Origin of the sequence: Chryseobacterium geocarposphaerae, assembly GCF_002797535.1 — a bacterium.
In the GTDB taxonomy this organism is placed as follows: Bacteria; Bacteroidota; Bacteroidia; order Flavobacteriales; family Weeksellaceae; genus Chryseobacterium; species Chryseobacterium geocarposphaerae.
On sequence record NZ_PGFD01000002.1, the window covers coordinates 57672 to 173014 of the forward strand.

Annotated in this window: 106 protein-coding genes and 1 riboswitch (2 of these 107 cut by a window edge); of the genes, 43 read left to right on the forward strand and 63 right to left on the reverse strand. The window is 34.7% G+C overall.

Annotation, left to right across the window (positions count from 1 at the left end; translation table 11 throughout):
• Window positions 1-553 carry the 5' portion of a TetR/AcrR family transcriptional regulator gene (locus CLV73_RS11780; protein ID WP_100377099.1) on the reverse strand. The gene continues 26 nt to the left of window position 1, outside the view, so the window shows 553 of its 579 coding nt (coding positions 1-553); it begins with the start codon at window positions 551-553; the stop codon falls past the left edge of the window.
• A gap of 523 nt (window positions 554-1076) precedes the next feature.
• Here CLV73_RS11780 and clpB point away from each other — a divergent pair.
• The 7 genes from clpB to CLV73_RS11815 all read left to right on the forward strand — a co-directional run bounded on the left by clpB (window position 1077) and on the right by CLV73_RS11815 (window position 8210).
• On the forward strand, window positions 1077-3671 hold the full coding sequence (gene clpB / locus CLV73_RS11785) for an ATP-dependent chaperone ClpB (protein WP_100377100.1): 2595 nt from the start codon (window positions 1077-1079) through the stop codon (window positions 3669-3671).
• Window positions 3672-3838: 167 nt separating this feature from the next.
• Window positions 3839-4102 (forward strand): hypothetical protein, encoded by a 264-nt coding sequence (locus tag CLV73_RS11790; RefSeq protein ID WP_100377101.1) that lies wholly within the window; start codon window positions 3839-3841, stop codon window positions 4100-4102.
• 228 nt (window positions 4103-4330) lie between these two features.
• Window positions 4331-4876, forward strand: a complete 546-nt coding sequence (locus CLV73_RS11795; RefSeq protein ID WP_100377102.1) for a hypothetical protein — start codon at window positions 4331-4333, stop codon at window positions 4874-4876.
• Window positions 4877-4905: 29 nt separating this feature from the next.
• The gene (locus tag CLV73_RS11800; protein WP_100377103.1) at window positions 4906-5550 is read left to right on the forward strand and encodes a hypothetical protein; all 645 of its coding nucleotides are present in this window, start codon (window positions 4906-4908) and stop codon (window positions 5548-5550) included.
• Window positions 5529-6314, forward strand: a complete 786-nt coding sequence (locus CLV73_RS11805) for a sensor histidine kinase (RefSeq protein ID WP_100377104.1) — start codon at window positions 5529-5531, stop codon at window positions 6312-6314. Before CLV73_RS11800 ends, CLV73_RS11805 begins: the two co-directional genes overlap by 22 nt.
• Window positions 6311-6955 (forward strand): response regulator transcription factor, encoded by a 645-nt coding sequence (locus CLV73_RS11810; protein ID WP_100377105.1) that lies wholly within the window; start codon window positions 6311-6313, stop codon window positions 6953-6955. Before CLV73_RS11805 ends, CLV73_RS11810 begins: the two co-directional genes overlap by 4 nt.
• A gap of 253 nt (window positions 6956-7208) precedes the next feature.
• Window positions 7209-8210 (forward strand): zinc metalloprotease, encoded by a 1002-nt coding sequence (locus CLV73_RS11815; RefSeq protein ID WP_100377106.1) that lies wholly within the window; start codon window positions 7209-7211, stop codon window positions 8208-8210.
• Between the two features lie 48 nt (window positions 8211-8258).
• On the opposite strand, the gene CLV73_RS11820 is transcribed toward CLV73_RS11815, so the two are convergent.
• Both CLV73_RS11820 and CLV73_RS11825 read right to left on the reverse strand, forming a co-directional pair.
• A complete protein-coding gene (locus CLV73_RS11820) occupies window positions 8259-10124 on the reverse strand; it encodes a M1 family metallopeptidase (RefSeq protein WP_100377107.1) in 1866 nt (621 codons plus the stop codon).
• Between the two features lie 112 nt (window positions 10125-10236).
• On the reverse strand, window positions 10237-12606 hold the full coding sequence (locus tag CLV73_RS11825; RefSeq protein WP_100377108.1) for an outer membrane beta-barrel family protein: 2370 nt from the start codon (window positions 12604-12606) through the stop codon (window positions 10237-10239).
• Between the two features lie 125 nt (window positions 12607-12731).
• On the opposite strand from CLV73_RS11825, the gene CLV73_RS11830 reads away from it, so the two are divergent.
• Window positions 12732-14045 carry a sensor histidine kinase gene (locus CLV73_RS11830; RefSeq protein ID WP_100377109.1) on the forward strand — a complete coding sequence of 438 codons (1314 nt, stop codon included), beginning with the start codon at window positions 12732-12734 and terminating at the stop codon, window positions 14043-14045.
• Window positions 14035-14721 carry a response regulator transcription factor gene (locus tag CLV73_RS11835; protein WP_100377110.1) on the forward strand — a complete coding sequence of 229 codons (687 nt, stop codon included), beginning with the start codon at window positions 14035-14037 and terminating at the stop codon, window positions 14719-14721. The genes CLV73_RS11830 and CLV73_RS11835 overlap by 11 nt, the downstream gene beginning before the upstream one ends.
• 5 nt (window positions 14722-14726) lie before the next feature.
• Here the strand turns inward: CLV73_RS11835 and CLV73_RS11840 are convergent, their stop codons facing one another.
• From CLV73_RS11840 to CLV73_RS11855, 4 genes are all read right to left on the reverse strand, one after another.
• Complete coding sequence (locus CLV73_RS11840; protein WP_100377111.1) at window positions 14727-15554, reverse strand: endonuclease/exonuclease/phosphatase family protein; 828 nt, start codon at window positions 15552-15554, stop codon at window positions 14727-14729.
• 171 nt (window positions 15555-15725) lie between these two features.
• The gene (locus CLV73_RS11845) at window positions 15726-17678 is read right to left on the reverse strand and encodes a M1 family metallopeptidase (protein ID WP_100377852.1); all 1953 of its coding nucleotides are present in this window, start codon (window positions 17676-17678) and stop codon (window positions 15726-15728) included.
• Window positions 17679-17752: 74 nt separating this feature from the next.
• On the reverse strand, window positions 17753-18634 hold the full coding sequence (locus CLV73_RS11850; RefSeq protein WP_100377112.1) for an SDR family oxidoreductase: 882 nt from the start codon (window positions 18632-18634) through the stop codon (window positions 17753-17755).
• 163 nt (window positions 18635-18797) lie between these two features.
• Window positions 18798-19211: a DUF1573 domain-containing protein gene (locus tag CLV73_RS11855; RefSeq protein ID WP_100377113.1), complete on the reverse strand. Its 414-nt coding sequence runs from the start codon at window positions 19209-19211 to the stop codon at window positions 18798-18800.
• Window positions 19212-19375: 164 nt separating this feature from the next.
• Here CLV73_RS11855 and CLV73_RS11860 point away from each other — a divergent pair, with 164 nt between their 5' ends.
• The 5 genes from CLV73_RS11860 (at window position 19376) to CLV73_RS11880 (ending at window position 25944) form a co-directional block, all read left to right on the forward strand.
• Window positions 19376-20623 (forward strand): sensor histidine kinase, encoded by a 1248-nt coding sequence (locus CLV73_RS11860; protein WP_100377114.1) that lies wholly within the window; start codon window positions 19376-19378, stop codon window positions 20621-20623.
• Window positions 20624-20641: 18 nt separating this feature from the next.
• Window positions 20642-21322 (forward strand): response regulator transcription factor, encoded by a 681-nt coding sequence (locus tag CLV73_RS11865; protein WP_100377115.1) that lies wholly within the window; start codon window positions 20642-20644, stop codon window positions 21320-21322.
• Between the two features lie 41 nt (window positions 21323-21363).
• Window positions 21364-23661 (forward strand): GH92 family glycosyl hydrolase, encoded by a 2298-nt coding sequence (locus CLV73_RS11870; RefSeq protein WP_100377116.1) that lies wholly within the window; start codon window positions 21364-21366, stop codon window positions 23659-23661.
• A gap of 278 nt (window positions 23662-23939) precedes the next feature.
• Window positions 23940-24947: an aldo/keto reductase gene (locus tag CLV73_RS11875; protein WP_100377117.1), complete on the forward strand. Its 1008-nt coding sequence runs from the start codon at window positions 23940-23942 to the stop codon at window positions 24945-24947.
• Window positions 24948-24987: 40 nt separating this feature from the next.
• Window positions 24988-25944 carry a helix-turn-helix domain-containing protein gene (locus tag CLV73_RS11880; RefSeq protein ID WP_317044621.1) on the forward strand — a complete coding sequence of 319 codons (957 nt, stop codon included), beginning with the start codon at window positions 24988-24990 and terminating at the stop codon, window positions 25942-25944.
• 8 nt (window positions 25945-25952) lie between these two features.
• Here CLV73_RS11880 and CLV73_RS11885 read toward each other — a convergent pair whose 3' ends face one another.
• Window positions 25953-26336 (reverse strand): winged helix-turn-helix transcriptional regulator, encoded by a 384-nt coding sequence (locus tag CLV73_RS11885; protein WP_100377118.1) that lies wholly within the window; start codon window positions 26334-26336, stop codon window positions 25953-25955.
• 110 nt (window positions 26337-26446) lie between these two features.
• Between CLV73_RS11885 and CLV73_RS11890 the strand changes: the two genes are divergently transcribed.
• Window positions 26447-27049, forward strand: a complete 603-nt coding sequence (locus CLV73_RS11890; protein ID WP_100377119.1) for an FMN-dependent NADH-azoreductase — start codon at window positions 26447-26449, stop codon at window positions 27047-27049.
• Window positions 27050-27110: 61 nt separating this feature from the next.
• Here the strand turns inward: CLV73_RS11890 and CLV73_RS11895 are convergent, their stop codons facing one another.
• Window positions 27111-28448 (reverse strand): dihydroorotase, encoded by a 1338-nt coding sequence (locus CLV73_RS11895; RefSeq protein ID WP_100377120.1) that lies wholly within the window; start codon window positions 28446-28448, stop codon window positions 27111-27113.
• A 120-nt stretch (window positions 28449-28568) separates the two neighbouring features.
• On the opposite strand from CLV73_RS11895, the gene CLV73_RS11900 reads away from it, so the two are divergent.
• The 8 genes from CLV73_RS11900 to ribA all read left to right on the forward strand — a co-directional run bounded on the left by CLV73_RS11900 (window position 28569) and on the right by ribA (window position 35507).
• Complete coding sequence (locus tag CLV73_RS11900; RefSeq protein ID WP_100377121.1) at window positions 28569-30023, forward strand: lipopolysaccharide biosynthesis protein; 1455 nt, start codon at window positions 28569-28571, stop codon at window positions 30021-30023.
• Window positions 30024-30050: 27 nt separating this feature from the next.
• Complete coding sequence (locus tag CLV73_RS11905) at window positions 30051-31067, forward strand: sugar phosphate nucleotidyltransferase (protein WP_100377122.1); 1017 nt, start codon at window positions 30051-30053, stop codon at window positions 31065-31067.
• Between the two features lie 89 nt (window positions 31068-31156).
• Entirely contained in the window at window positions 31157-32002 is an 846-nt protein-coding gene (locus tag CLV73_RS11910; protein WP_100377123.1) for a DUF4292 domain-containing protein, read from the forward strand.
• Window positions 31999-33561, forward strand: a complete 1563-nt coding sequence (locus CLV73_RS11915) for a murein hydrolase activator EnvC family protein (protein WP_100377124.1) — start codon at window positions 31999-32001, stop codon at window positions 33559-33561. Before CLV73_RS11910 ends, CLV73_RS11915 begins: the two co-directional genes overlap by 4 nt.
• A 30-nt stretch (window positions 33562-33591) precedes the next feature.
• Window positions 33592-33807 carry a twin-arginine translocase TatA/TatE family subunit gene (locus tag CLV73_RS11920; RefSeq protein WP_100377125.1) on the forward strand — a complete coding sequence of 72 codons (216 nt, stop codon included), beginning with the start codon at window positions 33592-33594 and terminating at the stop codon, window positions 33805-33807.
• 19 nt (window positions 33808-33826) lie between these two features.
• Window positions 33827-34441 carry a DUF4254 domain-containing protein gene (locus tag CLV73_RS11925; RefSeq protein WP_100377126.1) on the forward strand — a complete coding sequence of 205 codons (615 nt, stop codon included), beginning with the start codon at window positions 33827-33829 and terminating at the stop codon, window positions 34439-34441.
• On the forward strand, window positions 34438-34896 hold the full coding sequence (locus CLV73_RS11930) for a hypothetical protein (RefSeq protein ID WP_100377127.1): 459 nt from the start codon (window positions 34438-34440) through the stop codon (window positions 34894-34896). The genes CLV73_RS11925 and CLV73_RS11930 overlap by 4 nt, the downstream gene beginning before the upstream one ends.
• Window positions 34897-34910: 14 nt before the next feature.
• Window positions 34911-35507 carry a GTP cyclohydrolase II gene (gene ribA, locus CLV73_RS11935; RefSeq protein WP_100377128.1) on the forward strand — a complete coding sequence of 199 codons (597 nt, stop codon included), beginning with the start codon at window positions 34911-34913 and terminating at the stop codon, window positions 35505-35507.
• Between the two features lie 92 nt (window positions 35508-35599).
• On the opposite strand, the gene CLV73_RS11940 is transcribed toward ribA, so the two are convergent.
• Entirely contained in the window at window positions 35600-36133 is a 534-nt protein-coding gene (locus CLV73_RS11940; protein WP_100377129.1) for a hypothetical protein, read from the reverse strand.
• A 115-nt stretch (window positions 36134-36248) separates the two neighbouring features.
• On the opposite strand from CLV73_RS11940, the gene CLV73_RS11945 reads away from it, so the two are divergent.
• The 5 genes from CLV73_RS11945 to CLV73_RS11965 all read left to right on the forward strand — a co-directional run bounded on the left by CLV73_RS11945 (window position 36249) and on the right by CLV73_RS11965 (window position 41233).
• On the forward strand, window positions 36249-37943 hold the full coding sequence (locus tag CLV73_RS11945) for a glycoside hydrolase family 3 protein (RefSeq protein ID WP_100377130.1): 1695 nt from the start codon (window positions 36249-36251) through the stop codon (window positions 37941-37943).
• A 22-nt stretch (window positions 37944-37965) separates the two neighbouring features.
• Window positions 37966-39123 carry an N-acetyl-alpha-D-glucosaminyl L-malate synthase BshA gene (gene bshA, locus CLV73_RS11950; protein WP_100377131.1) on the forward strand — a complete coding sequence of 386 codons (1158 nt, stop codon included), beginning with the start codon at window positions 37966-37968 and terminating at the stop codon, window positions 39121-39123.
• Between the two features lie 106 nt (window positions 39124-39229).
• Window positions 39230-40495: a DUF2851 family protein gene (locus CLV73_RS11955; protein ID WP_100377132.1), complete on the forward strand. Its 1266-nt coding sequence runs from the start codon at window positions 39230-39232 to the stop codon at window positions 40493-40495.
• Between the two features lies 1 nt (window position 40496).
• Window positions 40497-40718 (forward strand): PspC family transcriptional regulator, encoded by a 222-nt coding sequence (locus CLV73_RS11960; protein ID WP_100377133.1) that lies wholly within the window; start codon window positions 40497-40499, stop codon window positions 40716-40718.
• A 2-nt stretch (window positions 40719-40720) separates the two neighbouring features.
• Window positions 40721-41233, forward strand: a complete 513-nt coding sequence (locus tag CLV73_RS11965) for a GNAT family protein (protein ID WP_100377134.1) — start codon at window positions 40721-40723, stop codon at window positions 41231-41233.
• A gap of 32 nt (window positions 41234-41265) precedes the next feature.
• Here the strand turns inward: CLV73_RS11965 and CLV73_RS11970 are convergent, their stop codons facing one another.
• The 3 genes from CLV73_RS11970 to CLV73_RS11980 form a co-directional block, all read right to left on the reverse strand.
• Window positions 41266-42000, reverse strand: coding sequence for an SIMPL domain-containing protein (locus CLV73_RS11970; protein WP_100377135.1), 735 nt, complete (start codon window positions 41998-42000; stop codon window positions 41266-41268).
• Between the two features lie 61 nt (window positions 42001-42061).
• Window positions 42062-42859, reverse strand: coding sequence for a hypothetical protein (locus CLV73_RS11975; protein WP_100377136.1), 798 nt, complete (start codon window positions 42857-42859; stop codon window positions 42062-42064).
• Window positions 42860-43606 carry a hypothetical protein gene (locus CLV73_RS11980; protein ID WP_100377853.1) on the reverse strand — a complete coding sequence of 249 codons (747 nt, stop codon included), beginning with the start codon at window positions 43604-43606 and terminating at the stop codon, window positions 42860-42862.
• Window positions 43607-43788: 182 nt separating this feature from the next.
• Between CLV73_RS11980 and CLV73_RS11985 the strand changes: the two genes are divergently transcribed.
• Together CLV73_RS11985 and CLV73_RS11990 are read left to right on the forward strand one after the other, a co-directional pair.
• On the forward strand, window positions 43789-46932 hold the full coding sequence (locus CLV73_RS11985; RefSeq protein WP_100377137.1) for a UvrD-helicase domain-containing protein: 3144 nt from the start codon (window positions 43789-43791) through the stop codon (window positions 46930-46932).
• Entirely contained in the window at window positions 46929-47429 is a 501-nt protein-coding gene (locus tag CLV73_RS11990; RefSeq protein ID WP_157798786.1) for a hypothetical protein, read from the forward strand. Before CLV73_RS11985 ends, CLV73_RS11990 begins: the two co-directional genes overlap by 4 nt.
• Before the next feature lie 9 nt (window positions 47430-47438).
• Here the strand turns inward: CLV73_RS11990 and CLV73_RS11995 are convergent, their stop codons facing one another.
• The 8 genes from CLV73_RS11995 to folE form a co-directional block, all read right to left on the reverse strand.
• On the reverse strand, window positions 47439-47948 hold the full coding sequence (locus CLV73_RS11995) for a ferritin (RefSeq protein WP_100377139.1): 510 nt from the start codon (window positions 47946-47948) through the stop codon (window positions 47439-47441).
• A 127-nt stretch (window positions 47949-48075) separates the two neighbouring features.
• On the reverse strand, window positions 48076-48543 hold the full coding sequence (locus CLV73_RS12000) for a hypothetical protein (RefSeq protein ID WP_100377140.1): 468 nt from the start codon (window positions 48541-48543) through the stop codon (window positions 48076-48078).
• A 178-nt stretch (window positions 48544-48721) separates the two neighbouring features.
• A complete protein-coding gene (locus tag CLV73_RS12005; RefSeq protein ID WP_100377141.1) occupies window positions 48722-49726 on the reverse strand; it encodes a hypothetical protein in 1005 nt (334 codons plus the stop codon).
• A gap of 140 nt (window positions 49727-49866) precedes the next feature.
• Complete coding sequence (locus tag CLV73_RS12010; RefSeq protein WP_100377142.1) at window positions 49867-52518, reverse strand: 4-alpha-glucanotransferase; 2652 nt, start codon at window positions 52516-52518, stop codon at window positions 49867-49869.
• A gap of 124 nt (window positions 52519-52642) precedes the next feature.
• Window positions 52643-53809, reverse strand: a complete 1167-nt coding sequence (locus tag CLV73_RS12015) for a T9SS type A sorting domain-containing protein (RefSeq protein WP_100377143.1) — start codon at window positions 53807-53809, stop codon at window positions 52643-52645.
• A 261-nt stretch (window positions 53810-54070) separates the two neighbouring features.
• Window positions 54071-55537, reverse strand: a complete 1467-nt coding sequence (gene cysS / locus CLV73_RS12020) for a cysteine--tRNA ligase (RefSeq protein WP_100377144.1) — start codon at window positions 55535-55537, stop codon at window positions 54071-54073.
• Between the two features lie 141 nt (window positions 55538-55678).
• Window positions 55679-56110: a DinB family protein gene (locus CLV73_RS12025; protein WP_100377145.1), complete on the reverse strand. Its 432-nt coding sequence runs from the start codon at window positions 56108-56110 to the stop codon at window positions 55679-55681.
• Between the two features lie 11 nt (window positions 56111-56121).
• Window positions 56122-56790 (reverse strand): GTP cyclohydrolase I FolE, encoded by a 669-nt coding sequence (folE, locus tag CLV73_RS12030; protein WP_100377146.1) that lies wholly within the window; start codon window positions 56788-56790, stop codon window positions 56122-56124.
• A 97-nt stretch (window positions 56791-56887) separates the two neighbouring features.
• On the opposite strand from folE, the gene CLV73_RS12035 reads away from it, so the two are divergent.
• Together CLV73_RS12035 and CLV73_RS12040 are read left to right on the forward strand one after the other, a co-directional pair.
• Window positions 56888-58042: a hypothetical protein gene (locus tag CLV73_RS12035; RefSeq protein WP_100377147.1), complete on the forward strand. Its 1155-nt coding sequence runs from the start codon at window positions 56888-56890 to the stop codon at window positions 58040-58042.
• Window positions 58043-58150: 108 nt separating this feature from the next.
• Window positions 58151-58831, forward strand: coding sequence for a hypothetical protein (locus CLV73_RS12040; RefSeq protein WP_100377148.1), 681 nt, complete (start codon window positions 58151-58153; stop codon window positions 58829-58831).
• Between the two features lie 35 nt (window positions 58832-58866).
• Here CLV73_RS12040 and metF read toward each other — a convergent pair whose 3' ends face one another.
• From metF to CLV73_RS19260, 7 genes are all read right to left on the reverse strand, one after another.
• A complete protein-coding gene (gene metF / locus CLV73_RS12045; protein WP_100377149.1) occupies window positions 58867-59826 on the reverse strand; it encodes a methylenetetrahydrofolate reductase [NAD(P)H] in 960 nt (319 codons plus the stop codon).
• Window positions 59827-59901: 75 nt separating this feature from the next.
• The gene (gene metH / locus CLV73_RS12050) at window positions 59902-62568 is read right to left on the reverse strand and encodes a methionine synthase (RefSeq protein ID WP_100377150.1); all 2667 of its coding nucleotides are present in this window, start codon (window positions 62566-62568) and stop codon (window positions 59902-59904) included.
• Window positions 62569-62572: 4 nt separating this feature from the next.
• Window positions 62573-63664, reverse strand: a complete 1092-nt coding sequence (locus CLV73_RS12055; protein ID WP_100377854.1) for a fatty acid desaturase family protein — start codon at window positions 63662-63664, stop codon at window positions 62573-62575.
• Between the two features lie 83 nt (window positions 63665-63747).
• On the reverse strand, window positions 63748-64758 hold the full coding sequence (locus CLV73_RS12060; RefSeq protein WP_100377151.1) for a homocysteine S-methyltransferase family protein: 1011 nt from the start codon (window positions 64756-64758) through the stop codon (window positions 63748-63750).
• A gap of 67 nt (window positions 64759-64825) precedes the next feature.
• Window positions 64826-65986, reverse strand: coding sequence for an O-succinylhomoserine sulfhydrylase (locus CLV73_RS12065; protein WP_100377152.1), 1161 nt, complete (start codon window positions 65984-65986; stop codon window positions 64826-64828).
• A 123-nt stretch (window positions 65987-66109) separates the two neighbouring features.
• Window positions 66110-67648 (reverse strand): ACT domain-containing protein, encoded by a 1539-nt coding sequence (locus CLV73_RS19255; RefSeq protein WP_100377153.1) that lies wholly within the window; start codon window positions 67646-67648, stop codon window positions 66110-66112.
• Window positions 67645-68589, reverse strand: a complete 945-nt coding sequence (locus CLV73_RS19260) for an alpha/beta fold hydrolase (RefSeq protein ID WP_100377154.1) — start codon at window positions 68587-68589, stop codon at window positions 67645-67647. The genes CLV73_RS19255 and CLV73_RS19260 overlap by 4 nt, the downstream gene beginning before the upstream one ends.
• A 59-nt stretch (window positions 68590-68648) precedes the next feature.
• Window positions 68649-68757: riboswitch (SAM riboswitch) on the reverse strand.
• A 186-nt stretch (window positions 68758-68943) separates the two neighbouring features.
• Between CLV73_RS19260 and CLV73_RS12080 the strand changes: the two genes are divergently transcribed.
• Window positions 68944-71556 (forward strand): MGH1-like glycoside hydrolase domain-containing protein, encoded by a 2613-nt coding sequence (locus CLV73_RS12080; RefSeq protein ID WP_100377855.1) that lies wholly within the window; start codon window positions 68944-68946, stop codon window positions 71554-71556.
• A 78-nt stretch (window positions 71557-71634) separates the two neighbouring features.
• Here the strand turns inward: CLV73_RS12080 and CLV73_RS12085 are convergent, their stop codons facing one another.
• From CLV73_RS12085 to CLV73_RS12125, 9 genes are all read right to left on the reverse strand, one after another.
• Window positions 71635-72060, reverse strand: a complete 426-nt coding sequence (locus CLV73_RS12085) for an OsmC family protein (protein WP_100377155.1) — start codon at window positions 72058-72060, stop codon at window positions 71635-71637.
• A gap of 6 nt (window positions 72061-72066) precedes the next feature.
• A complete protein-coding gene (locus CLV73_RS12090) occupies window positions 72067-72780 on the reverse strand; it encodes a phosphodiester glycosidase family protein (protein WP_100377156.1) in 714 nt (237 codons plus the stop codon).
• 60 nt (window positions 72781-72840) lie between these two features.
• Window positions 72841-74163: a DUF58 domain-containing protein gene (locus tag CLV73_RS12095; protein ID WP_100377157.1), complete on the reverse strand. Its 1323-nt coding sequence runs from the start codon at window positions 74161-74163 to the stop codon at window positions 72841-72843.
• Between the two features lie 50 nt (window positions 74164-74213).
• Window positions 74214-74570: a four helix bundle protein gene (locus CLV73_RS12100; protein ID WP_100377158.1), complete on the reverse strand. Its 357-nt coding sequence runs from the start codon at window positions 74568-74570 to the stop codon at window positions 74214-74216.
• A 64-nt stretch (window positions 74571-74634) separates the two neighbouring features.
• Complete coding sequence (locus CLV73_RS12105) at window positions 74635-75666, reverse strand: AAA family ATPase (protein WP_169925764.1); 1032 nt, start codon at window positions 75664-75666, stop codon at window positions 74635-74637.
• Window positions 75667-75761: 95 nt separating this feature from the next.
• Window positions 75762-76925: a hypothetical protein gene (locus CLV73_RS12110; protein ID WP_100377159.1), complete on the reverse strand. Its 1164-nt coding sequence runs from the start codon at window positions 76923-76925 to the stop codon at window positions 75762-75764.
• Window positions 76926-76939: 14 nt separating this feature from the next.
• Window positions 76940-77731, reverse strand: coding sequence for a DUF4129 domain-containing protein (locus CLV73_RS12115; RefSeq protein WP_100377160.1), 792 nt, complete (start codon window positions 77729-77731; stop codon window positions 76940-76942).
• A complete protein-coding gene (locus CLV73_RS12120; protein ID WP_100377161.1) occupies window positions 77724-78686 on the reverse strand; it encodes a DUF4013 domain-containing protein in 963 nt (320 codons plus the stop codon). The genes CLV73_RS12115 and CLV73_RS12120 overlap by 8 nt, the downstream gene beginning before the upstream one ends.
• Complete coding sequence (locus tag CLV73_RS12125) at window positions 78670-79653, reverse strand: stage II sporulation protein M (protein ID WP_100377162.1); 984 nt, start codon at window positions 79651-79653, stop codon at window positions 78670-78672. Before CLV73_RS12125 ends, CLV73_RS12120 begins: the two co-directional genes overlap by 17 nt.
• 27 nt (window positions 79654-79680) lie before the next feature.
• Between CLV73_RS12125 and CLV73_RS12130 the strand changes: the two genes are divergently transcribed.
• Window positions 79681-80427 carry an RDD family protein gene (locus CLV73_RS12130; protein ID WP_100377163.1) on the forward strand — a complete coding sequence of 249 codons (747 nt, stop codon included), beginning with the start codon at window positions 79681-79683 and terminating at the stop codon, window positions 80425-80427.
• Window positions 80428-80592: 165 nt separating this feature from the next.
• Complete coding sequence (locus CLV73_RS12135; protein WP_100377164.1) at window positions 80593-80883, forward strand: GNAT family N-acetyltransferase; 291 nt, start codon at window positions 80593-80595, stop codon at window positions 80881-80883.
• On the opposite strand, the gene CLV73_RS12140 is transcribed toward CLV73_RS12135, so the two are convergent.
• The 5 genes from CLV73_RS12140 to smpB form a co-directional block, all read right to left on the reverse strand.
• Window positions 80872-81843, reverse strand: a complete 972-nt coding sequence (locus CLV73_RS12140) for a glycosyltransferase family protein (protein WP_100377165.1) — start codon at window positions 81841-81843, stop codon at window positions 80872-80874. The two genes, CLV73_RS12135 and CLV73_RS12140, sit on opposite strands and share 12 nt — an antisense overlap.
• Complete coding sequence (locus CLV73_RS12145; protein WP_100377166.1) at window positions 81840-82667, reverse strand: UDP-2,3-diacylglucosamine diphosphatase; 828 nt, start codon at window positions 82665-82667, stop codon at window positions 81840-81842. Before CLV73_RS12145 ends, CLV73_RS12140 begins: the two co-directional genes overlap by 4 nt.
• Before the next feature lie 61 nt (window positions 82668-82728).
• Entirely contained in the window at window positions 82729-83469 is a 741-nt protein-coding gene (locus CLV73_RS12150) for a YebC/PmpR family DNA-binding transcriptional regulator (protein ID WP_100377167.1), read from the reverse strand.
• Window positions 83470-83562: 93 nt separating this feature from the next.
• Window positions 83563-85023: an OmpA family protein gene (locus CLV73_RS12155; protein ID WP_100377168.1), complete on the reverse strand. Its 1461-nt coding sequence runs from the start codon at window positions 85021-85023 to the stop codon at window positions 83563-83565.
• 77 nt (window positions 85024-85100) lie between these two features.
• Window positions 85101-85559 carry an SsrA-binding protein SmpB gene (gene smpB, locus CLV73_RS12160; protein WP_100377169.1) on the reverse strand — a complete coding sequence of 153 codons (459 nt, stop codon included), beginning with the start codon at window positions 85557-85559 and terminating at the stop codon, window positions 85101-85103.
• Window positions 85560-85762: 203 nt separating this feature from the next.
• Between smpB and CLV73_RS12165 the strand changes: the two genes are divergently transcribed.
• On the forward strand, window positions 85763-87385 hold the full coding sequence (locus CLV73_RS12165) for an ABC-F family ATP-binding cassette domain-containing protein (protein WP_100377170.1): 1623 nt from the start codon (window positions 85763-85765) through the stop codon (window positions 87383-87385).
• 136 nt (window positions 87386-87521) lie between these two features.
• Complete coding sequence (locus CLV73_RS12170; protein ID WP_157798787.1) at window positions 87522-88481, forward strand: hypothetical protein; 960 nt, start codon at window positions 87522-87524, stop codon at window positions 88479-88481.
• Window positions 88482-88567: 86 nt separating this feature from the next.
• Here CLV73_RS12170 and CLV73_RS12175 read toward each other — a convergent pair whose 3' ends face one another.
• Complete coding sequence (locus CLV73_RS12175; protein ID WP_100377172.1) at window positions 88568-89383, reverse strand: M48 family metallopeptidase; 816 nt, start codon at window positions 89381-89383, stop codon at window positions 88568-88570.
• A gap of 133 nt (window positions 89384-89516) precedes the next feature.
• Between CLV73_RS12175 and recJ the strand changes: the two genes are divergently transcribed.
• Genes recJ through CLV73_RS12190 form a run of 3 tightly spaced genes read left to right on the forward strand, consistent with a single transcriptional unit; the run spans window position 89517 to window position 92197 of the window.
• Window positions 89517-91232, forward strand: coding sequence for a single-stranded-DNA-specific exonuclease RecJ (recJ, locus tag CLV73_RS12180; RefSeq protein WP_100377173.1), 1716 nt, complete (start codon window positions 89517-89519; stop codon window positions 91230-91232).
• 18 nt (window positions 91233-91250) lie between these two features.
• On the forward strand, window positions 91251-91841 hold the full coding sequence (nadD, locus tag CLV73_RS12185) for a nicotinate (nicotinamide) nucleotide adenylyltransferase (protein WP_100377174.1): 591 nt from the start codon (window positions 91251-91253) through the stop codon (window positions 91839-91841).
• Between the two features lie 17 nt (window positions 91842-91858).
• A complete protein-coding gene (locus CLV73_RS12190; RefSeq protein ID WP_100377175.1) occupies window positions 91859-92197 on the forward strand; it encodes a DUF3817 domain-containing protein in 339 nt (112 codons plus the stop codon).
• 56 nt (window positions 92198-92253) lie between these two features.
• Here the strand turns inward: CLV73_RS12190 and CLV73_RS12195 are convergent, their stop codons facing one another.
• A complete protein-coding gene (locus CLV73_RS12195; RefSeq protein ID WP_100377176.1) occupies window positions 92254-94023 on the reverse strand; it encodes an Ig-like domain-containing protein in 1770 nt (589 codons plus the stop codon).
• Window positions 94024-94343: 320 nt separating this feature from the next.
• Between CLV73_RS12195 and CLV73_RS12200 the strand changes: the two genes are divergently transcribed.
• Window positions 94344-96605: an outer membrane beta-barrel family protein gene (locus CLV73_RS12200; RefSeq protein ID WP_100377177.1), complete on the forward strand. Its 2262-nt coding sequence runs from the start codon at window positions 94344-94346 to the stop codon at window positions 96603-96605.
• A 78-nt stretch (window positions 96606-96683) separates the two neighbouring features.
• A complete protein-coding gene (locus tag CLV73_RS12205; RefSeq protein WP_100377178.1) occupies window positions 96684-97565 on the forward strand; it encodes an alpha/beta hydrolase in 882 nt (293 codons plus the stop codon).
• 27 nt (window positions 97566-97592) lie between these two features.
• On the opposite strand, the gene CLV73_RS12210 is transcribed toward CLV73_RS12205, so the two are convergent.
• The 8 genes from CLV73_RS12210 to eno form a co-directional block, all read right to left on the reverse strand.
• Complete coding sequence (locus tag CLV73_RS12210; RefSeq protein WP_100377179.1) at window positions 97593-99350, reverse strand: discoidin domain-containing protein; 1758 nt, start codon at window positions 99348-99350, stop codon at window positions 97593-97595.
• 123 nt (window positions 99351-99473) lie between these two features.
• Window positions 99474-100397 carry a citrulline utilization hydrolase CtlX gene (gene ctlX / locus CLV73_RS12215; RefSeq protein ID WP_100377180.1) on the reverse strand — a complete coding sequence of 308 codons (924 nt, stop codon included), beginning with the start codon at window positions 100395-100397 and terminating at the stop codon, window positions 99474-99476.
• 3 nt (window positions 100398-100400) lie between these two features.
• On the reverse strand, window positions 100401-101213 hold the full coding sequence (locus CLV73_RS12220; protein ID WP_100377181.1) for a hypothetical protein: 813 nt from the start codon (window positions 101211-101213) through the stop codon (window positions 100401-100403).
• 16 nt (window positions 101214-101229) lie between these two features.
• Window positions 101230-102144: a dimethylarginine dimethylaminohydrolase family protein gene (locus tag CLV73_RS12225; RefSeq protein ID WP_100377182.1), complete on the reverse strand. Its 915-nt coding sequence runs from the start codon at window positions 102142-102144 to the stop codon at window positions 101230-101232.
• Window positions 102145-102584: 440 nt separating this feature from the next.
• A complete protein-coding gene (locus tag CLV73_RS12230; RefSeq protein ID WP_100377183.1) occupies window positions 102585-104759 on the reverse strand; it encodes a TonB-dependent receptor domain-containing protein in 2175 nt (724 codons plus the stop codon).
• 80 nt (window positions 104760-104839) lie between these two features.
• Window positions 104840-105901, reverse strand: coding sequence for a helix-turn-helix domain-containing protein (locus tag CLV73_RS12235; protein ID WP_100377184.1), 1062 nt, complete (start codon window positions 105899-105901; stop codon window positions 104840-104842).
• A 223-nt stretch (window positions 105902-106124) separates the two neighbouring features.
• Window positions 106125-107411: a citrate synthase gene (locus tag CLV73_RS12240; RefSeq protein ID WP_100377185.1), complete on the reverse strand. Its 1287-nt coding sequence runs from the start codon at window positions 107409-107411 to the stop codon at window positions 106125-106127.
• 81 nt (window positions 107412-107492) lie between these two features.
• Window positions 107493-108785, reverse strand: coding sequence for a phosphopyruvate hydratase (gene eno / locus CLV73_RS12245; RefSeq protein WP_100377186.1), 1293 nt, complete (start codon window positions 108783-108785; stop codon window positions 107493-107495).
• A gap of 311 nt (window positions 108786-109096) precedes the next feature.
• Between eno and CLV73_RS12250 the strand changes: the two genes are divergently transcribed.
• On the forward strand, window positions 109097-109513 hold the full coding sequence (locus CLV73_RS12250; RefSeq protein WP_100377187.1) for a hypothetical protein: 417 nt from the start codon (window positions 109097-109099) through the stop codon (window positions 109511-109513).
• Window positions 109514-109570: 57 nt separating this feature from the next.
• Here CLV73_RS12250 and rplQ read toward each other — a convergent pair whose 3' ends face one another.
• From rplQ to rpsE, 11 genes are all read right to left on the reverse strand, one after another.
• Window positions 109571-110080, reverse strand: a complete 510-nt coding sequence (gene rplQ, locus CLV73_RS12255; RefSeq protein ID WP_100377188.1) for a 50S ribosomal protein L17 — start codon at window positions 110078-110080, stop codon at window positions 109571-109573.
• A 6-nt stretch (window positions 110081-110086) separates the two neighbouring features.
• Window positions 110087-111082, reverse strand: coding sequence for a DNA-directed RNA polymerase subunit alpha (locus CLV73_RS12260; protein ID WP_100377189.1), 996 nt, complete (start codon window positions 111080-111082; stop codon window positions 110087-110089).
• A gap of 33 nt (window positions 111083-111115) precedes the next feature.
• Window positions 111116-111724: a 30S ribosomal protein S4 gene (gene rpsD, locus CLV73_RS12265; RefSeq protein ID WP_100377190.1), complete on the reverse strand. Its 609-nt coding sequence runs from the start codon at window positions 111722-111724 to the stop codon at window positions 111116-111118.
• Between the two features lie 19 nt (window positions 111725-111743).
• A complete protein-coding gene (gene rpsK / locus CLV73_RS12270; RefSeq protein ID WP_100377191.1) occupies window positions 111744-112133 on the reverse strand; it encodes a 30S ribosomal protein S11 in 390 nt (129 codons plus the stop codon).
• Window positions 112134-112145: 12 nt separating this feature from the next.
• Entirely contained in the window at window positions 112146-112523 is a 378-nt protein-coding gene (rpsM, locus tag CLV73_RS12275) for a 30S ribosomal protein S13 (RefSeq protein WP_100377192.1), read from the reverse strand.
• 9 nt (window positions 112524-112532) lie between these two features.
• The gene (rpmJ, locus tag CLV73_RS12280) at window positions 112533-112649 is read right to left on the reverse strand and encodes a 50S ribosomal protein L36 (protein WP_007839480.1); all 117 of its coding nucleotides are present in this window, start codon (window positions 112647-112649) and stop codon (window positions 112533-112535) included.
• 63 nt (window positions 112650-112712) lie between these two features.
• The gene (gene infA, locus CLV73_RS12285; protein WP_055861802.1) at window positions 112713-112928 is read right to left on the reverse strand and encodes a translation initiation factor IF-1; all 216 of its coding nucleotides are present in this window, start codon (window positions 112926-112928) and stop codon (window positions 112713-112715) included.
• Window positions 112929-112931: 3 nt separating this feature from the next.
• Window positions 112932-114311, reverse strand: coding sequence for a preprotein translocase subunit SecY (gene secY / locus CLV73_RS12290; protein ID WP_100377193.1), 1380 nt, complete (start codon window positions 114309-114311; stop codon window positions 112932-112934).
• A gap of 9 nt (window positions 114312-114320) precedes the next feature.
• On the reverse strand, window positions 114321-114770 hold the full coding sequence (gene rplO, locus CLV73_RS12295; RefSeq protein WP_089856253.1) for a 50S ribosomal protein L15: 450 nt from the start codon (window positions 114768-114770) through the stop codon (window positions 114321-114323).
• 96 nt (window positions 114771-114866) lie between these two features.
• Complete coding sequence (rpmD, locus tag CLV73_RS12300) at window positions 114867-115043, reverse strand: 50S ribosomal protein L30 (protein WP_007839493.1); 177 nt, start codon at window positions 115041-115043, stop codon at window positions 114867-114869.
• A gap of 11 nt (window positions 115044-115054) precedes the next feature.
• Window positions 115055-115343, reverse strand: the 3' portion of a protein-coding gene (gene rpsE, locus CLV73_RS12305) for a 30S ribosomal protein S5 (protein ID WP_062162717.1). It continues 233 nt past the right edge of the window; the window shows 289 of its 522 coding nt (coding positions 234-522); its start codon lies beyond the right edge, outside the window — the gene reads right to left on this strand; its stop codon occupies window positions 115055-115057.

Sequence of the window (115343 nt, forward strand, 5' to 3'; positions counted from 1 at the left end):
CAAAAAGAATTTTATCCCTTATTTCGTCAGTAATTTCGGTGGTAGATTCTGTATTCCTTTTGAACCAGAAATAAGAATTGTTTAAGGTATGAAGAATAAAACGTGTTGTAAAAGCCGGAGATTTCAGTTCCCAATTTTCTGCCTGATAGATTTCAGAAATCAAATTTTCTACTTCCTGTTGATAATTTTTTCTTAATTCGACAAATTCAGTTAATCTATCTTCCAAATGCTTCCATTCGTTGGAATAAATATGGGTAACATCACGGTTTTTTAGAACAACTGATAAATGTTTATCAATAAAAAGATTCAGTTTTTCCTTTGGCGAAATATTGGTGCTTTTTACATTCTGAAGTTCATCGAAAAATTCCTGTGCGATGCCAAAACAAATCCACTCCAGAATTTCTTCCTTCGAACGGATGTGTGCATACAAAGAAGCTGCTTTTATATTGAGCTTTGTCGCCAAATCTCTTACAGAGCTGCCCATATACCCTTTCTCCTTGAAAAGTTCTACCGCAACGTCTAATATTTTTCTTTGTTTTTCTTTTAACTCCATTTGCAAAACGCAAAAGTAATTATTTTGATTTTAATATTTTATTTTGGAAGGATGATTTTTGCCATCAATAGGAACGGACTTTAGTCCGTTTACAAAATATGTAGTATTTATTTGGCTTTAGCCGAAACTTTTTTATGCTTCTTTTTAAACCACCCCGGCAAAAATTCTTTGAATTTTTGCCACCTCCAGAGGGGAATTTTGACTCCGCGAATAACTATTGTAAATTTAAACCTGACTGTTTTTCCATAATATTTTATTCAAATCACCCTAATCGGAAATTTTGTCTTTGTAAACTTAAACTAAAAATATACATTTCGGAAAATTTGTCCACTATTTTTAAAAATTCAATAATTGAACAGTTTTTGAGATAAAGTAATCGAATTAAATGATTAAATAAGATTGAGGACATCAGAAATTAGAAAACCTGATAAAAATTAACATTTATTTGACTCTTATGGTCTGAAATCTGATGTCTAAAATCTAAAATTGAAAACCAAAACTAAGAATCAAAAATAAATAGAATATGAATCTAAATCAATATACCGTAAAATCACAGGAAGCCATCCAGGCTGCGCAACAAGTGGCAATGGAATTTGGTAACCAGCAGATTGAACCTCAGCATTTGCTTGAAGGAATTTTTCAGGTAGATGAAAACATTTCACCTTTCTTATTAAAAAAATCTGAGGCAGACGCCACTTTAGTAAGAGAGCGCAACCGTGAAAATTTAGAAAAACTTCCGAAAGTACAGGGAGGAAATATTTACCTTTCACAATCAGCAAACAAGGTTTTGCTTGATGCTCCCAACATTGCTAAAAAGATGGGCGATGAATATGTGACCATTGAGCATTTGTGGCTTTCACTTTTGGAAACGAGTTCAGAAGTTTCGAAAATGCTGAAAGATATGGGTGTTACCAAAAACCTTTTGGAAGGCGGAATTAAAGAATTAAGAAAAGGAAGCAAAGCCACTTCTGCAAGTTCAGAGGAAACCTATCAATCCTTAAATAAATATGCAAAAAACTTCAACGAATTAGCAGCGGAAGGAAAATTAGATCCCGTAATCGGCCGTGACGAAGAAATCAGGAGAGTTTTACAAATTCTTTCAAGAAGAACAAAAAACAATCCGATTCTGATTGGTGAGCCGGGTGTTGGTAAAACCGCCATCGCAGAAGGAATTGCCCACAGAATTATCAGCGGCGATGTTCCGGAAAATCTGATGGATAAAACGTTGTATTCATTAGATATGGGCGCATTGATCGCCGGTGCAAAATATAAAGGTGAGTTTGAAGAACGTCTGAAATCGGTTGTGAATGAAGTCATCAAATCAGACGGACAGATCATTCTTTTCATCGATGAAATTCACACCCTGGTAGGAGCCGGAGGTGGTGAAGGCGCAATGGATGCTGCAAATATTCTGAAACCAGCTTTAGCAAGAGGAGAATTAAGAGCTATCGGTGCCACAACTTTGAATGAATATCAAAAATATTTTGAAAAAGATAAAGCGTTAGAAAGACGTTTCCAGAAAGTAATGGTGGAAGAACCGGATACAGAATCGGCAATTTCCATCCTTCGTGGAATTAAAGATAAATATGAGGCGCACCACAAAGTAAGAATCAAAGATGAGGCGATTATTGCAGCGGTTGAAATGTCTCAACGATATATTTCGGACCGATTTTTACCGGATAAAGCAATTGATTTGATTGATGAAGCTTCGGCAAAACTGAGAATGGAAATCAATTCAAAACCAGAAGAACTGGACGTTTTAGACAGAAGATTGATGCAGCTGGAAATTGAATTGGCAGCGATTTCAAGAGAGGGTAACCAGACCAAAATCGATCATTTAAAAGAAGACATTGCAAAAATTTCTGAACAGAGAAACGAAATCAATGCAAAATGGCTCAAGGAAAAACAAAAATCTGAGGATCTTACCCAGATTAAAAAAGATATAGAATCTCTGAAACTAGAGGCCGAAAGAGCTTCAAGAGCAGGAGATTACGCAAAAGTAGCGGAAATCCAGTACGGAAAACTTCGTGAAAAAGAGGAAGAGCTTTCCAAATTGGAAATCGAGATGCAAAATCATCAGAATGAATTAATTAAGGAAGAAGTTACTTCTGAAAATATTTCTGAAGTGATTGCAAAATGGACGGGAATTCCTGTGACCAAGCTCCTTCAATCTGAAAGAGAAAAATTATTAAACCTTGAAACCGAGCTTCACCACAGAGTTGTGGGCCAGGATGAAGCCATTCAGGCGGTTGCAGATGCGATCAGAAGAAACAGAGCAGGATTGAGCGACGAGAAAAAGCCAATTGGTTCTTTCTTATTCTTAGGAACAACCGGAGTCGGAAAAACTGAGCTGGCAAAAGCTTTGGCAGAGTTTTTATTTGATGATGAAAACAATATGACGAGAATTGATATGAGTGAATATCAGGAACGTCACAGTGTTTCAAGACTGGTAGGTGCTCCTCCGGGATATGTGGGTTATGATGAAGGCGGACAATTAACGGAAGCTGTAAGAAGAAGACCTTATTCTGTCGTGCTTTTAGATGAAATTGAAAAAGCCCATCCTGATGTTTTCAATACATTGCTTCAGGTTTTGGATGACGGTCGTTTGACGGATAACAAAGGCAGAGTCGTGAATTTTAAAAATTCAATCATCATTATGACCTCGAATTTAGGTTCACACTTAATTCAGGAAAATTTTGAGAATATTACCGATGAAAACCAGGATGAAATTGTTGATAAAACAAAAGATGAAGTTTTTGATTTACTGAAACAGACATTGCGTCCGGAATTCCTGAACAGAATTGATGAAGTCGTTTTATTCCAACCTTTAAGAAAGAAAGAAATCGGAAAAATTGTTACGTATCAATTGAGAGGATTCAATGACATGTTGGCAAAACGAAATATCATTATGACTGCAACTCAGGATGCCGTAGATTACCTGATGAATAAAGGGTACGATCCTGCTTTCGGAGCAAGGCCATTGAAAAGAGTGATCCAGCAGGAAGTCTTGAATAAATTATCCAGAGAAATCCTTGCTGGAACCGTGAATGACGGTGACAGAATCACTTTGGATTATTTCGAGGAAACAGGTCTGGTTTTCAGACCTACAGAATTATAAGTAGTTTTTTTCATATATATTATTTTTGTAGTAAGTGCCGTAGATTTGGTCTGCGGCACTTATTTTTTGTTATTTATTAAAAAAAACGACATTCAATTATGGATATCCATAAGGTTAAAAATAAAAACGTATGTTCATTTGCATTGAATTTTTTAAAATAAAATTTTATGGGAACAACAATTGGAAATGTATTAATATCTTATGATGTTAATACCAAACATTCAGAGGTAAAGAATGCTTTATTAGCATTAAATTATTCTGATTACTTTATTTTAGATGGTAAAAGATATGATTTACCAAACACTACTTTATTTCACAGAGAGAAGTCATCAGATCAAGCAATGGCTGATTTGAGAAGAGTTTGCTCAAACCTATATGTTACTTTGGAAAAAGCAGTTGCAGTGAAAGCATCTGAATTTGTAGGTCACTAATCTAAGCCACTCGAAAGAGTGGTTTTTTATTTTCATAAAACTCAATATTACAAGCATATTCTTAGAAATATATTTTTCCTTCAACCTATCCAAATTCTTTATAATTTTATTTAAAATTTACAATCCGTGAAAACCCCATAAATAATCAGGAAAAACCCGTGTCGTATTAACATAATTTTTTTTGAAATTTGCACTACCAACTAAAATTTCATTTATAAAACTAGTTTTATGGAAACAAAACCTAACCTAAACGTTGAGGCATTCGAGCAAAACTCAGTGTCAAACACAATGAGTTGTGAATTTATTCAGACTTTGATCAACAATTACAGAAACAATCATTTGGCATTTGTAAAAGACAGATTGGGAATTGACGATGCACATTCTATTCATTTTGATTTAGATACCTTAAAGAAATTTATCTCTGACATTGAAAATGAAACCCGAAAAAATGCTCCCAATGCAACAGATCAGGATTTAGGCATCAGATTTTACTATGCTGCCTATCCGAAAAAAGAAGATTGGGATATCATGAAAGATACTCCGATTGGGACCGAATATGCGGAAAGACATACTTTGGTTATGGTTCCTACAATGAAAGCAGATGACGGAGAAGGAAATATGCTGCCTTATGATTTCAACCCACTAAGTACAAGCGGAGAAGGCGAATTACTCGCTATGGCTTCTGCAAGAAATTCAAGATTGGAGGGCGATATTATTTCCCAGAATCACGGAGTATTAAATCCGCCAAATAATCTTAAAGTAGAAACTTTTTAAAAATATCCTAAAAAACAAATTAAGACTCAATGACTGAACTGGAAATAATTTTACAAAATTCTCTAATATGGGTAGAAGGTCTTGCGGCTTTAGTTTCAATATTATATTATCCTAAAATCAAAAATCAATATTGGAAATATTTCTCATATTATTTAATACTAATGTTTCTTTGTGAAGTCATGGGAAAATGGGGTGAGAATTTCATTGATTATAACAAACAGAATTTTTATAATTATTTCGTAATTCCTATTGAATTTATTTTCTTTTTTTGGATCTATGCTGCAAAATCTTTTGCAAAGCCTAAATTATTTTATGTAATATCGGTATTGTATTTACTTTCTTTGGTATTTGGGGAAGTTTTCTCTACCAAGAAGATTATTATGTCATTCAGCTACACGTTTGGCTGTCTGATTCTTATGGGATTAGTTATAATGGAATATTATAAACAGATTAATTCATCAGATATTCTGAGTTTCAATAAAAACCCGATGTTTTATATTAATCTAGGGGTCACTTTATTTTATATAGGAACCTTACCTTTTTGGACATTTTTTGCCTACATAAAAGATTATAGAGACATCTATCATATTTATTTTTCTTACTTTTTGATTTCAGGAATTGTTATGTATTTATTATTCTCAATATCATTTATATGGGGAAAACAGAGCTCTTAGTAACATTAATACTTTTCAACATCTTCTTTGTACTCTTTGTAGTAGCAGTTATGATCTATATCAGAAAATATCGACAAAGGAAAAAAGAATACTTGAATGAGATTGAAATCAATAACGAAATTCATCAGAAAGAGCTTCTCGCCACCCAGCTGGAAATTCAACAGGCAACCATGCAGCAAATCGGAAGAGAACTGCACGACAATATAGGACAAAAGCTTACCTTGGTAAGTCTTTATACTCAGCAAATGCTATATGAAAATAAGGTTCCGGAAGCGAGTGAAAGAATTGAACAGGTTTCTCAGATCATTAATCAATCTCTTCAGGACCTTCGAAGTTTGTCAAAGACATTAACTGATGACAATATCAATCAGAAGGAAATTGTAACTTTGATACAGGAAGAAGTAGACAATACCAACTCGTTTAAGAAGTGTAAAATCATTTTTGAGCATAACTTTAACCAATTGGATCTAAGTTTTGTGCATAAAAATGTGCTTTTAAGAATTATTCAGGAATTTATTCAAAATAGTATAAAGCATTCTCAATGTAAAAACATTTATATCCGATTAGATACTTCCGAAGACCTTCTTTGGGAACTGGAAATTACCGACGATGGAATCGGTTTTGATACTTCAAAGACCCTCAACAATGGAATTGGTCTTACGAATATGAAAAACAGAGCTAAAATTATTAGTGCCGATTTTACCCTAGAAAGCGAAAAAAATAAAGGAACACAGGTTAAAATAACTTTAAAAAAACATTCATGAAAAAGACGATAGTAATTGTAGACGACCACGTGCTTATTGCAAAAGCTTTGGAAGGAATTATTGATAATTTTAATGACTTTGAAGTTATTTATGTGGCAGAAAACGGGAAAGATCTTATTCAAAAGTTCGAAGAAAAAAATCCTGTTCCCGACATCATCCTGTTAGATATCAGCATGCCTATAATGGATGGATTTGAAACGGTATCATGGCTTCAGGAAAATCATCCAGAAATCAAAGTAATGGCTCTAAGTATGCAGGGTGATGACAAGAGTGTAATAAAAATGGTGAAGAACGGAGCAAAAGGCTATCTGCTGAAAAACACTCACCCAAAAGATCTGGAAGAAGCATTGACCAGACTTGATAAGGATGGATATTTTTATCCGGAATGGGCATCAAAGATTATTCTTTCCAATCTCAACAGCCACCATGACTCTGATACAAACATCAAAATCTCTGATAGGGAAAAAGAATTTTTAAAATATACTGTAACCGAACTTAGCTACAAAGAAATTGCAGAAAAAATGTGCTGCAGCCCAAGAACAGTAGAAAGCTACCGCGACCAGCTCTGCGAAAAACTGGATCTGAAAACCAGAGTAGGACTGGCTATTTATGCTATTAAAAATGGTTTTGCAGAATCTTAAATTACACAAACACATTTAATTATATATTTAACTTAAGAAAGCCTTTCTCTAAAATAAGAGAAAGGTTTTTTATTTCCAAAGCGACTAATTAAAAAAAAAAAAAAGAACAAAGCATCAAAAGCTCAAATAACATACATATACTTCAAATTTATATAAAAAATATTAACATATTAATACGAAAATTTTAAAATCACTGTTGTTTATTAATTTCAAATGTTCTAAATTCATTTATGGAAATTTAAACATATATGATATGAAAAAATTATTATTAGGCGTCCTAGTGCTAGGATCTTTATCATCTTGTAATAGTGATAATATCACCAATCAATCTGAAGATTTATCCAACACTTCAGAATCTTCCAATATAGTCAGAAGAGGTTGTCCCTCGGAAGAAATACGACAGGAAGCTTTAAAAAACAGCTCTGAATTAAGACAAAGATTTGCAACATTGGAAGCCAATACCGAAAGATTTGCCAACGACCTAAAATTAGGAAAGGTACTTGCTGACGGCAGTGTAGAAATTCCGGTAGTGGTAAATGTTGTTTACAATACTACGGCAGAAAATGTTTCTGATGCAAGAATCGCAGAACAAATTGCTATACTGAATCAGGATTATAGTGCTACAAATACTGATATCAGTAAAATTCCTGGCGAATTTCAGGGAGTAAGTTCCGGAGATATAAAAGTTAAATTCAGATTGGTAAATACAATAAGAAAAAAAACCACTACAAAGAGCTGGAGAACTAATGATGCTATGAAAAAAGCTTCTTCCGGAGGAATTGATGCAACAAGCCCTACCAATTATCTTAATATGTGGGTTGTAGGCAAAATGACAAGTCAGGGCCAGACTATTTTAGGCTATGCTACATTCCCTGAATCTGCAGGCTTATGGAATGATGGTGTGGTAATTGCCGCTCCTTTCTTTGGTAAAACAGGAGCTTCTTCTCCTTTTAACTTAGGGCGAACTGCAACTCATGAAGTAGGCCATTATCTGAACTTAAGACATATTTGGGGAGATGCTAATTGTGGAAATGATTTGGTAGATGATACTCCTACACAAACAACAGCTAATTACGGAAAACCAACTTATCCTCTTTACAACACTTGTACAGGAGTACAGAGATCCGTTATGTTCATGAACTACATGGATTATGTAGATGATGCTGCCATGTTTATGTTCTCTGCGGGACAAAAAACAAGAATACAATCTGTAGTTGCTTCATCAGGTGCAAGAGCCGGATTAAGAGTATATTAAAAAATTAACCTGCATAAAAAAGCCTGAGAAAATTCTCAGGCTTTTTATTTATAGATTCTTTGAGTTATTTTCCGGTGTATAATCCATGAAAAGTCCACCATCTAAATTGATTGATTTTACTTTTTTCTTGATAGGAATCGTAAGAACCGTTTTTGTCTGATCTTTTTCCCATACGGAAGGCGAAAAATGAAGGGCTTCGACATCACCGTCTTCATATTTAATTTTTGTATCAAAAGGGATGGCAAAACCACCTACGTTATCTACACTGATAGAAAGCAGGTTATTTTGCTGAGCCGTAGCTGCTATTTTCAAATCAATATAATTATTGGTGTAGAACCAGTTATTAAAAAACCAATTCAGATTCTTACCGGAACCGGTATTCATAGAGTTAAAATAATCCCATGGAATCGGATGTTTTCCGTTCCAGTTGCTCATATAATGATGAAGTGCTTTTTTAAATAAATCATCTCCCAAATAATCTTTCAAAGCCAGGTAAGATAATGAAGCTTTGACGTAAGAATTATTTCCGTAACCTGCTCCGCTTACCTGTGTACTCATCGTAATAATAGGCTGATCCTGTTCTGAAGAAGGATCGTTGATCCATCTTTTAACACGGAAGTTTTTATAAAATTCCTGCGCTGCTGCTTCACCGTTTTCGTCAATCCCGATAAGGTATTCTAAAGTGGTTGCCCAACCTTCATCCATATAAGCATAACGCGTTTCATTAATCCCCATATAAAAAGGGAAATAAGTATGCGCAATTTCGTGATCTGCCGTCAATCTTGCATCCTGAAAATCATCCGGAATACTTGTATCATTGATCATCATAGGATATTCCATATCTGCATATCCCTGAATGGCAGTCATTGCATTATAAGGATATTCCACACCCGGCCAGTTTTTTGAGAACCAATCCAGATTATATCTCATCCAGTCTACATAATGCTCAAAATCTTTGGCTCCGCTTTTATACCCTGCCTGAACGCTCACTCTTTTTGTTTTCAGCTGTACACTTGCTGCATCCCAGGTATAGTGTTTACTCAGGGCAAAACAAAAGTCAGTGATATGGCTGGCTTTAAATTTCCATACATTCCACTTATTCTGTTTGGTAACTTTACCAGACTTCATTTCCTGTTCGGTCGCAATATTTATTACCTTATCACTTCTTAAAGAAGTTTTATATCTTTTCAGGTATTCCGGCTGAAGAACGGATTCGGGATTAAGAAAATCTCCTGTTGCCCAAACCACATAATTTTTGGGAGCGGTAATCGCAAACGAATAGTCATTAAAATCGTTATAAAATTCCTGCCTGTCTGAATGCGGAAGCATATCCCATCCGTTGTAATCATCATACACAGAAACTCTAGGAAAAGAATAAGCCACATAAAATGTTTCAGGATCTATTTGCCCTTCTCTTCCGCTCTGAACAGAAAGAGGATATTCCCACTCTATTTTGATCTCAGCTTTTGACTTTGACTTTAAAACAGAATTCAGCTTTACTTTTTCTACCGTTCCCCAATCATCACTATTGATGTTGTATTTTTCACCATTTACAGTAAATGATTTGATGTCTAATCCCGATGATAAAAAGTCTTTGGAAACAAATCCCGATCTCGGCGACTGGGGTTTGTGTAAGTTATTTACAAATCTTATTGCCAATTCATTCAGGTCATTCGGACTGTTATTGCTATAAACAATAGTTTCTTTTCCGGAAACTATTTTCGTTGTGCCATCCACTTTTACCTCAACATTGTAAACTCCTTTATTTTGCCAATAGTTTTTTCCCGGTGCTCCCGACATACTTCTTGTACCATTTTCATACGCCTTCTTTATATTTCTCGGCATATAAAGCTCCTGAGCAGAAACCTGCTGCAAGGTAACAATCATCAATAGCCCCGAAAGAAACTGTTTCATTATCTCAATTTTTTTATTTATTCGTGGCAAAATTAAGGAAAATGTGGAACAGAAAGCGTATTCGTTCAAGCATAGAAAATATTTAACGAAAAAATAATTGTATTTTTAAATTTTACAATCGGTCCTGTTCATCCGTTTTCTTGATGGTCTTGACATTTTTCACAGACTGGTTTCCGAAATTGAATTTTAAAGAAAATGTAAAGCCCTGCGTATCCTGATAATCCAAAAAGTAATTATCCTGATTCGCATATTTAGTGCTTATTTTCTGCTCCATTGTTCTGAAAATATCATTAAATACAAAACTTGCTTCCAATCTTTTATTGAAGAACTTCCGGCTCATCACAAAATAGGCAGACCAGCATTCCGAAATCCTGAATGTTCCCTGTATTCCCGGAGAATAGTAATTGTGTCCCACTTCCATTTTCCAATCATTGTTTTTATCTAAGGTAAAAGAGGTAGAAATATTGGAAACCCAATTCCAGACTTTATTCTTATAAAGAATATCATCCACTCCTTTAAAATAATTCTCATTATGCTCCAGATTCTCTGAAAGAACCAGATTCCACCAAGGCTTGATCTGAAAATTTTTATATACACTCAATCCATAAGCCTGACCTTTTTCAATATTGGTAAAATAGTAAATCAGATTATTTGAACTTGGTTCCTGAAAAGAGATTTCCATTGACGGATACAGCTCTTTTCTATAATAAAGATCTACATTCCATTCTTTCCATGAATAGGTGAGGTTGAGATTATGGACAATGGTTGCTTTCAGTTTAGGATCTCCCTGAAAATAAGAGAACAGATTATAATAAGATTTTGCAGGATTGAGCCACGAATAGGAAGGTCTGCTGATTCTTTTTCCATACGAAAATCCGAATTCCTGTTTATTTTCAGTCGTATATTGTACATATGCTGTCGGAAACAAACTCCAGTAATTATTTTTATTGATTTCATGGGGCTCCGATACAACGCCTTCCAGATCTGTCATTTCCGCACGAAGTCCGCCTTTAAAACTCCATTTATCAAGGTTGTAGGCCAGAGAAGAATAAAGGGCAAAATTTTGTTCTTTGTAATCAAAAACATTGCTTTTTTCAGGTCTGTATTCAAATTGCCCGTTTTCATTGTCTGAAAAATCCAATTGGCTGTTTGTTTTTACAAAACTGTACTTCACTCCAGATTCCAACTCGAATTTATCCTTTTTCCACTGATAATCAAGCTGCGTGGAATAAAGCTGAATATTACTTTTATTATTCGTCAAAAAATTTCTTTCTTCCGGCGTCTGATTAACAAAATCAAGATACGTCAGTACATTCTGATATTTCCGGGAGTTATTTCCGGTAAAATAATTAATCCAGCTAAGACTGCTGTTTTTATTTAATTTTCTGTCTACCTGAAAGCTTAATGAATTGTTGATGCTTCGGGAATGATGATCATTAATGGTAAGATAATTGGATTCCGCTATATCCTGATTATTATAAATCAGAGTAGGAACATGATACGTTCCGAAGGATTTCGGGCTGAAATATCCTGAATAATTTAAGCTTATATTCGTTAGACTGTCTGCTTCATATTCAATATTAAAATTAACCGTATTCTGATTATTATTTTTATCCTTTCTGTTCATGGTACTGATCCATCTTGTCTGGTCTTCCTGATAATTCACGTAATCTGTTCCTTCCCTGAAATATGTTCCCGCTCCTCTGTAATAACTTCCCATCACAGAAAGTTTATCTTTCTTATAAAACTGAGAAATTCCCATATTTCCTTTTGCATATTGTGTCTGAACATATTTTGAAGAGATTACACCACGGTATCCTTCAATCTTATTTTTCTTCATTACAATATTCAGAACAGCGCTTCCCTGTGCTTCGTACTTTGCCGGTGGATTGGTGATGACTTCAACAGATTTCACCTCATCTCCCTGAGTGTTTTCAAGCAGGTTTTTCAATTCATCTCCAGTCAGCATTATTTTTTTATCATTGATCGTAACTAAAATTCCCGTACTTCCTTTAACGCTCAAAACATCATTATTTATGGTTACATTTGGTGTTTTTTTCAGGATTTCCCAGGCATTGAGCGAAGAAATATTGCTGTTTTCCACATTGAATTCTAACCTATCAACCTTTCTCTTCACTACAGGTTTCTTTTTCGTTACCGTAACCTCTTCAATATCTTTATGATTGCTTTTTAAAACAATATCAATAATTTGTTGTTTTTCTGTATCAAAACTCTTTTCGAAATATTCGTATTCAGAGTTTTTAACTCTTATTTTTATTGGATTTTCGGAAATTCCTTCCAATATAAAAATTCCATGAGTATCGGTATTCAGCGTTTTTACCAATTTATTTTGAGAATCATACACTTCTACAGTTACGAAGGAAAGCTTTTTCTGTTCGGCATTTGAAACTGTTCCTTCAATTCTTTGTTGCTGGGAAAACAGTAATATCGGGAAACACAGCAATACAATTAATTTATACATAATTTAATTTTTTCGGAATTATTATGCAGCAAAATTCCATATTGTCTTCAACAATTTCGGTTAACAGAAGGTTAATGGCGGGTTAATGTGCATTAGGGAAAGACTAAATTTTTATCTTTGTTTTGATGATCTCCAAAAGTAAATATCTTATTTTGCTGTTTGCCTTCCTTTTTCTCCTGCTGTTGGGGATTCAGGTATACTTCATGTATAAAACTTACCTGGTAAAAGAACGGGATATTTACAGAACTGTTCATCAGGGCTTAACCAACTATACCGATAAACTGGAAGAAATAAGCAACGCAAAAAATGTTTCCCTAGAAGACGATCTGCAGAAAATCTTCATTAAATACCGCAACAAAAAAATCAGCAAAGAAGAATTTCTGGGATATTTTGAGCAAAATAAAAGAAATACAGAAGCTCAAATAAGCAATTATATAGACAACCATTTTAAAAAGGAAGGTTATAAAATTGCTGCCAAAATTCAATATACTTCTATCCTTTCTCTTCCTGACAAAACTCCTCTCATCGATAAGCCTGTTGTTTTATATGAAACAAAGAATAAATTAAAAAAAACCGGGATTTCAAGTTCGGGAAAATGGGAGACCTCTTCAACATCTACTACAGATGGCGAATTGAACAAAAGAGATTCTTTTATTGTTGAAAGCATTACAGAATTTGAAATTTTAAATATTAAAACTATCATATTTAAAGAGCTTATTTTGCTGTTTTCATGCTGTTTTTTACTGCTTGCAAGTGTTTTAGCTCTCTTTATTTTTACGGTCAGGAATTTAATCAAACAACAGAAACAGGTAGAAGTTCTTCATACTGTTGTAGATAATATTTCGCATGAATTTAAAACACCTATCGCTACGTTGAAAATTGCAGCAAAAGCTTTAAAAAAAGACTGGAATCCTGAAACCCTTCCTTTGATCGACCGGCAGATCAGCCGCCTCGAAAGTCTTATGAAGCAGCTCCACAAAGATGAATACGGAGAAATCCTTTTTATTAAACCTGAAGACTGGGCTTTTTTTATCCAGGATTTAGCCTTTACTTATCCTGAGATTACCTTTGCTTCTGAAATCAACGTTACCAAAGAGCTTCCATTTGATAAGAGCCTTCTGGAAACCATCATTAAAAATCTTTGTGAAAACAGTGTAAAATACGGAGCTTCTTTAGTAAAGGTCAATATTGCGGATCTTCATGAGAATCTTATGATAGAAATTTCTGATAATGGAGAAGGTATAGAAAAGAAAGAGCTGAAAAATATCTTCGAAAAGTTCTACAGAATCCAGTCCAACAACATCCATAATACGAAAGGATTGGGATTGGGGCTGTATTTTGTGAAAAAAATTATCGATCAGTACAAAGGAAAGATTGAAGTAATTTCTCAGCCCAAAGAAGGCACTCTCTTTAAAATAAATCTACCCTATGAAAATTAAGATCCTTTTAGCAGAAGACGATTCCGATTTTGGAATGATCCTGAAGCAGTATCTGGAACTGGAGGATTTTGAAGTCGTTTGGTTTCAGAATCCTCAAGATATTACAGAGATTTTAAAATCTGATTTTTCTTTTCATATTGGAATTTTGGATATTATGATGCCCCATATTGACGGCTTTTCATTAGCTAAAATGATTTTAAAGGAGAAACCTGACTTTCCTATCCTGTTTTTAACGGCAAAAAATCAAAAAATTGACCGGTTAACAGGCTTAAAAATTGGAGCCGACGACTATATTTCCAAACCCTGCGATCCTGAAGAGCTTATTTTGAGAATTAAGAACATTCTTAAAAGAACTTTACCCGCAACCACAGAAACGCAGATAAAGATCGGAAACTATTTTTTAGATACGGAAAAACTTCTGCTCTCTCATCAGGACGGAAATATTCGTTTAACAATACGCGAACAGCAACTTTTGCTTTATTTGTTGAAACACAATCAAAAAACGATAAAGAGGGATGATATTTTGAACAATCTGTGGGAAACCAATGATTATTTTACGGGAAGAAGCCTTGATGTTTTTATCAGCAGATTAAGAAAATATTTTATCAACGATCCTGAAATCAAAATCCAATCCCTGAGAGGAATTGGATTTGAAATAGATTTTCCGACAAACTAATCTTATTAGAAAGAAAGATCTACCAACACCGGAAAGTGATCCGATGGATACAGCAGGTTTTCTCTTTTGTCATTGATATGTCTGTGAGATTTTATTTTGAATCCTTTGACAAAGATATAGTCGATTCTTTCTTTTGGAACTTCATTTACATTAAATCCGGTAAATGTTCCAACAGGCCCATAATGCTTGGTTTCAGAATGAAAGAAAGAGTCTGTTAAATTCTGAGAAAGTATTTTAATAGGTTCCGTATCATCAGTTAAGTTGAAATCACCACTTAAGGTTACCGGTAAATTTTTAGGATTAATTTCTTTGATCTTCTTTAAAATTAAATCCGCAGATTTCACTCTTGCCACATTTCCGATATGATCGAAGTGAAGATTGAGCGCCATAAATTCTTTTTTAGACTTTTTATCTTTGAAAACAGCATACGTACAAACCCTGTTGTAAGCGGCATCCCAACCCTTTGAGGGCTTTTCAGGAGTTTCAGACAACCAGAATGTTCCTGAATTTAAAACCTGAAGTCTGCTGGTATCATAAAAAATAGCAGAAAACTCTCCTTTTTCTTTTCCGTCATCTCTTCCCACTCCTACATAATCATAGTTTTTTAATCCGTTCTTAATATCTTTCATTTGTTCCGGAAGCGCTTCCTGAACTCCGAAATAATCCGGATGATAATAGCTTAATAAGTCGATTGCATCCTGTTTCCTCTGTGTCCAGGCATTATCTTTATCCGATTCTACCTGAAGTCTGATGTTGAAACTCATTACTTTCAGATCCTGAGAAAAATTGAGGATAAAAAGTAATACCAATAGCCCTGAAAATTTAAATTTCATTATTCTTAATTAAAAAGTTAAACAAAAATAAAACATATGTCTCATAAAGAAGCAATGAATGCCGATTTATTATTGAAAACAAAAAACTCCGGAATATATTCCGGAGTTTAAATATCTGAATTATTTCTTTTTAGTAAATTAAATTCCTTTGAACCTTTTTTTAATAACTTTTTACTTGGAAGGCTGATCGTCAGAACTCCAGCTGTTATTTTTAGGATTCACATCTGGAATCTGAGAATTAGGATCCAGTTTTACCTGAGCTATTTCTTTTGTCGAATCGATTTTAAAGGTCCATTCCGTATTCCGTTTCCAGACTTCTATCGGTAATTTTACGATTTGTTCCGTACCATCTTTAAATTTCACCTGAACGGTTGTCGGCATCGGTAATTGCCCCAGGTTTTCAACGGTAATCTGCGCTCCGTTTTTAAAGTCTCCGTTTACATACTTCACATTTTTTACATACTGGTCGATTTTCCATTTATTGATAAACCAGCCTCTCCAGAACCAGTTAAGCTCTTCTCCGGAAACATTCTCCATCGTGTGGAAGAAATCCCAAGGAGTAGGATGCTTGAAAGCCCAACGGTCGATATACATTCTGAATGCCTTATCGAATTTCGCAGGTCCTAAAATCGAATTTCTTAAAACTTCCAGTCCAAGCCCCGGTTTATAATACGCTAAAACCCCGATGCTTCTTTCTTTCATATTATCCGGTCCCACCATGATGGGCTCAAAGTTATCGTTCATCAGGAAGCCTCCCATTTGGGCAATATTTTTCTTCTCATAATATTCACCTTTATTGAACGCCTCTGTTGAAAGTTCGTTGATAAAAGTATTGAAACCTTCATCCATCCAGGCAAATAATCTTTCATTGGAACCTACAATCATTGGGAACCAGTTGTGCCCGAACTCATGATCAGTAACGCCCCAAAGATCACCTCCTTTAGAGTTCATATGGCAAAAAACAATTCCGGGATATTCCATTCCCCCTTCATTACCGGCAACATTTGTGGCCGCAGGATACGTATATTCATACCATTTCGCTGAATAATGTTCGATTGCTGCCTTTGTATATTCTGTTGATCTTCCCCATGCTTTTTCTCCGGCACTTTCTGCAGGATAGGCTGAAATCGCTAAAGATTTTTTACCGCTTGGGAGATTAATTTTTGCTGCGTCTACGATAAATGCAGCAGAAGACGCCCATGCAAAATCTCTTGCCTGATTAATTCTAAACTTCCAAGTTTTTGTTCCGGTTGCCTGATTTTTACCCAATTCAGATTCCGGGCGAATCATTATTGTTTTATCGTTATTTCTGGCTTCTTCCCATCGTTTATTTTCTTCTTTTGTATAGACTTCTTTTGCATTAAGCAGTTCTCCTGAAGCAACCACATATTGATTGGCCGGAACGGTGATATTCGCGGTAATGTTCCCATATTCCAGATAGAATTCAGAAGCTCCGAGATAAGGCATCGTATTCCATCCTAAAACATCATCATATACACACATTCTTGGGTACCACTGCGCCATCGTAAAGATTTTTCCATTCTTGGTATCCTGTATTCCCATTCTGTCGGATCCGTATTTTGGAGAGAGGAAAGAGTATTCAATTTTAAGTTTTGCAACACCGCCGTTAGATTTAAGCTCTTCAGGAAGATCAATCTGCATTCTGGTATCTGTAATGGTATATTTTACGTCTTTCCCGTTATATTTCACCGATTTTATTTTGTAACCTCCGTCAAATTCCTCACCATGAGCACCATTTCTGCTTCCCGACATAGGTACTACGGCATTTCCTCTTGATTTTTTTTCAAATAAATTCTGATCCAGCTGCAGCCATAAAAACCCCATCCTATCCGGACTGTTATTGGTATAAGTAATCTCTGCGGTTCCGGAGATTTCATTTTTAGTTTCATTAAGGCTTACATTCAAATGATAATCTGCAGAGTTTTGCCAATATGCATGTCCCGGTTGCCCGCTTGCCGATCTGGTTTCAGTACCGGTTTGTGGATAGAAAAATGGCTTAAATACTTCTACATAATCATATTTTGGTGATTCCTGAGCATACGTTAGTTGCCCAAAAAGAGCAACAGCAACGGCAGAAATAAGAGTTGGAAGTTTAAAGTTCATTGAAATTCTTTTCATAATAGGTAAAAAAAATCCCGGAATCGTTACAGATCCGGGAAATTAATATCACTTTTTAATCAATTTGATTTTTTAGCCTTGATCATTGCTTCTAAAGCATCCCACATTTCCTGGGGAATATCTTCAAGCATGTTGAATTCACCCGCTCCCTGTAGCCATTCTCCTCCATCAATAGTCACTACTTCCCCATTCATATAAGCAGAATAGTCAGATACTAAATAAGCTGCTAAATTGGCCAGCTCCTGATGTTCTCCCACTCTTCTCAACGGAACTTTTTTCTTCATATCGAATTTTTCCTGCAGATCTCCCGGGAGCAATCTGTCCCACGCACCTTTTGTAGGGAAAGGTCCCGGAGCAATTGCATTAAAACGGATTCCATATTTTGCCCATTCTACTGCCAAAGATCTCGTCATTGCCAAAACTCCCGCTTTTGCACAGGCTGAAGGAACAACATATGCAGACCCCGTCCAGGAATAAGTCGTCACAATATTCAAAACCGTACCCGGAGATTTTGAATCTATCCAATGTTTCCCGATAGAAAGGGTACAGTTTTTTGTTCCTTTTAAAACAATATCTAAAATAGAATCGAATGCAGAGTGGGTTAGCCTTTCAGTTGGAGAGATAAAATTTCCCGCTGCATTATTCAGTAAAATGTCAATTTTTCCGAACTCTTTCAGAGTAGCTTCTTTCATGGCTTCTACCTCATCCCAGTTTCTCACGTCGCAGACAACACAAAGAACTTTTCCTCCGGTTTCTTCTTCCAACTCTTTAGCTGTTCCTTGTAGCTTTTCTAAATTTCTTGAAGTGATCACTACTTTTGCACCCAGTTGAAGGAAATATCTGGTCATTGCTTTTCCAAGACCGCTTCCGCCTCCCGTGACGATGGCTACTTTATCTTTCAGCGCTTCTTCACGCAGCATTGGTTGTGTATAAAGATTCATACGTTTTATTTTTTCTTAAAAATAATAAATATTGAAACGCCAGCCTTTAAAATATATCAAGAAATAATGCAGCAAATAATTGTTTTTAAATCAATACGGATAAAAATAAAAACAGCCTGATAAATAATATCAGACCGTTTTATATTGAACAAGATTAAATTAATTAAGAAGCCACTACAGTTCCTTTGAAAGAAAGTGTTTTTGGAGTTTTGCTGTCACTTGTTGTAACGTTTACCGTTTTTATAAATGCACCAACGTTCGCTGCATTGTAGCTCGCCTCAACAAAACCTTTTTTTCCAGGAAGGATTGGAGTTTTTGTGTAATCAGCAGTTGTACATCCGCAAGACGGCGCTACATTTTCAATAATGATAGGCTTGTTAGACGTGTTAGTAAATTCAAATCTGATTACTTTTGGTTTTCCTTGAGGAATATTTCCAACGTCGATAGATTCTGATTTCCATTTAATAGCATCTGCAAGCACTCTTACAACTGGTGAATTGTCAGTCGGAAGTACGTTTGCATAAAAAGGAGAGCATGCTAAAACAGCTAAAAGTGCTGTAATTTTTAAATTTTTCATGAGTATAAATTTTAATAATTATAAAAAGCTGATGATTATCTCTTTCGATAAAGCAAATGTAAGATGAATTTGAATACAAGTTGTTAATCGATATCAAACATTTGTTAATAAGTTGTTAACGATAAAAAATTAATAGATATTTTTGGATAATATTGTTTCTGTAAATGGAAATAAAAAGACTTAATATTATTATAACTCTCGGGTTTGTAGCTATTATCGGAATTTTGATAGCCCAGCTCCTGTGGACCCGCCAAGCTTATAATTTAGAAGATCAGAAATTCAACCAAAAAGTAAATATTGCCTTACTGGAAGTTGTAGAAAAACTGTCTGGAGGAAAAACTTCTTTTGCCGAAAACCCTGTTCAGAATATTTCTAATGATTATTATGTGGTTAATATTAATAATGAATTTCATCCGGCAGTTTTAGAACATTATTTAAAAACAGAATTTACCCGTTTTCAGATCAATACCAATTACGTATATGCTCTATACAATTGTCATAGCGATAAGATGATCTATGGAAAATTTGTTTCCTCACATCAGGAAAGCCCAAACTATAAGGTGATCCAGTTTCCGAAACATAAAAACCTGGTCTATTATTTTTCTATCCGTTTTCCGGACAAAACAACATACCTGATCAGTTCACTGAGGTTTTGGTATCTGCTTACATTCGCCTTGATCATTATTCTTCTAGTGTATGTATATTCAATTTACACGATTATTCAGCAGAAAAAGTTTTCAGAACTACAGAGAGATTTCATCAATAATATGACGCATGAATTTAAGACCCCTCTTTCATCTATCCTTTTGGCTTCTGAAGCGTTGACAAAACAAGATCAGGTAAAAGAAAATTCAAAACTGCAGACTTACACTTCCATTATTACCGATCAAAGTCATAAGCTTAACAGTCATATTGAAAAAATACTGAATATTGCCAAAAATGATGCTTCAGGATTGTCATTAAAACCTCAGAGAATTATTCTGCTTCCTTTTATTCAGGAAATTGCAGATACCGTAAAACAAAAGAATGAAAACATTTCCATTGAAATCAATATTGACAGTGATACCTCGGTTATAGCCGATGAATTTCATTTTAGCAATATCATTTACAATATTTTAGACAATTCTATTAAATATTGCGAAACCATACCAATTATTACCATTTCTTCATTTAAAGATTCAAAAGGCTTATATTTAAAGTTTAAAGACAATGGAATAGGAATTCCCGCTAAAAATATTCCTCATATTTTTGATAAGTTTTATAGAGTAAATACCTGTAAAAGTGATGAGGTGAATGGCTTTGGACTAGGATTATTTTATGTAAAAAAAGTTGTTCAGCAACATAACTGGAAAATTTCAGTTGAAAATAACAGTGATAAAGGAATTACCATCACCCTGTTTTTACCCTTTTAAAATATTAAAGTGCAATTCATGGAGAAATCTAAAATTTTATATGCTGAAGACGACAACACCATAGCTTTTCTCGTTCAGGACAGCCTGGAAAGTTATTATGATATTTGCTGGTATCCGGACGGGAAATCTGCGCTGGAAGCATTTAATAATGAGAGTTTCGATATTTGCCTTTTAGACATCATGATGCCTGAAATGAACGGCTTTGAACTGGCACAATATATCCGTGAAGAAAATTCTGAAATTCCCATCATTTTTATTTCTGCCAAAGCTTTAAAGGAAGACAGGATTAAAGGATTAAAAATAGGTGCGGATGATTATTTGGTAAAGCCTTTCAGTATTGAAGAATTGATCCTGAAGATTGAAGTGTTCCTCAAACGTTCTAAAAAAACAGAATCCTCTTCACAGAAATATAAAGTCGGAAAATTTAACTTTGATCCTAAAAACTACACGCTGCAAAATCAGGAAAATACGATAACTCTTACCCAAAGAGAGGCCGAGCTCCTGTTATATTTTATTCGCAATAAAAACACAGTCCTGAAAAGACAGGAGATATTGAAAGCCATTTGGGGTGATGACGATTATTTTATGGGACGAAGCCTTGATGTTTTTATTTCAAGATTAAGGAAGATTTTCACTCAGGAAAATAATATTATAATTGAAAATATCCACGGGATAGGTTTCCGTTTTTCAGAAAAATAATCAACAAGTTTTATATACATTTACTTTTCAAAAATCTCCATATGAAAAGACCGGGAATTACTTTGTTTCTACTTCTTTTATTTTTTAGTTCAAGCATTAAAGCTCAAAAATTCGAAAAACTCTATCAATATGTTAATCCATTAATAGGAACAGAAAAAATGGGTCATACTTATCCCGGAGCAACGGCGCCTTTTGGAGCCGTTCAGCTAAGCCCGGAAACAGATACGATTTCTTACGAGTTAAACGGAAAATATAATGGTGAAGTTTATAAATATTGTGCAGGATACCGTTATGAAGACAAAACAATTGTAGGTTTTAGTTCCACACACTTTAGCGGAACTGGACATTCTGATCTTGGAGATTTTTTGATAATGCCTACTGTTGGAAAATTACAATTAAATCCGGGAACAGCAACTCGCCCTGAAAGTGGCTACAGGAGCAGGTTTTCACATCAAAATGAAACCGCAGAAGCTGGATATTATAAGGTAAGGCTTGATGATCACAATATTTTAGCGGAATTAACAGCAACAACAAGAGTCGGAATTCACCGATATACTTTCCCGAAATCTGATCAGGCACATATTATTCTGGATCTGATGGCCGGAATTTACAATTATGATGGCAAAAACGTCTGGACTTATGTTCGTGTAGAAAACGGGAATACCATTACCGGATACCGACAAACCAATGGTTGGGCGAGAACAAGAACGGTTTATTTTGCGATGAAATTCTCAAAGCCGTTCAAGTCATACGGACAGAAAAACTATGACGGAAAACAAGTATATAATGGTTTCTGGAGAAAATTCGATCAGACTAAAAACTTTCCGGAAATCGCAGGAAAAAACCTGAAAATGTATTTTGATTTTGATACGAATGAAAATGAAGCAATCGAAGTAAAGCTGGCAATTTCCCCTGTGAGTCAAGTCAATGCACTTGAAAATTTGGAAAAAGAAGTTGGAAGCCTATCTTTTGATCAGATAAAAGCCCAAACTCAGGAATACTGGAATAAGGAGTTAAATAAAATCGTCATTAAAGGTTCTGAAGCAGAGAAAACGAACTTTTATACCGCAATGTACCATACTTTTATCAATCCGACCACTTATAATGATGTAAACGGAGAATATAAAGGATTGGACCAGAGTACTCATAAAGCAGAAAACTTCACAAATTATACAACCTTCTCTCTTTGGGATACGTATCGTGCGCTTCATCCATTTTTTAACATCATTCAGCCAAAAAGAAACGGTGATATGTTGAAATCGATGATGGCTCATTATGATCAGTTTTCAATGAAAATGCTTCCGATCTGGTCACATTATGCAAATGACAATTGGTGTATGAGCGGCTATCATAGTGTAAGTGTAGTTGCAGATGCTATTATTAAAGGGAATTATAACGGTGATGCCAAAGAAGCACTGAAAGCCTGTGTTGCAACGGCAAACAAACGAGACTATGAAGGAATCGGGCAATATATTGATCTGGGATATATTCCTGCAGAGAAAAACGGCACTTCGGTTTCCAACACACTGGAATATGCTTATGACGATTGGGCAATTGCTCAACTAGCAAAACATTTGGGCGAAACAGAAATTTACAATCAATTCATTAAGCGTTCTGAAAACTGGAAAAACAATTTTGATACAACAATTGGATTTATGCGTCCTCGTTCAGCAGACGGAAGCTTTAAGAAAGACTTTAATGCATTAAGTACTCACGGACAAGGTTTCATTGAAGGAAATTCATGGAACTACAGCTTCTTCGTTCCTCAAAATCCGGATGAGCTTATTGCTTTAATGGGTGGAAAGAAAAAATTCGCTTCAAAATTAGACGAATTGTTCACCATGCATTTACCTGACGAGTTTTTCGCTGATACGGAAGATATTACAAGAGAAGGGATTATCGGTGGATATGTCCACGGAAATGAACCGGCACATCATGTTGCCTATCTTTACAACTGGGCAGGACAACCCTGGAAAACACAGGCGCAGGTTCGTCATATCCTGGAAATGCAGTATAAAGCAACTCCCGATGGATTGGGAGGAAATGATGATACGGGACAAATGAGCGCTTGGTACATTTTGAGTTCGTTGGGCTTTTATCCTGTAGCTCCCGGTTCTGAAGATTATTCCATCGGAAGTCCTGCGGTGGATCACGCAGTTTTAAATCTTGAAAATGGAAAAACTTTTGAAATTGAAGCCATTGATCAAAATCCGAAAAATGTATATGTTCAGAAAGTTCTTTTAAACAGAAAAGAGATCAGGAATTTCACCTTAAAACATTCTGATATTATGAATGGCGGAAAACTGAGCTTTTATATGGGTTCCAAACCAAGAAAATAAATCGGCTGTTGCCATTCTGAATGAAGTGAAAGTGATGTGAAGAATCTTTTTTTTAGTCTCCCACGGATTTTACAGATCTTCACAGATAATTGTGTTACAGTTTGTCATTCTGAATCTTCATCCATAATTTTATCTCTCGCAGATTTGGCCGATTACGCAGATCTTCGACAACAATTAAGAGAAAATTCACAATCCGTAATTTGCATACGACAATCATCATTTTGCATACATCCGGTTTTTAATTTCTGCTGAATTTTGTATCAATAAAATGTAACGATATGAAATTAAATCAGGTAAAATTAGGAAGTCAGGGATTAATCGTTCCGAATATTGGTTTGGGATGTATGGGAATGACAGGTTTTGGCGATGCAGATATGTATGGTAAAAGTGATGAGCAGGAAGCCATTGCCACTATTCACCGTTCTTTGGAACTGGGTGGAAATTTTTTGGATACGGCAGATTTATATGGGCCTTTTAAAAATGAACAGTTGATAGCAAAAGCTATTGAAGGAAGTCGTGACCAATATATAATTGCCACAAAATTCGGTTGGGAGATTGATGACAACGACCAGATAACCTGGAAGATCAAAGGAACTAAAGATTACGTAAAAAAATCGGTTGAACGCTCACTTAAAAATCTGAAGACAGATTACATTGATCTTTACTATATGCATCGTCTCGATAAAAACACGCCTGTCGAAGAAACCGTAGGAGCAATGAGCGATCTGGTAAAAGAAGGGAAAGTGGGTTATATTGGTTTATCAGAAGTATCTTCTGAAACTGTAAAGAGAGCGCACGCCGTTCACCCGGTTTCTGCGGTCCAAAGTGAATATTCTTTGTTTGAAAGGACGGCTGAAGAAAAAGGAGTGATTAAAACTTTGAATGAATTGGGAATTGGTTTTGTCGCCTATTCTCCTTTGGGAAGAGGATTTCTATCCGGGAATATTAAAACGATTGATGATTTGCCGGCCAATGATTTCAGAAGAGGAATCCCTCGTTTCCAGGAGCAATATTTCCATAAAAACATTGAGCTAGTAGAAGCCATTGAAAACCTTGCTAAAGAAAAAAACATTACCTCATCACAATTGGCTCTGGCCTGGATCATCAGTAAAGGAATCCTACCTATCCCTGGAACAAAACGCAGAAGATATCTGGAACAGAATATTGAGGCTTCGAAAATTAAATTATCAGAGACCGAAATTCAAAAGCTTGAAAGCATTGTTCCGTTGGGAACGGATACTGGTGCTCCTTATGATGAATTCAGTATGGGATTATTGGATTATTAATTTGTAACTTTAACTATTTAAGATCAAAACCTCATAGATTTTGAAAATCTATGAGGTTTCTATAAAAACAGCTCAAAAATTCTCTTTCAAAATTTACAGTAATGAACACTATACAATCAATTTCAGCATTTCACAAACTGCTTCTCTTCCTGAGCCAAAACATCCGATGGTAAGTGTCATCAATCTTTCTGAAAGTGTTTTTATTGAAGATGAGGTATGGAAAGGTTTTACGAGCCGGTATTACTGTGTAGCCCTGAAACGGAATGCAACAGGAAAAATAAAATACGGTCAGCAACATTACGATTACGATAAAGGAGTATTGAGTTTTACAGCTCCAAGCCAGGTTCAATACCTGGACTTACAAACCATGGATTGTGAAAATACAGGATACCTGTTGATTTTTCATGAAGATTTTCTGTTGAAACATTCTTTGGCAAAGACCATTTCTTCCTATGGTTTTTTTTCATATGCAGTAAATGAAGCATTGCATTTATCCGAAGATGAAGAAAATGATTTACTTGAGATCATGTATAAAATCGATAAAGAATGTCAACATATTGATCACCACACTCAGGAAATTATTCTATCACAAATCGAACTGCTATTAAACTATTCAAAGAGATTTTATGAAAGACAGTTCATCACCCGCAAAAGCGGGAACCATCAACTCCTGACGAAATTTGAAATGTACCTGAATAATTATTTTGATAAAGAATCTCCCGAAAAGGGACTTTTAACAGTTCATCATCTTGCAGAAGCTATGAATCTTTCGCCGAATTATTTAAGTGATCTATTACGGATTCACACCGGACAAAACACGCAGCAGCATATTCATGAAAAGCTGATCAGTAAGGCAAAAGAAAAGCTTTCCACAACAGAGTTATCGGTAAGTGAAATTGCTTACGAACTGGGATTTGAGCATTCACAATCGTTCAGTACTCTTTTTAAAAAGAAAACGAATATGTCTCCTTTAGAATTCAGGCAGTCGTTTAATTAAAAAACTGTTTATTTTTCGAAAACATCTTCCCTTATATTTTTTTTATGTTTTCTTCCCCAATCTGAAAGTGCCATAATCACCGGCTTCAGCGTTCTGCTGTAATCAGTGGAAATGTATTCTACAACCACCGGCGTTTGCTCGGCATGTACAACTCTTTTTACAAAACCATTCAGCTCAAGATCTTTCAATTCATTAGAAAGTACCCTTGCCGAAATTCCCTGAATATTTCTTTGAAGCTCATTAAATCTTATGTTACCGCTTTCCTGCAAAACAATAATAATTTTCAGCTTCCATTTCCCACCAATCACATAGATTGCATCTTCCACTGAAGAAAGATTTTCAGAACATTTTTGAGCCGTTATGGGTTCTTCTAAAATAGCTGTATTTTCCATATGTTTAGTTTTTTAAACTAACTAAAAGGTTACTACTAACCTTTTGTTTACTACTAACTTTTGATAAGCAAATGTACATAATTTTGCTTTAGAAATTTTAATTAAAAACAATGAAAAACATACTTCACATTATTTCAAGCCCAAGAGTTGAAATATCTGCAAGCAGAAAATTAGGAAATGCGGTCGTAAAAAGAATCCAGGAAAAATATCCGGATGCTGTTGTAAAAGAACGTGATCTGACAAAACATTTAGTCCCGGTTTTAGAAGAAAAACATATCAATACTTTCTTCTCCCCTGCTGAAAGTCATTCTCCTGAACAGGCAGAAATCAATGAATATTCAATAGGTTTGATTTCAGAATTACAGGAAGCAGATATTATCGTTATTGATTCTCCAATGTACAATTTTTCGGTTCCTACAACAATTAAAGCATATTTTGACTTCACTTCAAGAGCAGGATATACCTTTAAATATGATGAAAACGGACCAAAAGGCCTATTAAATGATAAGAAATTATACATTGCTTTCACATCCGGAAATATTTATTCGGAAGGTCCTTCTCAGATATATGATTCCAACGTGCCTTATGTCAAAAACATTTTTGGTTTCTATGGAGTGACCGATGTTAGCGTTTTCCGTGCAGAAGGTTTAGCAATTCCCGGAATTATGGAAACTTCTTTAGAAAAAGCAATTGACAATATTACAATCGATTAATTTTTTTTTGAAAGATGTTAGAAAAAAAGCCTTTTCAAAAATTTGAAAAGGCTTTTTTATTTTAGTCCTGAACTTCAAAAAGCAAGCGCTCTCCGAATTTTTGTTCGTTTATTTCCCCGTTTTCGTAAACCAGGTTTCCATTAACAAAAGTGTGGGTCACTTTAGAATGGAAATTCATTCCTTCCAGAGGACTCCATCCACATTTATAAAGAATATTATCTTTTTCCACCGTCCAGTTTTCATTTAAATCTACCAGAACCAAATCAGCTTTATAACCTTCTCTGATGAAACCTCTCTTTTCAATTCTGAACAGAATTGCAGGATTGTGAGCCATTTTTTCAACGATTCTTTCCAAAGAAATTTTTCCGTTTCTGTAATTTTCCAGCATCACTACCAAAGAATGTTGTACCAAAGGTGCTCCCGAAGGACACTTTGTATACACATTCTGTTTCTCTTCCCAGGTGTGAGGTGCGTGATCTGTTGCGATTACATCAATTCTGTCATCCAACAATGCTTCCCAAAGCCCGTCTTTGTCCTTCTGAGTTTTTACCGCCGGATTCCATTTGATTAATCCTCCTCTGGTTTCATAATCTTCATTGATAAAAGTCAAATGATGAACACAAACTTCAGCAGTAATTTTTTTATCTTTTAAAGGAATATCATTTCGGAAAAGTTCCGTTTCAATTGCTGTTGACAAATGGAAAACGTGAAGTCTGGCTCCGGTTTTCTTTGCCAATTCAATAGCTTTTGAAGAAGATTTATAGCAGGCTTCCTCACTTCTGATCAGATGATGAAACTTCACAGGAATATCTTCACCGTATTCATCCAGATATTTTTGGGTATTGGCTCTGATCGTAGCTTCATCTTCGCAATGAACAGCAATCAGCATTTTGGTATTACTGAAAATATTCTCCAGGGTTTCCGGATTGTCAACCAGCATATTTCCTGTAGATGACCCTAGAAACAATTTGATTCCGGGAACATTTCTGGGATTGGTTTTTAAAACTTCTTCAAGATTATCATTGGTTCCCCCCATCATAAAACCGTAATTAGCAAATGATTTTTGAGAAGCAATTTCATATTTATCAGCCAGCAATTCCTGAGTTACCGCATTCGGAACAGTATTCGGCTGGTCAATAAAGCTGGTCGTTCCTCCCGCAATTGCCGCCCTGGATTCACTTTCAATATCTCCTTTATGCGTCAAGCCCGGTTCACGAAAATGTACCTGATCATCAATAACTCCTGGCAAAAGATACTTTCCTGAAGCGTGAATTATCTGATCTGCTTCTTCAGAAATATTAGAATCTATTTTAGAAATCAAATCGTTTTCGATAAGAATATCGCTTTCAATAATTTTTCCTTCGTTAACGATTTGTGCATTTTTTATAAGAATTTTCATTAGAGACTTTTATAAGATTGATTAGATTGCACAAATTTAATATATTCCAAAGTGATTTTTAATCATCAATCAGAAAATTGTGAATTCTAATATTTACATTTGCATTTTAAAAACTTAGACTTGTATAAGAAACTATTTGGACAAACCGCTGTATATGGATTAAGCTCTGTATTGGTAAGAATTTTTCCATTTCTGATTGCACCAATCGTAACTAAAGCTTTCGGACCTTCTGCTTCTTCACCTTTTGTAGACTGGTATTCAATTGCCGGAGTGATTACCGTTTTTCTGACGCACGGAATGGAAACTTCTTTCTTCCGTTTTGCACAGGAAGGAGATATTGATAAGAAAACCCTGATTTCAACATGTGCTTTAAGCGTTTTAGGAACCGGATTTATCTATCTTCTTTTAGGGTATGTTTTCCGACAGGATCTTGCGAATGCTTTTGAAACCCCAGACCAGGTTAATTATCTGGTAATTTTTCTTTTCATTCTATCTTTTGATGCATTCTCGACCATCCCTTCCGCTGTTTTACGACTGGAAGGAAAGCCTGTTCAATATATGCTTTCTAAAGTCATCGGATCTTTGGCTTACTATTTCCTGGTAGTTTTCTTCATTAAATGGCTCCCAAAATATCCCAATGGAATCTTCGGGTTGAAATATGACCCGGAAATTGGTGTCGGATATGTTTTTATCGCTAACTTAGTGCAAAGTATCATCACATTGGCTATAGTAGGAAAAGAATTTGTGAACTTTAGTTTCCGTAAGTTTGATTTTAAGCTTTGGAAAAGAATCATGAATTATTCTTGGCCGGTAATGATTGCTGGTCTTGCTGGAATTATCAATCAAACCTTAGACAGACAGTTTTTGAAATATTTACTTCCTAAAGAAGAAGCCAAACATCAAATCGGAGTTTACGGAGCCGTTTATAAGATTGCTACTTTTATCACTGTATTTAGACAGGCATATCAACTGGGGATTGAACCTTACTTTTTTTCAAGCTTTAAAGACAAAAATAATCATAAAACCTATGCCGTTTTAATGGATATTTTTGTGGTTTGTAATTGTTTAATTTATATTGGCTTGATGGTCAATCTACAGTGGATCTCAGAAAAATACCTGAAAAACCCGCTTTATTATGAAGGTATTGAAATTATTCCTTTTGTAATGCTGGGCGCTTTATTTTTAGGGATATACCTGAATCTTTCTATTTGGTATAAATTATCAGACCAGACCAGAGTAGGACTATACATCTCATTAATAGGAGCAGCTATTACAATTTTTATCAATTTTACTTTTATTCCCAAGTATGGATATTGGGCAAGTGCTTTTGCAGCATTAATTACCTACTCAAGCATGATGATTATTTCTTACATTTGGGGAAAAATACAGTATCCTATTCATTATAACATAAAAAAGATTTCTATTTATCTTATATTATCAATTGCTATTTCTATGGTATCTTTTTATTACTTTAGAGACAATTATTTAATAGGAAACGGGTTGTTTCTTTTATTTATAGCATTTCTTATCTATAATGAAAGAACGATGATTAATAAGATACTTAGAAGAGCATAAAATAATAAACAAAACAGACATTCATATATGAAAATTATTGTTCCGATGGCTGGACGTGGTTCCAGATTGCGTCCACATACATTAACAGTTCCAAAACCTCTAATTCCTATTGCAGGAAAGCCGATCGTACAAAGATTGGTGGAAGATATTGCTAAAGTTGCTGGAGAGAAAATCGAGGAAGTAGCTTTTATCATTGGAGATTTTGGTCCCGAGATTGAAAAGTCTCTTATTCAAATTGCAGAAAAATTGGGGGCCAAAGGAAGCATTTACTATCAATTAGACCCTTTAGGAACGGCTCATTCTTTGAAGTGTGCTGAAGCATCAATGACAGGAAATGTTGTAGTTGCTTATGCAGACACCTTATTCAGAGCTGATTTCCAATTAGATAAAAATTCAGACGGTGTTATTTGGGTAAAAAGTGTAGAAGACCCGTCAGCTTTTGGAGTGGTAAAATTAGATAACTACGGTTTCATCACAGATTTCGTAGAAAAACCGACAACTTTCGTTTCAGATCTGGCAATCATTGGGATTTATTATTTCAACAGTGCTGAAAAACTGATGGACGAAATCAATTATATCATGGATAATGATATTAAAAACGGTGGTGAATACCAATTAACAACAGCGTTGGAAAACCTGAGAGCAAAAGGAGCAAAATTTACTTTAGGAAAAGTAAACGACTGGATGGATTGTGGAAATAAAAATGCTACCGTAGAAACCAACAGCAAAATTTTAGAATACGAAAAAGAGGAAATGTCTCACTTCCCAGCTTCTGCTCAAATAGAAAACTCGTTGATTATTCAGCCATGCTTTATTGGTGAAAATGTAAAGATTTCAAATTCTAAAATTGGACCGGGAGTTTCTTTGGGCAATAATACAGTAGTGGTCAATTCCAATATTGAAAATTCATTGATTCAGGAAAATACCAGAATCAATCATGGGAATTTATCCAATTCAATGATCGGAAATTCGGCTCAGTATTTTGGTGTAGCAAGAGAAATTTCTTTAGGAGACTATTCAGTCCTGGATTTTTTGTCTAAATAACCAACCTGATTTAATAGCATAACTAAGCCACACAAAATGTTTTGTGTGGTTTGGCGTTAATATTGCAAAGCATTTATTTAAATTTGAATATGAACAAATGGATCGCCTCAATACTTTTTATTCTGGTTTTATTTTCTTGTAAGACCAGAAAAACCGTTGAACAAAGCACGGAAGGAAAAGACAGTATTCAAGTAGAAAAACCTAAAGACAATGAGCCAATAGATACAGGTGAAAATTTACATGATCCTCTGACTTTTTATGAAAAGGTTTATATTCACCCTCAATTTGAGTATCTTAAAATAAACAGTAAAATTACTGCTGACAACATCAAGGTAAGTCCTTTAGATGCTACTATTTATATAGAAACGGATAAAAAAATATTTGCTTCCATCAACTTCTTGTTTATTAATGCCGCTCGTGCGCTTATTACTCCGGAAGGAATAAAAGCCATGGATAAATACAATAAAAACTATATTGATTCCGATTTTGATTATCTCAATAATTTATTAAATGTAAATTTCATAGATTATAAGAATTTAGAAAAACTTCTGATAGGAAGAACTTTTTTTACAATTAAAGGTAGAAACTCCCGGATTACTCAAAACATGCAGGGATATCAGCTTTCCTCTATTTCCAATATAAAAATAGAAACAGGAGAAACAACAAGAGAGTATAAAATAGTCCTTCAGTATTCCCCTGAATATGATCTTATGCAAGCCAAACTCCAGGATGCAAATTCCGAAGATTCTTTAGAAATTCTGTATGATGGTTGGGAAACTTATCAGGATGAAATCCGACTTCCAAAAAATGTTAAAATAATTATAAAAGGATCAAAAAACAGTCAAATTCTGCTGGAAAATACGAAATTTGATTTTTCGAGGATGGATACACGCTATAATGTCCCATCTAATTATAAGAAAATTGAGATTAAATGATTAAAAAATTTAGCTTTTTAATAGGTATTTTATTGTTTGGATTGCACTTCGGGCAAGATAAACAAAAGAAGGAACAGCTCCAAAAGCAAAATGCCGAACTAAAAAAACAAATTGCACAGATAAACAATGATTTAGCTAAAACAAGAAGTGAATCAAAGCTCTCTATTGCCTATCTTACGAATGTCAATAAAAAATTAGTATTAAGAGAAAAAGTTTACAACAATACTCAAAAAGAAAAGAGATTTATTGAAGATGAAATCTATTTACGTCAATTAGAAATCAATCGTCAAAATAGAGAACTTGCCATCTTAAGAAAGAATTACGCAGAAGTTTTAGTAAACGCCTATAAAAATAAAGGGGTACAGAATAAAGTCACCTTCATTCTTTCATCAAAAAATTTAGGTGAAGCGCTTAGAAGGGTACAATATTTAAAGCAATACTCTGACTATCAAGATAAAAAAGCAGCTGAAATAACTACTGCTGCCGCACAAATACAAAAATCTATTGCTCAGAAAAAGAAATCTGCAGATGAAAAGGAAAATCTACTGATCACACAGAAAAAAGATTTGACTACCATTAATGTAGAACGTGCACAAAAGGAACAGCTAGTTGCAGAATTTAAAAAGAACGAATCCAAACTCACTGCTGAGCTCAAACAAAAACAAACTCAATCTAAAGCTCTGGAAGGACAAATCAGAGCTATTATTGCTGAAGAAATACGAATAGCAAAAGCAGAAGAAGAAGCCAGAAAAAAAGCGGAAGCGGAAAAAATCCGTTTGGCAAAGATAGCAGCTGAAAGAGAAAAAGCAAGAATAGAAGCGGAAGCTAAGGCTAAAGCGGAAGCATTGGAAAGAGAAAGGAAATTGGCGGAAGCGGAAGCCAAAAAAGCATCTGAATTAGCTGCTAAACGTGCTGAAGAAGAAAGAAAGCGTACTGAAGAAGCAGCAAAAGCAGAAGCCAGCGCAAGAGACGAAGCTAGAAAAGTAGCCGCTAAAAAAGCATCTGATGAAGCAGCCTTAAAAGCTAAAGAAGCAACTGATAAATTAAATGCAGCCAGAGCAGCCGAAGATGCTTTAGCCAGAAAAAAAGAAGCAGATAAAAAAGCTGCAGAATCAAAGGCAATGACTAATTTCGGCGTTTCTACATCTGCCGGAAATAACTTTGCCGCTAATAAAGGTAAATTAGGCATGCCAATCTCAGGAACCATTACTCACCGATTTGGAAGACAACCTCACCCGGTGTTTAAAAATATTATGGAAGAGAATAACGGGATTAAAATATCCGTATCAAAAGGAGCCGTGGCAAGATGCGTATTCCCAGGAACCGTTTCCTCAGTACTGCCTGCTTCAGATGGAACCAAAACTGTGGTAATTAAGCACGGTGACTATTTTACTATTTATTCTAATCTGAGCGGTAACTCTGTATCTAAAAATCAACAGGTTTCAGCAGGGACTCCGGTGGGTACTGTAGCTCAGGATTTTGACGGAACGTATACTCTTGATTTTCAGGTATGGAATGGCAGCACACCAGTTGATCCATTAGGTTGGGTTTCTTATTAAAAAAGTTTAACTTTGTAAAAATTTTTAGAAATGAATACACTAACAATATTAGCCTTATCTTGGCAACACATCCTGATTGTAGCAATACTGCTTGTATTACTTTTCGGAGGTAAGAAAATCCCTGAATTGATGAGAGGAGTTGGTTCTGGTATTAAAGAATTTAAAGACGCTGTAAAAGAAGAAGACAAGCCTGGTTCTGAAAACAAAAACTCTTCTTCAAACAACAATACGAATTCTAGCAACTAAAATTCTAACTTATTCTTAAATGAATTTTACAGAAATTGCATGGAATATCTTCAATCAGTCTATTGAAGATTATCACGTGCTTGATAACGTCAACACTCTAATTAACAATCCATACGAAAAAGACAGTTTGGAACGGATTTTGTATGCAAAGAACTGGATTGATACCGTTCAATGGCATTTGGAAGATATAATTAGAGATGAAAATATTGATCCGACTGAAGCTCTTCACCTGAAGAGAACTATAGACCAATCAAATCAAAAAAGAACCGATTTAGTGGAGTTTATAGACAGTTGGTTCCTAAAAAAATACGAAAATATAATTCCTAAATCTGATGCGAAAATCAATACAGAAACTCCCGCTTGGGCAGTGGACAGATTATCAATACTTGCATTAAAGATTTATCATATGTCGTTAGAAGCCAACAGAGAATCTGCTTCTGAGGAGCATCGTTTAAATTGTCAGGAAAAATTAAACGTCCTTCTTATGCAAAAAGAAGATTTATCGGCTTCTATCAATCAGTTGCTTGCTGATATTGAGAACGGTAGCGTTAAGATGAAAGTGTACAAACAGATGAAAATGTACAACGATGAAAGTCTTAACCCAATCCTGTATCAAAAGGGGCAGCAAAAATGAAAAAATTACTTTTTTTTGGAATATTAATTACAACGATTTCGTCTTGTGCAACGGAAAAGCTTAATCTTTCCCCGTTGACCAGCAATTTCTACAGTGAGTCCAAAGGTTCTGACAATCGTACAGGATCTGGAAAGTCGTTTGAGATCAATATTAAAAAAAATGTAAATGCCTCAGAAATATCAAATTTAATTTCAACCTTTCCTACATTCAAGAGTAACAGTATAAATGAAGAGGTGACCAATTTAAAATACAGTCTTCAAAATTATTTATACGCTATCGAATCTAATAATATAGCCGGAAGAAACAGATCAATTAAAAGTTTTGAAAAATCCTATAAAAAAATTCAGAAACTAAGATCTGGTTTGGGTAAAGATGATGATGAAGTTCTGAACAGATATTTGGTAAGACTTAAAACTAATATCTCTGTAATAGAAGACTCTTTAAAAGGAAATTAAAATGAGAATTATCCATGATTAAAATTCAGGCGGAAGCTAACGTTCCTACAGAACACGGCACTTTCCGAATGATCGCGTTCTCCGAAAACGAAAATGACTGGATGCCACACATGGCTATTTTAGCTGAGAATACAGACTTTTCTAAGCCAGTTAATGTGCGTTTTCACTCAGAGTGTATTACCGGAGAAGTTTTCCATTCAAAAAAATGTGAATGTGGACAGCAATTAGACGCTGCCATGAAATATATCCACGAAAATGGCGGGGTTATCATTTACCTTAGACAAGAAGGTCGAAATATAGGTATTATCAATAAGTTAAAAGCGTATTCCCTCCAGGAAAAAGGATTTGATACCGTGGAAGCCAATCTGAAACTGGGACTTCCTGCAGACGACAGAAACTTTGGTGTTGCCATAGAGATATTAAACCTTTTGGATATAAAAGATATTAATCTTCTTACCAATAATCCAGAGAAAGTAAAATATGTTACGGAGAGTAATATACATCTTAACTCAAGAATTCCCTTACAAATTCCAGCTAATGAAATCAGCAAATGGTATCTGAAAACAAAGAAAGATTATTTTGGTCATCTGCTTGATGATAATGATAACTGATAAAATCAAAAGCTCCAGGATTTCTCCCGGAGCTTTCTTTTTTAATTATTTATAAAAAACTGAAAAGATATTTCTTCTTTTAATTGAAATGATTAATTAACTTTTGTTTTAATCACTTTAGATTCATCAAGATTATAATATTTTACAACAGCGTTATAATCACTATAATCTACTGTTGCTGCTGCTCCTTTTGCAGGGCTTGCCGGAACAAGTACAATTCTAAACGTCTGATTATTTAAATAGTTACCTACTTCTGTAGAAGACATTGTAGAAAGGCTGAAGTTAGGATTATCAATTCTGATCTGAACATTTTGTGAATCAAAAACAAAATTATAATCAAATTTTCTAGGTGCAGCAGAAGTTGAAGGATCTAAATACCAAGTATATGGAAGCTGTTGCCATGCATTATTTGCTTTTCTATATACCAACACAACATCTGTACTCTGGATATTAATTCCTTGCGTGAATGCATAGTTATTACCACTATTAAAAGATCCCGTAACATCTCTCATTTGCGAATAGGTATCATTATCCTGATATGGAGCATTATTATTGTCATTATCATCACAGCTAAATATGAATAAGCTTACAAAAGCTAATAGTAAAAGTGGGAAGAATTTTTTCATTGTATAAAAAGTTTAGTTATTATTTATAAAGCGTATTCAAAACATATACCAAAAAACTCAAAAACATTCTTTACTGTGATTTTTTTAATCGTATTTTTGTTCTTATTCAAAAATTATGAACAAATCCGTATTAAATTTACTCTTCATATTTATTCTTATCAGTTGTGCTACAAATGCTCAATACCAGCCTAAAAACACTTCAAAGGCCGATTTGGATAAAGCACAGCAGTGGGTAAACAAAACTTACAACAGTCTTTCACAAGACGAAAAGCTGGGACAACTTTTTATTGTTGCATTATATACCAATAAAGATGACAACCATATCAATCAGATAAGAAATATTGTCGTAAATGATAAAATCGGAGGTTTAATTCTGATGCAGGATGATGCTGCAAAAGAAATCAATCTGGTGAATGAATTCCAGCAAAAGTCTAAAGTACCATTAATGATCGGAATGGATGCGGAATGGGGCCTATACCAAAGAATTGCCGCAGCTCACAAATTCCCTTGGGCAATGACATTAGGAGCAATTCAGGACAAAAACCTGATTTATCAGATGGCTTCAAAAATTGCGGAAGATTGTAAAAGAATGGGCATCAACTGGGACTTTGCACCGGTTGTGGATGTAAACACCAATCCGAACAACCCTATCATTGGTAACCGAAGCTTTGGGTCTGAAGTTCAAAATGTAATTAATTCCGCTTCAGCGTATGCAAACGGTCTCCAGGATCACAATATTCTTGCTGCCATCAAACATTTTCCCGGACATGGAGATACCAGTACAGATTCGCATCTTGATCTTCCAGTTGTTTCACATAATTTAGAGAGACTTAATACCATTGAGCTTGCTCCATTCAAAGCTTTAATGAATAAAGGAATTGGTGGCGTAATGGTTGCTCACTTATATGTTCCAAACCTGGAATCTGGGAAAGGAATCCCGGCTTCGGTATCAAAGAATATCATTACCGGATTACTTAAAGAGAAATTAGGTTATAAAGGATTAATTATCACAGATGCCCTGAATATGGGAGCTGTAGCCAATAAATATAATCCGGGAGAATTGGACGCATTGGCTTTTAAAGCAGGAAATGACATCATGCTTTTTTCTCAAGGCGTAGCAGAGGGAAAAAAACTGATCCAGAAAGCCATTGACAACGGAGAAATACCACAATCAAGAGTAGAAGAAAGTGTAAAGAAAATTCTTTTGACAAAATATTTCTTAGGATTGGACAAATATTCTCCTAAAGACCCTGAAAATATCAACTTCGACTTAAATAATGATACCCATAAAACTTTAGTTCAGAATCTGTACTCAAATGCGTTGACTTTATTAAAGGATGATAAAAAACTACTTCCATTAAACGGAAAGCAAATATATTACATTCCATTGGAGGAAGCTCCTTATCAGACTTTCGCAACTCAATTAGGTTCAAATGTAATCCTTAAAAAATCAAACGAAATCAATACAATTCCAGCTAATTCAACAGTAATTATAGGACTTCACAAAGACAATTCTACAGCTTACAAACCTTATAAAATTTCAGTAGAATCCAAAAAGATTATTGAAGACTTAGCTAAAAAACAAAATTTAGTTCTGAATGTTTTCGGAAGTGCTTATGCGTTAAAAGACATTGATATCTCAAAAATTTCTACGGTATTGGTTTCTTATGAAAACAATGATGACTCTATGACGGCAACAGCAAATGCTCTTAACGGAAAAACAAAAATTTCAGGCAGACTTCCTGTTTTGGTAAATGACAAACTAAAACCTGGGATGGGAATTGACCTGAAAGCACAATCAAATAATTAGACCATATCAAACAAACCATAAAATGAAAATAGGCATACTTTGCTATCCAACCTATGGAGGAAGCGGAATTGTAGCAACAGAACTCGGAATGTCACTTGCCAACAAAGGCTATGAAGTACACTTTATCAGTTCAGCGCTGCCTGCAAGATTAGATATTACCAATCCGAATATTTTCTTTCATAAAGTAAATGTTCAGACCTATCCGCTTTTCCAATATCAGCCTTATGATATTGCACTAAGCTCAATGATCTATCGTGTTGTGAATTTGTATAAACTCGATCTGCTTCATGCCCATTATGCAATTCCTTATGCATATGCAGCTTTTACGGCAAAGCAGATGCTCCGCGAAGACAACAATGATATTCCGTTGGTGACTACACTTCACGGGACCGATATTACTTTAGTAGGGCAGCATCCGAGTTATAAACATGCGGTAGAATTTTCCATCAATAAATCTGACGCGATTACTTCGGTGTCAGAAAGCTTGAAAAAAGACACCTTACAGTTTTTCAATATTAAAAAAGAAATTCAGGTGATTACCAATTTCATTGATAATTCAGAATTTGATGAATGCAATGAATGTCAGAGAACACAATTTGCAAACCCTGATGAAAAGATTTTAATTCACGTTTCCAACTTAAGACCGGTAAAACGTGTGGAAGAAGTTTTACAGATCTTTAAAAATGTTGAGAAAAAAGTAAAATCTAAATTAATCATCATTGGAGAAGGTCCGGATATGGAAAAGATCAATCAGTTCCTGGAAGAAAACCCCGAACTGATTTCAAAAATCCGCCTTTTAGGAAAAGTAAATGATCTTTACAGAATCCTTCAGCTTTCCGATGTCTTTTTATTGCCTTCTGAACAGGAAAGTTTCGGTTTAGCTGCATTGGAAGCCATGGCAGCTTATACTCCGGTAATCAGCTCCAACGCAGGAGGAATTCCTGAAGTGAATATCCAGGGAGAAACCGGGTTCTTAGCTGAAATCGGGAATGTAGAAGCGATGAGCAATTACTGTATCAAATTACTAAGCAACGAGGAACTTCTGGCAAAAATGAAACTTAATGCAAAAGAACAGGCGGTAAAATTTGATCTGAAAAACATCCTTCCTATCTATGAAGACATGTACAGAACAACGATTGAAAATTTTAAGCTGACTACTGAAGAATCAGTTCCACAGTAAATTCGGTCAATTGTAGAAATCAAAACTGTTCAGGGTAATTCTGAGCAGTTTTTTTATTTCTAATCAATTATAAAATTCATAAATTAGTGGTACACAAACACAAATTATGAATGAAAAGCTTCTCCAATATCTTTGGAATTTCAAGGTTTTCAACAATTTTGATTTTAAAGATACCGATGGAAATCCTATTGAAATCCTGAATTTCGGAAAATGGAATACTGATTCCGGACCTGATTTTCTGATGGCAACCATTAAAACGAAAAACCTAATTCTTGTCGGAAATATTGAGCTCCATGTCAAATCCTCCGATTGGATTTTCCATCAGCATTCCGCCGACCCTAATTATAAAAATATCATTCTTCATGTTGTTTATCTGCACGACATGGAAATTGATGAATTTAATGCTCAAGATATTTCCACTTTAGAGCTTAGAAACTACATTGATGAAAATAGCAGTAATAAGTATGAAAAATTTGCCAGCGGAAACCAGTTTATCTCCTGTGAATCTCTTTTTACTCCTGACAAAATTCCCGTTTTCTTTCATGAAGAAAATGTTTTAAAAAAGCTTCAGGAAAAATCCGCTTCTATTGAAGAAGATCTTCAGAAATCAAAAAATAATTTTGAAGCCGTCCTCTTCCATCATCTTGCCTACTCTTTCGGACTAAAAGTAAATGCATTCATTTTTAAACAGATTGCAGAAAGCATAGATTTCTCCATTATCAATAAAATCAGACAGAATAGGACTCAGCTTGAAGCGTTATTTTTTGGAATTTCCGGCTGGCTTGAAAAACCGACTGATAATCAAATGCGTGTATGGAAACGTGAGTTTGATTTTCTCACCACAAAATTTCAACTTCCTGCAATTAAGATCCATCCCAAATTTTTAAGATTAAGACCTCCGAATTTTCCTACCATTCGCCTTTCTCAATTGGCAGATCTTTATTTTCAGCATCAGAATCTTTTTTCAAAAATGATTTCGGCAAAAAGTGTTGACGGACTGTACGAAGTTTTTAAAGATGTTAAAGCTTCAGAATATTGGGACAACAAATTCAATTTCGGAAAAGAATCAAATACTAACCAACCCAAAATGCTGAGTAAAGATTTCATCAGCCTTATAATTCTTAACACTATATTACCGATAAAGTATGCTTATCACAAATATCATAATGAAGAAATTTCTGATGAAATCATACATTTTTACAAAAGCCTACCTCCGGAAAGAAATACAGTCGTCTCAAACTGGGAAAAACTAAAAATGAAGGCCTCAACTGCTTTAGAAAGCCAAAGTCTGATTTATCACTTCAAAAGCAATTGCGAAGCGAAAAATTGCTTAAATTGCGGCATTGGTTTTAAAATTTTAAAAGAGATATAAAATGCTGGACAACATCCGACATAAAATGGAAAGAGAATGGTTCGGAGTTCTTACAAGAACAGGAACCAAACTGGGAATTCCCGTTTCAAAATTGAGGGTATTTTTCATTTATTCCACTTTTGCTACCGCTGGTTTTTTCTTTTTAATTTATTTAGGTTTAGCATTTACGCTTTGGATTAAAGACATTTTTATCACCCGAAGACCTAATGTTTTTGATTTATAACTATGGAATTTCTGCAAATTACTTCTCCTGAAGACTACAGAGTTCAGGAAATTTATAATTCTTATTCAACAACATTTCCGGAAGATGAAAGAAGAGACTGGATTCCTTTTACCCAGCTTTTCAGTAATCCCAATGTAAAAGTGATTTCTGTAATGCACGAAGCAAAGAACATTGGCTATCTGATTATCTGGGAACTCAGCCATTTTGTTTTTGTAGAACATTTCGAGGTATTTGAAGAATTCAGAAGTCAGAAATTAGGTTCTTATATTACCAGTTATTTATTTGAAAATTATCCCAGAATTATTTTAGAAATAGAACCTGAACATTTGGGGGATGATGCCAAAAGACGCTATACATTTTATCAGAAAAACAATTTCAGATTAATTGATGAAATGTATGTACAGCCAAGTTATGGTGAAGGAAAGAATACTCTTAAACTTTGGCTTCTGGCCAACTATTCTCCTGAGAATGTAAAGGAAATCAAGGAAGAAATTTACGATATCGTTTATCACTAAATAAGAAAATCCGGAAATTACTTCCGGATTTTTTAATTTACTTCATATTCTAATTTTATAGTAATGCTCGCCTCTTTTTCTTTGGAAGACGTATTAAAGGTTCCGCCATAAGAATAATCTTCATTTGAATTCGGCGCAGTAATCTGTATCACTCCCATGGTTGCTTTTTTAAGATTCCCCAAACTGCTTCCTGAGTTTTCCGCAATTTTTTCTGCACGCTCTTTAGCATCTTTTGTTGCAGCAGCAATCATTTCCTGTTTTACCGTGGAAAGCTTGGTGTAGAAATAAGACGGTGAAGAAGATGTAAATTCAATACCTCGGTTGATGATTTCTGTGATATTTCTGGAAAGGTTTTCAATCTTAGCAACTTCCTTGCTTTCAATAGAAACCGTTTGCGTTAAATTATATCCTGAAAATTCATTCTGAACAGTATTTCCGTTTGAATCCGTAAGATTTTTAAACTGCTTCTGAATATCAACCGAAGAAAAAACAATCTCGTTTTGCTTTACTCCTTTTGACAAAAGATAATCATTAATCGTTTTTCGATCTAAAGCCAATTCATCATAAGCCGTTTTGAGATCAAAATTGTTTTTCGAAAAGCTTCCCGACCAGGTAATAAGGTCCGAGGTAAATTGTTTGGTTCCCAAACCGGTTACAGAAATGGTATTTTCAGATTTATTCCTGTTTTTGATAGCATTTCCTAAAAGTCCTAAACCGATAACAAAACCCAATGCAGCAACTGCGATCGCAATAATTGTTTTATTCATTTGTATCTGTGATATGATACTCAATCATCAATTATTATTCCGAAATGCAATAAAAAGCTGATTAATCACTTAACTTATTTATTTTCTGATATTCTGCAAAGGCAGCCCGTAATTCATAATAGATAGCACCCTGTTTAAAATCTTTCCGGTATCTTTTCGAAAGCATTTTTATTTTTTCCGCATATACGAGAAATTTATCAACCTGCTCTTCATCCATCCCATATTTTTCCAGAAAACTTAAATCGACTTCATTTTTTATTCTTTGGAGAAAATTTTGCGTTTCATAGAAATTAGGCTTTGTAATTTTGGGTTTGGTTGCTTTTTTTGCCAGTCCTATTGCTCCGGCAATTACTCCTAAAACATTTACTTGCCCCGCATTGAAATCATGTCCTCCGAAACTTTTGGGAATTGTATTTTTTGGCATCACTTCAGTCATGGGAGACTTCATATAGCTTTCCATTGAGGATTTTAAGGAAGCAACTTTTCTGGAATCATCCAGATGTTTACTGTCTTTCTTAATATCTCCCGTCAGTTGATATTCAATTTTAACTTCGGGAATCAATATTTCCGAACGCTTAAGAAGAATATTGATGGACGTTTTAAAATTTTCTTCGGAAACATGAATCTGTGAGCGATAAAATCCTTCTCTCACAAATCTGATTTCATCATCCAGATTAGCTTCAATGGTAAACCTTCCGGATATGTCACTATATACATTTCCATTACTCGATATATTAATAACTAAAACCTTGCTTAGAGGTATGTTCTGTTCATCCAAAATAAATCCTGAAACCTTTTGTTGGGCAAAAATAAACGCTCCAATACAGCAAAAAAGTACACTTAAACAAGCTTTCATCATTTACTTTTGGGTTTGGGGAGCACGATATGAAGATATTCTTGTAAATACAGCACGCTGAAATCTCATCAGATCAGCATCACTGCAAAACCCGTATTTTAAAATATTTTTCCTTTCATAACCTCCCGCAAAAACATAATAGATAAAATGCTGAATCTGCGGTTTTTCAATTTTTAAATCTATAAAATATTGTTCTCCCAACGCGGAAATCAGATACTTCATCAAATCAACATCATCCCATCTATTTTTGACTTTCCCAATAGAGAAACCCTCACCTTTTGGCTGAACAAATTGCCCGGGTCTTGCAGCCAGAACTCTAGGATCTGATTTCTGAGACAAATAAGCAGCAAGTTCACTTTTAAGTTTCTGAACTTTCTTTTGCTGATTTAAGTTTTTCGAATCAATAGCAAGGTCCCCTGTTATACCCTTTTTAACCTCTACCTCATCAATTAATGTAGCAGCTTTTATCAAAGTAATCTGTAAGGAAGAACTTATACTATTTTCATCCATTTTCTTATTCACCCTTTCGTAACCCGCCTTTACAAAACGGAGCTCATCACCAACTCTTCCGGAAATCATAAAATGGCCGTCGCTATTAGAAACTACGCGTTCATTAGTTCTTATATTAATTACAGTTACATCTGTTAATTCTACCCCATCCTCAGTACTAATCTTACCGAAAATATAGTTTTGGGCATTTATGTTGAGGAAAAATAAGACGAAAAAAGTAAAAAGTAGCTTTATTTTCACGGACAGTTTTTTATAAAGCAAAGCTAAAGTTAATTTTAATGCAAATTAGAAGTTTAACCTCAGTTAACTTGTTTTAGAGTTATTTTAGAGTTTTTAAATTGGAAACTGTTAAAATAGCCCGGGAAAATTGTTAAAATTTAAGTCATATTTAACTAAATTGCAGATTCAATTTTACTCAGAAAATGCAAAATTCATATACAGTTATCAACGCTTCAGCAGGTTCAGGGAAAACTTATGCCCTTGTTCAGCGGCTTCTGATGATCTGTCTTCGGTATCCTAATCAGCAGCAGTCGATCAGGAATATTTTGGCGTTGACCTTTACCAATAAGGCAGCCAATGAAATGAAGGAAAGAATTTTGTCGTGGCTGGGAAATTTCTCTGCAGATAATTTTGCTGAAAACGGCGACTTAAAAAATATTCAGAAAGCGTTTGAGGAGGAAGGTCTGAAAATTACCATTGATGAATTGCATCTCAGAGCAAAAAAATTACTGGATTATGTCCTTCATAATTACTCCACTTTAAATATCGGAACGATTGACCGTTTTAATTCCCGTCTGGTAAGAAGCTTTTCCTACGAACTAGGGCTGGCAAAAAATTTCAATCTTGAAATTGAAGCTGAACCGTTTTTGATAGAAGCAGTTGATAAAATGCTTGATCAGATCGGAGAAAATGACGCAATTTCTAGTTCGTTTATGGATTATGTAGATTACAGTCTGGAAAACAACGAAAGAATCAATCTGAATAAAAACCTTTATGATTCGGCCAAAGAATTTGTAAAAGACATTCATTATGAACATCTTAAAAACAACAAAGATTTTGACAATACGAATTATGAAAACATTAAGAATACCCTCCGAAAAGAAATTATCTTAAATAAAAAGCAGGCTGCAGAACTTGCTACCCAATCCATAGATCTTTTTAAATCAAGAAATATTGAGATCGAAGATTTCGCACAGGGAAAAAACGGAATTGGTGGATTTTTTATTAAAGTTTTAGATTTTTATAATCAGAAAAGAACAGGTTTCCCATTCCCCACAACTGCAGAAGAATCCGTAGTGAACAATTACAGAAAAGGAGCTTCGGCAAAATCAAAACATAAAGAAGCTGAGATTTTTGAAATTCTGGAGCAATTGCTTGAAAACAGAATGCAATTGATTCTTTTATATATTGAAACCCAGAAAAAAGAGAAAATTTTATCGGCTCTTCTTCCTTTAAAGGTAAACAAAGACATCCAGGATGAGTTGAAAAAGATTGAGGAAGAAAATGATCTGGTTTTGCTTTCAAAATTCAATATTCTGATTAATGAGAATCTGAGAAATGAGCCATCAGCATTTATTTATGAAAAAGTAGGTTCACAGTTTCAACATTATTTTTTTGATGAGTTTCAGGATACATCTGAGCTTCAGTGGCAGAACTTTATTCCGTTAAGGGATCATTCGGTTTCTACGGAAAACACCTCATTTACTTTAGTTGGTGATCCTAAGCAGAGTATTTACCGTTTTCGTGGTGGGGAAAGTAAATTGATGCTGGATATTATCAACAAAAAGGAAATCGCTCCTAAAGAAGCTGAACTTTTAGTCCTGAAAGATAACTGGCGAAGTGCAAAAAACATTGTTCAGTTCAATAATGAATTGTACGAATTCCACTCCAGAGAACTGAATGAAGAGCATAAAAATATTTTCGGGACAGACGGAAAGCAAAATCCAAAATCAGGAATTGACGGTCGTGTAAAAGTGAATTTAATAGAAAACCTCACCAACGAAGATTTCTACAACGATACTTCTGCAAAAATGCAGAAAGATATCCAGGAAAGTCTGAATAATGGTTTTAAATTCTCCGACATTACGATTCTTTGTCGGGGAAATTTTGATATTTTCAGTTATTCTCAAAAATTAGGAAATCTCAAAGTCAATTATAAAGGTGAAGAAACCAATATTAAAACAATTTCCGATAAAGGTCTTACTCTGGAATTATCCAATACTCTAAAAGCAGTCATTGAGTTTCTGAAATGGGAAACCAATCCTAAGAATAAACCCAATTTGATCATGATGATGTATCATCTGAATAAACTGGGAAGGATTCATATGGCTGATTTTACACTGGAAATGAAAGAAATTCTGGAGATGGAAACCCATGAAGAAATTTTACAGTTTATTCAGCAAAAATATTCTTTACAACTAAGACAGGATAATTTCCCGAGATTTAATCTATACAATTTTGTAGAATATTACATCAACGAATTTTCGGTTGAAAATAAAGAAACTGATTTCTTGTTGAATTTTTTGGAAATGCTTTTTAATTTCACCCAAAATGCAGGTGCAAGTACAAAAGAATTTTTAAAATATTGGGATGAAGAAGCTTCAACCTACACCATTCAGGCTTCGGAAAATATTGATGCCATTCAGATTATGACGATCCATAAAGCAAAAGGGTTGGAGTTCCCGATTGTTTTTATTCCGATGATGAATAAAAATCGTGACGCTGAGTTTTCCAACTGGTTTGAAACCAGTGACAGCTCCGCGTTGAAATCCGTAAACATCAATCAATTCAGTAAGAATCTTGAAGTTTATGATGAAGAAATCGAAAAATTCAACAAACAGAATGCTTACAAAAATTTCGTTGACCGATTGTGTTTACAGTATGTTGCAACAACCCGGCCTGTAGAACAGCTGTTTTTTTATATTCAAAAAGCCAATAAAACATCTAATAACCTTGAACTTTTAGAGTTTTTGCAATCCAAAAACGTTGAAAATCTGGATGAATTTGATCTTTATGAAACTTATCCTGAAATGCTGAAAAAACACACGAAGGATAAAACGTCAAAATTTGAGACTAAAAACATCAATAACTTAAAAAACATCAACGAAAAAAATACGTCAATTAAAATTGCAACCCCTTCAAAAAATTATCAGGTAAGAAATGAGAAGGTGAGAATTGGTCTTTTTGTGCATGAATTATTATCAAAAATCAATACTAAAAAGGATATTTCCAAAGTGCTGGAAAGCTATGTTTTAGAGGGGCAAATCACCAATGAGGAAAAAGACGAAATTCAACATACCTTAGAACAAATTGTCAGAACCTATTCCGAGTTTTTTGATGAAAAATGGGAAGTCATCAATGAAAAGGACATTATGATTTCCGAAAACGGAGAAAGTAGAATGTACCGTCCCGACCGAATACTGAAAAGCGAGGAAGGTTATATTATTGTGGATTTTAAAACGGGGGAAGAAACAGAGAAAAATGAGAAGCAGATTGAGAATTATAAACGAATTCTGGAAAGCTTGGGAAGAAGGGTTTTGAAGACACAGTTGATTTATTTAACATGATTCGGTTTATAACAAAATATCATATATACTTCTTGATGACTCTCATTATTGGGCTTTTAATATATGATTCTTATTCAAGAAATAAATATCGTGATTTATACCAACTGGAAGGATTGTATGCAATCGGAAAGATCAAAGAAATAAAAGGGTATGGAAGAGGAACAGGATATCACTTTGTTTATACTTTTCGAACTAATGGTAAAGAATATAAATCTAAAACTGATGTTGGACAATTAAATATTCGAGAAGCAGAATTATTTAAAAACAAAACTTTCTTGGTTGTCTATCTAAAAAACAATGTTCATATTAACAGAATTTATGTTTCTATTCCTGTTTCAAGAAATCTAAATCAAGTTCAATTGCAAAATTTTATTTGCAAAAATTCAGATTTAAAGAAGCGATTAAATAATATTCCTGAACCGAGCTGGTTTTGGGAAATTATTTCTAATAAAGGTTTCGGCGGCATCTTCGATGCCGCCGAAACCTTTATCCTTTAAAAAATTAAATTAAGCTGTCGCATCCGGAGTAAATACTCTCTGTGCCAATTCCTGATCAAAAAGATACAATGCGGAAGGATTATCGCAAACCATTTTGATTTTAGTCACCAATTGTGATGCACTTGCTTCCTCTTCTACCTGCTCGTTGATGAACCACTGTAAGAATGAAGTGGTAGCAAAATCGCCTTCTTCATTAGCATTTTTCACGATATTAAAAATACTTTTTGTTACTGTTTTCTCGTGAGCCAATGCTTTTTCAAAAATATCTGTAGCGTTTTCAAACTCATGAGGAGGCTTCGCAATTTCTCCGATTATAATTTCTCCGCCCACATCATTCAAATAATCAAACATTTTATCGGCATGCATTAATTCTTCTTTGCTCTGAACCCTGAAATAGTTTGCAATACCATCCAGATCCTTACTTGAAAACCATGCAGACATGGAAAGATAATATTGTGCAGCGTATTGTTCGTGAGCTATTTGTTCGTTAATTAATTTTGCAATTTTCTCGCTAACCATAAGTAATAAATTTATATTCAAAATTAGGGAATAAAAGCCCGAAATCAAAAATTTTAATTAAAATTAATCGAAAAAGGGCGGAAATACATCCGCCCTTCTAACATTAAAAAATCAAAATTATAAACTATTAATTCGCTTCGGGAGCAGCCGTAGTCATCGGCTTTTTCATCATTTTTCTATCTTTCATTCCTCTTTCCTTCATCGCTACTTTTCTTTGCTCCATTTTAGCTTTTCTGTCAGCCTGCCATTTATCATACTGCTCCGGAGTTAAGATCTTCTTCATATCTGCATCCATTTGCGCTCTTTTGGCTTTCATCTCCTCCATTTTGGCCTGTCTTGCTTCTTTGTTTTTATCAAATTCAGCTTTCATTTCCGCTTTTCTTTTTTCATGCAAAGCTTTAATTTGAGCTACCTGAGACGCATTTAAATTCAAATCCTTTTGCATTTGATCTAAATGTTCTTTTTCCATTTGTGCTCTTTTTTGCTGAAATTCTGCTCTTTTTGCTTCTCTGTCTTGTGGCGTTGTAGTGGTCTGTTGTGCCATTGCAAAACTTCCCATTCCGATAAATGCTATTGCTAAAACTAATTTTTTCATCTTTTAAAATATTTAATTATTCTTTTTATACCTGTTTGATTATTAGTTAAAATCAAAGTTAAATTGAAATATTCATAAATAATGTTAATTTTTACTATTAAATAACAAATTATAAAAATAAAAAAGAGCAGATCCTAAAATCTGCCCTCACACCACTTAAATATAAATATATGAAAATTTAATTTTTCGCAAATCCATTTCGGAAACCTCCGTTTCCTCGATTTTCATGACCCCGGTTTTGTTCTCTCGGTGCTGCATTTTCATTTCTTTTGAATCCGCCTTCATTTCTGAAACCACCACCATTATTTTCTCTTCTTGGAGCGTTTTCTCTTCTCATTTCGCCTCCTCTGAAGCCTCCCCCATTTCTATTATTATCGGCTCTTTCACCACGGAAACCATCATTATTTCTGATTCCTCCATTATCATTATTGCCTCTGAAACCGCCGTTATTTCTTATTCCGTTATTTTCATTTCTGAAACCCGGATTATTATTCCTGATTTCTGCCTGATTTCGGAATCCCCCTCCATTATTTCCATCTCTTACAGGACCTCTGAATCCGTTATTAGGTCTTTGACTTCTTACAATATTAATGGTTGGATTATCCATTCTTCTGAATTTAACTCTATCTACTCTGTAAATATTAATATTCACATTTCTATATCGCGGCATTGGTCTGCAGATTGAAGCATAATGTGTTCTTCTGTAATTTTGGAAATACACTATCGGACTGTATCCTCTGTAATAATCATTTCGGAAAACCACAAAAACTCTAGGACCTAAAATTCTTTCTAATGCATAGAATCTGTCGTAATACCATCTGTCAGGATTATATCTGTAAAAATTATTCCAGGCAGAAAAACTTATATATAAATTATTCAGTCTCAACACCTGATCAATTTGCCAACGGGATAATCTGTTCTGAGCAAAAAAGACATTCCAGTTGATACTTATGATACTGTTCCTGTAATCATTATAATTGCTTTGGTAATAATCCTGTGGATAGTAATCTTGTGGATAGTTGTAATAGTAATCATCAGGGAAATAATTCTGATCATCCTGATCACTATAATATCCATCATCCTGATAATATCCGTCATCATCTCCCCATCCATTATTTGGATATTGCTGAGCAAACGATAGTGTCGCAAAACTCATGGCAAAACCTATTAATATTTTTTTCATTTCAAATAGTTGTTAATTGGTTATAATATAGCAGAATATTTTTATTCTATCTTTTGGATATGAATACAAAAAAGAAGTTAAATCTTTCGATAAAACTTCTTTTAATTTATTGTTAACTTATTGATAATCAAATGTTAAATTTACGACCTTCCACTATCTTGCACCCAATTTGCAATTTTCTCATTAAAAGATTTTTTTTGTTTTAAATCTTCAAGATTCAGATGCATTCTATAGCGCCAATAGTGAGGAAATACCGCAGGGTTATTGATCCTTTCATTATCCATTTTCGGATGGGTAAGCTCCGGATCTGTTGCCAGAAACTCCTGAATAGGGAAAATAGCCAGTATAGCATCATTATATAAATGTTGTTTCATAATAATCTCCGCCAAATAGGCATTCAATTCTTCAGGCGCTTTCCCGTATTGAATTAATTGTTGATTAAAATATTTCTGAACCAAAGCAGGGTCTTCTTTCCACCACTGTCTTAATGTAGAACTATCATGTGAAGAAGCAGTAACCACGTTCAGATAATTGGCATGTTGAGGATTATAAAAAGGAATATTCTCTGAAGGCATCCGTTGAATTTTCAGCGCAATAATACCCAATTCATCCATTACTACAGGTACGCAGGCAGGAACCAATCCTAAATCTTCTCCGCAAATCAGCATTTTAGTGGCGTTCAGTATCATCGGAAGTTTTTCCATTGCTTTCTCATACCAAAGATGATCCTGTCTTCTGAAGAAATAATCATGGTATAAATCATAAATAGATTGCTTTTCCCCATCAGTTAAGTATTTATATGAATCTGTGCCATATACATTAAATCTGGGATGATACACTTTTTGGCCATCTCTTTCCTCTTCTAAGAACAATACATTCGCACAAAGAGCAATTAATTGATCTTCAATTACATCTTGAGGATTTTTCTTAAAGAAATCAGTTAATTTTCTCTGCGTATCAAATTCTTCTTTAAATGAATACGTTCCGTCATGATTATTATTGATAAACTCGAGTGCTTTACTGCTGTTTTCACCGAAATAATCCCAAAGAATCTGATTATTAATAAATGGCTTACAATAACGATCAAAACTAAAAGGAATCCCTCGTGCTTTAAATTCTTCTGTTGTCACCGGAACAGCAGGATAAAAATATCCTAAAATCCCCTGCGTAGCAGAAACCGGCATTCTCCAGATCCTGAAAAAGCCAAGAATATGATCAATTCTCATCGCATCAAAATATTGCTCCAATGCTTTGAATCGGTTTTTCCACCAGGTATAATCATCTGCTTTCATGGCTTCCCAGTTATACGTCGGGAATTCCCAGTTTTGTCCCAGTGCCGTAAACTGATCAGGTGGTGCTCCGGCCTGGAAATCCATTCCGAAAAGTTCCGGCTCCGTCCAGGCTTCTACAGAGTATCGATAAATCCCGATTGGCAGATCTCCTTTTACCGAAATTCCTAAACTATGGGTATAATCGATTGCATCTTTTAGCTGTTTATGAAGCTGATATTGCACCCACGCATGAAGCATCGATGTGTCATAATCTTTACTTTTTGGACTAAAAAATGGCGTTATTTTTCCGGCAATATATTTTTTATGTGTCTTCCATTCATTAAAGTTCGGTGTTTTATATTTATCTCTCAATACACAAAATGCCGAGTATGGAAGAAGCCAGCTTTCATTGTCTTTAATAAACTTTTTAAAGCCTTTATCCTTATAAATTTTCTCTTTATCTTCATTAAAAACCGCCTTCAAATATTTCCATTTTGCAGAAATCATTTTCTCGTAATCAATTAATTCTAATGAATTTAAAGATTCTTTCTCTGCCTTATACTCTTCAACTAAATCTTTAGGCAATTCAAAATCAAGATTTTCTAAAGAGATATATTGCGGATGTAGGGCATATACAGAAACGGCTGCATAAGGATAAGAATCCGTCCAAGAATAATTGGCGGTTGTATCGTTGATAGGTAAAATCTGGATGATTCCCAAATGTGTTTCTTTAGTCCAGTCTGCCAACTTTTTGATATCGTGAAACTCTCCTACTCCAAAACCATCTTCAGTTCTCAATGAAAAAACAGGAACCGCAACGCCTGCATCATGATACATTTGATAAGCCTTGAATTTAAAGTAGTGATTCGAAACGATCTGCAGAATTTCCCTGGACAGATTAGGAACAGTGAATCTGTTTTCTCCTGTTTCTACATCAATCACTCTCCCCTCTTTTATATCATAAATACAATATTTAAACTGTATGTACTCGTTTTCAGGAATTTCAACCGAAGCTTCCCAAATTCCAAAGTCTGTTTGGGACAGATGAATCACTTTATCATAATCCCAGTTTCCTAAAGAAGCCGTGCTTCCGAACAACACGATTTTCCAATCCGGATTGTAAATAGGCGCTTCTATTCTAAACAGATGAGTATGCTTTTTTAAAACCGAAATTTTCTCCGGGGAAAACTGATTAAGTTTATTGTAAAAAATTTTATTATTCAGATAGTTTTCTGGAAAGTTTTTATTATTCCACTCATCAAAAATTATAAATTCTTTATAGTTGTGGGGAAAATTAAGATGATGCTGAACAAATTCTGTTCTCAGAAGATTCCCCCGTTCATCTACAAGCTGATATTGATAAGAAACCGACTTGGAAAAATAATCAACTTCACATTTCCACAAATCGTTTTCTGTATAAAACATAGTATGAGTCTTAGATACAGCTCCGCCTTCATTAATTGTAATCTGGAGTTTTTCTCCGCCTTTTACGCTGTAACCTACATTAAAGTATAGCTTCATTTACATTTTTTTATAAAAGTACATTATAATCTCTAAAAATAAAACTTCTTGAATATCAAATATTCATTAAAAAAACCTTCTCAAAATGCTTGAAAAGGTTTTTAAGTTTTAACAAAGTTAAAGATTATTCTGTAACTAAAATTTTCTTATTTAATAATACTTTTCCTGATTCATTGATAATATTGACCAAATATGCTCCACTCACTAGGTTTTTAAGATATACCTGCTGATTCAAAGAACCTTCTTTTACCGGTAAATTCTGCTTCATCACAGCTTTTCCTGACAAATCAAAAACGGTCATTGTAAGAGTTCCTCTTACTGATTTATCATTAACGTTCACAGTGATATACTGCTCATCTACACGGGTCGGGTAAATATCAAGATTTGCCAGTATATTACCTGCAGCTATTCTGTCATTTGCAAAGTATTTACTTGCCAAATCATAAACATGCAGATTTTGTTCTCCCGCAATCTGTTTTGCCTGTAAACTTTTCAAATCAACTTCATATAAAGCAGCTCCTTTTGCACTTGCAATAACCACCTTTCCCTGTGAGTTGACAGCAGCACCATTCACTGAATAATTCTCAGGAATTCCTGAAATTTTACCTACAAATGTTGCTTTTAACTCTTTAGTAGAAACTTTGAATACATTCCCTGAAGCCGAAAAAACATAAAAATTGTTCTCCGCATCCGCAATCATATCTCCTCCAAATCCGGTTTCCAACATAGTGAAAGAATTCTTACCATTAGAAACATCGTCTTTAATGATTCCCAGGTCATTAACTGCATATTGATTTCCTTTTCTGCTGATTTGCAAAAACTGGGTTCCCGAATTATTGATTGCATAAATATTTCCGTCATAGCCAGTTGCCATTCTCGTAATATGGGAATTGATATCACACGAAGTAACTCTAGCAATATTATTTTCCACTAATGTAATTTCCTTAGTTTTGGTATTTAAAACATAAATATTAGAAGAAAACATTGGCATATATACCAGATTATTATTGAAAGCATCGTATGCTAATGTCGCAATTGAAGCTGTCTGGGAACTGTTATATGTATTTTTGTCTTCAGTCACTACTCCATTTCTTCCTTGTGAAAACACTTTGGCAGTAGAAGTTTCTGTAAAAATTTGTTCTCCTGAAATTCCGTTTGTAGCATCAATTGCACGAAAATCGTTAAAAACAATGTTTGGCGAATCTTTTCCGACAAGTGCAAAAAAGTCCTGTTGGGCATAAGCATTAGCACCTATCAGTAATAAAAATAAAGGGAATAAATGTTTTTTCATAGCATATAAATTTTATCTTTAATCATTTTAGTATGACTAAGTTACATAATTTATAGATTGGTTTTGAAAAATTTTTAAGGTTTAAAACAATTTATTTAACCCCTATTCTGACATATTTAAACTTACAGATTATTCACTACGCTCCGTTCAGAATAAACAATAGCCCATAAAAAACTCTCGCAGATTTTGCGGATTTGGCAGATGATCATGATCTGCGTAATCTGTAAAATCTGCGAGAGATATAGTTAAAATTTTTAAACTTTAATTCAGAACATAAGAAGTTCCGTCCCTTCCATCCTTCAGTTCAATTCCTTCAGCAAGTAATCTATCTCTGATCTGGTCCGAAAGTTCAAAATTCTTTGATTTTCTTGCCTGATTTCTTAATTCAATTAAAACCTGTAATGTCTGATCAAGTTTCTCGTTATTATTTTCTTCGATCGCCTGCAATCCTAAGACATCAAAAATAAGAGCGTTCAAAGTAGATTTCAGATCCTCTAAATCTTTAGTTGAAATAGTTTCCTTACCATCATTTAGAGCAAAAATATATTTTACTGCTTCAAATAGGTAAGCAATCAGAACAGGAGAGTTAAAATCATCCGTTAAAGCATCATATGCTTTATTTTTCCATTCTTCAAAACTGAAACCCGACTGTTTCTCATCATTTGGAGTGATTGAGTTCAATACTTTAATAGCCTCCATTAATCTGATAAATCCTTTTTCGCTTGCCAGCATCGCATCGTTAGAAATATCCAAAACACTTCTGTAATGAGCCTGCAGGAAGCAGAAGCGCACAATCGAAGGATGGAAAGGTTTTTTAAAGAAATCATTTTCACCGGTAACCAACTGCATCGGTAAAATATAATTTCCTGTGGATTTACTCATACGTTGAGAATTCATTGTCAGCATATTCGCATGCATCCAGTAATTTACGGGAGCAGTGTCATTGCAGGCTTTTCCCTGAGCAATTTCACATTCGTGATGAGGGAATTTCAAATCCATTCCTCCTCCGTGAATATCGAAAGTCTCCCCCAGATATTTCGTGCTCATCGCTGTACACTCAAGATGCCATCCTGGGAAACCTTCCCCCCAAGGCGAATTCCATCTCATGATATGTGCCGGAGAAGCTTTTTTCCATAATGCAAAATCCTGTGGGTTTTTCTTTTCACCCTGTCCGTCTAAGTCACGGGTGTTGGCAAAAAGTTCTTCAATATTTCTTTTTGAAAGTTCACCGTAATTCAAACCTCTTCTGTTATATTCTAATACGTCGAAATACACAGAACCATTGCTTTCGTAAGCGAATCCTCTTTCAATTAATTTTTGCGTTAATTCAATTTGCTCAACAATATGTCCTGTTGCTGTAGGTTCGATATTCGGTGGTAATAAATTGAACAGATCCAAAACTTTATGAAAATCTACGGTGTATTTTTGTACAATTTCCATAGGTTCCAGTTTTTCAAGACGGGTCTGTTTAACAAACCTATCGTTATTTACGTCCCCATCATCGGTAAGGTGACCTGCATCGGTGATATTTCTTACATATCTCACTTTATAGCCCAAATGCATTAGGCTTCGGTAAATAAAGTCGAAAGAAAGAAAAGTCCTTACATTTCCCAAATGGACGTTACTGTATACAGTAGGTCCACAAACGTACATCCCAACATTTCCTTCTAAAATAGGTTTAAATATTTCTTTTTCGCCTGTAAGCGAGTTGTATATTTTTAGTTGCATTGATTTAAATTAAATGATTTATAAATTTAGTTTAAAGCTTTAATAATTAAAAGGTTTAAATCTTTTAACGACAAGTACAGCAACAACAAATAATCGTTGTTACAAAAATCTTATCTGAAACTTTTTTAAATTTTATCATTATTAAATTGCTTTTAAATGATGTTGTAAATGGTCAATATAATCATTAATGATGAATTCCAAAGTAAAAATCTGAGAATCAGTCTTCGTCATATCACAGGTTCTTTGTAAAGCTGAATCCGGAATATTTTCAACCGTAGATACAATCTGAAGATTTAAAAATTTCCAAAGATTGATAATATCTGAGGTCTGAATATGTTGGTAATTTTGAGCTTTCACCCAAAAATTCTGATCATAAACAATATTCTCATTTTCCTTATATTGAGTAATTACAAATCTTCTGATATTTGATAAAGCACTATCACAAAGATGGCCTAAAATTTCTTTTTTAGACCATTTGTCAGGAGAAATTTTAGCCGACCATTCTTCTTCTGAAATATTTACGAATCTCTGAAGCTCTTCATTTACGATATTCTTAAGAATCTGATAGTTCATAATGCCCTTAATTAATAATCCAATTTCGCATGGCTTCCTACATAATGTAAGAACTCTTGTCTTGTAATCGGGTTGGTTCTGAAAATACCACTCAATTCTGCTGTAATGGTAGAACTCGCTGTATCTTTAATCCCTCTGCAATTTACACAAAGATGTTTTGCATCAATAATACATGCAACATCTTTTGTTCCCAACGCTTCTTTTAAAGCATCTACAATCTGCATCGTCAACCTTTCCTGAACCTGTGGTCTTTTTGCGTAATAATCAACAATTCTGTTGATTTTTGAAAGCCCGATCACTTCTCCGTTCGAAATATAAGCAACATGCGCTCTTCCAATAATCGGCAAAAAATGATGTTCACAGAATGAATATACTGTAATGTCTTTCTCCACCAACATCTGGCGGTATTTATATTTGTTTGAAAATGTAGAAATTCCTGGTTTGTTTTCAGGAAGAAGTCCCCCAAAAATCTCATTTACATACATCTTCGCAACCCGTTTTGGAGAATCTTTCAATGAATCATCGGTCATATCCAGTCCTAATGTTTCCATAATCTCTCCAAAAAGCTCTGTAATTTTTTCTACTTTTTCTTCTGGTGATTTATCAAAAGCATCTTTCCTTATAGGCGTATGTTCTTTTCCAGTGAAAATATCATCGTCGTTATCAGTAAAATCAACCATTTTTATTTAATTTGCACAAAAATACGGATAAAATCTGTTGGTCATATTTATTTTGCCCGAAAAACATTATCTTTCACCAACACTCGCATTTTATACTATGATTATTGTTGAAGAAGTACAAAGTAAAACTCAAAAGAAGGAATTTTTAGAATTCCCTGCAAGACTTTATCAACACGACCAAAACTATATCAGACCCAGAAACATCGATATTGAAGACATTTTCAATCCTGAAAAAAACAAATTCTTTAACAATGGTGAATGCGCAAGGTTTCTCTTTAAAAATCAACACAATGAGACCGTAGGAAAAGTTGCGGTTTTCATTAATGACACTTATCTGCAGAAGCAGCCCACCGGCGGATTGGGATTTTTTGACTGCATTAATGATCAGGAAACTGCAAATTTTATTTTTGGCCATTGTAAAAACTGGCTTCAGCAAAGAGGAATGGAAGCTATGGACGGCCCCATCAATTTCGGAGAACGTGATAAATTTTGGGGACTTGTTATTGAAGGATATAGTGAGCCGTTGTTCTGCATGAATTATAACTTTCCTTATTATAAAGATCTTTTTGAAAACTACGGTTTTAAAATCTACTTTGAGCAGTTATGTTTTTCAAGACCTATTTTCGCCGAAGTTTCAAGAGTCTTCACCGTAATGCATGCAAAACACAGCAAGAATCCCGATATTTCTGCAAGACCAATGACGAAAAATAATCTGGAAAAGTTTTCCAAAGATTTTACTGAAATTTATAATAAAGCCTGGGCAGCACATGGTGAAGGAAAATATTTAGATGAAACAAAAACATTGAAAATGTTCAACATGATGAAGCCTATCATTAATGAACATATTTCCTGGTTTGTATACGAAAAAGAAAAACCGATTGCTATGTGGATGAACCTTCCGGATACCAATCAATGGTTGAAGTATTTAAATGGAAAATTCGGAATCTGGGAAAAACTTAAGTTTCTTTGGATTAAAAGATTTAAGAAAAATGAAAAAATGGTAGGTATTGTTTTCGGCGTCATTCCTGAATGGCAAAAGAAAGGAATTGAAGGGTATATGATCTGGGAGGGAACCCAACATCTAAGAAAGCATACGGATTTTAAAGTAACAGAAATGCAGTGGATTGGTGATTTTAATCCTAAGATGATAAAGATTGCGGAGAATTTAGATACGACTGTAACAAGAAAATTGGCGACTTATCGTTATTTGTTTAACAAACATATGAAGTTTGAAAAACATACTATGCTTTAACATTTTTTAAAACTATAAAAGATGCTTCTATAACAAAACAATGCAAATACAATTAAATTCATAATAATTGAATTTAATTTGTAAATTTGTTATATTAAATTAAAAAAAATGAAAAAAATATTTTTTTGTATACTTTTCACTGCGTCTTGTTATACGTTCGCTCAAGATGCCGGATTAGTTTTAAGCAGAGGAGATTTTGCTGATGGTAGCACTTTTTCCAATAGAATAAGATCAAAAACAGGAAAAGACTTGACATATGAAGACGTTACAGGTTCTCCCTATTCAAATGTTAATTTTTTAAGTGCAAAAATTGCGGATAATTACGAAAAAACACCAGTAAGATATAATAGCTATACTGACCAAATAGAGTTTCAAAGAGATAATAAAGTAATGATCCTCCCTGAAGAAACACAGTTTTCAAGGATAGAAATTATTTCTCCCAAACAAACATTAGTACTTCTAGATACAAAAGATGATTTGAGTGGATACTTTTTTGAAATTGTAAAAGGTAAATATTCTCTTTACAAAAAGCAGGAAACTAAATTTATCGATGCAGAACCTGCCTCCAATAGCTATACAAGTGAAAAGCCAGCCTATTTCAAACAATCTGACCCTATTTATTACATCAGTATCAATGATGCATACATTAAAAGCCCTAAAAATCAAAAAGAAATTTTAGCACAATTTCCTGATAAAAAAGAGGCTCTAAATAGTTTTTTTAAAGAAAACAAGATAAAGTTCAATAAAGAAGAAGATTTAAAAAAACTTGTAAATTTCTTAAACCAATAAAAATAAAAGCTGTTTCTTTTGAAACAGCTTTTATTTTAAAACAATTCTCCCGCCACTTTTTTAATATTATCACTTTTACCCATTGAGTAAAAATGTAAAACAGGGACACCGAAATCTAATAATTCTCTACACTGATTAATTGCCCACTCAATTCCGATTTGTTTCACAGATTCATTGTTCTTTGCTTTCTCCACTTCATTAATCAATTCTTCTGGCAAATCAATTTTAAAAATCTGAGGTAAAACTTTTAAATGTTTTTTTGTCGCAATCGGCTTGATTCCAGGGATAATAGGAACTGTAATTCCCATTTCACGAGCTTTTGTTACAAACTCGATGTATTTTTTATTATCAAAAAACATTTGGGTGACAATATAATCTGCACCTGCATCTACTTTTTGCTTTAACCACTTCAGATCATAATTCATAGAAGGTGCTTCCATATGTTTTTCAGGATAGCCCGCAACTCCAATGCAGAATTTATTGTGTTCATCACAAACTTCATCTTGGTTATGAAGATATTTCCCTCTCCCCAAATCATTGATCTGATGAACCAGATCCATTGCACTTGCATGACCGCCCTGGGTGGGTTCAAAATACTGATGCCCTTTCATTGCATCACCACGCAAAGCCATTACATTATCAATTCCAAGATACATACAGTCTACTAAAAGATATTCTGTTTCTTCCTTTGTAAAACCTCCACAAAGCAAGTGTGGAACCGTATCCACATTATATTTATGCTGGATAGCCGCACAAATCCCTAATGTTCCGGGGCGCATTCTTGTAATACGGCGTTCCATTAAGCCATTTCCTTTGTCAATGTAAATATATTCTTCTCTGGAAGTTGTCACATCAATAAATGGAGGTTTAAATTCCATTAAGGGATCGATGTTGGTATATAAATCTTCGATTCCTATTCCTTTCTGTGGAGGAACCACTTCGAGGGAGAATAAAGTTTTTCCGTTTGCGTTTTTTATGTGTTCTGTAATCTTCATTATTTAATTATAGTCTGTTTTTGATTATTTTGTAGTTAGGTTTCGGCGGCGGCTTTGCCGCCGCCGAAACTAAAACTAAATTCCGTCTGCTAAGTTGGGTGACAGCCATTTCTTCGCTTCCTGCAAAGAAATTCCTTTTCTCTCGGAATAATCTTTCAACTGGTCTTCCGCTATTTTTCCCAAACCGAAATACTTCGCATGCGGACTTCCGAAATAATAACCGGAAACCGAAGCGGTCGGAAACATCGCTAGGCTTTCCGTCAAATACACTCCGATATTTTCTTCAACTTTTAACAAATCCCAGATAGCATGTTTTTCCAAATGATCCGGACAAGCCGGATAACCCGGAGCAGGACGGATTCCTTTATATTTTTCTGCGATTAATTCTTCGTTGGTTAAATTTTCCTGATTGGCATATCCCCAATATTCCGTTCTTACTTTTTTATGTAAAAATTCGGCATAGGCTTCTGCAAAACGGTCAGCCAAAGCTTTTACCATGATCGCGTTATAATCGTCATGCGCTTTTTCATATTCTTCTGCCAATCCATCGGTTCCGAAACCTGTCGTTACACAAAAAGCTCCCATATAATCAGTCTTTCCTGAACTCTGAGGGGCAATAAAATCACTTAAAGCCAGATAATCTTTGCCTTTCGAACGTTGAGCCTGCTGTCTTAATGTGATGAATTTTACTTTCTGTTCATTATTTTCATCGAAGATTAAAATATCATCATTTTCGGTAGAATTGGCTTTAAAGATTCCGAAAATAGCTTTTGCAGTTAATAATTTTTCATCTAAAATCCTCTTTAAAATAACCTGCGCATCTTTGAACAATTCTTTTGCCTGAACTCCGACAACCTCATCTTCCAGGATATTCGGATACTTTCCGTGCAAATCCCAGCTTCTGAAAAATGGTGACCAGTCGATGAAAGGCAATAATTCTCTTAAATCCTGATTTTCAACAACGGTAATTCCTAATTGACTGGGCGTAAAGATTTCTTCATTTTCCCAATCAATTTTAAATTTATTCTGTCTGGCTTCTTCAATAGAAACATAGTCTTTTTCCACTTGTCTGTTAAGAAACTTTTCCCTGAATTCCGAATAGTCATTTTTTAAATCCTCAACGTATTCTTTATTTCTGTCGCCCAACAATGAGCTTACCACGTTTACCGCTCTGGAAGCATCATTCACGTGAACGACTGCGTTTTTATATTTTAAATCGATTTTCACAGCAGTATGTGCTTTTGAAGTGGTTGCACCACCGATCAACAAAGGAAAATCTAAATTTTGTCTTTCTAATTCTGAAGCGATATAAACCATTTCATCCAAACTTGGCGTAATTAATCCGCTGAGTCCGATAACGTCCACTTTTTCCTCAATTGCCGTCTGGATAATTTTTTCGGCAGGAACCATTACTCCAAGGTCAACAATTTCGTAGTTGTTACAACCCAAAACAACGCTCACAATATTTTTTCCGATATCATGAACGTCTCCTTTTACCGTTGCCATTAAGATTTTGCCGTTGGCAGGTTTTGAGCCGTCCTTTTCCGCTTCGATGAACGGTTGTAAATAGGCTACTGCTTTTTTCATTACCCTTGCCGACTTTACAACCTGTGGCAAGAACATTTTCCCGCTTCCAAACAGATCTCCGACAACCCCCATTCCTGTCATTAAATTAACTTCAATAACGTGTAATGGTTTTTCTGCCTGTTGTCTCGCTTCTTCAACATCTTCTTCAATAAAACGGTCGATTCCTTTTACCAAAGCATGTGTAATTCTCTCTTGCAAAGGATGATTTCTCCATTCTAAATCTTCAACTTTTTCTTTTTTAACCGATTTATGCTTTTCAGAATAATCTAAAAGTCGTTCCGTAGCATCTTCTCTTTTATCAAGAATGACATCCTCAACTAATTCAAGAAGTTCTTTATTAATTTCATCATAAACCTCCAGCATGGCAGGATTCACGATCCCCATATTCATTCCCGCCTGAATTGCGTGATACAGGAAAACTGAATGCATCGCTTCTCTCACCGTATCATTTCCACGAAATGAAAATGAAACATTGGAAACTCCTCCACTCACAGAAGCATAAGGCAAATTTTGGCGAACCCATCTTGTCGCCTCAATGAAGTCGATTGCATTTCTTCTGTGCTCATCCATTCCCGTTGCAACCGGAAAAATATTTAAATCAAAAATGATGTCTTCTGCAGGGAAATTCAGCTGATTGACTAAAATATCGTAAGAACGTTTTGAAATCTCTATTCTACGCTCGTACGTGTCTGCTTGTCCGACCTCATCAAATGCCATAACAATTACAGCGGCACCATATCTTTTGATCGCTTTTGCCTGTTTGATAAATTCTTCTTCACCGCCTTTTAAGCTGATAGAATTTACAACACATTTACCTTGGGCAACCTGTAATCCTGCTTCCAGTATTTCCCATTTCGAAGAATCTACCATAATTGGGATTCTTGCAATATCCGGCTCGGAGGCAATTAAATTTAAAAATTTAATCATGGAAGCTTTTCCATCGATCAACCCATCATCGAAATTGACATCAAGAATCTGCGCACCACCTTCAACCTGATGACGTGCAATATCCAGCGCTTCCGCAAACTTTTCTTCTTTTATTAATCTTAAAAATTTTTTTGAACCGGCAACATTGGTTCTTTCGCCAACGTTGATAAAATTGCTTTCCGGTGTAATAATCAAAGGCTCAAGCCCCGATAATCTTAAATATTTCATCAAATTATTCTTCTAAAATAAAATATGCGTTATTCGCATTCTGCTTCAGCAAATCCACATGTTTGCCCAAAGCGGTAAAAATCGGAAACCTTTTATAAGCCAACCCGTGCTCTTTAGCAAATTGCTCGATTTCCTCTGTAATTTCATTATAATAGGCATAACTGTAATTCGGGAAAAGGTGATGGGCAACATGAAAATTGAAATTCCCCAGCACATTTCTTACGAACCAGTTGTTTTCTTTTAAATCATTGGTAACTTCAAACTGATGATGAAGCCAGCTGAAAGGCAGTCCGTTTTTTTCGTCCAGTTTCGGAAAAGCATTGTCAGGAAGCGGATGCAATGGCAACAATACAAAAAGCGCAAAAACACTCGCCGCAATCACCTGCAAAAACCAGGCTCCCAGAGCCAAACCGATGGATACTTTAAAAAACAAAACAGGAACTGCAATCTGATAGAAAAAATAGAACAGTTTATAGGCAACCATTTTAATTTTTTCTTTTGCTGGAATCGCCCCCTGTGTTTTCAGAATCACTCTTTCACTATCGAAAAAGTCTCTAAAATCACGGATAAACATCCAATTGAACAGATATAAAGGATACACCAGAAAGAAAAAGAAATGCTGATATTTCTGAACGCCTTTTGCTTTGATCCATGGAACAATTAACAAAAGTCCGCTTTGTTCGATGTCCGTATCCCAACCGTCAACATTCGGATAAGCATGATGGCTTGCAATATGTCTTTTTTTCCAGATATAGGAATTGGCTCCCACAAAATCAAAAATCTGCAGCACCAGACTGTTTAATCTTTTGCTTTTGTAAATATTATTGTGGGCTGCTTCGTGAATCAGATTTAAATAAATTAAAACCAAAGAAATCCCCATCAGCACAAAACTCGAAGTATAGATCCAAGGTTTATCGACATTAAAAAGTGCAAACACATATAAGCCAAAATAGACCAAAGGCAAAATAATGGCTTTGATCTGAATATAAAGATCCCTGTTTTCGGGAATGGCTTCTACTCGCTGGTTCACTTTTTTTCTTAATTCATTAAACAGTTTTGCATCCTCTGAATCTTTAAGGTAAATCGGCTTTTCCATTATCGTAAATTTTGTGATGTAATTAAAGATAATATTAAAAACCGTTCCTTTTTCTATCAATTCAATAAAAAAATTCTATTAAATCATACAAATTCTTTCAATTTTCTTGGCGGATATTGTGCTACCAGATCTGCAATCGCCTTGATGTGATCTGGTGTTGTTCCACAGCAACCTCCAATAATATTGATCAATCCTTTCTCCACATATTCCTTTATCTGACTTGCCATATCTTCCGGTGTTTCGTCATACTTCCCAAAAGCGTTAGGAAGACCTGCATTCGGATATGCCGAAACATGAAATTCTGAATTGTGAGCCAATGTTTCCAGATAAGGCGTCAACTGATTGGCTCCCAAAGCACAGTTGAAGCCTACGCTTAATAAATTCAAATGTGAAACGGAGATTAAAAATGCTTCTGCGGTTTGCCCGCTCAACGTTCTTCCTGAAGCATCAGTAATCGTTCCTGAAACCATAATTGGGATTTTTATTCCTCTCTCATCCTGAATTTCATCGATAGCAAATAAAGCTGCCTTTGCGTTTAAGGTGTCAAAAATGGTTTCGACCAAAAGAATATCTGAACCGCCGTCTAATAAAGCTTCACACTGTTGTTTGTAAGCGACTCTTAATTCTTCAAATGTAATGGCTCTGTAACCAGGATCGTTTACATCCGGACTTAAACTTGCCGTTCTGTTAGTTGGACCAATAGAACCTGCTACGAATCTTGGTTTATCAGGATTCAGTGCAGTAAATTCATCACATACTTTTCTTGCGATTTTTGCAGATTCATAGTTGAGTTCGTAAACCAGATCTTCCATGTGATAATCTGCCATCGCAATCGTTGTTCCCGAAAACGTATTGGTTTCGATAATATCTGCTCCTGCTTCGAGATATTTTCTGTGAACTTCTTCAATCGCCTGAGGTTGCGTTAATGACAACAGATCATTGTTTCCTTTTACCGGATGTTCCCAATCTTTGAAACGCTCACCACGATAATCTTCTTCCTCGAACTTATATCGTTGAAGCATGGTTCCCATCGCTCCGTCCAGAATTAAAATTCTCTCGGATAATGCTTTGTATAGTTGTTCTGAATTTTTCATTGTATGTTTTGGCTAAAGCCATTTGTATTTCATTATTTTAAACGGGCTAAAGCCCGCTCCTATTGAATTATCCAAGCGCCCGTTTTAAATCCGCAATAATATCATCCACATTTTCCAGACCTACTGAACAACGAACCAACCCTGCCGTAATTCCTACTTCATTTCTTTCTTCGTCTGACAATTTGGAATGCGTTGTAGAAGCCGGATGCGTAACAATTGTTCTTGTATCACCAAGATTTGCAGAAAGCGAACACATTTTAATCTTATCTAAAAAGTTTCTTCCACCTTCAATTCCGCCTTTGATTTCGAATGCTACGATGTTTCCCCCTAACTTCATTTGCTTTTTAGCAATTTCATAACTTGGATGAGAAGGCAGAAAAGGATATTTTACCAGTTCTACATTCTGATGGCTTTCTAAAAATTCAGCCACTTTTAAAGCGTTTTCACAATGTTTTTCAACACGGATGGCTAAAGTTTCCAAACTTTTAGATAACACCCAGGCATTGAAAGGCGACATTGCCGGTCCAGTATTTCTTGCAAAAAGATAAATTTCACGAATCAGATCTTCTCTGCCCACTGCTACTCCACCCAAAACACGGCCCTGACCGTCAATCAACTTTGTTGCGGAATGCACTACGATGTCTGCTCCGTATTTGATCGGCTGTTGCAAATACGGTGTTGCAAAACAGTTATCTACTATGAAAATTAAATTATGCTTCTTTGCAATTTGTCCGAAAAATTCTAAATCCAACACCTCAATTGCAGGATTAGTAGGTGTTTCCAGATATAAAATTTTAGTATTCGGTTGAATATATTTTTCTACATTTTCGGAATCTTCTGCTTTAAAATAAGTGGTTTCAATATTCCATTTCGGGAAATATTTGGTGAACAACGTATGGGTAGAACCGAAAACCGACTGACAGCTTACGATATGATCTCCTGCATTTAACAAAGTAGCGAAAGTTGAATAAATCGCAGCCATTCCTGTTGCAAAAGCATAACCGGATTCGGCTCCTTCCATTTTGGCAATTTTATCTGTGAATTCCGTTACATTCGGGTTTGAAAACCGGCTGTAAAGATTCTTCTGTTTTTCTTCTGCAAAACTCGCTCTCATATCTTCTGCGTCCTGAAAAATAAAGCTGGATGTCAAATATAGAGGCGTTGAATGTTCATCAAACTGAGTTCTTTCAGTTTGCGTTCTTATCGCGAAGGTTTCAAAATTTTCCATAAAGTTTTAAATTGTAGTAATGTATGAGTTTAGCAATATAATAATGAGATGCTTCGACAAGCTCAGCATGACAATAATAATCAATACTACCCAACCTCTACATTATTAAATTGTTATATTAATTTATTTTTTTTCACTTAGTCTTAAAATATCTCCGAAAACTCCTCTTGCCGTAACTTTTGCTCCGGCTCCGGCTCCCATGATGACAATTGGGTTTTCGCCATAGCTTTCCGTATAAATTTCGAAGATTGAATCCGAACCTTTTAATTGTCCTAATGCGGAAGTTGCAGGAACGGAAACTAATTTCACATCAAGTTCTCCTTTTTCTTTTTGTAAGTCTCCGTGTAAGTCTCCAACATATCTTAACACGTGTCCCGGCTCCTGATTGTCTTTAATTTTCTGATATTCTTCATCCAGTTCTTCCAATCTGGAAAGGAATTCCGATTTTGAAACTGAAAGCAGACTTTCAGGCACTAAGTTCTGAATATTGATATCTTCAAATTCATTGATAAGATCCAGCTCTCTTGCCAGAATCAATAATTTTCTCGCTACATCATTTCCTGATAAGTCTTCTCTTGGGTCCGGCTCTGTATATCCTTTTTCCAGAGCTTCATTGATAATGGTTGAAAATTTATCGTTTCTCAAAGAAAAGTTATTGAAAACATAGCTCAATGTTCCTGAGAAAACTCCTTTAATTCTTGTAATATTTTCTCCTGAAAGATGTAATAATTTGATAGTATCGATTAAAGGTAAACCAGCCCCAACATTGGTTTCGTACAGGTATTGTTTTTTATTTTTCTCTAATGCTTTTCTTAAACTTCTATAGTTTGCAATCGGAAGTGTATTATAGATTTTATTGGATGAAACAATATCAAAACCATTATCTACAAACACATCGTAATGTTTTACAAAGTCCTTGCTTGCCGTGTTATCTACCATCACCAAATTTTCCAGATGATGTTCTTTTGCATAGTTGATCAAACCTTCTACACTAGATTCAGTTTGAGAGTAATTCACTTTCTGTCTCCAGTCACTTCCAAAACCGCCTTTGTTTAAAGCCATTTTTTTAGAATTGGCAATCGCAATGATTTTCAACTGTAATCTTTTTCTCGTTAAAATATCATGTGAAGAATCCAGGATTTGTTCTACCAAAGTTCCACCTACATTTCCGTGTCCGATCAAAGCTAAATGTACCACTTTCGGTTTTCCATAGATTTCAGTCTCCACGATATTTTTGGCAATCTCGGTTTGGTTATCAGTCACCACTATATTTACTCTTCCTGCAGATGCAATTTGGTTCAACAGCAATGGGAAGATTTTGTTTCTTTGAAGTTCGGAAAGGATTTTATTGTAATTTTCAGATACAAATCCGATCACTGCTACATTATTAATATTGTAGATATTACTTACAGCTCCTTTTGCCTTTTCATTTTTAAATTCTTCAGTAAGAACACGTACTGCATCTTCCGCATCATTTTCATCTACCAAAACAGAAATTCCATTCTCAATCGCCTGTTGAGAAATCACTCCTACGCTTATACCTGCATCATTCAGCACTCGGAAAATTCTGGAATCCACTCCAATCTGTCCAAGGAAGTCTTTTCCCTCAAAATTTACCAATGCTTTGTTTCGATAGATGTTTATAATATCTGATGTTGTCATATTTTCAGAATAGGTTTTATTATATTATTTAGTTGTTTGTACTCCATTAAAAAGGCATCATGCCCATGAATTGATTGTATCTCGTGATAGAAAACATTTCCTTTTTTTGATTTCAGCTTTTCAAAGCACATTCGAATCTCTGATGCCGGAAAAAACAGGTCCGTATCTACTGAGATCAGGTGCATTCGTGCCTCTATTTTTTCCAGTTTTTTTTCATCAGCATTGATATTCATCAGTAAATGATTCATTAGCTTATAAGACTTTAAACTAAATCTTTCGTTTAATGAATTCCCATGATAAATAAGCCAGTCTTCTGACTCCAATCGCTGTTTTTCCTGATTATATTTGTTTTGAAATCTGTCGTTTAAAGATTCTGGTGTTCTGTAACAGAGCATCGCATGGATTCTCGCTTTCTGTAAAGGCTCATCATTTTGATTTAACAAAAATTTCTGAACCAGGCATTGTGCGTGAAGCCAATCATGAGTTTTAAAATCGCAGGCAATAGGAATAAAAATTTCAGAAAGATTTGGATTTTTCACCAACATTTCCCAGCCGATTCCTCCTCCTAAAGAGCCTCCAATAATTGTGTACACACTTTTAATATGTAATATTTCAAGACCTTTTAAGAAGATATTGGCAATATCTGAAGGCGTGAAATCTTCGTACTCATTAATAAAAGAATCATCGTAACCGTTTCCGGGGATATTGAAACACAGAACTGTGTAGGTATTTGTATCTATGACCTGACCTTCTCCAATCAATTGTTTCCACCATCCGTTTTCTCCTGAAACATTGGAATTTCCGGTTAAGGCGTGGTTAACTAAAATGATCGGTGCTGAAAACAAGTCTTTCCCGAAAAGCTGATAGCTCAACGGGATATTATATTCCTTTTGGGAATCTGTACGATACGAAAAATTAATATGTTTAAGTTCTGCTTTCAATTCTATTATATTTTAATACAATTGAAAATGCCACAGGAAATGGCTGAAAGAACTTCAGTAAGTTATCTGTCCAAAAATAAATTTGGTAGAACGTAGCACCTTCTTTGCTTTCACAAAGGGTTGCTAAGGTTTCACAGGGTCTAATCCCTCAACCTTTCTTGATAACATTTTCAATATTTGAATGAACGAATGGTGCAAAGGTATAACATTTCTTTTATATATTAAAATAAATTATTTTAAAGCTCAGAAACCTCATTAAATAAAGGCTTGCCTGTGAATATTAAATTTTATTCAGATTCAGGATGTTGGAATTTTTTCTCAAAAAAACTACCTTCGTATTGAAAAATGCTGAGTATGATTGCTGAAAAACAAAGATTAAAAGATACCAACTGGAAAAACTGGGGTCCATATGTAAGCAACCGACAATGGGGAAATGTACGTGAAGACTACAGCTCCAACGGTGATGCATGGAATTTCGCCAATCATGACGCTGCAGAAAGCTATGCGTACCGTTGGGGAGAGGAAGGGATCGCGGGAATCTCCGATGTAAAGCAGCTTTTATGTTTTGCCTTTTCCTTCTGGAATAAGAAAGACCGAATCGTAAAAGAACGTCTCTTCGGATTGAGCAATCCTGAAGGAAATCACGGGGAAGATATCAAAGAAATTTTTTATTATCTGGATAATACACCTACACACAGCTATATGAAGATGGTGTATAAATATCCTATGAATGCCTTTCCGTATGATAAAATCCGTTCAGAGAATGCTAAGAGAAGTAAAAAGGAACCTGAATACGAAATTATTGATACCGGAATTTTTGATAAGGATGAATACTTCGACATCTTTATTGAATATGCCAAGGCGGATCATAACGATATTTTAATCAGAATCACGGTTTGTAACAGAAGTGAGATCAGCGCGCCTATCGTGATTGCACCAACAGTATGGTTCAGAAATAACTGGAAATGGGGATACAACACCTATAAAGCTCAATTAAATGCAGCGAATGACGGAAGTATCAGTATCAATCATGACAGCATTTCCATCAAAAAGTTTTATTCAAGAAATGATAGTGCGCAAAGCGTTTTTTGTGAGAACGAAACCAACAATCCGAAACTATACGGAACACCCTACCCCGGAAATACTTATTTCAAAGACGGGATCAATGATTACATCATTTACGGAAGCAATACTATAAATCCCGAAAAAACAGGGACAAAAGCTTCATTCTTAATCGATGAAACAATTGAGGCGGGAGCTTCTAGAACTTTTGATTTCAGACTTTCACCACATAATCTGGATGAACCGTTTGACCAGTTTGATCAAATCTTCGATCAGAGAATGGAGGAAGCCAATGAATTTTATGATGAAATTCAGAACGATGTCGTCAATGATGATGAAAGAAATGTTCAGAGACAGGCTTTTGCAGGTTTGCTTTGGAATAAGCAGTTTTATCATTACAATGTCGGGAAATGGCTGAAAGGCGATCCTAATTTTGATGCACCAAGAGATTTCAGCAATTATGTAAGAAATACGGAATGGAATCATATGCATAATAAGGACATTATTTCGATGCCCGATAAGTGGGAATATCCATGGTATGCGACTTGGGATCTGGCATTTCACTGTGTTCCTTTTTCCATTATTGATGCTGAATTTGCAAAGGGGCAGCTTCTTTTGCTGACAAAGGAATGGTACATGCATCCGAACGGACAGCTTCCTGCTTATGAGTGGAATTTAAGTGATGTAAATCCTCCTGTACATGCATGGTCTTGTTTCCGTGTTTTTAAAATTGATGAAAAGCAAAATGGAAAACCCGACCTTTTATTTTTGGAGAAAGTTTTCCAGAAACTTCTTCTGAATTTTACATGGTGGGTCAACCGAAAGGATAAAAACGGTAAAAATATTTTCGGCGGAGGTTTCCTTGGCCTGGATAATATCGGTGCTTTTGACCGTAATATGGTTTTAAAGGATGGCCAACATTTGGAGCAAGCGGATGGAACAAGCTGGATGGCAATGTATGCCTTAAACATGATGCGAATTGCTATGGAGCTGGCTCAGTATTATCAGGTGTATGAAGATATGGCTATTAAGTTCTTTGAGCATTATCTTTATATTGCAGAAGCGATGGAAAATCTGGGTGAAGGAACAAAAGGTCTCTGGAATGAAGAAGACGGATTTTTCTATGACGTCCTTCAGCTTGGTAACGGCGACAGTGTTTCCTTAAGACTAAGAAGTATCGTGGGATTAATTCCATTGTTTGCGGTAGAAATTGTTGACCATAAATTATTGGAAAACATGCCCAACTTCACTGCAAGAATGGATTGGATCCTAAAAAATAAACCTGAACTGACCAAACTTGTTTCTCACTGGGACGAAGAGGGGCAAGGAAGAAAGCATCTCATGAGTATTCTCCGTAAAAACAGGTTGACAAAGGTTTTAACAAGAATGCTTGACGAAAAGGAATTTTTAAGCCCCTATGGAATTCGTGCCATGTCAAAAGTATATGAAGAAAACCCGTTTGTTTTCTCAGTTCATGGCGTTGAAAATGTCGTGTACTATACCCCTGCAGAAAGCGACAGCAGAATGTTTGGTGGAAACAGCAACTGGAGAGGTCCGATTTGGTTTCCTATTAATTTCCTGATTGTGGAAAGTCTACAGCGTTTTCATTATTATTACGGAAACAGTCTGAAAGTAGAACTTCCGACCGGAAGTGGGGACAAACGAAATCTTGATGAAGTTGCCCAGAATATAAGCCACAGATTATGTTCTATTTTCTTAAAGGATGGTAGCGGGCAACGTCCTTTCAATGGTGGAAATGCTAAGTTTAATTTTGACGAAAACTTTAGAGATTATATCACCTTTTTTGAATATTTTCATGGTGACAATGGTCGCGGAGTCGGTGCATCGCATCAGACAGGATGGACTGCAACGGTTGCAAAACTAATGAAACCGAGATTAATGTAAATAAATTTTAAAAATTAGGGTATTAGAATCGAAAACAACGTTCAAATTCTCATACCCTAAAATATTCGTAATAGTATTCTAGTGAGTAACTTGCTCTCCGTTTACAAAAACTTCGTACCCTATTTCTACAGTAGGCTCTAGTGTTTTAGAAACAGAACAGTATTTTTCAAAAGATAACTGAGCTGCTTTCTGTGCTTTTTTAGGATCGATATTTCCTTCTAATAGAAATTTCACCTTAATCGCTTTGAATGGTTTTGCGTCTTCAACAGGAATACGTTCTCCTTCTACCTCAGCTTTAAAACCGGTAATTTCCTGTCTCTGTTTTTTCAGGATAGAAACTACGTCAATTCCGCTACACCCTGCAACGGCCATCAAAACACTTTCCATAGGAGAAACTCCTTTTGCTCCAGGCTGAGAAGTATTATCCAGTAAAATTGAATTCCCTTGTGAGTTGGTGCATTCAAATAAAAAATCGTCGTTGATTCTGTTAAGTGTTATTTTCATTTTAATTTATTTTTTCAGTTCAGTTACTCCAATCATGACTCCAAAATCACCGTCTTTTTGAATCCATTTTTTGTCCGGATAATAAGTTCTTGATACAAAACCATCGAGATACAAAGCTTTTATACAGCCTAGTTCTTTAAATATAGAAGCAAAATTATAAAAATTAACTTCTTTTTTAGACATAATAAAAACTATATTTCCATCCTTTAAAATCCCTACTCCATTTCTTACATTAACATTTTGGGAGTTTTCCTGAAAAATCGGATTTATTTCTCCGCTAAACAGCAGCATCGGTCCAGATTGAGTCGCGTATTTAATATTTGAATGATACTTAAAAGCTTTCGTCTCAATTAATTCAGCATCATTATTTTTTGTGAGATAAAATACTCCATTGGGATTGAGATAGAAATTACCCTTTCCTGATAATGTGTCGAGTTTATTTAGAATTTTAAAATTTTCAATATAAAGTCCTTTTGGAGAATTGTTCATTTCAAACATTCCGCCATTCATGGCAAATATTAATCTCTTGTTATCGTGTTCTACTTTATTTTTTAGATTCTTAATACTTTTAAGAATGGTTCCGTCATCATCTTTCCAATACAATGAGACATTTTCAAGTTTCGGATTTACTTTAAATATCACAAAATCATCTTCATTTTTCAATTTACCATTACAGGATAATATGGAATAAAAACACAATATCATTAATGAAATTCTCATCTTAATGCATTTTAGTAAAAATCAAAATGTGAGTAGTTTAAAGAACCCGAATCTTCAAAGTTATAAAATCCCTCTCGCTTTTATCTCAAGATACTTATTGATCACATCGATATTTAAGTTTTCAGGAAGTGTATACACTGAATAAATCCCATATTTTCGAAGTTCCTGAATGATTAATTTTTTCTCGAACTCAAATTTCTCTGCTACAATTTCATCATAGATCTCCTGCATATTTTCAGGGTTCTTATGCATCAATGTCTGTATTTCGGAATTTTTAAAGAACACGACAACCAGCAAATGGTTTTTAGCAATTCCACGAAGGTATTTTAACTGCCTGTTCAGTCCGTCCAATGTTTCAAAATTGGTAAACAGTAAGACTAAACTTCTTTGATTGAGAGAAAATTTTACATCCTGGTACAATCTGTTGAAATCGCTTTCAAAGAAATCTGTCTTAACATTGTATAAAGCTTCAGAAATTTTCTTTAATTGTCCGGATTTATTATCTGCAGCTACTCTGTTTTCGGTTTTTTTAGAAAAAGTCATCATTCCTGCCCGGTCTCCTTTTTTCAGAATGATATGAGATAAGGCCATCGTTGCATTGATAGAATAATCCAAAAGGCTTAATCCGTTAAATGGCATTTTCATCGTTCTTCCTTTATCGATCAGCATAAAAATACGTTGTGCTTTTTCATCCTGAAACTGATTCACCATCAATCGATTTGCTTTGGAGGTTGCTTTCCAGTTGATCGTTCTTACATCATCTCCGGGAACATATTCTTTGATCTGCTCAAATTCCATGGTGTGTCCCAGTTTTCGTATTTTTTTGATTCCCCCCAATAAAAATTCGTTTTGAAGTGCCATCAATTCATATTTTCTTAAGTGAATAAATGAAGGATAAGAAGGCAACATGGCATCTTTCTGAAAAGTAAATCTCTTAGCAACCAATCCTAAAGGGGAAGAAACAAAAATATTTAAAGCACCAAAGCTGTACTCCCCTCTTTCTTTAGGTTCTAAAACATATTGAAAAAATGAATTTCTGCCTTCTTCAATACTTTTTTCGATCATGAAATCTCTTTTCTGAAACTGAAAAGGAATCTCATCAATTACTTTTACATGAATCTTAAATCTGTAATTGTTTTTAATATCAACTTTAACCGGATTTTCATCGCCGTTGGATAGTTTCTCTGGTAATATTCTCTGTGATAAAACTCCTTCCTTTCCGTTAAAAACGAGCAAATAATCTACCATCACCGCCAGAAAACTGATCAACAATAAAGCATGCGCAACAATCATCAGAAAAGGAAAGAAAAATGCAAAGACATAGATAATCCCCACTCCGATGAGTGCAAAGAAAAAGCGTGTATTGATGTATAGGTTTTTCATTCTTTTAGGTTGCAGGTCTTAGATTTTAGGTTGCAGTTTTTAAGATTGTTTTAAATTTCTTTCAATGAATTTATAAGTCCGTTCAACATTTTTGAGATTTCTAGAATGTCCTGATTTAATTTTAAATAATTTTCTTCTTTTAAAAAATTAAGATTTTTCGCAATAATTAATTGAGTTTCTACTTCAGCACAACTTCCTCTGGAAATCTTTAAAAACTGAAGGTAATCAGGCTTACTTCTTCTGGAATTTCCTTCCGCAATATTCGACGGAATCGAAACAGAAGCTCTCCTAATTTGAGATTTTAAGCCAAACGTTTCATCTTTTGGAAAAGTTTCAGTTGTCCTATAAATTTCAGTTACAAAATCAATAGATTTTTGCCAAACTAAAAGCTCTTTAAAATTAGCCATTCCTTAACCCATTAATGATTCATTAAGCTATAATCTGCTACCTTTTACCTACTACCTATCTTACCTATCTAGGAATCTCTATTCCTTCTAAAATTTGTCTGATAATTTCATCAGCAGTTAAGCCTTCCATTTCTCTTTCCGGAGAGACAATTACTCTGTGTCTTAATACTGCATAACTTGCTTCTTTGATATCTTCAGGAGTTACGAAATCTCTTCCTCTCAATGCGGCAAAAGCTTTTGAAGCCGTCAGTAATGCCAAACTCGCTCTTGGAGAAGCTCCTAAATATAAAAACTGGTTTTCTCTGGTATTGATGATGATTTTAGCAATATATTCTATCAACTGAGATTCTACGATGATTTCTTTGACCAGCTGTTGATAATTTTTAAGCTGTTGAGCCGTAATGACGCGTTCTACAACATCTGTCTTATCTTCTTTTTTACTTTCATGCTGATTTTTTATGATCGCAATTTCCTGTTCAAGATTCGGATATCTTACATTGATCTTAAAAAGAAAACGGTCCAGCTGAGCTTCAGGAAGTCTGTACGTACCTTCATGTTCAATAGGGTTTTGAGTAGCAACAACTAAAAAAGGTTCATCCATCGTATAACGGGTTCCGTCCATGGTGATCTGCCTTTCTTCCATTACTTCAAAAAGAGCCGACTGCGTTTTCGCCGGTGATCTGTTGATCTCATCAATCAGAACAAAGTTGGAGAAAATTGGGCCTTTTTTAAATTCAAATTCTGAATTTTTCACACTGAAAACAGAGGTTCCCAAAATATCTGAAGGCATCAGATCCGGGGTAAACTGAATTCTGCTGAAATCTACGTCAATGGTTTTTGCCAGTAGTTTTGCCGTAATGGTTTTTGCCACTCCCGGAACACCTTCTATAAGAACATGTCCGTTCGACAAAAGAGCAGCCAAAAGATGCTCTATCATGTCTTCCTGACCGACAATCACTTTAGCGATTTCGGTTTTTACTTTCTCTAAACTTGCACGAAGTTCGATCATGTCTATACGAGACTGAAAATCCCCTTCTTTTTTTTCAAGATCTACAGCAGCCTGATTGTCTAAATTTGGGTTTTCAAAATTATCCATACTATTATGTTTTTCAATCTGATAATATAGCCGTTTAGCAATAAGATTCTTCGCTTTGCGCAGAATGACAACTACATTATCAGATAATTAGATTGTTATATTTTAATGATTTCATCCAACAGCTTATTCATTCTCACAAGATCCTCCTTCATCACACTGGAATAAGGATCCTGCCCTTTTTTGATCAGCTTAATTGCTTCTTCAATCATTTCTATCGATTTCCCTGTTTTTAAATGGAGCTTTTTCGCAAAATCTTCATCCAGATTCTGGGTATCGATTAAAAAGTCAAGCCTCACTTTATTTAAAAAATACTGGGCTTTTTTCGCCATCATATCATGAAAATCCCCTTCCTGAAGATATAAATTACCGATACTTTTTACAAATTCTGCAGATGTATTTTTCAAAGGCTCTATGATTGGGACTACTCTTTGTTTTCTTTTTGCATTAAAGAATATAAATAAGACCAAACCTCCCAAAAATACCCACCAAGCATATTTCAGAGCAGGTTTTGAAAGGATAAATCTCATGAAGAACCGAGACTCTTTTGTATTGCTTTCTACAAACCAAAGCGTATCTCTATCCTGAAGATAAGAAAATACATCCTGAAAATATTTTACATTTCCTTTTTTCAGCAGATAATAATTGGTAAGGAATAATGGTTCACAATGCACATAAAAAGTACCTTTCCCGAATTTTGCTTTAATAAAATTTGCCTGATCTGAGTTATTTTTTTCTACCGTCTTACCCAGAACCTCAACTCCGGGTTTTATATAAGAAAAGCCTCTCCCTGAAGGAAATTTGTCTAAATGAATAAAATCTCCCTGATATTTTTTATCGGTAAGTTTTAAATAATTTTCTTCTTCAAAAGAAATCTGAGAGTCATAATAACCTATACTGTCTGAAATCTGTTTCGGAAGCTGACTTACAATGATCATCGCATCAGAACCTCTGGAAACCTGATCCATAATCTTTTTCCAGGATTCCATGTCGATTTCGCTTTCAACGATGAGAATATTGTGAACCGGTTTGTTTTTATTCTCATTATAGTATTCATAAGCCGAAACATCAACCTTCTTCAGTTTTCCTTTAAAGAGGTCTTTACTTTCATGGTTGAAGACGAATAATCCGAAAGGAGATTTTTCCTCTACATCAAAATTCTTACGCCAATCTGTAACTTCTTTTTTGTTTATTTCAAGCAATGCCAATATCACCATAATAATGATGAATACCAAAGCATATATTTTGAAAGTCTTGTTCATTTCTTCTAAATTAATTACAGTTTGAAAGATTGATACTGCTGCTTGAATCTGGAATAATCTTCTTTATCGATCCCGAATTCGCCATACCACACATAATCGAAGATATAAGACAGTTTTGAAAATTCGTTTTTCAGATTGGGCTCTTTCAGTTCTGTTACGTAATCTTTATTGGTCTTTTCAGGGTTCCAGACGATAATTTTTCTGTCACTTAACTTTTTCAAAATATATAAAAACTGATATCGAATGGCAGAACGGTATTCTCCATTGTTTTCAAATTGGGCAATACTTTCCGGAAAATTGATCTCATGAATGTTTTCATGAAGTTCTTTCTCAGCAATATCCAGCTTCTTATTTTTTCTGCCGAAAATAAAACTGCCGTCTTTCCCCAATAAATATTTAATAATAAAATACAATAGAAAACCTACCAAAACAATGGCAAACAAACGGATTAAAATATCCGTAAATTTTGCAGAACTGCTTAAGCTCGTTTTTCCAAAAATACTTTCTATCAATCTGATGATTTTACGCTGAAGCTTTTCCCAGAAAGACTCTCTGGGTTTTGATACTGAATAATCAAATTCATTTCCTTTATATCTCGACCGGATATTTTCTTTAATTTTCTTTGGATATACTGTATTTTCCGTAATCGGTTTCTTCAACAGTACGGAATCTGCACGATTCATTCCTTTATAATGTTCTTCACTTAAAGAATCCACCACTACATCAACTGCAGTCGGCGGTTTGCTTTCCTGCGCAAAAGAAAAGCCTGCCGTAATAAAAAGAAAAAAAAGAATGAGTTTATTCATTAATTCCGATCGTATCAATTTCTGCCAATTCTACTTTCTGATTAAGATCTGTTCTGCTGTCATAATACATCAATCCTGCATTCACATACAGCATATTTGAAGTAAAAAATGAAACCAGTAACGATATGCCGTAAACTATAAAAAATACCACTCCAAATCCGCCACTAAAAGGATCCTGCTCAAAGTTTCCGTCCGGAGCTGTGGTAGATAAGGTAGCAAAAAATATAACCATCGGAATCGCAGTAAAGATCATCGAAATGATGTATAAGATAAGCGAGATAATAATGGTGCTTCCCCAGTATTTCCAATAAGGAGAGCCTTCTCTTGCATTAGGATATGAAAACTGAGCTCTTATCGAATAGCTCAGACTTTCAAAGAAACCTCTCGATGAATTAAAATAATCATACATTAAAAATGTAACTACATTAAACAACGTAGGTCCTACAAAAAGCATGATAAAAATACCTATAATAAGAAAAACCAACACATAGGAAATTCCCATAAGGATAAAGGATAAAGGAGTAACAATAAAAGTCATCCCTAAACATAAGATGATTATTTTCTTGAAATTACTTTTAAAATCCCCCAAAATATCATCCGTTCTGATCTTATGTTCACCGGTAGCCAATCTTTTCAGATAAAAGACCGGATAAAGATAATTGATAATCATAAGGATCATAAACAGTATAAACGTAATAATTCCGGTCGCAAAAAACATCCCGAAATTATTCTGAAAATAATTTTCGAAGTAATAACTCTGTCCGTTGATATTAGACCCTAAAGCCTGGCCAAAAAGCTCTTTAAAGCCGAAAATAAAAACAACTACCATTAAGATAAGAAGCAGACCGTTCAGTAAAATGTAATTTTTAAAATAATTTTTACCATAAAGCTTAAAGAAAGAAAAACTGTCACTTATAAATGTTCCGAAATCTCTTTTTTTATAAAACTGCATCATGTATGTGTTTATTAATTTTTTTATTTACAATATATGGGTAAACGAAATAATACCCTCCTATAATTGCCAATGATCCAAAAATGATGATGATATTTAAAATCAAGGGCATCTTTAAAGCATGTCTGGTTACATATCCTTCAATAATTCCGGCACATATTGTAAAAGGAACTGTGCTCAGAAATATTTTAAACGAATCTCTGAACCCTATTTTACAGGAATTGAATCTTGAAAGCGTTTTCGGAAACAAAATGGAGGCTCCTAAAATCAGGCCACACATCGCTTCAATCACCATAGAGAAAATTTCAAAGACTCCATGAAGCCAGATCCCTCTCGCACTATCCCGTAAAGCCCCGTATTCTGAAAAGAGATACTGAAAAGAACCCAACATGATACTGTTCGACAATAAGGCAAACAAAGTTCCCACACCGCCAAAAATCCCATACAAATAAAGCTTTGCTCCTACTCCGATATTATTGAAAATAATACCGATAGTACTTCCCCATGTAGAACCACTCTGATAAACTCCTACCGCATTTCCTTTCTTTATATTCTCGATGGTCATGTTGACGTAGTCTTCTCCCAAAATGATATTGGCAAAGTCTTTATCATAAATGGCTGAAACCACTCCCATCGCAGTAAAAAGAATAAAAAAGAGAAAAGCATACAAAAGATATCTTCTGTATTGAAAGACCAAAAGAGGAACTTCTGTTTTGAAGAAATACATGATACGGTTTTCTTCTACTCTTTTCGTTTTGTAAATTTTCTGGTAAATCTGAGAAGAGAGGTGATTTAAATAAACCGTAGTATTACTTTTAGGATAGTAAGTCTGTGCAAAAGAAAGATCATTGATGAGATTAATATACAGCGAAGAAAGGTCGTCAGGATTTTTTTTAATTTTCCCCTGAATAACCTGCTCAATTCCCAACCATTTTTCTTTATTTTGTTTAATGAAATAAACTTCTCTCATAATTGTAAGGCTAAAATAATAAAAAATATGTCTCAAATTGCGATTAATACCTCACAAAATGTCAATATTAATTTTAATGTTGCGAGTGTGGGCGAAAGGATGCTCGCTTTTATCATCGACTTGCTAATAAAAATTGCTTATGTGATTGTTATCTTTTATTTGTTTTTCAATGTCTTGGATTTAGGCTACTTATTGGATGGTCTTGATCAATGGTCTCAAATGGCAATTTATATCGCCATTACTTTTCCTGTATATATTTACCCGTTGGTATTGGAAAGCCTTATGGAAGGACAGACTCCCGGAAAAAGAGCCTTAAAAATAAGAGTGGTAAAAATTGATGGTTACCAGGCAAGTTTTGGAGATTATATGATACGTTGGGTATTCAGAATTATTGATACTTTATTTGTCGGAGTAATTGGCATTATTTCTATGGTTATTTCCAAAAACAATCAGCGTTTAGGGGATATTGCCTCAGGAACGGCAGTTATTTCGCTTAAAAACAGCATCAATATTTCCCACACCATTCTTGAAAATATCCAGGAAGATTATATTCCTTCTTTTCCACAGGTGATTGCTTTAAGTGACAACGATATGAGAATCATCAAAGACAACTATCAAAAAGCATTAAGAATAGACGACAGACACATTATTAATAAACTTTCTGAAAAAATCAAAACCATTCTCAAACTGGAAACAGATCCAAAGATGACCGAAAGACAGTTTATCGGAATTATTATTAAGGATTATAATTATTATACCGGAAAAGATAGTTAGTCAATTCTGAACTTTGCTTCGCAAGTGAACTGTGAAAATTTAATCCAATTTTAAAATTGACAAGCGAAATCCATTAACAATTCACTATTCACCTTCTTTCTTGATCTACATCAAAACATCGTCGGTGTGGTTTTTGTACTTTTACCTATCATTAAAACTTAGATTATGAGATTCGAAAACAATAAATCAGGAAATGGCGGAGTCATTACTTTAAATAATGAGATTAAAGAAATCGGAAGATTAACCTACACTATTTTCCCGGAAGAAAGCAGATTTATCATTTCTTTTGTTCTGGTTCATCCTGAATTTGAAGGTCGTGGAATGGGAAAATTCCTAGTAGAAGAAGCCATTAAATTTGCAAGAGAAAACAACTGGAAAGTTTATCCTCACTGCTCTTATGCAAGATCTGTAATGATGAGAATGAATGATGTGGAAGATATTTTTTTAAAGAACTAAAACCTCGTTCACTAAAATCTCTTCGATATTATCAGGATAATTTACTTTCAGGTGTTGATCGTCATTCACCCATTTTTCTATTTCTTCAAGCTGTAAAACTTTTGAATTAGGAATTCCCATTTTGTCCAGTGCACAAGCATTACACTCCTGTTCATATTGATTATGGATAGGGATAACAAATAGTTTCTTGTCCATAAAAAGAGCTTCGGCCGGACTTTCAAAACCTGCATTGCAAAGAATTCCGTCACAGTTTTCAAAAGATTGTAAATATTGAATTTCATCAATCGGGAAAACCTCAACATTATTTTCTCTGAACTGAAGCTGAGTATATTTGGAAAAAACCTTCCATTCTACAGGAATCTGTTTTAAAACTTTAATAATATTTTCGTCTGAAAAGCTGGGAAGATAGACTAAATAGAACCCTTTCTTATCCGGATTAAGATTTCTTATTTTCCTTCTGATAACAGGCTTTTTAATTTGTGGATGATAGCTTTCAAAATGAAATCCTATTCTTCGGTCGCTTGGAACATAATATTTCAGCACCATTTCTCCAAGAAAATCCTTCTTTTCAGGTTTAGGGGTTTCTTTGAACAACATAGAAGCCTGATGACTGAGTTCAATCATAGGAAGTTTTCTCAGTTTACAAGCCCAACCTGTTAAAGGTTCATAGTCATTGATGATTAAATCATATTGCGACAATTCAATTTCTCTGATCGTTTTGATAGCTTTATAAAAATCATTATCGAAAAACGTTTTTTTATATGACAATCCGCCCGTTTTATCATACAGCAATGAAATACCTTTATGTTGAAAATCAACATCAAAATCAGCCTTTAATTGGGACTGATGTCCGCTGATCAAAGTGTCAACCTGTGTGTATTTTTTTAAGATAGGAACAATCTCCTGTGCTCTTGCTACATGTCCGTTTCCGGTTCCCTGAAAGGCATATAATATTTTCATTGAGAAAAATTGGTTACCAGTTTCAAAAGCTCTTCATTAGGAATATCCTTAATTTCTTCTGTTTCGTCATCTGCAAGCAAATGCTTGTGCTCTTCGTAGTAAAAGATCTTCCATTCATTATCGTTATATTCCAAGGCTGAAAGATTTTCTATCCAGTCTCCGGAGTTAAGATAAGTACAAGATCCTTTTTTAGTCACTACTTCACGTATTTGAGGCTGATGAATATGTCCGCAAACCACATAGTCATAATGATTATCAATAGCCAGTTCAGAAGCCGTTAATTCAAAATCTCCAATATACTTGACTGCTTTTTTTACATTATTTTTAATTTTTTTTGAAAACGAATATTTTTCTTTACCCATTTTCTCTAAAAACCAATTTACGATATTATTGATTACAATCAGCAAATCGTAACCTTTTCCGCCCAGTTTGGCAATCCATTTGGAATGCTGTACCGATGCATCAAAGACATCTCCGTGAAAGATCCAGGTTTTTTTATTATTGATATCTAAGCAGATTTTATTACAGACCTTCAATTTACCCAATTCGAAATCTGTAAACTTCCGGAACATTTCGTCGTGGTTTCCGGTAATATAGAATACTTCTGTATTTTTTGTGGCCAAAGAAAGGATTTTCTTAATGACCTTTAAATGAGGTTTAGGAAAGTAAGACTTTTTGAACTGCCAAATATCAATGATATCTCCATTCAAAACTAAAGTTTTAGGCTGAATGGAATTAAGATATTTTAATAATTCTTTAGCCTTACATCCATAAGTCCCCAAATGAACATCCGAAATGACAACTAACTCAATGTTTCTCTTCATAGATGATTTTATGCAAAGAAACTAATTGAAAATTAACTGTATATAAATGTTATGTTATTTTTTATAGAGAGTTCATTAACTCTTCTGTAATTTCCATGTTGTGATATACGTTTTGTACGTCATCATCATCTTCGAAACGCTCAAGCATTTTCATATTTGCCTTGAACTGCTCTTCGCTTACTTCTTTTGTATTATTTGGAATTCTTTGTAATTCTGCGCTTTTTGCTTCTATTCCCAATTCGTCCAATTTATGAGATAAAGATCCGAAATCTTCAAACGCAGTCGTAATCATTACTTCTTCTTCATCTTTCTCTACATCTTCTGCTCCACCGTCAATCATTTCCATTTCAAAATCGTCCCAATCCATTTTAATTTGAGATAAATCGATTGTGAAAATTCCTTTTCTGTCAAAAATAAATGCTAGTTCACCATTTTTCCCAAGATTTCCGTCAAACTTATTGAAAATAGCTCTTACATTCGCAACTGTTCTCGTCGTATTGTTTGTAGTACATTCTACGAAAAAAGCGACACCACCCTGTCCGTATCCTTCATAAGTAATTTCTTCATAGTTTTCCGCATCTGCACCACTTGCTTTCTTAATGGCTCTTTCTACATTATCTTTTGGCATATTAGCTCCTTTCGCATTCTGAATGCATCTTCTGAGTGCAGGATTCGATTCAGGATCAGCTCCACCAGCTTTAACTGCCAAAGCAATGTCTTTACCTATTTTAGAAAATGTTTTAGCCATTTTATCCCATCTGGCCATTTTAGAAGCTTTTCTATATTCAAACGCTCTTCCCATTTTTATTTTAAATTTTCCACAAAATTAATTAAAAGTCAACGAAAAAAAAATACCCCCAAAAAATTGGAGGTATTTATTATTTAGAAAAATAAATTATTTTTTCTTTTTCTTAGCTGGAGCTTTCTTAACAGCTGGTTTAGCTACAGTGATATCATTTTTCTTGTAAGTTTCCCACTCAGCACCTGAGATTGATCTTACGATAACTTTTCTATCAACTTGTCTTTCCGCATCAGAAGCTTTTGCAGAAACAGTAGCTTCTTGAGATCCGATACCGATAGACTTAAGAGTGTTAGGATTAATTCCTCTAGCCTCTAAAGCAGCAACTACAGCAGCAGCTCTTTGTCTTGATAAGTTCAAGTTATAAGCAGCAGAACCTTTAGCATCTGTCATACCTACTACTAAGAAATTAGTTTCTTCTGCATCTTTAATAATTTGAGCAGCAGTATCTAACTTACCATTAGATTCTGGTCTGATAGTAGCCTTATTGAAGTCGAACAAGATATCTTTTAATGTTTTATTTACTACTTCAATGTCTGGTTTTTTTGGAGGAGGACATCCGTTGAACTCAGGAACACCTGGAACTGTAGGACAAGCATCATCTTTATCTAAGATACCGTCACCATCTGTATCTGGCCAAGGACAACCATTGTTTTCAGCAGGACCTGCTACTGTAGGACAAGCATCATCTTTGTCGATAATACCATCACCATCTGTATCTGGCCAAGGACAACCGTTATTTTCTACCGGACCAGCAACATCAGGACACTGATCGTCTTTGTCTGGAATACCATCACCATCTGTATCAGGACATCCTTGGAATTCTGGTAAACCTGGTGTATCCGGGCAAAGATCATCTTTATCTAGGATACCATCTTTATCTCTATCTCTGTTACCAAATCTAAAGTTCAAAGATGCTGAAGCCTGCCAGAAGTTAGCATAATTTGCTTTATCTCCAGGAGTTGAAACGTAATCTCCCTGAACTCCTAAACCGAAGTTTTTAGTTACCCAGAAATTAACACCTGCACCTGTAGAAACTGTAAAGTGATTAGCTTTACCATTCTCGTTACCATCAGTTGTTGCAACTACTCCATTAGCATCTGTTCTTGGGAAAGTAAGAGAAGTATAGTCATGTCTTAAATAGTTAGCACCTACTCTTAAATATGGATCGAACCAAGATTCTTCATTCCATAAAAGACCTGCTGCTTTAGCCTGGAAACCAAGACCTGTCATCAACATGAATTCTTTACCCATGTTAAATCTTTTGTTCTCAACATTTCCTACAGAAGTCTGCCAGTCGATAACTAAACCTTTACCAATGTTTCTAGCTACGATAAGCTTTGACAATGGTGGAGTAATAGAGAAGTTGTTCATATTGAACATTGTCTTCGTCAAATTATTAGCAGAGAACGTATTACTGAAGTTACCTCTTTGTGCCAAATGGTTCTCCGCGTGAGCACCAACTCCGATCAACCAAGGATTGTTGGTCGTCTGAGCGAACACAGTAGAAGCAACAGTAAGCGCCAATGCTGAAATTCCTAATTTTAGATTTTTCATAGAATTAAATGATTAAATAATTGATAATGCAAAATAAATATAATTTTTCTTTATATACAAAGTTTTTTAGATGATTTTTAACTTTTCTTTAATATTCTATCCAGGTTTCGTTTATTTTCTCTATCTTTTATGCTTTCCCTTTTATCAAACAGTTTTTTCCCTCTGCCTAAAGCAATTAAGACCTTTGCTTTTCCCTTGTCGTTGATATATAACTTTAAAGGAATTATTGTATTTCCTGCATCCTTTAACTTTTTCTCAAGTTTTTGCAATTCTTTTTTGTGCAAGAGCAATTTCCGTTCCCTTTTTGTTTTGTGATTATAAAAAGTTCCCAATTTATACTCATCAATCATCATATTAATAATGTATAATTCCCTGTCAATAAACTGACAGAACGATTCTGCGATGGAAGCTTTGGATGAGCGTAAAGATTTTATTTCTGTACCTGTTAAAACCATTCCCGCTTCATATTCTTCAAGAATTTCATACTCGAATCTAGCTCTTCTATTTACTATATTGACTGTTTTTTCAATCTTCATTTTTAAAAAATTCTTATAAGAAATTATAAAATTTAATATCGCTACACCAATCAATCATTAGGCCATACTCTGAACTCAGCATATATATTAAATTTAATTGATGAAATATATAAAAAATACGTTATATTTAAAAACTTGACTATTACATTATTACGAAATACCCAAATTCTTTTCGTATTTTTGCGCCAAATTTACAAAACTATATGTTAACAGTATCTAACTTATCTTTACAATTCGGGAAAAGAGTTCTTTTTGACGAGGTAAACATTATGTTTACGAAAGGAAACTGCTACGGGATTATCGGAGCAAATGGTGCAGGAAAGTCTACATTCCTTAAAATATTAACAGGAAAGCAGGACCCAACAACAGGACATGTATCTTTGGAACCTGGAAAAAGAATGTCTGTTCTTGAGCAGGATCACTTTGCTTATGACCAATACACGGTACTTGAAGCTGTTTTGAGAGGTAACAAGAAATTATTCGAGATAAAAGAAGAGATGGACGCGCTTTATGCGAAAGAGGACTTCTCTGATGAAGACGGAATTAAAGCCGGAGAACTAGGTGTGATTTATGATGAAATGGGTGGCTGGACTGCAGAATCTGATGCACAGACCATGCTTTCAAACGTAGGAATTACTGAAGATATGCACTGGCAAATGATGAGTGAGCTTGAAAACAAGGATAAAGTAAAAGTCCTATTAGCTCAGGCACTTTTCGGAAATCCGGATGTACTTATTTTGGACGAACCTACAAACGACCTTGACATCGATACGATTTCTTGGTTAGAAGATTTCCTGGCAGACTACGAAAACACAGTAATCGTTGTATCTCACGACCGTCACTTCTTAGACACAGTTTGTACGCACATCGGTGACTTGGATTATGCTAAACTTAACCTTTACACAGGTAACTACTCTTTCTGGTATCAGGCTTCTCAGTTAGCGACAAGACAAAGAGCTCAAGCCAACAAAAAAGCAGAAGAAAAGAAAAAAGAGCTTCAAGACTTCATCGCAAGATTTAGTTCGAACGTTGCAAAAGCTAAACAGGCAACTGCAAGAAAGAAAATGATCGATAAATTGAACATCGATGACATTAAGCCATCTTCAAGAAGATATCCGGCAATTATTTTCGAAATGGAAAGAGAAGCTGGAGATCAGATTTTGGATGTCAAAGGTCTTGAAAAAACAAAAGACGGAGAATTATTGTTCTCAAATATTGATTTAAACCTTAAAAAAGGTGATAAAGTAGCTGTTTTGTCTAAAAATTCATTGGCCATTACAGAATTCTTTGAAATTTTAGCAGGAAACGTTGAAGCAGACAAAGGAAGTGTTGCTTGGGGAGTTACCACTACTCAATCTCACATGCCTTTAGACAACACCAACTTCTTCCAGGAAGATTTAAGCCTGGTTGACTGGTTGAGACAATTCACGAAAAATGATGAGGAGCGTCACGAAGAATTTGTACGAGGATTCTTAGGAAGAATGCTTTTCTCTGGAGATGAAGCGTTGAAATCTTGTAAAGTACTTTCCGGGGGTGAAAAAATGAGATGTATGTTCAGCAGAATGATGCTTCAGAAAGCGAACGTTCTTTTATTAGACGAACCTACCAACCACTTAGACCTTGAAAGTATTACGACTTTGAACAATTCATTGTCTAACTTTAAAGGAAATATTTTATTAGCGTCTCATGACCACGAAATGCTTTCAACGGTCTGTAACAGAATCATCGAATTGACTCCAAACGGAATCATCGACAGAGAAATGACTTACGACGAATATCTTGCTGATAAAAAAGTAAAAGAATTGAGAGAAAAGATGTATTCTTAATATCTCAAGTCATATTAAATAAAAAATTCCTCAAATTAATTTGAGGAATTTTTATTTTTAAAGAAAAAAAATGAAAGCCATCTATTTTATATTTATATTTTCCTTGTTTTCTTGTCAGGAAAAAATTAAGTTCAATATGCCCGAATATGATGATGTAATGATGACTTCAAATTCCTATAATCTTCCCTTTAATGTAAATTTTACTCAGGAGACTTTACCGAAAGGGCTGAAAAGGTTTGAACAGAAACAAAATAATGAACTTTTAAATATTTTAGAATACGACCATCAGGGAAATCTCATCTTCAAATATTATAGACAATTTGTAAGCGAAATCTGGAACGGAAAATTTCTAACAATTATTGAGCGTAATTTCTACAATAATAAAAACCAATTAACAAAAACAATTGTTTTAAATTCTAATACAGGATCAAGCGAAAATGAATACGATTACGATTCTGAAGGAAACTTGATTCTAGTAAAAACAAGAGGGTTACCAGCATATGGCAACAACAATAATCCTTGGAGGTATATCGAAAATTTAATTACAATTAATGATTTTGATGCAGATAAAAATGTAATTAAGGTTGACAAAAACATAAATTATAACTCATTAATTTATAAATATGACTTTAATAAAAAACAAGTAACTACCTACTTTAAAAATCAGGAACCAGATCAAAATTTTTATATTGTTTATAATTTTAATTCTTTAAACCAACTGATTTCCAAAACAGCTTTTGATGGAAATTCAGTTAATTACTCCAATTCTTATTTCATTGAATATAATGGTAATAAAAAATTAACTAAAGAATATGATGATGAGAAAAATACAACTCAAACAACAAATGAATTTAAAGAAAACCTATTCACAATTATTGAAACTATTAACACTGAATTTCACTTTAAACAAAAAAGAAAATATTTTGGAAAAACCTTAATTTCTGACGATAGTTTTACCGAAAACAACAATGAAAAAACATTGGAAAAATATGATCTTGATGAATATAATATTCCGACAAAGATGACTCATGAAACCAATGGAAAAATTGATTCCGAAGCTTCTTTTTTGAATAAATATGAATTTTTCAAAAATTAAGCTTTGCCAGATTCCTAGAAATTAATTGAAAAATAAAAATCTCCAAATTAATTTGGAGATTTTACTTCTTAATTATTGATATAAGACTATTTCGTCAGTTTAGTTTTAGGTAAAGAAACTGTTCCTGGATCTTTCCAAAGCCCATCTTTTTCAGCACGCTTTTTTACCGCTTCAGCTCTTTTATTGCTATCGGGGTGAGAGTTAAACATTTTCTCAAATCCTGTTTGCGTCGCTCCACCTTCAGAAAGCAAAGCCAATTTTTTAAACGCCGTGTAAGCTCCTACTACATTATATTTATTCGTTTTCATGAAATTGTAGGAATATGTATCTGCTTCGGATTCTTGTTTTTTGCTGTGAGAAGCATCAAGGAAAGCATTAGCCATTTTTCCGATCTGCCCGTCATTCAGGGTTGCCACAGTGTTTGAAGCTGAAGAAGCAGCATCTAAAGCTGCCGCTTTTAAGTAAGCAGATTTCATGGCATCTTTTGTATCCTGATTTTTTACATGGCCGATTTCATGACCGATTACAGCTAATAACTCTTCATCCGTCATAATATCCATTAACGATGAAAATACACGTACACTTCCGTCTGCACACGCAAAAGCATTAATATCTTTTACCAAATAAACTTTATAATTCAGATTAAGACCATCCTGACTTTTATGCTTTCCGAAAAGTTTATTTAGCCTGATTGTATAAGGATCTTTCGGACCTGCTACTTTATTATTTTTATCCATCCATTCAACAGATTCTTTGGATAATTTAATAGCATCCTCGTTGGTAAAAGTAAGAGCTTTTGCTCCGTTAGAAATAACCCCTGCCGCTTTTCCTAAATTGATTTTTTGCGCATTAACCGAGTGCATTGCCCCAATGAACATCAGGCAGAATACAGTTTTTTTCATAATTGTTATTTTAAATTTGGACCGCGAAGGTAGTTATTTTTAAGATAATTTGAATGTTAAAATTTCAAAACTGTGATTTGAATGTATTTTTTTTATCTTAGGCTTTTAAAACTTTTTTCCCTATTTTTGTAAGATGAGTCAAAAATGGATTTACAAGCCTGAACCGGATGAAGATATTGTAGACAGATTAAGTTCGTCACTTGGTTTTGGAACTTTTGAATCTAAGCTTCTCGTTTTGAGAGGTATTGACAATTATCAAAAGGCCCGAGAATTCTTCAAACCGAATCTTAACGACATTCACAATCCATTTTTAATGGCCGATATGCAAAAAGCTGTTGAGCGTATTGCTACCGCTATTGAAAATGGTGAAAAAATATTAGTATATGGTGATTACGACGTAGACGGAACTACGGCTGTAGCACTGATGTATCTTTACCTCAGCAAAATTGTTGAGAAAAAATATTTAGACTATTATATTCCCGACAGAAATTCTGAAGGATATGGAATTTCAACTGAAGGTATTGACTTTGCTAAAGAAAATGGTTTTTCTTTAATCATTGCTCTTGATTGTGGAATCAAAGCCTTGGATATGATAAGCTATGCTCAGAACCTGGATATTGATTTTATCATTTGTGATCACCACTTACCAGGAGAAGAAATTCCGAATGCTGTTGCTGTTCTAGATCCGAAAAGAAGCGACTGTCGTTATCCTTTCAAAGAACTTTCAGGTTGTGGAGTTGGTTTCAAACTTTGCCAAGGTTTGAATACTATCTATAAAATTCCCGAAACTGAGCTGTTTGAACTAACAGATTTGTTAGCGATTTCTATCGCTGCAGATATTGTTTCTATGACAGGTGAAAACCGGGTTTTAGCCAAAATGGGACTTAAAGTTTTACGCAAAACTAGAAACTTAGGTTTAAGATTGTTAATTCCTGAAGATAAATTATCTCACTTTGAAATTTCAAATATTGTTTTTGAAATTGCTCCTAAAATAAATGCTGCCGGAAGAATTTCTCATGGTAAGGCTGCTGTAGAGCTAATGGTGTCGGATAATTTAAAACATGCTCATCAGATAGTGAGCGATATCATGAACCTCAATGATGAAAGAAGAGAGCTTGATATGAACTCTACTCTTTCTGCACTTAATCAGATTATAGAATCTCAACAGCAGACAAAACACAGCACTATTGTTTATCATCCTGAATGGAACAAAGGGGTAATCGGAATTGTAGCTTCCCGACTGATCGAAACGTATTATAAGCCTACTCTGGTTTTTACTGACGGTAATAATGGGGAAATGGTAGCCTCCGCAAGATCCGTTTCAGATTTTGACGTACATGAGGCGCTGGATATGTGCTCAGAATATTTTTTAAAATTCGGAGGACATCATGCTGCAGCAGGCCTTTCGATGGAAAAAGATAAATTTGAAGCTTTCAAGGAAAAATTTGAAAAAGTAGTTTCAGAAAAAATCAAGGAGCATCAGAAAGAACCTTCTATCAGTATTGATACGGAAATTCAGATTGAAGATATCAACCGTGAATTCATCAATTTTCATAGGAAACTGGCTCCTTTCGGACCTCACAATATGAAACCTATATTTTCCATGACTAACCAGAAACTTTCCGGTTATCTAAAAACAATGGGAAAAGATAATAATCATCTTAAGTTTTACATCAGACAGGAATCTACTAACAGAAATATAGAGTGTGTAGGTTTTAAACTAGGGCAATTTGCTGAGGAATTTAAGAATAAAAGCTTTGATATTGCCTTTACATTAGAAGAAAACCACTGGAAAGGAAACGTGACTCATTATTTAAATATTAAAGACGTAAAGTTCAGAGATAATTAATCATTCATTGTGTTCACTATGAAAAAAGTTGGTCTTTTCTTTGGCTCTTTTAATCCTATTCACATCGGTCATCTGATTCTTGCCAATTATATTTTAGAGAATTCAGATATGAATGAAGTCTGGTTTGTGGTGAGCCCTCAAAATCCTTTTAAGGACAAAAAGACGCTGTTGAATGATCATAACAGGCTTGATATGGTAGAACTGGCTCTTAAAAACTATCCCAATATTAAAGCTTCGAATGTTGAGTTTTCTCTTCCAAAACCAAGCTATACGATCGATACTTTGGCCTATCTTAATGAAAAATACCCTAAGTATTCCTTCAGCCTGATTATGGGAGAAGATAATTTAAAGAGTCTTCACAAATGGAAAAATGCAGATTATCTGATCAAAAACTACCATATTATCGTATATCCAAGAGTTTCTGAAGGTGAAGGTGAAGCAAAAGCTTCAGCATATCAAAATCATGAAAATATATCTTTGATCAAAGCCCCTATTATAGAGATTTCTGCTACTGAAATCCGCAATATGATCAAAGAAAACAAAAATGTAAGACCGATGCTTCCGCCTGAAGTTTTTGAGTATCTGGATGGCAGTAGTTTTTATAAATAGAAGTTAGACAAATTGTAATGGATTTTCTCGAAAAAATTTTCGCAAAATATAGCCAAGAACAAGTTATTAAATGGTTTAGACGAATTTGTTTAGCCGAAGCATTATCATGGTTCTTTCTTTTTACGGCCATGATCTGGATTCGTGTTGATCCGCATGGCATCATCCCCATTGTTTATATCAGTACTATAGGCAGTATTCATGGACTATTTTTTACATTGTACCTGATATTTTTACCTTCTATGAGAAAAATATTTGCTTGGGATGATGAAGATTTTGTATTTTCTTTAATCTCCGCTTTTTTTCCTTTTGCCACGATTTGGATTGATAAAAAATTGGCTCGTTTTGACAGAGAATAATATTGAACAAAAAAGGACCTCATCGGTCCTTTTTTTATTAAATGTTCTGACAACTTTTAATTATCTCTGATAACGTGTCCTGTTACAGAAAGCGTATGATTTCCTGTAGAATTGGTGTAGGTTCCATTGATTGTAAAATCAATATATTGCCCTATTGCTCCAAAATTACTTATTTGTAATGTTAAAGTACTTCCAGAAGATGGGATTCCATTTGGTGACGAGCCACTTCCTATCACATCTAGATAATTGAACGTATTATAAGTTCCCACACCCGATATATTTGGAACTATCATTTGAAAGCCTCCTAATGCTGAATTTGGAGGATAACAGGTAACCACCATAGCATTTGTACTTGAAGAATATTCCGCGCCTATTGGAGGTAGCAGATTTTTAGATGATTGATTATCAAATTTATACATAATAAATTCACTTATCCCAGTACAAACTGTTATATTTCCCAAATTAGTTGTTGCTGCTGTTGGTGTAACATTTATTTCTCCCGTAGATCGCATGTTTGCAGTATCAAAAGCTTCTAAAACAAACTGTTGTCCTGAATTACATGAATAAATATTGGCGCTGAACATACCGGTACTACTCACTGGCACTGAAACATACTGAAAATATGTTCCATTCACAACTTTTAGTGTTACAAATCCATCTGTTACATCTGCATTTGTACAGGTTTTAAGATTTCCTTGGATAATATAATTTGTTCCCGAAGGTGTTACCACAATATCTGGTAAGACATAAAGATTACCCGCCGTAACTGGTGTAACAGTAGAGGTATAAACAATCGAATTACAGTTATCATACACTTTTAAAACTAAACTTTCACCAGCTGGGATAATACCTGTCACTACTCCATTATTGTCTGTAATACCTGCAACCTCGTAGGTTTGCGAATTTCTTTTAAGAGTAACTTTAGCATTAGCCAAAGGTTGCCCTGTATTGTTTTTTACTGTAACTTTTAATGTTGCTTGAGGAAGCTGTATATCGCAATTCCACCAAGAAAAATGGCTTACTGTTCCTACATAAGTGTTTCCAACTTTTGTTACAGAACCTTCTTCATTCCACATTCCAGTGTTTTCGTTGTAAGACCATAAAGGAATTGTACTAGGCGATGTTGATGACTGTGACGCATCTATCGGCATGGTAATTTCAGCAGTGTGTCCAGTCGCAATTTGAAGATTTTGACCTGCACTTCCCGTTAATTGTACGTACAACATTCCAAAAGTTTCCATTATTCTTGCACTTCCGTTTGAACTCGTTGCCAAAAACGAACCCGGCATTAATTCATTTAAATAGGTATTAGAAGGCGCTAAATGATAAAGAGAAACACTTACACTTCCTGAATAAGCATTACCGTTGGCGTCTTTAAAACTACCATCAAATTTTACTTTTGTGCCGTCAGCAAGAGAAACCGTTGATGTTGCTCCAGAAGAAACCGTAGAAGTAAGCTTTTCCGGAATCATCATAATGTTTACACGATTCATCCCATTAGAAGGAACTAAAACTCGTGAAGCATTTATAAAACCTGCTTTCGTTACTTTAATGTGGGCAAAATTTTCTTGGACAGAAGCATTTTTTAAGATAAAAAAACCTTTGTAATTAGTCGCAACCGAAGTTGTCCCAATTTGCACTGTTGCTCCATAAATAGGAGTTCCATTTGTATCTAAAATGACACCTTGAAAGTCTTTTTGTGTTGTACTTCCAAAATTATAGTTTGATTGGGGATTTAAATTTTCGTTACCCGTTTCCACGAAAGACTCATCTTTACATGAAAATACCAACGATAACATTAAAAATAAAAAATAAAATTTCCTCATATTATTAATTAAAAAATTCAGTCTAAAATATTGATTTTTAAGTGAAACTTTATATTATTTTCATATTCATTTTTATTATTTAAATATTTTCTAATCTGCTGTAACAAAATCTAGGTTACAGTTGTCTTATTATGTAGATAATCAAAAAGTTTAAAATTAACATTTAAATTTTAACAACTGTAAATCAAGTAGTTAAAATTAATTTTAAAATATTTTTAGTACTTTGTATTGCATAATACTTAATTTATTATATATCTTTGCAATGTTAAATAATAACAAATACAAGCTATTAAACATAAAACACTCTTAAAAATAAAATTATGAAAACGCCAATTCTCATCGCAGCCATATTCTTCAGCGGATTAGCCTTCGCTCAGCAAAAAAAGCAGGATACTGCAAAAACACAAAATATTGAAGCTGTTACTTTAAAAAAACAGGTATTTAAAAAACAAAGCGACCGTTTTGTTTACGATGTCGCCGCATCTCCTGTAGCCAAAGGAAATACAACCTTTGACCTTTTAAAACAAACTCCTCTTCTATCTACAACTGATGATAAAACATTAAAGATTGCAGGAAAAAACAATGCCCTGGTCTACATCAACGGTAGAAAAACCAATATGGATACAGAGTCTTTAACGCAGTTTTTAAAGAATACTCCGGCAGAAAATATCCAGAAAATTGAAGTAATTACTGTTCCCGGAAGTGAATATCAGGTAGAATCTTCTGATGGTATCATTAACATTATCCTGAAAAAGAAAATGAGTGACGGAACCAGCGGAAATATGAGAATGGCGAATTCTCAAAACAAATACAATGCAAGTTCTGCAAGCTTCTCTGTAAATTATAGAAAAGATAAGTTGGGAATTAGCGCCAATTTAAATGGTGGAGAAAACATTGAAGCCCAAACCTACACTTTAAGAAATGGAAACAGTGAATATTCTAACGAGTCAGTAGGAGATATTAATGATCCAAATAAAAACTTAGGAGGTTATTTGAATATCGATTATCAACTTACAGATAAAAGCAATATAGCTCTTACGTGGAATTCTTGGGCAAATAGAAGTTATAATTCTACGGTTGATCTTTTCAATACTGTGCGGGCTTATAATCCGGATACACAAAAATTTGAAACCAACTATACCAATTCAAGAAACAGAGAAAATGCAAGGTCTTATAATAATTCATTGAATTTAAATTATGAGCTTAAGACCGATTCTTTGGGAAGTAAGCTAAATTTGAATGCGGCCTATCTTAATTATAAAAGATTTCAGTTTACAGATAATGGAACCTGGTCACAAGATTCTTTCGGAAACTATACTGTTCTGGATCAACGTGTAATACAGGATTTACCACAGGTCATTAACAACTTTTCCGGAACTGTAGATTATATCAAAAAATTTAAAAATGATTTTACAGTTTCATTGGGAGGAAACTATAATAAAACAAAAACCGATAATGACACCAAGAACTTTACCTATGATGATAATGGTGTAACACCAACTCCAAATCACTTTATTTATGATGAAAGCATTTATGGTTTATATCTTACTTTAGAAAAGAAATTTTCGGATAAGTTCTCCGGGAAAATAGGAACAAGATATGAGATCACCAATAGTTTGGGAACTTCAGATAATGCTCCCAGCTTAGACCTTAGAAGAATTGAGCGAAATTATAATAATCTGTTGCCTTATCTTAGTCTGAACTATGCTATTAATGATAAAAACAATATTTCTTATGCATTTTCAAGCAGAATGAGAAGGCCTAGCTTCTGGGAGCTTAACCCTGTCAGAAATATTCTAACAGAAACCAATTATACACAAAATGACCCTTTTGTGAAAGCTTCTTCTACCTATAATCAGGAATTGACCTATATGTACAAGAACTCATATTTCCTAATTTTAAATCACTCATTATTTAAAGATGTCATTACCCAGGTTCCGCTTCAGGGCTTTGCAAAATCTCAGGACGGTACTGTTAGTAAAAAAAGTGTACTTCGATATATCAGAACCAATTTTGGTGATAAACAAGAGATGTCTGCAATGTTAGGGGTTCAGAAGTCATTCTTTAAACAATATCTAACTACCAACTTTAATATTGGAGTTCAGCATAATGTTAACGATGGAACTTTAGCAATAGATCCTACAACTGGTGATTCTTTTTGGGATAAAGATGGAAAACAACTTATTTATACCAATAAGAGAAACTCCACAAGTATTGTTATTCAAACCAATAATACCATACGTTTAGACAAAAATAAAACGTGGTTTTTAGGAGTCAATTATTTCTTCGTGGATAAACAACAGATAGAACTTGGGGTATTGAAGAACCTGATGAGTCTTGATATGAGCCTTAAAAAAATCTGGAACGAATGGACCTTTGCTTTAAATGTAAATGATATTCTAAAAACAAATGTTGTTGAAATCGAAGACTACCAAAGCAACGGGAACTATAATTATATTCATCAGAACAGATATAATTTCGGAATGACTTTCAGTATTGTTTACAACTTCGGAAACCAGAAAGTAAAGAAAGTAAGAACTATTGAAGGAGCTTCGGATGATATCAAAAGCAGAACACGTTAATACACAATCATCTTCATATATATTTATTTTGTACAATGGCCCACTGATCTCTCAGTGGGTTTTGTTATATTTATAATTATGAAAAACTATCTGCTGTTCTCATTTCTCTTATTAATTCTCCTTAACTGCAAAAAAGAAGAAACCATCATGCTCGGAAAGAATCTTTCTTTTACTGTAGAAAAGAATCTTTCATATGGAAATAATTCTGAGCAAAAGTTAGACTTCTATCTTCCCAAAAACAGAAGTTCAATAAAAGGCATTTTTGTTCTTATTCATGGAGGTGGCTGGAAAGCAGGGGACAAATCAAATCTTAATTATTTTGCACTTTCTATGATGGAAAAATTTCCTGATTATGCTTTCGCTAATATCAATTATAGGCTTGCAGATAATACGAGCTTTATTCTTCCCAATCAAACCAATGATATTGACAGCGTTTTAGATTTTTTGGTTAAAAAAACATCAGCAAAAAAAATTGATCCACAGTTTATTTTGCTTGGAAATAGTGCTGGTGCACATTTATCATTACTATATGGTTATAATAGGCTTTTCGACAGTAAATACAGAACGAAAGTAAAAGCTATCGTAAATATTGTAGGACCTTCCGATTTGCGTGATCCTAATTTTGCCAATTACACCGATTATTCTTTTGTTCAAAAGCATATGATCGATTTAACTAAGCCTACCCCAACAGATATTACTAATCTGGATATTCCCAATCCTGTTTTATGGATCAATGAAACCTCTCCTCCTACTATTTCTTTTTATGGGAATCGAGATCAGGTTATCCCTCTGTCTCAAAAGAAAATTTTAGATTCCGTTCTGAATAAAAATAACGTTTATAACCGTTCTTATGAGTTTTCCGGCGGTCATTTGGATTGGAGTAATGAGAGCAATGCTCCTTTTGTAATTAACTCAATTTATCAATTTCTAAAACCAGTTGATAAAACAAAAACGCCTTGAAATAATCAAGGCGTTTGTATTTTTAATTTATTCTGATTTAAAAACTTCTGTTCTTTCTGAAACACCGTTCGCGTTAAAAGCTTCAATTTGAAAATAATAAGCATCCGTTCTATCTGCTCCGGTAAAGAAATATTCATTTTTCCCATATACCATGATACTTCCGTATAACTTATCAGGAGATTTTCCCCAATAAATTACATATCCGTATGCATCGGAATTCTGCTGCCATTTCATCCAGATGCTTCTTCTCTCACCATATTTTTTGGGATCGGCTCTCAGAGGAACAAAATTCTGAACTTTTGGAGGAACACTTCCCGCTCCTTTTCCGAATACTCTGAAACCGCTCAATGCAAATTTTCCTGTCGGCATTTTTAAATTTTCCATTTTCAGGAATCTTGCTTTTACAGGTTTTTCCAGTTCTACATAATCGTGAGGAACATCTTTAGTATTTTTACTTTTATCAACAATAACATTCCATTTTTTACCATCATTCGAACCATAGATTTTATACTGATGCATTTTGCCTAAGGTTTTCCCTAAAAATTCAACATCCTGATCTGCATAATTGATCTGAATAGCATTAATGGTAGAAACCTCACCTAGATCAGTCTGAAACCACTCACCGGCATTTCCTGTTTTCGCACTCCAGTATGTTTTAATATCTTCATCCACCGCATAATTGGAATGATATCCTCCCAATGTTGATGAAACCTGAACCGGTTTATTATAATTCAGTAACATCCAGCCTGCAAATAATCCTTTGGTAAAATCTTTTCCCTGTGCATATTGCGGAAGATAGGTCGGATAATCCCCGTAAGCGGTATTGCAATACATGACATCATCTTTATCAAATCCGGCAGGCCAGATTCCCAGACGTCTTTCAAAATTATTTTTAGTGGAGATAAAAATTGTTGAAACATGCCACCAGTTCTTGTAGTTATCTTCAAATGTTGCGCCGTGTCCCGCTCCTCTGGCAAAACCTCCCGGTTTATAAGAAAACGGATTGTGCTGCTGGTATTCAAATCCTTCCAAAGGATTTTTGCTTACATATACACCATCAGAATACCCGCTAAATTCTGTTGCAGGGGCACCATACTGCATATAATATTTATCATTATGCTTTGTCATCCAAGCTCCTTCTACAAAAGGCTGCAGGAAAACATTATCATTATATTCCCCGAACCTTTCCCAACCGTGATCTTCCGGTTTCAGCCTTAAAATAGGCTTCACAAAACCTTCCGACTGCAAGGTCTTGGTTTTAACTTCAGTCCCTAATAATGGCCACTCGTTACTTGATCCCCAATATAAGTACAATTTATTTTTATCTTCATCATAATGAAAAGCCGGGTCCCAAGCTCCGACTTTCAGAGTATCTACAGCTATTTTCCAGTCATCTTTTGTCGGATTTGTACTTTTCCAGATAGGGAAATCCTGTTCCCAGGTAGAACCAAAAACATACAAAGTATCTTTCATTGCCCAAACTGCAGGAGCGTTCAAATCATGGATATATTTATTATCTCTAAGAAATTTTCTTTTTACAAACTTCCAGTCGAGCATATCATCACTGTACCAATATCCTTCCTGATTGGTTGAGAAAAGAAACAGCTTATTTTTAAAATTTACAATGACCGGGTCTGCAGTAGCACGGTGTTTTCCCTGTTTCGAAAAAGATTCGAAAGGAGTATATCCGTAATCAATATTGATAGGATTACAGAATGTTTTTTGTTGGGAATAAGAGCATATCGCAATAAAGATTCCTAAACTTATCATTAATTTTTTTATCATAATAGCCTATTTCATTATTGCAAATTTAGCCTAATTTTTTGAAGCATTTTCAGAGCCGATATTAATAAAAAACTTCCGGCTGAATTTGCAACCGGAAGTTTTAGTCTATATCCTTAAAACGAATTATTTTTTGGGTAAGAAAACTTCAGCCAGCATACAACGTGCGCTACCTCCACCGTTTACTTCAATCGTATTCAGGTCTGAGTAGATAATTTCGCAATATTTCTCTATTGCAGAAATCTGACTTGGACTTAATGATTGGTAGGCAGTCTGGCTCATTACCAAAAACTTTTTACCGTCTTTATTTTGAACCTGAAGCATATTTCCTGCAAATTGCTGCATTTGTGCTTCCGAAATCTCAATGATTTCTTTTCCTGAATTTTTAATCGTTTCGGTTACTTTCTCTCTTTCTGCCTTATCATCGATACAATCTAAACAAATAACAACAAATTGATCCGCTACACACATCATGACGTTGGTATGATAAATCGGAAGTCTTTCTTCTCCAACCGTTTGATATGAATGGAAAACGACCGGTGTAAAACCGTATTTTTCACAAAATTCTCTGAATAGATTTTCATCTAATCGTAAAGAAACCGACCCGTATGCAATTTTATTATCGTGATCAAAAATCATACTTCCGGTTCCTTCCAGAAAGTGTCCCTGAGTTTCCGGAAACGACCAGTCATCAATTTCAGTTACTTCAAAACCCTGCTCCTGAATGCTTTCTATAATATCATCCCTTCTCTCTACTCTTCTGTTTGAAGCAAACATCGGATATAAAACCACTTTCCCGTCTTTATGGAAACTCACCCAGTTATTCGGAAAAATAGAATCAGGAGTATGAGGATCTAATGTATCTTTTATGGTAATAACATTAATTCCTTTAGATCTTAGTTTCCCGACAAACGTATTAAACTCAGCCAAAGCTTTAGACTGAATATCAGAACCTGTCTGCTCAATCTGAAAATAATTGTTTTTTGCCGTTTCTGCATTATAACCGAACGCAATCGGTTCTATCATTAATACTGTATCTGTTGTTTGCATTTTTTAATATTTTTCTTTAGTTAAAAACGTATATATAGGAAAGGATAAAAAGTCGGGATGTTCAGAAAGATTAATATTGTATTTTTTGTCTGAAAATGTTACTACTTCTACTTCTAAATCTTTAAAATATTTTAAGAGCCGTCCGTTTCTTGTTATTGATTTCGACATTCTTACAAACTCTTTTTTTGTATCTATGGATGAATCTTTTTTCAGAATAGAATCTACTACATAATAGTCACTAAATTTTTCTTTCCAGACTTCGGTATCGTTAAAATATTTCCTTCCAAAAGTCTTTCCGTTATTATACGTTTCTTTATAGCTTAATTCCGGATTTTGTTCATTAAAAAAATATTTCGTTCTGAAAACATTCAGAGAGTCCTTTTTCTCTTTATCAAAGCTATAGGTTTCTTTTTCTTCGTAAGAAATATTATTAAAGTAAACTTTTGAAAGTTGGTTGTATATCTCAACTCCTTTTTCATCAGTTAATTTTGAGATCCCATTGACAAAGTTATTTTTAAAGTTTAATCCAAATTTTTCTTGTATTTTCTCCTTAATTGACTTTACAGAAATCAATCTATCTTCATTATCAAATTCAAAATAAAATTCTGCCAAAGAATCTTTTACAATAATCGAGTTTTCGGAAATTACTGTAACTGAACGAAAAACTTTATTTCCTTTTTTAAGCTTTAACGTTTTTATTTTATTTTCTCTTAGATTTTTAATATCTCCATATAAAACTTCGGCCCAGTTGAGTTTTTGCTGAGAATAAGTTTTAGATATAAAGAATAAAAGAAAAAAGAGAATTATTTTTTTCAATCTGTTTCAGTTTACTTTATTCTCTAACTAAAGGCATCGTAGAGCATCTCAGCAAACCTCCCATTTTAGAAATTTCTCGATAAGGAATCTCTTCAACGGCCATTCCCCATTCATTTCTAAGATGATTATTCATTCTTGTAAATGCTTTGTCTGAAACAACAATTTCCGGTGAGATGGAAAAAATATTCGGAAACATTTCAAACATTTCTTCCGCCGTAACATGGAAACAGTTTTCTTCGCCAAAAATGTCGATGATTAAATTATAATCACTTTCGTCCACGAAACCGTCTTTGTAAATAATACACTTATCTTTCCCAACAGGATTGAAAGTACAATCCAGATGTAAGATCCCTTCATACGGGACTTTATCATTCTTTTTTAGCTCAAGATCGATAATTCTTTTTTTAGGAAAATATTCCTTAAGGATTTCAATAGCATATTCGTTGGTTCTGGCTGTTTTATAGCTTCTGTAATCTTCACTGAAACACGTTCCTATAAAAAGGAAGTCATCCCAGACAATAACATCGCCTCCTTCGATATGAGCAGTTTCCGGAAGATTGATAATTTTTCTCCAGGCTACTTTTTCAAAAACTTTTTTATAAGCTCCCTGCTCATCTGCTCTGTCTGCGATTACGTTTGAAATGATCATTTTATCATCAATCACAAACGCCACATCTCTGGCAAAAACCTGATTATAATCTTTTATAATTTCCGGGCGCAAAACCTCTACATCATATTTTTTCAGCACCGCTTCAAAAGCATTCATTTCATTAATAATGTCAGCTTCCTTCGGATACATATTATGTTCTATCGTGTAATAAGATTTAGCATCATAGCTTTCTTCCAGCGTAGGAACAGCTCCCATTGAATTGGGTTGCCCTAAAACCACAGATTTCAGCCTCCCCGTTTCATTTTTTATATTTAGTTTCATAAAGATTTATGCAATGCTACAAATATAAGTAAAGGTCTCTATTTGGGAAACTTTTGTACGGTTTTTAGGCTGGTAATTAAGTATTATTCTGCAAAATCTTCTTATTGCAGGTTTTTACTTAAGTTCATCGCCAGACTAAATCATTTATTTGCTTGAATACTGCGTTTATTTAGATAATTTTATTAACAATATATTGTTTGTTAATTATTTAACATTAAAATTTAATTAATTGCAGATCACATATCAGTAACATAATTTTTTTTAAATTAAACATAAGCGATTAACAGTCAAATACCCAAAAATCCTGAAGACAAAAAATCCGTACCGAAAAACGCACAAAAATTAGGTTGAGATACTTACAGGAAACTGTTATATCTCGACATGTGACAAATGTGTATGTCCATATAAAAAACGAAAACCTGCTTTTCAAGCAGGTTTTCTTATCTCGCCCTGTTTTCTTCTTCCGTCTTCTGGGTTTCTTTGACCTGATATTTTGAACTTCCCATGTTATAACTGAGTGAAAATACCAGCCTGCTGCTGTCCCACCAGTGTGTAAAACGGTTATCCATGATCTGTTTATGCCGGAATTCCAATCGCTGATCATAAGAATCAAACAGATTATTAATCCCGATTTTTGTGTTGAGTTTATTATCAAACCATGCCTTTTGTACTGATACATCTACAGTATACCGTGGCTTAATAATATAGAGACTGTTTCCTGTTTTAGATTCATAAGCACCAAATACATTTACAGTAAATCCTTTTGGAAGTGAAAATACCTGATTAACTCTAACTTCGTAATTATAAATGTTCAATGCAAAAACCTCATCCAGATAAGGTCTGAATTCGTAATTATAATATCCGGAAATCTGACTGGTGATATTCCACCATTTTGTAATTCTGACAGGAAAGCTTGTTTCCAGCACAGCAAAGTTCCGGTAGGGAAGATTCGTTCCTAAATATTCCAATACATTTGTTTCCGGATTGTACAGGGGATACCGTGTCATCACATCTTTTTCTTTTCCGGCTGTAAAGCTTGTGATCCAGTTTTTATACCGATACGTTGCTTTAATCTGACTGGTAAAGGAAGGCAACAGGTATGGATTCCCTATCCAGTAATTTAACGGGCTGAAATAAAATCTGAACGGATTAAGCTGCGAAAATGCCGGCCTCGTTATTTTTCTACTATAGGAAAGAGAAAATTCACTGGATTTATTAAAAGTATAGCTAGCGCTTAAAGACGGCAGCCACTTCAGATAGTTTCTGGAAACCACAGAGTCCACAGTAATGGCATTGGAAATACTGTTAGTGTTCTCGAATCTTAATCCTGCATTGATCTGAAAGTCTCCTATCTTTTGCCTGTATGCAAGATAACCTGCCCAGATCTTTTCTTTATACGAAAATACATTGCTTCTCGAAGGATCAAAAACGAACTGATTGGCAACAGATAATGTATCATACCTGATATTGTTATTCGTATCTGAATGGCTGTATTTAAGCCCTGCTTCAATATCGGTCTCTTTTATCTTCTGAGATGCATCTATCTGTGCTGTATAAATGCCGATTTTGTTCACCAGATCAGATTTCCAGTATGATAAAACCTCAGTATTAGTCCGGTCTCTATTGATAAAATCATCATTCTGTTTATTTTTGACTGAAAGATAGTTCCCTAAAAAAGCAAGCTTAAAACCCTTATTCTGAAAAGAATAATCGGCTGTCATCCCATAGTTGTCCTGAGAATAATCTGTGGGATTTTCACTGGCGGTATTCAGTACCAACTGGGTTTCGGTTTTATCAGTTGTATAAAGTGATCCGTTGCGTATTCTGTCATTATTCCGGAAATTACCTCTCAGATTAATACCAAGCCGGTTTTTATCATTCAGCTTAAAATCTGCGCCCGCCTGAAAATTGTAAACTTTTCCGGCATCTTCCTGATAGGTTTGGGTACGCATAATATTGGTATTGGTCAATCGTTGCAAAGCATGATAACGATAGGTTGAAATCCCTTCATTATAACCCGTCTGCAGATTGTATGTTACTCTCCCTGTATGATAAGATATATTAAATGCATTTTCCCGATAGTTGAATTTATTAACATAAATATTACCATTATAGCTTGCTTTCAAGCCAAGGCTGACATTCTTTTTTAGTTTGATATCAATAATTCCTTTAAATTCTGCATCATATTTAGAAGATGGATTGGTATTCACTTCAACAGATTCTACCATTTCGGGAGATAAAGACCGCAAATAGGCCTGCAGCTCCTGATTACTCATAACAACGGGTTTCCCATCAATAAAAACAGCGGGAGTGATTCTGCCTCCAATAAAAATTCCATCTTCCTGATCTACTGTAACCCCAGGTGTTTTTCTTAAAACATCAAGGAGATGCGTGGAAGTTTTAAAGTCTTTATTTCCGGCAACAGACAGTACAAGATTGCCTTCATTCAGTTTCATTTTTCGTGGAGCTGACTGAATAATGACTTCTGAAATATTCGTTGTTGAAGTTTTTGCCTCAGCCAGAGAATCCGCGGTTTTTCCTTTGACAGCTTCCTGAGCTTTTCCAAAAATTGACAGGAACAGCAGAAGCAGCAAGAACCATAATTTGAAGATCATAGATTTTAAATTTTATGACATCAAATGTATCGGCTTGGGGCAGAATAGCGGTTTTGAAATTAAAATTCCGCAGTACTGAATTATAAATTTGAACTCTGAAACCTTGATTCAGTAAGGGTTTGAGACTGTTTATACAAAAGAGGTGTTGTATTTTTAATTTTCTTGAACGTAGAAAAGAAAGTCGATTTGGAATTAAATCCTACTTCATATCCTATCTCTTCAATTTTTAAATAGGAGCCATTTTCTATCTTTTCACAGACTTCATTAATACGATATTCATTGATATAGGTAGAAAAACTTTTACCAAGATTATCATTAAGCAGCTGGGAAAGCTGATGGGCAGAGATATTCATTCTGGATGCCACATCACTTAATTTCAGATTGGGATTTTTATAAAGCTCTTCAGTATTCATCAGGCGCTCTAATCTGGACGAAAAGCTGTCTGCCTGTTCTCCGGAGATCTTTTTATTGGAGTATCTTTCAGTTTCCTTTACCGGAAGCTGCTGATATTTTTTATTGAATAAAATCAAAAAGTTCGCATACAGCACAAATGAAAATACAAGACTTCCTCCTGCACAATAGATATGCACCCAACCTGTTGAGATCAGCTGATAGGTCAGAAAGATGATTATATTACTGATCAGAACCGGAAGAACAAATTGGTTTGGATTTTTAAGATTTTGCTTTGAAAAATTGTAGTACTGATACACCGTAAGGAATACAAATACGGACCAGACAGTATAAATAAAGGTTCCGAAATAATGTTCCCATGTAACCGGGAAAAGCAGATATAATAAACCGACAGCTCCTAAAATGATGATCAGTATTCCAAACCATTTCTGGCATTTCTTCCAATCAAACTGCTCCTGTTGAAAGGAAGATTTCACGTAATAATAGAGTGCCGGACCTGTAAAAAATAAAGCAGAGAGTCCCAAATGCGGAATAATTCTCGGCAGATCCGGATAAAAGTAAATGCATACAGCAATTCCTACTCTGGTGCTCAGCATCAGCAAGAGAAGTCCAAGAAAAAAATCCGGGAGATATTTCAGTTTCTTAACAAACAGCAGATAAATGCCCAGCAGCAATCCGTTGAATGCTCCTACTGCGCTGAAGAAAAATAACATCTGTTGTCCGAAAGTCATAATAATTTATTTTTTATGGTGAGTCAAATGATTCCACAGTTCTTTATCATACCTGTTATTCAATCATTCGGCTTTGATCATACCAATAATTTCATAAAAGTAAAATTAATAAATTATTGAATTCAATTTCAGTAACATATATATTTTTCTAAGAAATATTTGCAGATCATTAAATAAAAAAATCCCAAAGCAAGCTTTGGGATTTTTATGATATAAACAATAATTATCTGTTTGCAATATCGATGTAGTTTCTTTGTTGAGCGCCTTGGTAAACCTGTCTTGGTCTTCCGATCGGGTCTCCTTTCAATCTCATTTCTTTCCACTGAGAAATCCATCCCGGAAGTCTTCCTAATGCAAACATTACAGTAAACATTTCTGTAGGAATTCCTAATGCTCTGTAAATAATTCCAGAATAGAAATCTACGTTTGGATATAGCTTTCTTTCTACAAAGTACTCATCTTCCAGCGCTACTTTTTCTAACTGCATCGCAATATCAAGAGCTTTATCCTGGATTCCTAATGCATTAAGGATATCATCAGCAGCTTTCTTGATAATTTTTGCTCTTGGGTCGAAGTTCTTGTATACTCTGTGTCCGAATCCCATCAAACGGAAGCTGTCATTTTTATCTTTAGCCTTCGCTACCCACTTGTTAACATCTCCGCCATCTTTTTCGATCAATTCAAGCATTTCGATAACCGCTTGGTTTGCTCCACCGTGAAGTGGTCCCCAAAGTGCAGAAACCCCTGCAGAAATAGAAGCGAAAAGACCTGTATGAGCAGAGCCTACCATTCTTACCGTAGATGTAGAACAGTTTTGTTCGTGATCTGCGTGAAGGATCAATAATTTATCTAAAGCTCCCACTACTACCGGATCGATTTCGAATTCCTGGTTTGGCATTCTGAATGCCATTTTGTAGAAGTTTTCTACGTAGTTTAAGCTGTTATCTCCGTGGTTAATTGGAAGGCCTAAAGTTTTTCTGTAAGTCCAAGCACAAAGGTGAGAGAATTTAGCAATCATTAATTCCGCAGCATGATCCATTTCTTCTTTTGAATTCACATTCACAGCTTTAGGATTGAAAGCCGTCAAAGCAGACGTTAAAGAAGATAAAACTCCCATAGGGTGAGCAGAACGAGGGAAAGCATCGATGATTTTTTTCATCTCCTCTGCTACGAAGTTATATTTTTTGATATTGTTTTCGAATGCGCTGAATTGGTTCTGAGTTGGTAATTCACCATGTAATAACAAATACATTACTTCCGTGAAGTTTGACTTCTCAGCAACCTGCTCAATAGGATATCCTCTGTAGAACAATTCACCTTTATCTCCGTCAAGGTAAGTGATATCACTAATTGTTGCTCCTGTATTTTTGTACCCTAAGTCTAAAGTGATAAGACCCGTCTGGTCTCTTAATTTTGAAATATCTATTCCTCTGTCTCCGATCGTACTATCTACGATTGGATATTCATATGAATTACCGTCGTAATTCAATATTACTTTGTTGTCTGACATTATTTATTTTTTTTTAAATATACTACTTATTATAAAATACGGCAAACAAAAAATTTCGCTCGCCGTTATTTATAAATTCAATTATCTTTTTACTTTAAATGCTTCTAATCCTGGGAAAATCGCAGTTTCACCTAAAGCTTCTTCGATTCTTAATAGCTGGTTATATTTTGCCATTCTATCTGATCTTGAAGCAGAACCGGTTTTGATTTGTCCGCAGTTCATTGCCACTGCCAGATCAGCAATTGTAGAGTCTTCAGTTTCACCAGATCTGTGAGACATTACTGATGTAAATTTGTTGTGTTGAGCCATCTGGACTGCAGCCATCGTTTCAGAAAGAGAACCGATCTGGTTTACTTTTACAAGGATTGAATTAGCAATCCCTTCTTTTACTCCTCTTGATAATCTCTCTACATTGGTTACGAATAAATCATCACCAACCAACTGTACTCTGTCACCGATTTTATCTGTTAACATTTTCCATCCGTCCCAGTCATTTTCCTGCATACCATCTTCGATAGAAATGATCGGATATTTATTTACCAGTTCTGTCAGATAAGAAACCTGTTCAGTGCTTGAAAACTGAGCTGCATCCGGAGTCTGGAATTTTCTATAATCGTAAACTCCGTCTTTGTAGAATTCGGAAGCCGCACAATCTAAAGCGATCATTACATCATCACCCGGCTTATAGCCTGCTTTTTCAATTGCCTGAAGCAAAGTATCCAAAGCATCTTCAGTTCCTGTAAATGTAGGGGCGAATCCTCCCTCGTCACCTACCGCAGTAGACAAACCTCTTGAATGAAGAATAGATTTAAGATTATGGAAAATTTCAGTTCCTTTTCTCAAAGCATGAGAAAAAGAATCTGCTTTTACCGGCATTACCATAAATTCCTGGAAAGCAATCGGAGCATCTGAATGAGAGCCTCCGTTGATTACATTCATCATCGGAACCGGAAGTGTATTGGCATTTACTCCTCCTACGTATTTGTATAATGGTAATCTTAGTTCTGTTGCAGCAGCTTTTGCAGCAGCCAAAGAAACTCCTAAAATAGCGTTTGCACCCAGATTTCCTTTGTTCTTAGTTCCGTCTAGGTCAATCATGATCTGATCGATAAGATTCTGATCAAAAACAGGAAGACCTACCAATTCAGGAGCAATTACTTCTCTTACATTCTCTACAGCCTTAGAAACACCTTTCCCCATCCATTCTGAACCACCATCACGCAATTCAACTGCTTCATGTTCTCCGGTAGATGCTCCAGAAGGTACCGCGGCACGACCCATCGCACCACTTTCTGTAAATACATCTACTTCAACTGTAGGATTACCTCTTGAATCCAAAATTTGTCTCGCTTCTATGTAAGAAATGTAACTCATTTTTGTTTATTTTATAGTTCAGACAAATTTAATCAATTTTTAACTTTTTAAAGCAATAGAGAGGTAATTTATATGTTTATTCCGAGTTAAATTTTAGTTAATTTTAAGATTGTAATAATTCTTTGTTTTTACTTCTAAAAAAAACTTTTATGAACTTTAAAAAAGATTTTTATGATCAAAACATTTACGTGTTTGGTAATTTTAAAGTTTGAATGAAGGCCATTGGTTTGTTTTTTGTTTTTCTTAAATTTAACAAAATTATCTTCTCACAAAAAGTAAATTAAATATCAATACATTAAAAAATAAATATCATGAAAAAAGGGTTACTCATAGCGATTTCGACTATTACCTTATCAGTAATAAGCTGTAAAAAGAGTGAAAGTGGAAATAAAAATGTACTAAAAGCCGGAGATTCAACTATTTTGGCCGACAATGGAAAAGTTGATTCAACCATTACCTACAATACAGACGTCAACGGAAAGAAAAGTATAAAAACGGATTATGTTTATAAGGCCACTGACGGAACTTTGGTAAAAGTTGTTTTTAATTACAAGGAAAAAACGATGAGTATCCGAAACAACAATAAAACGTTCATTCTGAATCAGGTTGAATCTAAAGGGAATGAAACCACTTATGAAAAAATGGATATGAAGGCCACTGTGAAAAAAGACAGCCTTATTTTGGATCAGGGAAACAATATTATTGAACTTGTAAAAACCAAAATCTAAAAAAATAAAAAACCGTTCAGAAATCTGAACGGTTTTTATTTATATCTGAATGAAATATTATTCTTCAGTCTTTTCCTCTGTAGAATCAGCTTCAGCAGCTTTTTCTTCTACTACAGGAGCTTCAGCAACTACAGCTTCTTTTTTAGCTGTTGTAGATCTTCTGCTTCTTCTTGTAGTCTTTTTCTCTTCAGCATTAGGATTGTAAAGCTCATTGAAGTCTACTAATTCGATAAGAGCAGTATCAGCAGCATCACCTGGTCTGAATCCTGTTTTGATGATTCTTGTATAACCACCGTTTCTCTCAGCGATTTTAGGAGCTACAGTTCTGAACAATTCAGCAACTGCTTCTTTATTTTGAAGATATGAAAAAACAATTCTTCTGTTGTGTGTAGTATCTTCTTTTGCTTTTGTTAATAGAGGTTCAACATATACTCTTAAAGCTTTCGCTTTAGCTACAGTAGTGTTGATTCTTTTATGCTCAATTAGAGAACAAGCCATATTAGAAAGTAAAGCACTTCTGTGAGAAGCTGTTCTTCCTAAGTGATTGAATTTTTTACCGTGTCTCATTATTAATTATTTATCAGCGTCTAACTTATATTTTGCAACGTCGAAACCGAAGTTAAGACCTTTTGAATGCACTAATTCTTCTAGTTCTGTCAAAGATTTTTTACCAAAATTTCTGAATTTCATCAAATCAGACTTACTGTAAGAAACCAATTCTCCAAGAGTTTCTACTTCAGCTGCTTTCAGACAGTTAAGGGCTCTTACGGAAAGATCCATATCTGCTAATTTAGACTTAAGTAGTTGTCTTGTATGAAGAGTTTCCTCGTCATATTGGATAGATGCTTTCACCGCTTCAGTCTCCAAAGTGATTCTCTCATCAGAGAACAACATGAAGTGATAAATTAATATCTTAGAAGCTTCTGTTAAAGCGTTCTGAGGACTAATAGATCCGTCAGTTTCTATATCTAATACAAGTTTTTCGTAGTCTGTTTTTTGCTCTACACGATAATTTTCAATGCTGTATTGTACTTTCTTGATTGGCGTGAAAATAGAGTCGATAGCAATAGTACCTACAGGTGCATTGTTTGACTTATTTTGTTCTGAAGGAACATATCCTCTACCTTTTTCAATATTGAAAGTAATTTCGAAAGTAACATCAGAATTTAGGTTGCAAATAACTAGATCTGGGTTTAGCACCTCAAATCCGCTCATCGCTTTACCTAAATCTCCAGCAGTGATCACCGTTTGCCCCGAAACTTTAGCAACTACCTGCTCGTTAGCTTGGTTTTCTGCCGCAGCTTTTAATCTTACCTGCTTAAGGTTAAGAATAATTTCGGTAACATCTTCGATTACTCCCGGAATAGTTGAAAATTCGTGCTCTACACCTTCTATTTTGATAGATGAAATAGCATATCCTTCGAGAGAAGAAAGCAACACTCTTCTCAAAGCATTACCGATTGTAAGCCCGAAACCTGGTTCTAGAGGTCTGAATTCGAATTGACCTTTAAATTCATCAGAGTTAAGTAAAATTACTTTATCGGGTTTTATGAATTGTAAAATTGCCATATTATTGGGTTGAGCAAAAATTTGATTAAAAAATTATTTAGAGTAAAGTTCGACGATAAGCTGTTCCTTGATGTCTTCCGGAATCTGGATTCTTTCAGGAGCAGATACGAAAGTACCTTCTTTTTTCTCATCGTTGAATTGTAACCACTCATAATTTGCTTTAGAAGCTAATGCATTAGAAACCACTTCAAGAGATTTAGATTTTTCTCTTACAGCGATTACATCACCAGCTTTTAGCAAATAAGAAGGGATGTTAACTAGCTCTCCGTTTACAGTAATGTGTCTGTGAGAAACTAATTGTCTAGCAGCAGATCTGGTTTTAGCAAAACCTAATCTGTATACTACGTTATCCAATCTTGATTCGCAAAGTTGTAATAGAACTTCACCTGTTACACCTTTACTTCTGTGTGCTTTGTCAAATAAGTTAGCAAACTGTCTTTCTAAAATACCGTAAGTATATTTAGCTTTTTGTTTTTCAGCTAACTGAACTGCATATTCTGATTTTTTAGCACCTCTTCTTTTGTTAGGACCGTGCTGTCCTGGCGGTTGGTTTTTTCTTTTCTCGAAGTTTTTGTCATCTCCGTAGATTGCAGCACCAAACTTTCTAGCAATCTTAGTTTTAGGTCCAATATATCTTGCCATAATGGGTAAATTCTAAAAATTAAACTCTTCTTCTTTTTGGTGGTCTACATCCGTTGTGTGGCATAGGAGTCACATCAATGATTTCGCTAACTTCAATTCCTGAATTGTGAATAGTTCTGATCGCAGATTCTCTACCTGCGCCTGGACCTTTCACAAACACCTTTACTCTTCTTAAACCAGCTTCGTGAGCTACAGCAGAGCAATTTTCAGCTGCCATTTGAGCAGCAAATGGAGTATTCTTTTTAGAACCTCTGAATCCCATTTTACCGGCAGAAGCCCAAGAGATAACCTCTCCGTTTTTATTTGTTAAAGAAATGATGATGTTATTGAAAGAAGCTTGAATGTGCGCTTCACCAATAGCTTCAACTTTTACTTTTCTTTTTTTAACTACTTTAGTTTGTTTTGCCATAATTCCTAACGATTATTTACTAGCTTTTTTCTTGTTAGCAACAGTTTTTCTCTTTCCTTTACGGGTTCTAGAGTTGTTTTTCGTTCTCTGGCCTCTTAAAGGTAATCCAAGTCTGTGACGTATTCCTCGTTGGCATCCTATGTCCATCAATCTCTTGATGTTCAATTGCACTTCAGATCTCAATTCTCCTTCTACTTTTACGTTTTCAGAGATGTATGTTCTGATTGCAGCCAATTCATCGTCATTCCATTCGTTGACTTTCTTGTCTTCGCTGATACCGGCAGCTTTAAGGATTTCTGAAGAAGTACTTCTTCCGATTCCGTAGATGTAAGTTAAACCGATAACGCCTCTTTTGTTTTTTGGTAAATCAATACCTGAAATTCTCGCCATAATTTAATTTTAGCCTTGTCTTTGTTTAAATTTTGGGTTTTTCTTGTTGATTACAAACAGTACACCTTTTCTGCGTACGATTTTGCAATCAGCGCTTCTTTTTTTAATTGATGCTCTTACTTTCATTTTGATAGTATTTATTTTTTAACAACAGCCAAATGGAACGCACGCTCCATTTGGCAGATTGTTTTAATATCTAAATGTGATTCTCCCTTTTGTTAAGTCATAGGGAGACATTTCTAATTTCACCTTATCACCAGGCAGAAGTTTAATATAATGCATACGCATTTTACCAGAAATATGAGCAATAAGCACATGCCCATTCTCTAGCTCTACACGGAACTGAGCGTTCGAAAGTGCTTCCGTTATAACGCCGTCTTGTTCAATATGTTTTTGTTTTGCCATAAATTAATATCCAGTCGTTCTTGATAATTTAGACTGCATTAAGCCATCATAATGATGGTTCAGCAGATATGTATTAATCTGTTGAACAGTATCTAAAATTACTCCAACCATAATCAATAGTGATGTTCCCCCGAAAAATAGGGCGAACGCATCTGTCTGAACAAAGCTTCCGTGTACAATTGCCGGAAGGACTGCAAAGATAGATAAAAATATTGCACCAGGCAAGGTAATTTTTGATAAAATATCATCTAAATAATCAGCGGTCTCTTTCCCGGGTCTTACTTTCGGTACTAAACCTCCATTTCTCTTCAAATCATCAGCCATCTGGTTTACCGGAATTGTAATCGCAGTATAGAAGAATGAGAAGATAATAATTAATAGCGCGAACAATACATTGTACTGCCAGCTAAAAACATTCTTGAAACCTGCAAGAAAAGTATTAGACTCATCTACTTTTGTTAATAAACCAGGTACGAACATCAATGCCTGAGCAAAGATAATTGGCATTACACCGGCAGCATTAACTTTCAATGGAATCCACTGTCTTGCTCCTTGCATAAGATTTCTGTTTACACCTCCTCTTGCTTGAGCTCTGCTTACATACTGGATAGGGATTTTTCTAACAGCAACGGATAATACCACCGCTAAAAGAACAACCAACATCCAGAAAATTACTTCAATAAGGATCATGATAGACCCCATTCCTCCTTTTCCGTTCTGCACGGCCATTTCCTGTACGAATGCTTCAGGCAATCTTGAAAGGATTCCCACCATAATAAGGATAGAAATACCGTTTCCGATACCTTTGTCGGTGATTTTCTCACCCAACCACATTGCGAATACTGAACCAGCCACCAAAATAACAATACTTGGCAACCAGAACATGATAGAATTTGGCTCTACATAATATGCAGAAGAGAATTGAGCATATGGTAAAAATAATTGAGTGATAGAAGTTAAATATGACGGCGCCTGTACAAGACAAACCCCAATCGTTAACCATCTGGTAATCTGATTCAATGTATTTCTACCTGACTCTCCATCTTTCTGAAGCTTCTGAAGATAAGGAATAGCCATCCCCATCAACTGAACAATAATAGAAGCAGAAATATAAGGCATGATCCCTAACGCCATTACGGAAGCGTGGCTAAAAGCTCCCCCCGTAAACGACGAAAGCAAGCCAAGGAGACCTGCTCCTTGCTTGTTACCGCCCTGACTTTTATAATGCTCTAAGAGATCTCCTACTTCTGCAAGGTTAATTGCAGGTAAAGAGATATAAGATGCGAATCTATACACAAGGATAATACCTAAAGTGAAGATAATTTTATCTCTAAGTTCCTTTAAGCTCCAAATATTTTTTAATGTTTGTATAAATTCTTTCATTAGTAATTATTATAAGGTAATTGCTTTTCCACCTGCTTTAGCGATAAGCTCTTCAGCAGATTTAGTGAACTTGTCAGCAGAGATAGAAACCGCAGATTTCAACTCTCCTCTACCCATAATTTTCACTAATTCGTTTTTAGTAATTAGACCGTTCTCAATCATAACTTCTCTTGTAATATCTCCAGTGATAGATTTATTCTCGATTAAAGTCTGGATTGTATCAAGGTTAATTCCTCTAAACTCTTTTCTGTTTACGTTTTTGAATCCGAATTTCGGTAATCTTCTTTGTAAAGGCATCTGACCTCCTTCAAAACCGATCTTCTGAGAATAACCAGCTCTTGATTTCTGTCCTTTGTGACCTTTTGTAGAAGTACCTCCTTTTCCAGTACCCTGACCTCTACCAATTCTTTTTGAATTGAAAGTAGATCCTGCAGCTGGCTTTATATTGTTTAAATTCATTTTTTTATTGATTTAAAGATTAAATAATTTAAAGATTAAAAAATTCCGACTAAAATAGGAAGAAAATTTTAATCTTTTAATCTTTGAATTTTTTAATTATTTCTGAACCTCAAGTAAGTGACTAACTGCAGCTATCATTCCTAAGATAGAAGGAGTAGCTTCGTGTTCTACAACTTGGTGAAGTTTCTTAAATCCTAATGCTTCAAGCGTTCTCTTTTGGGTTTTTGTTCTTCCAATAGCGCTTCTTACTTGCTTTACTTTAATTGTTGCCATTGTTTTATATATTAACCGTTAAACACTTTAGTTAGAGAAACTCCTCTCATTCTAGCGATTTCTTCAGGTCTTCTGATATCCAATAACGCTTTGAAAGTAGCTTTCACCACGTTGTGAGGGTTAGAAGATCCTTTAGATTTTGAAAGGATATCGTGAATACCAGCAGACTCCAATACCGCTCTTACCGCACCACCGGCGATAAGCCCTGTACCGTGAGAAGCAGGTCTTAAGAAGATATCTGCACCTCCGTATCTAGCAGTAGTTTGGTGAGGAATTGTGTGGTTCATTACAGGAACTTTC

What these genes read in the sequence shown, in the direction of transcription:
- CLV73_RS12120 (WP_100377161.1), bottom strand. Translation starts at nt 78,686, where the DNA reads ATGATGCAGTTTTATAAAAAAAGAGATTTCGGAACATTTATAAGTGAC.
- CLV73_RS11800 (WP_100377103.1), top strand. Translation starts at nt 4,906, where the DNA reads ATGACTGAACTGGAAATAATTTTACAAAATTCTCTAATATGGGTAGAA.
- CLV73_RS12000 (WP_100377140.1), bottom strand. Translation starts at nt 48,543, where the DNA reads ATGAAAAAATTAGTTTTAGCAATAGCATTTATCGGAATGGGAAGTTTT.
- CLV73_RS12090 (WP_100377156.1), bottom strand. Translation starts at nt 72,780, where the DNA reads ATGAGAATTTCATTAATGATATTGTGTTTTTATTCCATATTATCCTGT.
- CLV73_RS12150 (WP_100377167.1), bottom strand. Translation starts at nt 83,469, where the DNA reads ATGGGAAGAGCGTTTGAATATAGAAAAGCTTCTAAAATGGCCAGATGG.
- nadD (WP_100377174.1), top strand. Translation starts at nt 91,251, where the DNA reads ATGAAAAAAGTTGGTCTTTTCTTTGGCTCTTTTAATCCTATTCACATC.
- CLV73_RS12175 (WP_100377172.1), bottom strand. Translation starts at nt 89,383, where the DNA reads ATGAAAAAAACTGTATTCTGCCTGATGTTCATTGGGGCAATGCACTCG.
- CLV73_RS11835 (WP_100377110.1), top strand. Translation starts at nt 14,035, where the DNA reads ATGAAAATTAAGATCCTTTTAGCAGAAGACGATTCCGATTTTGGAATG.
- CLV73_RS12040 (WP_100377148.1), top strand. Translation starts at nt 58,151, where the DNA reads ATGAAAAAAATATTTTTTTGTATACTTTTCACTGCGTCTTGTTATACG.
- CLV73_RS11805 (WP_100377104.1), top strand. Translation starts at nt 5,529, where the DNA reads ATGGGGAAAACAGAGCTCTTAGTAACATTAATACTTTTCAACATCTTC.
- CLV73_RS11885 (WP_100377118.1), bottom strand. Translation starts at nt 26,336, where the DNA reads ATGGAAAATACAGCTATTTTAGAAGAACCCATAACGGCTCAAAAATGT.
- CLV73_RS11995 (WP_100377139.1), bottom strand. Translation starts at nt 47,948, where the DNA reads ATGGTTAGCGAGAAAATTGCAAAATTAATTAACGAACAAATAGCTCAC.
- CLV73_RS11915 (WP_100377124.1), top strand. Translation starts at nt 31,999, where the DNA reads ATGATTAAAAAATTTAGCTTTTTAATAGGTATTTTATTGTTTGGATTG.
- CLV73_RS12240 (WP_100377185.1), bottom strand. Translation starts at nt 107,411, where the DNA reads ATGTCAGACAACAAAGTAATATTGAATTACGACGGTAATTCATATGAA.
- CLV73_RS11830 (WP_100377109.1), top strand. Translation starts at nt 12,732, where the DNA reads ATGATCTCCAAAAGTAAATATCTTATTTTGCTGTTTGCCTTCCTTTTT.
- CLV73_RS11920 (WP_100377125.1), top strand. Translation starts at nt 33,592, where the DNA reads ATGAATACACTAACAATATTAGCCTTATCTTGGCAACACATCCTGATT.
- CLV73_RS12055 (WP_100377854.1), bottom strand. Translation starts at nt 63,664, where the DNA reads ATGGAAAAGCCGATTTACCTTAAAGATTCAGAGGATGCAAAACTGTTT.
- eno (WP_100377186.1), bottom strand. Translation starts at nt 108,785, where the DNA reads ATGAGTTACATTTCTTACATAGAAGCGAGACAAATTTTGGATTCAAGA.
- rplO (WP_089856253.1), bottom strand. Translation starts at nt 114,770, where the DNA reads ATGAATTTAAACAATATAAAGCCAGCTGCAGGATCTACTTTCAATTCA.
- folE (WP_100377146.1), bottom strand. Translation starts at nt 56,790, where the DNA reads ATGGTTGATTTTACTGATAACGACGATGATATTTTCACTGGAAAAGAA.
- CLV73_RS11795 (WP_100377102.1), top strand. Translation starts at nt 4,331, where the DNA reads ATGGAAACAAAACCTAACCTAAACGTTGAGGCATTCGAGCAAAACTCA.
- CLV73_RS12195 (WP_100377176.1), bottom strand. Translation starts at nt 94,023, where the DNA reads ATGAGGAAATTTTATTTTTTATTTTTAATGTTATCGTTGGTATTTTCA.
- CLV73_RS12110 (WP_100377159.1), bottom strand. Translation starts at nt 76,925, where the DNA reads ATGAACAAGACTTTCAAAATATATGCTTTGGTATTCATCATTATTATG.
- CLV73_RS11875 (WP_100377117.1), top strand. Translation starts at nt 23,940, where the DNA reads ATGAAATTAAATCAGGTAAAATTAGGAAGTCAGGGATTAATCGTTCCG.
- CLV73_RS19255 (WP_100377153.1), bottom strand. Translation starts at nt 67,648, where the DNA reads ATGACAACATCAGATATTATAAACATCTATCGAAACAAAGCATTGGTA.
- CLV73_RS11965 (WP_100377134.1), top strand. Translation starts at nt 40,721, where the DNA reads ATGGAATTTCTGCAAATTACTTCTCCTGAAGACTACAGAGTTCAGGAA.
- bshA (WP_100377131.1), top strand. Translation starts at nt 37,966, where the DNA reads ATGAAAATAGGCATACTTTGCTATCCAACCTATGGAGGAAGCGGAATT.
- CLV73_RS12080 (WP_100377855.1), top strand. Translation starts at nt 68,944, where the DNA reads ATGATTGCTGAAAAACAAAGATTAAAAGATACCAACTGGAAAAACTGG.
- CLV73_RS12130 (WP_100377163.1), top strand. Translation starts at nt 79,681, where the DNA reads ATGTCTCAAATTGCGATTAATACCTCACAAAATGTCAATATTAATTTT.
- CLV73_RS11870 (WP_100377116.1), top strand. Translation starts at nt 21,364, where the DNA reads ATGAAAAGACCGGGAATTACTTTGTTTCTACTTCTTTTATTTTTTAGT.
- CLV73_RS11930 (WP_100377127.1), top strand. Translation starts at nt 34,438, where the DNA reads ATGAAAAAATTACTTTTTTTTGGAATATTAATTACAACGATTTCGTCT.
- CLV73_RS12005 (WP_100377141.1), bottom strand. Translation starts at nt 49,726, where the DNA reads ATGAAAAAAATATTAATAGGTTTTGCCATGAGTTTTGCGACACTATCG.
- CLV73_RS11850 (WP_100377112.1), bottom strand. Translation starts at nt 18,634, where the DNA reads ATGAATCTTTATACACAACCAATGCTGCGTGAAGAAGCGCTGAAAGAT.
- CLV73_RS12165 (WP_100377170.1), top strand. Translation starts at nt 85,763, where the DNA reads ATGTTAACAGTATCTAACTTATCTTTACAATTCGGGAAAAGAGTTCTT.
- CLV73_RS11910 (WP_100377123.1), top strand. Translation starts at nt 31,157, where the DNA reads ATGAACAAATGGATCGCCTCAATACTTTTTATTCTGGTTTTATTTTCT.
- CLV73_RS11990 (WP_157798786.1), top strand. Translation starts at nt 46,929, where the DNA reads ATGATTCGGTTTATAACAAAATATCATATATACTTCTTGATGACTCTC.
- CLV73_RS12035 (WP_100377147.1), top strand. Translation starts at nt 56,888, where the DNA reads ATGATTATTGTTGAAGAAGTACAAAGTAAAACTCAAAAGAAGGAATTT.
- CLV73_RS12155 (WP_100377168.1), bottom strand. Translation starts at nt 85,023, where the DNA reads ATGAAAAATCTAAAATTAGGAATTTCAGCATTGGCGCTTACTGTTGCT.
- ribA (WP_100377128.1), top strand. Translation starts at nt 34,911, where the DNA reads ATGATTAAAATTCAGGCGGAAGCTAACGTTCCTACAGAACACGGCACT.
- CLV73_RS12145 (WP_100377166.1), bottom strand. Translation starts at nt 82,667, where the DNA reads ATGAAGAGAAACATTGAGTTAGTTGTCATTTCGGATGTTCATTTGGGG.
- CLV73_RS12095 (WP_100377157.1), bottom strand. Translation starts at nt 74,163, where the DNA reads ATGAAAAACCTATACATCAATACACGCTTTTTCTTTGCACTCATCGGA.
- CLV73_RS12260 (WP_100377189.1), bottom strand. Translation starts at nt 111,082, where the DNA reads ATGGCAATTTTACAATTCATAAAACCCGATAAAGTAATTTTACTTAAC.
- CLV73_RS12125 (WP_100377162.1), bottom strand. Translation starts at nt 79,653, where the DNA reads ATGAGAGAAGTTTATTTCATTAAACAAAATAAAGAAAAATGGTTGGGA.
- cysS (WP_100377144.1), bottom strand. Translation starts at nt 55,537, where the DNA reads ATGCAACTAAAAATATACAACTCGCTTACAGGCGAAAAAGAAATATTT.
- CLV73_RS11905 (WP_100377122.1), top strand. Translation starts at nt 30,051, where the DNA reads ATGAAAATTATTGTTCCGATGGCTGGACGTGGTTCCAGATTGCGTCCA.
- CLV73_RS11970 (WP_100377135.1), bottom strand. Translation starts at nt 42,000, where the DNA reads ATGAATAAAACAATTATTGCGATCGCAGTTGCTGCATTGGGTTTTGTT.
- CLV73_RS12210 (WP_100377179.1), bottom strand. Translation starts at nt 99,350, where the DNA reads ATGATAAAAAAATTAATGATAAGTTTAGGAATCTTTATTGCGATATGC.
- CLV73_RS11955 (WP_100377132.1), top strand. Translation starts at nt 39,230, where the DNA reads ATGAATGAAAAGCTTCTCCAATATCTTTGGAATTTCAAGGTTTTCAAC.
- CLV73_RS11855 (WP_100377113.1), bottom strand. Translation starts at nt 19,211, where the DNA reads ATGAAAAATTTAAAAATTACAGCACTTTTAGCTGTTTTAGCATGCTCT.
- secY (WP_100377193.1), bottom strand. Translation starts at nt 114,311, where the DNA reads ATGAAAGAATTTATACAAACATTAAAAAATATTTGGAGCTTAAAGGAA.
- CLV73_RS12010 (WP_100377142.1), bottom strand. Translation starts at nt 52,518, where the DNA reads ATGAAGCTATACTTTAATGTAGGTTACAGCGTAAAAGGCGGAGAAAAA.
- CLV73_RS11840 (WP_100377111.1), bottom strand. Translation starts at nt 15,554, where the DNA reads ATGAAATTTAAATTTTCAGGGCTATTGGTATTACTTTTTATCCTCAAT.
- rpmJ (WP_007839480.1), bottom strand. Translation starts at nt 112,649, where the DNA reads ATGAAAGTAAGAGCATCAATTAAAAAAAGAAGCGCTGATTGCAAAATC.
- CLV73_RS12025 (WP_100377145.1), bottom strand. Translation starts at nt 56,110, where the DNA reads ATGAACTATCAGATTCTTAAGAATATCGTAAATGAAGAGCTTCAGAGA.
- rpsM (WP_100377192.1), bottom strand. Translation starts at nt 112,523, where the DNA reads ATGGCGAGAATTTCAGGTATTGATTTACCAAAAAACAAAAGAGGCGTT.
- CLV73_RS12115 (WP_100377160.1), bottom strand. Translation starts at nt 77,731, where the DNA reads ATGAATAAACTCATTCTTTTTTTTCTTTTTATTACGGCAGGCTTTTCT.
- CLV73_RS12085 (WP_100377155.1), bottom strand. Translation starts at nt 72,060, where the DNA reads ATGAAAATAACACTTAACAGAATCAACGACGATTTTTTATTTGAATGC.
- CLV73_RS12060 (WP_100377151.1), bottom strand. Translation starts at nt 64,758, where the DNA reads ATGAAAAATTCAGAACAACTATACAAAGCATTATCCGAGAGAATTTTA.
- metF (WP_100377149.1), bottom strand. Translation starts at nt 59,826, where the DNA reads ATGAAGATTACAGAACACATAAAAAACGCAAACGGAAAAACTTTATTC.
- CLV73_RS11975 (WP_100377136.1), bottom strand. Translation starts at nt 42,859, where the DNA reads ATGATGAAAGCTTGTTTAAGTGTACTTTTTTGCTGTATTGGAGCGTTT.
- CLV73_RS12235 (WP_100377184.1), bottom strand. Translation starts at nt 105,901, where the DNA reads ATGACTTTCGGACAACAGATGTTATTTTTCTTCAGCGCAGTAGGAGCA.
- CLV73_RS12015 (WP_100377143.1), bottom strand. Translation starts at nt 53,809, where the DNA reads ATGAAAAAACATTTATTCCCTTTATTTTTATTACTGATAGGTGCTAAT.
- CLV73_RS11860 (WP_100377114.1), top strand. Translation starts at nt 19,376, where the DNA reads ATGGAAATAAAAAGACTTAATATTATTATAACTCTCGGGTTTGTAGCT.
- CLV73_RS12140 (WP_100377165.1), bottom strand. Translation starts at nt 81,843, where the DNA reads ATGAAAATATTATATGCCTTTCAGGGAACCGGAAACGGACATGTAGCA.
- metH (WP_100377150.1), bottom strand. Translation starts at nt 62,568, where the DNA reads ATGAAATATTTAAGATTATCGGGGCTTGAGCCTTTGATTATTACACCG.
- ctlX (WP_100377180.1), bottom strand. Translation starts at nt 100,397, where the DNA reads ATGCAAACAACAGATACAGTATTAATGATAGAACCGATTGCGTTCGGT.
- CLV73_RS11810 (WP_100377105.1), top strand. Translation starts at nt 6,311, where the DNA reads ATGAAAAAGACGATAGTAATTGTAGACGACCACGTGCTTATTGCAAAA.
- CLV73_RS11985 (WP_100377137.1), top strand. Translation starts at nt 43,789, where the DNA reads ATGCAAAATTCATATACAGTTATCAACGCTTCAGCAGGTTCAGGGAAA.
- CLV73_RS12065 (WP_100377152.1), bottom strand. Translation starts at nt 65,986, where the DNA reads ATGGAAAATTTTGAAACCTTCGCGATAAGAACGCAAACTGAAAGAACT.
- rpmD (WP_007839493.1), bottom strand. Translation starts at nt 115,043, where the DNA reads ATGGCAACAATTAAAGTAAAGCAAGTAAGAAGCGCTATTGGAAGAACA.
- clpB (WP_100377100.1), top strand. Translation starts at nt 1,077, where the DNA reads ATGAATCTAAATCAATATACCGTAAAATCACAGGAAGCCATCCAGGCT.
- CLV73_RS12135 (WP_100377164.1), top strand. Translation starts at nt 80,593, where the DNA reads ATGAGATTCGAAAACAATAAATCAGGAAATGGCGGAGTCATTACTTTA.
- rpsK (WP_100377191.1), bottom strand. Translation starts at nt 112,133, where the DNA reads ATGGCAAAACAAACTAAAGTAGTTAAAAAAAGAAAAGTAAAAGTTGAA.
- CLV73_RS11790 (WP_100377101.1), top strand. Translation starts at nt 3,839, where the DNA reads ATGGGAACAACAATTGGAAATGTATTAATATCTTATGATGTTAATACC.
- CLV73_RS11945 (WP_100377130.1), top strand. Translation starts at nt 36,249, where the DNA reads ATGAACAAATCCGTATTAAATTTACTCTTCATATTTATTCTTATCAGT.
- CLV73_RS11960 (WP_100377133.1), top strand. Translation starts at nt 40,497, where the DNA reads ATGCTGGACAACATCCGACATAAAATGGAAAGAGAATGGTTCGGAGTT.
- CLV73_RS11845 (WP_100377852.1), bottom strand. Translation starts at nt 17,678, where the DNA reads ATGAACTTTAAACTTCCAACTCTTATTTCTGCCGTTGCTGTTGCTCTT.
- CLV73_RS11825 (WP_100377108.1), bottom strand. Translation starts at nt 12,606, where the DNA reads ATGTATAAATTAATTGTATTGCTGTGTTTCCCGATATTACTGTTTTCC.
- CLV73_RS12190 (WP_100377175.1), top strand. Translation starts at nt 91,859, where the DNA reads ATGGATTTTCTCGAAAAAATTTTCGCAAAATATAGCCAAGAACAAGTT.
- CLV73_RS11925 (WP_100377126.1), top strand. Translation starts at nt 33,827, where the DNA reads ATGAATTTTACAGAAATTGCATGGAATATCTTCAATCAGTCTATTGAA.
- rpsD (WP_100377190.1), bottom strand. Translation starts at nt 111,724, where the DNA reads ATGGCAAGATATATTGGACCTAAAACTAAGATTGCTAGAAAGTTTGGT.
- CLV73_RS12225 (WP_100377182.1), bottom strand. Translation starts at nt 102,144, where the DNA reads ATGAAACTAAATATAAAAAATGAAACGGGGAGGCTGAAATCTGTGGTT.
- CLV73_RS11890 (WP_100377119.1), top strand. Translation starts at nt 26,447, where the DNA reads ATGAAAAACATACTTCACATTATTTCAAGCCCAAGAGTTGAAATATCT.
- CLV73_RS11865 (WP_100377115.1), top strand. Translation starts at nt 20,642, where the DNA reads ATGGAGAAATCTAAAATTTTATATGCTGAAGACGACAACACCATAGCT.
- recJ (WP_100377173.1), top strand. Translation starts at nt 89,517, where the DNA reads ATGAGTCAAAAATGGATTTACAAGCCTGAACCGGATGAAGATATTGTA.
- infA (WP_055861802.1), bottom strand. Translation starts at nt 112,928, where the DNA reads ATGGCAAAACAAAAACATATTGAACAAGACGGCGTTATAACGGAAGCA.
- smpB (WP_100377169.1), bottom strand. Translation starts at nt 85,559, where the DNA reads ATGAAGATTGAAAAAACAGTCAATATAGTAAATAGAAGAGCTAGATTC.
- rplQ (WP_100377188.1), bottom strand. Translation starts at nt 110,080, where the DNA reads ATGAGACACGGTAAAAAATTCAATCACTTAGGAAGAACAGCTTCTCAC.
- CLV73_RS12100 (WP_100377158.1), bottom strand. Translation starts at nt 74,570, where the DNA reads ATGGCTAATTTTAAAGAGCTTTTAGTTTGGCAAAAATCTATTGATTTT.
- CLV73_RS11815 (WP_100377106.1), top strand. Translation starts at nt 7,209, where the DNA reads ATGAAAAAATTATTATTAGGCGTCCTAGTGCTAGGATCTTTATCATCT.
- CLV73_RS11820 (WP_100377107.1), bottom strand. Translation starts at nt 10,124, where the DNA reads ATGAAACAGTTTCTTTCGGGGCTATTGATGATTGTTACCTTGCAGCAG.
- CLV73_RS11895 (WP_100377120.1), bottom strand. Translation starts at nt 28,448, where the DNA reads ATGAAAATTCTTATAAAAAATGCACAAATCGTTAACGAAGGAAAAATT.
- CLV73_RS12205 (WP_100377178.1), top strand. Translation starts at nt 96,684, where the DNA reads ATGAAAAACTATCTGCTGTTCTCATTTCTCTTATTAATTCTCCTTAAC.
- CLV73_RS12170 (WP_157798787.1), top strand. Translation starts at nt 87,522, where the DNA reads ATGCCCGAATATGATGATGTAATGATGACTTCAAATTCCTATAATCTT.
- CLV73_RS11940 (WP_100377129.1), bottom strand. Translation starts at nt 36,133, where the DNA reads ATGAAAAAATTCTTCCCACTTTTACTATTAGCTTTTGTAAGCTTATTC.
- CLV73_RS12200 (WP_100377177.1), top strand. Translation starts at nt 94,344, where the DNA reads ATGAAAACGCCAATTCTCATCGCAGCCATATTCTTCAGCGGATTAGCC.
- CLV73_RS12230 (WP_100377183.1), bottom strand. Translation starts at nt 104,759, where the DNA reads ATGATCTTCAAATTATGGTTCTTGCTGCTTCTGCTGTTCCTGTCAATT.
- CLV73_RS12250 (WP_100377187.1), top strand. Translation starts at nt 109,097, where the DNA reads ATGAAAAAAGGGTTACTCATAGCGATTTCGACTATTACCTTATCAGTA.
- CLV73_RS12105 (WP_169925764.1), bottom strand. Translation starts at nt 75,666, where the DNA reads ATGGATAATTTTGAAAACCCAAATTTAGACAATCAGGCTGCTGTAGAT.